Source organism: Citrobacter sp. Cpo015, from assembly GCF_030333035.1.
GTDB lineage: Bacteria > Pseudomonadota > Gammaproteobacteria > Enterobacterales > Enterobacteriaceae > Citrobacter > Citrobacter portucalensis.
In genome coordinates this window covers 806331-921673 of record NZ_JAOWGS010000019.1, presented here as the reverse complement: position 1 = coordinate 921673, position 115343 = coordinate 806331, and the positions used below count along the sequence as shown (strand labels likewise).

101 protein-coding genes, 3 tRNA genes, 3 other RNA genes, 2 pseudogenes and 1 other annotated feature (1 of these 110 only partly in view) are annotated in these 115343 nt (G+C 50.5%); of the genes and pseudogenes, 51 read left to right on the top strand and 58 right to left on the bottom strand.

From position 1 onward, the window contains the following. The 7 genes from fabI to osmB form a co-directional block, all read left to right on the top strand. Positions 1 to 131, top strand: the 3' portion of a protein-coding gene (gene fabI / locus OGY67_RS04505; RefSeq protein ID WP_032943597.1) for an enoyl-ACP reductase FabI. It extends 658 nt beyond the left edge of the window; the window shows 131 of its 789 coding nt (coding positions 659–789); its start codon lies off the left edge, out of view; it ends in the stop codon at positions 129 to 131. A 214-nt stretch (positions 132 to 345) separates the two neighbouring features. Then, positions 346 to 1491, top strand: coding sequence for a CMD domain-containing protein (locus OGY67_RS04500; RefSeq protein ID WP_286573558.1), 1146 nt, complete (start codon positions 346 to 348; stop codon positions 1489 to 1491). An 89-nt stretch (positions 1492 to 1580) separates the two neighbouring features. Next, positions 1581 to 3515 carry an exoribonuclease II gene (locus OGY67_RS04495; RefSeq protein ID WP_032943600.1) on the top strand — a complete coding sequence of 645 codons (1935 nt, stop codon included), beginning with the start codon at positions 1581 to 1583 and terminating at the stop codon, positions 3513 to 3515. A gap of 265 nt (positions 3516 to 3780) precedes the next feature. Then, positions 3781 to 5772, top strand: coding sequence for a cyclic di-GMP phosphodiesterase (gene pdeR / locus OGY67_RS04490; protein WP_008784927.1), 1992 nt, complete (start codon positions 3781 to 3783; stop codon positions 5770 to 5772). Positions 5773 to 5955: 183 nt separating this feature from the next. Continuing rightward, positions 5956 to 6138 (top strand): YciZ family protein, encoded by a 183-nt coding sequence (locus OGY67_RS04485; RefSeq protein WP_003833313.1) that lies wholly within the window; start codon positions 5956 to 5958, stop codon positions 6136 to 6138. 95 nt (positions 6139 to 6233) lie between these two features. Then, positions 6234 to 6986: a DNA-binding transcriptional regulator YciT gene (gene yciT, locus OGY67_RS04480; protein WP_032943602.1), complete on the top strand. Its 753-nt coding sequence runs from the start codon at positions 6234 to 6236 to the stop codon at positions 6984 to 6986. A gap of 268 nt (positions 6987 to 7254) precedes the next feature. After that, positions 7255 to 7473, top strand: coding sequence for an osmotically-inducible lipoprotein OsmB (gene osmB / locus OGY67_RS04475; protein WP_003020583.1), 219 nt, complete (start codon positions 7255 to 7257; stop codon positions 7471 to 7473). Positions 7474 to 7564: 91 nt separating this feature from the next. On the opposite strand, the gene yciH is transcribed toward osmB, so the two are convergent. The 5 genes from yciH to pgpB all read right to left on the bottom strand — a co-directional run bounded on the left by yciH (position 7565) and on the right by pgpB (position 11218). After that, positions 7565 to 7891 (bottom strand): stress response translation initiation inhibitor YciH, encoded by a 327-nt coding sequence (yciH, locus tag OGY67_RS04470; protein ID WP_003833315.1) that lies wholly within the window; start codon positions 7889 to 7891, stop codon positions 7565 to 7567. Beyond that, positions 7892 to 8629 (bottom strand): orotidine-5'-phosphate decarboxylase, encoded by a 738-nt coding sequence (gene pyrF, locus OGY67_RS04465; protein ID WP_020996371.1) that lies wholly within the window; start codon positions 8627 to 8629, stop codon positions 7892 to 7894. Positions 8630 to 8819: 190 nt separating this feature from the next. After that, positions 8820 to 9989 (bottom strand): lipopolysaccharide assembly protein LapB, encoded by a 1170-nt coding sequence (lapB, locus tag OGY67_RS04460; RefSeq protein WP_008784929.1) that lies wholly within the window; start codon positions 9987 to 9989, stop codon positions 8820 to 8822. 6 nt (positions 9990 to 9995) lie between these two features. Beyond that, positions 9996 to 10304 (bottom strand): LapA family protein, encoded by a 309-nt coding sequence (locus OGY67_RS04455; RefSeq protein ID WP_003020595.1) that lies wholly within the window; start codon positions 10302 to 10304, stop codon positions 9996 to 9998. A gap of 149 nt (positions 10305 to 10453) precedes the next feature. Then, the gene (gene pgpB, locus OGY67_RS04450) at positions 10454 to 11218 is read right to left on the bottom strand and encodes a phosphatidylglycerophosphatase B (RefSeq protein WP_032943604.1); all 765 of its coding nucleotides are present in this window, start codon (positions 11216 to 11218) and stop codon (positions 10454 to 10456) included. A gap of 201 nt (positions 11219 to 11419) precedes the next feature. On the opposite strand from pgpB, the gene ribA reads away from it, so the two are divergent. After that, positions 11420 to 12010 (top strand): GTP cyclohydrolase II, encoded by a 591-nt coding sequence (gene ribA, locus OGY67_RS04445; RefSeq protein ID WP_003020601.1) that lies wholly within the window; start codon positions 11420 to 11422, stop codon positions 12008 to 12010. Positions 12011 to 12058: 48 nt separating this feature from the next. Here the strand turns inward: ribA and acnA are convergent, their stop codons facing one another. The 5 genes from acnA to topA all read right to left on the bottom strand — a co-directional run bounded on the left by acnA (position 12059) and on the right by topA (position 19452). After that, positions 12059 to 14734, bottom strand: coding sequence for an aconitate hydratase AcnA (acnA, locus tag OGY67_RS04440; RefSeq protein WP_286573555.1), 2676 nt, complete (start codon positions 14732 to 14734; stop codon positions 12059 to 12061). A 308-nt stretch (positions 14735 to 15042) separates the two neighbouring features. Next, complete coding sequence (locus OGY67_RS04435; protein WP_165612489.1) at positions 15043 to 15213, bottom strand: YciX family protein; 171 nt, start codon at positions 15211 to 15213, stop codon at positions 15043 to 15045. A gap of 2 nt (positions 15214 to 15215) precedes the next feature. Then, on the bottom strand, positions 15216 to 15356 hold the full coding sequence (locus tag OGY67_RS04430; protein ID WP_213732144.1) for a YmiA family putative membrane protein: 141 nt from the start codon (positions 15354 to 15356) through the stop codon (positions 15216 to 15218). 315 nt (positions 15357 to 15671) lie between these two features. Continuing rightward, positions 15672 to 16646, bottom strand: coding sequence for an HTH-type transcriptional regulator CysB (cysB, locus tag OGY67_RS04425; RefSeq protein WP_003020610.1), 975 nt, complete (start codon positions 16644 to 16646; stop codon positions 15672 to 15674). Between the two features lie 208 nt (positions 16647 to 16854). Next, entirely contained in the window at positions 16855 to 19452 is a 2598-nt protein-coding gene (topA, locus tag OGY67_RS04420; RefSeq protein ID WP_003833325.1) for a type I DNA topoisomerase, read from the bottom strand. Between the two features lie 398 nt (positions 19453 to 19850). Between topA and OGY67_RS04415 the strand changes: the two genes are divergently transcribed. Further along, positions 19851 to 20102, top strand: a complete 252-nt coding sequence (locus tag OGY67_RS04415; RefSeq protein WP_003020616.1) for a YciN family protein — start codon at positions 19851 to 19853, stop codon at positions 20100 to 20102. Positions 20103 to 20210: 108 nt separating this feature from the next. Here OGY67_RS04415 and sohB read toward each other — a convergent pair whose 3' ends face one another. Next, the gene (sohB, locus tag OGY67_RS04410) at positions 20211 to 21257 is read right to left on the bottom strand and encodes a protease SohB (RefSeq protein WP_258893440.1); all 1047 of its coding nucleotides are present in this window, start codon (positions 21255 to 21257) and stop codon (positions 20211 to 20213) included. Between the two features lie 221 nt (positions 21258 to 21478). Here sohB and OGY67_RS04405 point away from each other — a divergent pair, with 221 nt between their 5' ends. Together OGY67_RS04405 and cobO are read left to right on the top strand one after the other, a co-directional pair. After that, positions 21479 to 22240 carry a YciK family oxidoreductase gene (locus OGY67_RS04405; protein ID WP_048216262.1) on the top strand — a complete coding sequence of 254 codons (762 nt, stop codon included), beginning with the start codon at positions 21479 to 21481 and terminating at the stop codon, positions 22238 to 22240. Next, positions 22237 to 22827: a cob(I)yrinic acid a,c-diamide adenosyltransferase gene (gene cobO / locus OGY67_RS04400; protein WP_032943609.1), complete on the top strand. Its 591-nt coding sequence runs from the start codon at positions 22237 to 22239 to the stop codon at positions 22825 to 22827. Before OGY67_RS04405 ends, cobO begins: the two co-directional genes overlap by 4 nt. Before the next feature lie 83 nt (positions 22828 to 22910). Here the strand turns inward: cobO and rluB are convergent, their stop codons facing one another. From rluB to rnm, 3 genes are all read right to left on the bottom strand, one after another. Next, positions 22911 to 23786 (bottom strand): 23S rRNA pseudouridine(2605) synthase RluB, encoded by an 876-nt coding sequence (gene rluB, locus OGY67_RS04395; protein WP_003020625.1) that lies wholly within the window; start codon positions 23784 to 23786, stop codon positions 22911 to 22913. A gap of 100 nt (positions 23787 to 23886) precedes the next feature. Then, positions 23887 to 24507, bottom strand: a complete 621-nt coding sequence (locus OGY67_RS04390) for an L-threonylcarbamoyladenylate synthase (protein ID WP_003833336.1) — start codon at positions 24505 to 24507, stop codon at positions 23887 to 23889. Next, positions 24504 to 25382, bottom strand: a complete 879-nt coding sequence (gene rnm / locus OGY67_RS04385; RefSeq protein WP_060682125.1) for an RNase RNM — start codon at positions 25380 to 25382, stop codon at positions 24504 to 24506. The genes OGY67_RS04390 and rnm overlap by 4 nt, the downstream gene beginning before the upstream one ends. Before the next feature lie 135 nt (positions 25383 to 25517). Here rnm and trpL point away from each other — a divergent pair, with 135 nt between their 5' ends. The 6 genes from trpL (at position 25518) to trpA (ending at position 32186) form a co-directional block, all read left to right on the top strand. Continuing rightward, positions 25518 to 25562 carry a trp operon leader peptide gene (trpL, locus tag OGY67_RS04380; protein ID WP_012905981.1) on the top strand — a complete coding sequence of 15 codons (45 nt, stop codon included), beginning with the start codon at positions 25518 to 25520 and terminating at the stop codon, positions 25560 to 25562. Next, positions 25539 to 25633, top strand: a sequence feature (Trp leader region). (Overlaps the previous gene by 24 nt.) Before the next feature lie 23 nt (positions 25634 to 25656). Continuing rightward, the gene (locus OGY67_RS04375) at positions 25657 to 27219 is read left to right on the top strand and encodes an anthranilate synthase component 1 (RefSeq protein ID WP_032943611.1); all 1563 of its coding nucleotides are present in this window, start codon (positions 25657 to 25659) and stop codon (positions 27217 to 27219) included. Then, complete coding sequence (gene trpD / locus OGY67_RS04370) at positions 27219 to 28814, top strand: bifunctional anthranilate synthase glutamate amidotransferase component TrpG/anthranilate phosphoribosyltransferase TrpD (protein ID WP_003020639.1); 1596 nt, start codon at positions 27219 to 27221, stop codon at positions 28812 to 28814. Before OGY67_RS04375 ends, trpD begins: the two co-directional genes overlap by 1 nt. A 3-nt stretch (positions 28815 to 28817) precedes the next feature. Beyond that, positions 28818 to 30176 (top strand): bifunctional indole-3-glycerol-phosphate synthase TrpC/phosphoribosylanthranilate isomerase TrpF, encoded by a 1359-nt coding sequence (gene trpCF / locus OGY67_RS04365; protein WP_286573802.1) that lies wholly within the window; start codon positions 28818 to 28820, stop codon positions 30174 to 30176. Positions 30177 to 30186: 10 nt separating this feature from the next. After that, entirely contained in the window at positions 30187 to 31380 is a 1194-nt protein-coding gene (gene trpB / locus OGY67_RS04360) for a tryptophan synthase subunit beta (RefSeq protein WP_003020645.1), read from the top strand. After that, on the top strand, positions 31380 to 32186 hold the full coding sequence (gene trpA / locus OGY67_RS04355) for a tryptophan synthase subunit alpha (RefSeq protein WP_128611644.1): 807 nt from the start codon (positions 31380 to 31382) through the stop codon (positions 32184 to 32186). Before trpB ends, trpA begins: the two co-directional genes overlap by 1 nt. Before the next feature lie 32 nt (positions 32187 to 32218). Here trpA and OGY67_RS04350 read toward each other — a convergent pair whose 3' ends face one another. Beyond that, positions 32219 to 33691 carry a GGDEF domain-containing protein gene (locus tag OGY67_RS04350; RefSeq protein ID WP_111465493.1) on the bottom strand — a complete coding sequence of 491 codons (1473 nt, stop codon included), beginning with the start codon at positions 33689 to 33691 and terminating at the stop codon, positions 32219 to 32221. A gap of 186 nt (positions 33692 to 33877) precedes the next feature. Beyond that, entirely contained in the window at positions 33878 to 34153 is a 276-nt protein-coding gene (locus OGY67_RS04345; RefSeq protein WP_003833349.1) for a hypothetical protein, read from the bottom strand. A gap of 259 nt (positions 34154 to 34412) precedes the next feature. Between OGY67_RS04345 and OGY67_RS04340 the strand changes: the two genes are divergently transcribed. After that, positions 34413 to 34850, top strand: coding sequence for a hypothetical protein (locus OGY67_RS04340; RefSeq protein ID WP_223240868.1), 438 nt, complete (start codon positions 34413 to 34415; stop codon positions 34848 to 34850). A 391-nt stretch (positions 34851 to 35241) separates the two neighbouring features. Here the strand turns inward: OGY67_RS04340 and OGY67_RS04335 are convergent, their stop codons facing one another. Together OGY67_RS04335 and ompW are read right to left on the bottom strand one after the other, a co-directional pair. Beyond that, positions 35242 to 35958: a YebC/PmpR family DNA-binding transcriptional regulator gene (locus OGY67_RS04335; RefSeq protein ID WP_003020658.1), complete on the bottom strand. Its 717-nt coding sequence runs from the start codon at positions 35956 to 35958 to the stop codon at positions 35242 to 35244. A 430-nt stretch (positions 35959 to 36388) separates the two neighbouring features. Beyond that, positions 36389 to 37027, bottom strand: a complete 639-nt coding sequence (ompW, locus tag OGY67_RS04330) for an outer membrane protein OmpW (protein WP_003833354.1) — start codon at positions 37025 to 37027, stop codon at positions 36389 to 36391. 292 nt (positions 37028 to 37319) lie between these two features. On the opposite strand from ompW, the pseudogene OGY67_RS04325 reads away from it, so the two are divergent. The 4 genes and pseudogenes from OGY67_RS04325 to yciA form a co-directional block, all read left to right on the top strand. Next, positions 37320 to 37397 (top strand): annotated as a pseudogene (locus OGY67_RS04325) (YkgJ family cysteine cluster protein); the annotation flags it as partial. 28 nt (positions 37398 to 37425) lie between these two features. Next, positions 37426 to 38169, top strand: coding sequence for a YciC family protein (locus OGY67_RS04320; protein ID WP_003020663.1), 744 nt, complete (start codon positions 37426 to 37428; stop codon positions 38167 to 38169). A 54-nt stretch (positions 38170 to 38223) separates the two neighbouring features. Beyond that, on the top strand, positions 38224 to 38763 hold the full coding sequence (locus OGY67_RS04315) for a septation protein A (protein WP_003020667.1): 540 nt from the start codon (positions 38224 to 38226) through the stop codon (positions 38761 to 38763). A gap of 165 nt (positions 38764 to 38928) precedes the next feature. Further along, positions 38929 to 39330, top strand: a complete 402-nt coding sequence (yciA, locus tag OGY67_RS04310) for an acyl-CoA thioester hydrolase YciA (protein WP_008784945.1) — start codon at positions 38929 to 38931, stop codon at positions 39328 to 39330. Between the two features lie 64 nt (positions 39331 to 39394). On the opposite strand, the gene tonB is transcribed toward yciA, so the two are convergent. Next, on the bottom strand, positions 39395 to 40123 hold the full coding sequence (tonB, locus tag OGY67_RS04305; protein WP_168150127.1) for a TonB system transport protein TonB: 729 nt from the start codon (positions 40121 to 40123) through the stop codon (positions 39395 to 39397). A 215-nt stretch (positions 40124 to 40338) separates the two neighbouring features. Between tonB and OGY67_RS04300 the strand changes: the two genes are divergently transcribed. Further along, positions 40339 to 40635, top strand: a complete 297-nt coding sequence (locus OGY67_RS04300; protein WP_003020675.1) for a YciI family protein — start codon at positions 40339 to 40341, stop codon at positions 40633 to 40635. Positions 40636 to 40930: 295 nt separating this feature from the next. Continuing rightward, complete coding sequence (locus OGY67_RS04295; RefSeq protein WP_234691994.1) at positions 40931 to 42940, top strand: acyltransferase family protein; 2010 nt, start codon at positions 40931 to 40933, stop codon at positions 42938 to 42940. Positions 42941 to 43217: 277 nt separating this feature from the next. On the opposite strand, the gene OGY67_RS04290 is transcribed toward OGY67_RS04295, so the two are convergent. Together OGY67_RS04290 and OGY67_RS04285 are read right to left on the bottom strand one after the other, a co-directional pair. Beyond that, positions 43218 to 43832, bottom strand: a complete 615-nt coding sequence (locus OGY67_RS04290; protein ID WP_286573547.1) for a serine acetyltransferase — start codon at positions 43830 to 43832, stop codon at positions 43218 to 43220. Between the two features lie 236 nt (positions 43833 to 44068). After that, positions 44069 to 44242, bottom strand: a complete 174-nt coding sequence (locus tag OGY67_RS04285) for a YciY family protein (protein ID WP_122984013.1) — start codon at positions 44240 to 44242, stop codon at positions 44069 to 44071. Positions 44243 to 44384: 142 nt separating this feature from the next. Between OGY67_RS04285 and cls the strand changes: the two genes are divergently transcribed. After that, complete coding sequence (gene cls / locus OGY67_RS04280; protein WP_003020687.1) at positions 44385 to 45845, top strand: cardiolipin synthase; 1461 nt, start codon at positions 44385 to 44387, stop codon at positions 45843 to 45845. A gap of 34 nt (positions 45846 to 45879) precedes the next feature. After that, on the top strand, positions 45880 to 46209 hold the full coding sequence (locus OGY67_RS04275) for an HI1450 family dsDNA-mimic protein (protein WP_003020691.1): 330 nt from the start codon (positions 45880 to 45882) through the stop codon (positions 46207 to 46209). Positions 46210 to 46246: 37 nt separating this feature from the next. Here OGY67_RS04275 and OGY67_RS04270 read toward each other — a convergent pair whose 3' ends face one another. From OGY67_RS04270 to ychE, 7 genes are all read right to left on the bottom strand, one after another. Beyond that, complete coding sequence (locus OGY67_RS04270) at positions 46247 to 47083, bottom strand: ion transporter (RefSeq protein WP_003833361.1); 837 nt, start codon at positions 47081 to 47083, stop codon at positions 46247 to 46249. A gap of 45 nt (positions 47084 to 47128) precedes the next feature. Continuing rightward, positions 47129 to 48133: a murein tripeptide/oligopeptide ABC transporter ATP-binding protein OppF gene (gene oppF, locus OGY67_RS04265; RefSeq protein ID WP_008784949.1), complete on the bottom strand. Its 1005-nt coding sequence runs from the start codon at positions 48131 to 48133 to the stop codon at positions 47129 to 47131. Next, on the bottom strand, positions 48130 to 49143 hold the full coding sequence (oppD, locus tag OGY67_RS04260; RefSeq protein WP_003833364.1) for a murein tripeptide/oligopeptide ABC transporter ATP-binding protein OppD: 1014 nt from the start codon (positions 49141 to 49143) through the stop codon (positions 48130 to 48132). Before oppD ends, oppF begins: the two co-directional genes overlap by 4 nt. Before the next feature lie 11 nt (positions 49144 to 49154). Then, positions 49155 to 50063: an oligopeptide ABC transporter permease OppC gene (oppC, locus tag OGY67_RS04255; protein WP_008784950.1), complete on the bottom strand. Its 909-nt coding sequence runs from the start codon at positions 50061 to 50063 to the stop codon at positions 49155 to 49157. 14 nt (positions 50064 to 50077) lie between these two features. Next, positions 50078 to 50998 (bottom strand): oligopeptide ABC transporter permease OppB, encoded by a 921-nt coding sequence (gene oppB / locus OGY67_RS04250; RefSeq protein ID WP_003020708.1) that lies wholly within the window; start codon positions 50996 to 50998, stop codon positions 50078 to 50080. A 232-nt stretch (positions 50999 to 51230) separates the two neighbouring features. Then, a complete protein-coding gene (oppA, locus tag OGY67_RS04245; RefSeq protein ID WP_048216252.1) occupies positions 51231 to 52862 on the bottom strand; it encodes an oligopeptide ABC transporter substrate-binding protein OppA in 1632 nt (543 codons plus the stop codon). A gap of 771 nt (positions 52863 to 53633) precedes the next feature. Next, positions 53634 to 54281, bottom strand: coding sequence for an NAAT family transporter YchE (ychE, locus tag OGY67_RS04240; protein ID WP_003020714.1), 648 nt, complete (start codon positions 54279 to 54281; stop codon positions 53634 to 53636). 486 nt (positions 54282 to 54767) lie between these two features. Here ychE and adhE point away from each other — a divergent pair, with 486 nt between their 5' ends. Next, positions 54768 to 57446: a bifunctional acetaldehyde-CoA/alcohol dehydrogenase gene (gene adhE, locus OGY67_RS04235; RefSeq protein ID WP_008784953.1), complete on the top strand. Its 2679-nt coding sequence runs from the start codon at positions 54768 to 54770 to the stop codon at positions 57444 to 57446. Between the two features lie 236 nt (positions 57447 to 57682). Here the strand turns inward: adhE and tdk are convergent, their stop codons facing one another. Then, positions 57683 to 58300, bottom strand: coding sequence for a thymidine kinase (gene tdk, locus OGY67_RS04230; RefSeq protein WP_008784954.1), 618 nt, complete (start codon positions 58298 to 58300; stop codon positions 57683 to 57685). A gap of 610 nt (positions 58301 to 58910) precedes the next feature. Between tdk and hns the strand changes: the two genes are divergently transcribed. Continuing rightward, complete coding sequence (hns, locus tag OGY67_RS04225) at positions 58911 to 59324, top strand: histone-like nucleoid-structuring protein H-NS (RefSeq protein WP_003020723.1); 414 nt, start codon at positions 58911 to 58913, stop codon at positions 59322 to 59324. Positions 59325 to 59460: 136 nt separating this feature from the next. Here the strand turns inward: hns and galU are convergent, their stop codons facing one another. The 3 genes from galU to rssA form a co-directional block, all read right to left on the bottom strand. Continuing rightward, positions 59461 to 60369: a UTP--glucose-1-phosphate uridylyltransferase GalU gene (gene galU, locus OGY67_RS04220; RefSeq protein ID WP_003020727.1), complete on the bottom strand. Its 909-nt coding sequence runs from the start codon at positions 60367 to 60369 to the stop codon at positions 59461 to 59463. A 204-nt stretch (positions 60370 to 60573) separates the two neighbouring features. After that, positions 60574 to 61587 carry a two-component system response regulator RssB gene (gene rssB / locus OGY67_RS04215; protein WP_032943688.1) on the bottom strand — a complete coding sequence of 338 codons (1014 nt, stop codon included), beginning with the start codon at positions 61585 to 61587 and terminating at the stop codon, positions 60574 to 60576. Positions 61588 to 61677: 90 nt separating this feature from the next. After that, positions 61678 to 62589 (bottom strand): patatin-like phospholipase RssA, encoded by a 912-nt coding sequence (gene rssA, locus OGY67_RS04210; protein WP_286573545.1) that lies wholly within the window; start codon positions 62587 to 62589, stop codon positions 61678 to 61680. Positions 62590 to 62700: 111 nt separating this feature from the next. Between rssA and OGY67_RS04205 the strand changes: the two genes are divergently transcribed. The 8 genes from OGY67_RS04205 (at position 62701) to OGY67_RS04170 (ending at position 65060) form a co-directional block, all read left to right on the top strand. Beyond that, positions 62701 to 63156 carry a YchJ family protein gene (locus OGY67_RS04205; protein WP_008784957.1) on the top strand — a complete coding sequence of 152 codons (456 nt, stop codon included), beginning with the start codon at positions 62701 to 62703 and terminating at the stop codon, positions 63154 to 63156. A 55-nt stretch (positions 63157 to 63211) separates the two neighbouring features. Further along, positions 63212 to 64054 (top strand): formyltetrahydrofolate deformylase, encoded by an 843-nt coding sequence (gene purU / locus OGY67_RS04200; RefSeq protein WP_003020737.1) that lies wholly within the window; start codon positions 63212 to 63214, stop codon positions 64052 to 64054. Between the two features lie 156 nt (positions 64055 to 64210). After that, positions 64211 to 64295, top strand: a tRNA-Tyr gene (locus tag OGY67_RS04195). A gap of 44 nt (positions 64296 to 64339) precedes the next feature. Next, positions 64340 to 64471, top strand: a non-coding RNA gene (locus OGY67_RS04190) — RtT sRNA. Between the two features lie 34 nt (positions 64472 to 64505). Beyond that, a tRNA-Tyr gene (locus tag OGY67_RS04185) sits at positions 64506 to 64590 on the top strand. Positions 64591 to 64634: 44 nt separating this feature from the next. Then, positions 64635 to 64766: non-coding RNA, RtT sRNA (locus OGY67_RS04180), on the top strand. A gap of 34 nt (positions 64767 to 64800) precedes the next feature. Beyond that, a tRNA-Tyr gene (locus tag OGY67_RS04175) sits at positions 64801 to 64885 on the top strand. Between the two features lie 44 nt (positions 64886 to 64929). Beyond that, positions 64930 to 65060: non-coding RNA, RtT sRNA (locus OGY67_RS04170), on the top strand. Between the two features lie 346 nt (positions 65061 to 65406). Here the strand turns inward: OGY67_RS04170 and narI are convergent. From narI to OGY67_RS04145, 5 genes are all read right to left on the bottom strand, one after another. Then, on the bottom strand, positions 65407 to 66084 hold the full coding sequence (narI, locus tag OGY67_RS04165) for a respiratory nitrate reductase subunit gamma (RefSeq protein ID WP_286573543.1): 678 nt from the start codon (positions 66082 to 66084) through the stop codon (positions 65407 to 65409). After that, the gene (gene narJ / locus OGY67_RS04160) at positions 66084 to 66794 is read right to left on the bottom strand and encodes a nitrate reductase molybdenum cofactor assembly chaperone (RefSeq protein WP_008784959.1); all 711 of its coding nucleotides are present in this window, start codon (positions 66792 to 66794) and stop codon (positions 66084 to 66086) included. The genes narI and narJ overlap by 1 nt, the downstream gene beginning before the upstream one ends. Beyond that, complete coding sequence (gene narH / locus OGY67_RS04155; protein ID WP_003833388.1) at positions 66791 to 68329, bottom strand: nitrate reductase subunit beta; 1539 nt, start codon at positions 68327 to 68329, stop codon at positions 66791 to 66793. Before narH ends, narJ begins: the two co-directional genes overlap by 4 nt. Further along, the gene (locus tag OGY67_RS04150; protein ID WP_008784960.1) at positions 68326 to 72069 is read right to left on the bottom strand and encodes a nitrate reductase subunit alpha; all 3744 of its coding nucleotides are present in this window, start codon (positions 72067 to 72069) and stop codon (positions 68326 to 68328) included. The genes narH and OGY67_RS04150 overlap by 4 nt, the downstream gene beginning before the upstream one ends. A gap of 396 nt (positions 72070 to 72465) precedes the next feature. Continuing rightward, positions 72466 to 73857: a NarK family nitrate/nitrite MFS transporter gene (locus tag OGY67_RS04145; RefSeq protein WP_003833390.1), complete on the bottom strand. Its 1392-nt coding sequence runs from the start codon at positions 73855 to 73857 to the stop codon at positions 72466 to 72468. A 340-nt stretch (positions 73858 to 74197) separates the two neighbouring features. On the opposite strand from OGY67_RS04145, the gene narX reads away from it, so the two are divergent. After that, on the top strand, positions 74198 to 75994 hold the full coding sequence (gene narX / locus OGY67_RS04140) for a nitrate/nitrite two-component system sensor histidine kinase NarX (RefSeq protein ID WP_003833391.1): 1797 nt from the start codon (positions 74198 to 74200) through the stop codon (positions 75992 to 75994). After that, positions 75987 to 76637, top strand: a complete 651-nt coding sequence (gene narL, locus OGY67_RS04135; protein ID WP_003833392.1) for a two-component system response regulator NarL — start codon at positions 75987 to 75989, stop codon at positions 76635 to 76637. Before narX ends, narL begins: the two co-directional genes overlap by 8 nt. A gap of 21 nt (positions 76638 to 76658) precedes the next feature. Here narL and OGY67_RS04130 read toward each other — a convergent pair whose 3' ends face one another. Then, positions 76659 to 78044, bottom strand: coding sequence for a YchO/YchP family invasin (locus tag OGY67_RS04130; protein ID WP_267452320.1), 1386 nt, complete (start codon positions 78042 to 78044; stop codon positions 76659 to 76661). A gap of 218 nt (positions 78045 to 78262) precedes the next feature. On the opposite strand from OGY67_RS04130, the gene OGY67_RS04125 reads away from it, so the two are divergent. Then, positions 78263 to 78616 (top strand): DsrE/DsrF/TusD sulfur relay family protein, encoded by a 354-nt coding sequence (locus OGY67_RS04125; protein ID WP_048235258.1) that lies wholly within the window; start codon positions 78263 to 78265, stop codon positions 78614 to 78616. A 261-nt stretch (positions 78617 to 78877) separates the two neighbouring features. Continuing rightward, positions 78878 to 79123, top strand: a complete 246-nt coding sequence (locus tag OGY67_RS04120; protein WP_038641131.1) for a DUF1883 domain-containing protein — start codon at positions 78878 to 78880, stop codon at positions 79121 to 79123. A gap of 54 nt (positions 79124 to 79177) precedes the next feature. Here OGY67_RS04120 and OGY67_RS04115 read toward each other — a convergent pair whose 3' ends face one another. Beyond that, the gene (locus tag OGY67_RS04115) at positions 79178 to 79873 is read right to left on the bottom strand and encodes a gamma-glutamylcyclotransferase (RefSeq protein WP_174771497.1); all 696 of its coding nucleotides are present in this window, start codon (positions 79871 to 79873) and stop codon (positions 79178 to 79180) included. Positions 79874 to 80069: 196 nt separating this feature from the next. Then, complete coding sequence (chaB, locus tag OGY67_RS04110) at positions 80070 to 80300, bottom strand: putative cation transport regulator ChaB (RefSeq protein WP_174771496.1); 231 nt, start codon at positions 80298 to 80300, stop codon at positions 80070 to 80072. A gap of 400 nt (positions 80301 to 80700) precedes the next feature. Between chaB and chaA the strand changes: the two genes are divergently transcribed. Beyond that, positions 80701 to 81801, top strand: coding sequence for a sodium-potassium/proton antiporter ChaA (gene chaA / locus OGY67_RS04105; protein WP_048216245.1), 1101 nt, complete (start codon positions 80701 to 80703; stop codon positions 81799 to 81801). 54 nt (positions 81802 to 81855) lie between these two features. On the opposite strand, the gene OGY67_RS04100 is transcribed toward chaA, so the two are convergent. Both OGY67_RS04100 and OGY67_RS04095 read right to left on the bottom strand, forming a co-directional pair. Further along, entirely contained in the window at positions 81856 to 82152 is a 297-nt protein-coding gene (locus OGY67_RS04100; protein ID WP_234692175.1) for an amidohydrolase family protein, read from the bottom strand. Positions 82153 to 82273: 121 nt separating this feature from the next. After that, complete coding sequence (locus tag OGY67_RS04095) at positions 82274 to 82867, bottom strand: TetR/AcrR family transcriptional regulator (protein ID WP_267456436.1); 594 nt, start codon at positions 82865 to 82867, stop codon at positions 82274 to 82276. A 72-nt stretch (positions 82868 to 82939) separates the two neighbouring features. On the opposite strand from OGY67_RS04095, the gene bdcA reads away from it, so the two are divergent. Then, positions 82940 to 83653: an SDR family oxidoreductase gene (gene bdcA / locus OGY67_RS04090; RefSeq protein WP_048216243.1), complete on the top strand. Its 714-nt coding sequence runs from the start codon at positions 82940 to 82942 to the stop codon at positions 83651 to 83653. A gap of 67 nt (positions 83654 to 83720) precedes the next feature. Here bdcA and kdsA read toward each other — a convergent pair whose 3' ends face one another. Genes kdsA through hemA form a run of 6 tightly spaced genes read right to left on the bottom strand, consistent with a single transcriptional unit; the run spans position 83721 to position 89024 of the window. Beyond that, positions 83721 to 84575 carry a 3-deoxy-8-phosphooctulonate synthase gene (gene kdsA / locus OGY67_RS04085; protein WP_003020772.1) on the bottom strand — a complete coding sequence of 285 codons (855 nt, stop codon included), beginning with the start codon at positions 84573 to 84575 and terminating at the stop codon, positions 83721 to 83723. A gap of 35 nt (positions 84576 to 84610) precedes the next feature. After that, complete coding sequence (gene sirB1 / locus OGY67_RS04080) at positions 84611 to 85420, bottom strand: invasion regulator SirB1 (protein WP_003020775.1); 810 nt, start codon at positions 85418 to 85420, stop codon at positions 84611 to 84613. 2 nt (positions 85421 to 85422) lie between these two features. Next, positions 85423 to 85815 (bottom strand): invasion regulator SirB2, encoded by a 393-nt coding sequence (gene sirB2 / locus OGY67_RS04075; protein ID WP_071446252.1) that lies wholly within the window; start codon positions 85813 to 85815, stop codon positions 85423 to 85425. Then, on the bottom strand, positions 85812 to 86645 hold the full coding sequence (gene prmC, locus OGY67_RS04070) for a peptide chain release factor N(5)-glutamine methyltransferase (protein ID WP_071446250.1): 834 nt from the start codon (positions 86643 to 86645) through the stop codon (positions 85812 to 85814). The genes sirB2 and prmC overlap by 4 nt, the downstream gene beginning before the upstream one ends. Further along, positions 86645 to 87727: a peptide chain release factor 1 gene (prfA, locus tag OGY67_RS04065; protein ID WP_003020786.1), complete on the bottom strand. Its 1083-nt coding sequence runs from the start codon at positions 87725 to 87727 to the stop codon at positions 86645 to 86647. Before prfA ends, prmC begins: the two co-directional genes overlap by 1 nt. Before the next feature lie 40 nt (positions 87728 to 87767). Next, positions 87768 to 89024 (bottom strand): glutamyl-tRNA reductase, encoded by a 1257-nt coding sequence (gene hemA, locus OGY67_RS04060; RefSeq protein WP_003833420.1) that lies wholly within the window; start codon positions 89022 to 89024, stop codon positions 87768 to 87770. 211 nt (positions 89025 to 89235) lie between these two features. Here hemA and lolB point away from each other — a divergent pair, with 211 nt between their 5' ends. The 4 genes from lolB (at position 89236) to dauA (ending at position 93731) form a co-directional block, all read left to right on the top strand. After that, a complete protein-coding gene (gene lolB, locus OGY67_RS04055; protein WP_003833422.1) occupies positions 89236 to 89859 on the top strand; it encodes a lipoprotein insertase outer membrane protein LolB in 624 nt (207 codons plus the stop codon). Continuing rightward, positions 89856 to 90707, top strand: coding sequence for a 4-(cytidine 5'-diphospho)-2-C-methyl-D-erythritol kinase (gene ispE, locus OGY67_RS04050; protein WP_218659191.1), 852 nt, complete (start codon positions 89856 to 89858; stop codon positions 90705 to 90707). The genes lolB and ispE overlap by 4 nt, the downstream gene beginning before the upstream one ends. A 269-nt stretch (positions 90708 to 90976) precedes the next feature. Continuing rightward, positions 90977 to 91924 (top strand): ribose-phosphate diphosphokinase, encoded by a 948-nt coding sequence (gene prs, locus OGY67_RS04045; RefSeq protein ID WP_001518537.1) that lies wholly within the window; start codon positions 90977 to 90979, stop codon positions 91922 to 91924. Positions 91925 to 92048: 124 nt separating this feature from the next. After that, positions 92049 to 93731 (top strand): C4-dicarboxylic acid transporter DauA, encoded by a 1683-nt coding sequence (dauA, locus tag OGY67_RS04040; RefSeq protein WP_008784981.1) that lies wholly within the window; start codon positions 92049 to 92051, stop codon positions 93729 to 93731. A gap of 97 nt (positions 93732 to 93828) precedes the next feature. On the opposite strand, the gene OGY67_RS04035 is transcribed toward dauA, so the two are convergent. Together OGY67_RS04035 and OGY67_RS04030 are read right to left on the bottom strand one after the other, a co-directional pair. After that, positions 93829 to 95292, bottom strand: a complete 1464-nt coding sequence (locus tag OGY67_RS04035) for a pyridoxal phosphate-dependent decarboxylase family protein (RefSeq protein WP_286573531.1) — start codon at positions 95290 to 95292, stop codon at positions 93829 to 93831. Positions 95293 to 95307: 15 nt separating this feature from the next. Continuing rightward, on the bottom strand, positions 95308 to 96693 hold the full coding sequence (locus OGY67_RS04030; protein WP_286573529.1) for a diaminobutyrate--2-oxoglutarate transaminase: 1386 nt from the start codon (positions 96691 to 96693) through the stop codon (positions 95308 to 95310). Positions 96694 to 97301: 608 nt separating this feature from the next. On the opposite strand from OGY67_RS04030, the gene lysC reads away from it, so the two are divergent. After that, a complete protein-coding gene (lysC, locus tag OGY67_RS04025) occupies positions 97302 to 98663 on the top strand; it encodes a lysine-sensitive aspartokinase 3 (RefSeq protein WP_008784984.1) in 1362 nt (453 codons plus the stop codon). Between the two features lie 126 nt (positions 98664 to 98789). Here the strand turns inward: lysC and ychH are convergent, their stop codons facing one another. Next, positions 98790 to 99071, bottom strand: coding sequence for a stress-induced protein YchH (gene ychH / locus OGY67_RS04020; RefSeq protein WP_003833480.1), 282 nt, complete (start codon positions 99069 to 99071; stop codon positions 98790 to 98792). 274 nt (positions 99072 to 99345) lie between these two features. Between ychH and pth the strand changes: the two genes are divergently transcribed. Together pth and ychF are read left to right on the top strand one after the other, a co-directional pair. Continuing rightward, positions 99346 to 99930, top strand: a complete 585-nt coding sequence (gene pth / locus OGY67_RS04015; protein ID WP_003020814.1) for an aminoacyl-tRNA hydrolase — start codon at positions 99346 to 99348, stop codon at positions 99928 to 99930. 115 nt (positions 99931 to 100045) lie between these two features. Continuing rightward, a complete protein-coding gene (gene ychF / locus OGY67_RS04010) occupies positions 100046 to 101140 on the top strand; it encodes a redox-regulated ATPase YchF (RefSeq protein ID WP_003020818.1) in 1095 nt (364 codons plus the stop codon). Positions 101141 to 101360: 220 nt separating this feature from the next. Here the strand turns inward: ychF and OGY67_RS04005 are convergent, their stop codons facing one another. Both OGY67_RS04005 and OGY67_RS04000 read right to left on the bottom strand, forming a co-directional pair. Then, complete coding sequence (locus tag OGY67_RS04005) at positions 101361 to 108326, bottom strand: autotransporter outer membrane beta-barrel domain-containing protein (protein WP_286573801.1); 6966 nt, start codon at positions 108324 to 108326, stop codon at positions 101361 to 101363. Positions 108327 to 108697: 371 nt separating this feature from the next. Continuing rightward, positions 108698 to 109231, bottom strand: a complete 534-nt coding sequence (locus OGY67_RS04000) for a hypothetical protein (RefSeq protein ID WP_048216235.1) — start codon at positions 109229 to 109231, stop codon at positions 108698 to 108700. 232 nt (positions 109232 to 109463) lie between these two features. Here OGY67_RS04000 and OGY67_RS03995 point away from each other — a divergent pair, with 232 nt between their 5' ends. Next, positions 109464 to 110300 carry a winged helix-turn-helix domain-containing protein gene (locus OGY67_RS03995; protein WP_286573526.1) on the top strand — a complete coding sequence of 279 codons (837 nt, stop codon included), beginning with the start codon at positions 109464 to 109466 and terminating at the stop codon, positions 110298 to 110300. Continuing rightward, on the top strand, positions 110290 to 110790 hold the full coding sequence (locus tag OGY67_RS03990; RefSeq protein WP_128612291.1) for a FidL-like protein: 501 nt from the start codon (positions 110290 to 110292) through the stop codon (positions 110788 to 110790). Before OGY67_RS03995 ends, OGY67_RS03990 begins: the two co-directional genes overlap by 11 nt. Here OGY67_RS03990 and OGY67_RS03985 read toward each other — a convergent pair. From OGY67_RS03985 to OGY67_RS03965, 5 genes and pseudogenes are all read right to left on the bottom strand, one after another. After that, positions 110789 to 110989: pseudogene (locus OGY67_RS03985) on the bottom strand (tyrosine-type recombinase/integrase); the annotation flags it as partial. The gene OGY67_RS03990 and the pseudogene OGY67_RS03985 overlap by 2 nt on opposite strands. A 245-nt stretch (positions 110990 to 111234) precedes the next feature. After that, positions 111235 to 111501, bottom strand: a complete 267-nt coding sequence (locus tag OGY67_RS03980; protein ID WP_286573524.1) for a YkgJ family cysteine cluster protein — start codon at positions 111499 to 111501, stop codon at positions 111235 to 111237. Beyond that, positions 111498 to 113069, bottom strand: a complete 1572-nt coding sequence (locus OGY67_RS03975; RefSeq protein WP_048235249.1) for an ATP--cob(I)alamin adenosyltransferase — start codon at positions 113067 to 113069, stop codon at positions 111498 to 111500. Before OGY67_RS03975 ends, OGY67_RS03980 begins: the two co-directional genes overlap by 4 nt. A 46-nt stretch (positions 113070 to 113115) precedes the next feature. Further along, positions 113116 to 114213 (bottom strand): hypothetical protein, encoded by a 1098-nt coding sequence (locus tag OGY67_RS03970; RefSeq protein WP_048235248.1) that lies wholly within the window; start codon positions 114211 to 114213, stop codon positions 113116 to 113118. Between the two features lie 38 nt (positions 114214 to 114251). Then, positions 114252 to 115172 (bottom strand): helix-turn-helix transcriptional regulator, encoded by a 921-nt coding sequence (locus OGY67_RS03965; protein WP_103285325.1) that lies wholly within the window; start codon positions 115170 to 115172, stop codon positions 114252 to 114254. Between the last annotated feature and the right edge of the window lie 171 nt (positions 115173 to 115343).

The window sequence follows — 115343 nt, the reverse complement described above, 5'->3', positions numbered from 1 at the left end:
TTACCATTGAAGATGTGGGCAACTCTGCGGCATTCCTGTGTTCCGATCTTTCTGCCGGTATCTCAGGTGAAGTTGTACACGTTGACGGTGGTTTCAGCATCGCTGCAATGAACGAACTGGAGCTGAAATAATCTTCCACTCTTCTCCGGGCGGCCCACCGTCGCCCGTGATGCTCGTTTTTAATTCCCCTCTACCCAGTCCCATATATGCTTTTCTGATATTTATTATCACGTAACAATCTTTCATCCCCTCTTCTGCTTACGTCAGGATATTGCAGCGCAAACGATCCGGCGTAGTGGTGTGACGACGTGTCCGGGTCGCCACTTTTTAGACCAAGGACCGCCCATGGAACAACGCCGAATTGAAGGCAAAAGCCACTGGTATCATGAGACGCAATCCAGCATGTATCCACAAGATGTTCTGCCGCTGGTGCCGGAAGCCGCTCATGTCGACGACTGCTTTTTACTGGATCTGGCGATATCTGATGACGCCCTTTTACCTTTTCAATCCTGGTTAATCCCTGCCCGTAAACTTGCACAGATCCTCTTCCCGACCCACGTAAACCTGAGTCAGATGCACACATTCAGCGCCTATGAACGGATGAGTACGGCGTTAACCGTCGCTCAGGTATATGGCGTCCAGCGATTATGTAATCACTATGCCGCGCGTCTAACACCGCTTCCTGGGCCGGACTCCTCGCGGGAAAGTAACCATCGACTGGCGCAAATCACCCAATATGCTCGTCAACTTGCCAGCTCTCCTGCCGTGATAGGCGCGCGCGATCGCCATCATCTGGATGCAGTCGGGCTGACCACCAGCGATAGCATTCTGATGAATCAAATTATCGGATTCGTCGGTTTTCAGGCCCGTATCGTGGCCCTGTTTCAGGCCTGGTGTGGACATCCGGTGCGCCGAATTCCGGGTCTCGATATACAACAATTCGCTCACGCTTCACCATTTAGTGCAGCAAACGCTACCTGGCACGCTTCGCCATTTCCGATTGAAAAACATCTTAATCATGATGAGTCGATAGACAGACGTTATCCCGAGGAACTGCAAGCGTTACTGCCATTACTGATACATTCCCCCGTCATTTTGGATTTACTCGGGTCGCTCATTTCCAGCACGCAACGTAGCGGGATACCGGTACAGGCATTTTCATTGGCGGCGCTGATGACTTCGCGGATTAATGGCAGCGTGGCCTGTTTTAATGAACATGCGTATTCAGCTCATGAATTAACCGAGGCCATTACCGTTCTTCGTCAGGATGAACGTGAATTACAACGGTGGGAACAACGACATCCGGTTGAGCGCGTCACCCTACAGGCGGTACAATGGCTGACCCGGGCGCCCGACCGCTTTAGCACCGCACTGTTAACGCCTTTGTTCGATCAGGGAATCTCTTCAGAGCAGGCCATTAACCTGCTAGCCTGGAGTGGATTGTGCGGATGGTTGAATCGCTTGAAAATCGCGCTGGGCGACACTGATTAACCGATCCACTTACTGAAAGAGCGCTTGCTGCAACTGGCAGAATCGCGTAAAACTGTCAGCCGCTCTTTTAGCCACGAAAATAGACAATTATGCTTCAGGACAACCCGCTGCTAGCGCAGCTTAAACAGCAACTACATTCCCAGACGCCACGTGCTGAAGGGGTGGTAAAAGCCACGGAAAAAGGCTTTGGCTTCCTGGAAGTCGATGCACAAAAAAGCTATTTCATTCCACCGCCGCAGATGAAAAAAGTGATGCATGGCGACCGTATTGTTGCGGTTATCCATACAGAAAAAGACCGTGAGTCTGCTGAGCCGGAAGAACTGATCGAACCCTTCCTGACGCGCTTCGTGGGTAAAGTTCAGGGCAAAAATGACCGTCTGTCCATTGTGCCGGATCATCCGTTACTGAAAGATGCTATTCCTTGTCGTGCAGCCCGCGGCGTTGAACATGAATTTAAAGAAGGCGACTGGGCTGTTGCAGAAATGCGCCGCCATCCGCTGAAAGGCGATCGCACCTTCTACGCCGAGTTAACCCAATTTATCACTTTTGCTGATGACCACTTTGTCCCGTGGTGGGTCACACTGGCACGCCATAATCTGGAAAAAGAAGCACCAGACGGTGTAGCAACCGAAATGCTGGACGAAGGCCTGGTTCGTGAAGATTTAACCGCCCTCAATTTCGTCACCATCGACAGCGCCAGCACCGAAGATATGGACGATGCGCTGTATGCTGAAGAACAAGCTGACGGCACGCTACAATTAACCGTCGCCATTGCCGACCCAACAGCCTGGATTGCAGAAGGCAGCAAGCTGGATAAAACGGCTAAAATTCGCGCGTTCACCAATTATTTACCGGGGTTCAATATCCCGATGTTACCACGTGAATTGTCTGACGATCTCTGCTCTCTGCGCGCGAACGAAGTGCGCCCGGTTTTAGCTTGTCGTATGAGCATTACCGCCGATGGCACGATTGAAGACAACATCACCTTCTTCGCCGCAACCATCGAGTCTAAAGCGAAGCTGGCCTATGACAATGTTTCCGACTGGCTGGAAGGTACTGGCGAGTGGCAACCAGAAAACGACGCGATTGCGGAACAAATCCGTCTGCTGCATCGTATTTGCCTGAGCCGAGGAGAGTGGCGTCATAACCACGCGCTGGTCTTTAAAGATCGCCCGGATTACCGTTTCGTTCTCGGTGAAAAAGGTGAAGTACTGGACATCGTCGCTGAGCCACGCCGCATCGCAAACCGTATCGTGGAAGAATCCATGATTGCGGCAAATATTTGCGCCGCCCGTGTGCTTCGCGACAAGCTGGGCTTCGGTATTTATAACGTCCATATGGGATTCGACCCGGCCAACGCCGACGCTCTGGCCTCGCTGCTGAAAACCCACGGTATGCACGTCGATGCCGAAGAAGTTCTAACACTGGAAGGTTTCTGCAAACTGCGCCGCGAACTGGATGCACAGCCATCCGGTTTCCTCGACAGCCGAATTCGCCGCTTCCAGTCTTACGCTGAAATTAGTATTGAGCCAGGTCCACACTTTGGGCTGGGTCTGGAGGCATATGCCACCTGGACTTCCCCAATCCGTAAGTACGGCGATATGATCAACCACCGTCTGCTTAAGGCTGTCATCAAAGGCGAAACCGTCGCTCGACCTCAGGATGATACCACCGTGCAAATGGCAGAACGTCGTCGCCTGAACCGGATGGCTGAGCGTGACGTGGGTGACTGGCTATACGCCCGTTTCCTGAGTGATAAAGCCGGAACCGACACCCGCTTTGCGGCCGAGATCATCGACGTCAGCCGCGGCGGCATGCGCGTACGTTTGGTTGATAATGGCGCTGTTGCCTTTATTCCTGCCCCCTTCCTGCACGCCGTGCGTGATGAACTGGTCTGCAGCCAGGAAAGTGGGACCGTACAAATCAAAGGTGAAGTAGTTTACAAAGTCACTGATGTGATTGACGTAACTATCGCCGAAGTTCGCATGGAAACCCGTAGCGTTATCGCGCGTCCAGCAGCGTAAACTGACAAATCCAACGACCTTTCTCTTTTTTGAAAGGTCGTTTTCTTTTTTTAGCGGCCAAATTTCAACCACACACTACACTTCTCTTATCCAGTCAAAATTTTTTTTTACTATTTTTCAGTTCCGCTGGCTTTGCTTTTTATGGATTCTGGATTACATATAAATATATAAATAAAACAATACGTTCAGCCATAATCACCCTGAATGAATCATGGCTACCCTTACTTTTGAGGCTTTATGCGCTTTAAACGGGATAGTACACATCATGAAAGACGTCCGGGAGCTGGTTACGTTGTATAGCTATGTGGGCACTCATAACCCCTACTGGCGTTTGTCAGAGGATTGCAACATCCTGCATTTCTCTATTGACGAAACAGCAGACGCTGAGCAGACCATCGAATTATCACCCGAGCAGGCCGACCGCATTCGCGAGATGACGGTAATTACGTCAAGCCTGTTGATGACGTTACCCATTGAAGATGACGATATTCCGGTACATTTGGTCGGGCGGAAAATCAATAAGCGCGAATGGGCCGGCAGCGCATCAGCCTGGGATGACACCCCTTCCGTCGCACGCGATCTGGCTCAAGGTCTCTCTTTTGCCGAACAGGTGGTTTCAGAAGCCAATTCCGTTATTGTCATTCTTGACCGCATGGGCAACATTCAGCGTTTTAACCGTCTGTGCGAAGAGTACACCGGACTCAGAGAACGTGAAGTCATTGGCCAAAGCGTATTCACACTGTTTATGAGTCGACGTGAAGCCGCAGCCTCCAGACGCAACATCGAGGTCTTTTTTCGCGAAGGCAACTCATATGAAGTCGAACGTTGGGTGAAGACCTGCAAAGGTCAGCGCCTGTTTCTTTTTCGCAATAAGTTTGTACATAACGGTAGCGGCAAGAACGAAATATTTCTGATCTGTTCCGGCACCGATATCACTGAAGAACGCCGCGCGCAGGAACGCCTGCGTATGTTGGCTAATACCGACTCCATCACCGGATTACCGAACCGTAACGCCATTCATGAGCTGATAAGCGACGCGATTGAGAACGCAGGTGATACTCAGGTTGGGATTGTATATCTCGATCTGGATAACTTCAAAAAGGTGAACGATGCCTACGGGCACATGTTTGGCGATCAGCTGTTGCAGAGCGTGTCGCTGGCAATTCTCAGTTGTCTTGACGACAACCAGCTATTGGCTCGGTTTGGCGGTGATGAATTTATCGTCCTTGCCACCGAAACGTCCCAGAGCACTCTGGAAGCTACCGCATCGCGCATTCTGACACGCCTGCGTCAACCCTTTCGCATTGGCCTGATTGAAGTCTATACCGGCTGCTCTATTGGTATTTCCCTCGCTCCACAGCATGGTCAGGACTGCGAGAGCGTCATTCGTAACGCCGATACGGCCATGTACACCGCGAAAGAAGGCGGCCGCGGACAGTTTTGTGTTTTCTCTCCGGAAATGAATCAGCGGGTATTTGAATACCTGTGGCTGGATACTAACCTGCGCAAGGCGCTGGAAAACGATCAACTGGTTATCCATTATCAGCCAAAGATAACCTGGCGAGGCGAAGTGCGCAGCCTGGAGGCGCTGGTACGCTGGCAGTCTCCGGAACGCGGCCTCATTCCACCACTGGAATTTATCTCCTACGCCGAAGAATCAGGGCTTATTGTTCCGCTGGGTCGCTGGGTTATTCTGGACGTTGTGCGTCAGGTCGCAAAATGGCGCGCCAAGGGAATCAATCTGCGCGTGGCGGTAAACGTTTCTGCCCGCCAGCTCGCCGATCAGACGCTATTTACCGATCTCAAACAGGTGCTTCATGAACTCGACTTTGAATATTGCCCCATTGATGTCGAGTTAACGGAAAGCAGTTTGATTGAAAATGAGCAGTTGGCACTGTCCGTCATTCAGCAGTTTAGCCAGTTGGGGGCGCAAATCCATTTGGATGATTTTGGTACTGGATATTCGTCACTGTCTCAACTGGCCCGCTTCCCGCTTGATGCAATTAAATTGGATCAAACCTTTGTCAGGGATGTACACAAACAACCTATTTCGCAGTCGCTGGTACGTGCCATTGTTGCGGTCGCACAAGCACTCAATCTGCAGGTCATCGCCGAAGGTGTTGAAAGCGCGAAAGAGGATGCCTTTTTAACCAAAAATGGCGTCAACGAACGTCAGGGTTTTTTGTTTGCCAAACCAATGCCAGCGGCTGCATTTGAACGTTGGTATCGACGACATCTGAATAAAAAAACGCGCTAACGCAGTGGGATCAAACGTCGTTAATAGCCATAAATGGACATAACGTAACGATCCTATCTGCATGTAATCACGGAATATATAATATTCTTCTATCATTGATAGTTAATACTATTTTTCCCTTCTCTTTTGCCATGAAATTCTGCATCATGAAATTCAAACTCGATTGCCATTAGGATGATAACCATGTCTGATATCGACGCTCAGCGTCTGGCCGAACGCATTGATACCGTGCTGGATATCCTCGTTGCAGGTGATTACCACTCAGCCATCCACAATCTCGAAATTCTGAAGGCTGAGCTGCTAGACACGGCCAAAGAAGATGCCGAGTCTTTGCCCAAAAAGCACAAGGCTCCCTGGGAGATCTGATGACATTAACCCTTTAATGTCGCTGCTATAAGCAAACTGCATATGAAGCAGTTTCCGTTTAATTTCCGATACGATATCGCAATAAAATTAATATTATGAATTCCCGACAACAATCTATTTTGCAGATGGTGACTGATAAAGGTCAGATGAGCGTTGCCGAACTGGCAAAAATCACCGGTGTCTCAGAAGTGACGATTCGACAGGATCTGAACACACTGGAAAAACAGAGTTATTTACGCCGTGCGCACGGTTTTGCCGTTTCATTGAACAGTGATGATGTGGAAACGCGCATGATGACTAATTTTACGCTGAAGCGTGAACTGGCCGAATTTGCCGCATCTTTGGTAAGCCCTGGCGAGTCCGTATTCATTGAAAACGGCAGCAGCAATGCGCTCTTGGCCAGAACGCTGGCGGAGCAAAAAGATGTCACCATCATTACCGTCAGCAGTTATATAGCCCATCTGCTGAAAGAAACCCCCTGCGAAGTGATTCTCCTTGGCGGCATCTATCAGAAAAAAAGCGAAAGCATGGTGGGGCCCTTAACTCGCCAGTTTATCCAGCAGGTACACTTCAGCAAGGCCTTTATCGGCATTGATGGCTGGCAGGCTGACACCGGCTTCACCGGACGCGACATGATGCGTTCTGATGTGGTTAACGCGGTGCTGGAAAAAGGTGCAGAAGTTATTGTGCTTACTGACAGCTCAAAATTCGAAGCCATTCACCCTTACACACTAGGTCCATTAGAGCGATTCAGCCGCGTAGTCACGGATTCCAGACTCAGCGCCAGCGTACAAATGCAGCTTGAGCATTCAGGATTAACCGTCAATATCATTGATGCGAACGCATAAAATCTTCAGCAGATGATTTGTCAGTCGGCAAATCATCTCCTCTCTGAGAGTTATCTGACAGTCCAATTAAGACTTTTTACCTGTCGTTAACAGGATTAAGTCGTAAAATTAATGTTAGCGATATAACAGGAACGAACCTCCAATCTCAGGATAGTGTTTGTCATGCCTTCGCTAAACGGTTTCACGGAAATATCTTCGTTAGCCTAAATTTAGCGCTATTCTTAAAGAACACTGGATTCCGTGAATCAATAATTCAGGAGAAAGTATTATGTTAGTAACGAGCAAAAAAATGACCGCTGCCATTTTGGCGATTACTCTGGCAATGTCGCTGAGTGCCTGCTCTAACTGGTCCAAACGTGACCGTAACACCGCAATTGGTGCTGGTGCTGGTGCAATCGGTGGTGCAGTCCTGACTGACGGCAGCACGCTAGGCACGCTGGGTGGTGCTGCAGTAGGTGGTATTATTGGCCACCAGGTGGGTAAATAATTTACGGTTAAACGGCTCGATATAATAATACGTTTACTTTTTCAGGTCTGTATTATTAAAAAGCCACGGAAAAATTCCGTGGCTTTTTTTATTAACCGCCAGCCAATTTAACTTTCATTCCTTTGGCTTCCAGCAGCGATTTAATCAGGTCGCGTTTATCACCCTGTATCTCAATCACGCCATCCTTCACTGCCCCGCCGCAACCACATTTTTTCTTCAGTTCCGCAGCTAATTTGGTCAGTTCAGCATCGTCCTGATCTATTCCAGTAATCAGGCACACGCCCTTACCTTTGCGGCCACTGGTCTGTCGCTGGATACGGACAATGCCGTCGCCTTTGGGACGCTCTGGGACGGCTTTCGGTTCATCAATACGCCCGGTGTCAGTTGAGTAGACCAGACGAGAATTTGAGTCGTTCATTTACGCACCTCGTTTCAGGGAGGCATTGATCATCTTCAGCGTCTGAGCCGGATCTGCCGACTGTGTGACCGGACGACCAATAACCATATAATCCACGCCAGCTGACTGTGCCTGTTCCGGCGTCATAATGCGACGCTGGTCGCCTGCCTCGCTACCTTCAGGGCGAATACCCGGCGTAACCAGTTTAAATGCCTGGCCAAATGCCTGCTTGAATCGCACTGCTTCCTGCGCGGAGCATACGACGCCATCCAAACCACAATGTTGGGTTAAGCGCGCCAGCCTTTCCGCATGCTCCGCAGGTGACAACGTCACGCCTAGGTCGGCAAGATCGCTGGCTTCCATACTGGTCAGAACTGTTACTGCAATCAGCAGCGGCGCATCCTTGCCAAAAGGCGCCAGGGCTTCACGTGCGGCGGTCATCATACGCGCCCCACCTGAAGCATGAACGTTAACCATCCACACGCCAAGCTCGGCAGCTGCCGCAACGGCATGTGCGGTAGTGTTGGGAATATCATGAAATTTCAAATCAAGAAAAACGTCAAAGCCACGCTGTTGTAAATCGCGAACCAACTGAGGTCCAAAAAGCGTGAACATCTCTTTGCCCACTTTTAAACGGCAATCACGAGGATCAATTCTGTCGACAAAAGCTAATGCTTTATCACGATTGGAATAATCGAGAGCGACAACGACAGGAGAATCAGTAACAGCACGAGAAGAAGATGAAGCAGTAAACGTCATGACCAGACCTTCCTGAGGATGGGCGCCATCGGCGGCGCAAAATGGGTAAACGGCGTGCATTCTACCTGCGGCAATAGAAAATTAACAGGCGCGATTACATTTCTACCAGGCGAATTTGGCAACGGAGGTTGAGGATGGATTGGTTACACATCATTAGTATGTTGTAACTAAAGTAAAGTTTTTTTAAAAATTACAGCCCATCAAGTCCGCGAATAGGCTTAATGGTTGACCATGAGCGACAGGATGGGCAGTGCCAGTACAGTGTATATGCGGTAAATCCGCACTTCTGGCAACGATAGCGCGGCTTGCTGCGCACCTGCTCCCCAACCATATCGCGCAGAACCATCAGGCTCTCTTTCGCGCGCCCTTCTTCTGCTTCGTTAAGATGGTAATCCATCAACTTGTGGAACACGCGCATCGTAGGATGGCGTTGTAGCTGGCGGGTAATATAAACCTGAGCGGTATCAGTCCCCTCACGCGCTTCAAGAATATCGGCCAGCATCAGCTCTGCGGCGGCGCCAGTATTCTCCTCAACGGCCCGACGTAAAAACTCGGCCCACTCATCGTTTTTCCCCAGATGCTGGTAGCAGCTTTGCAGCATTTCCAGCGTTTCGCTGACCAGTTCTTTATCCTGAGAAATCACGCGTTGCAGACTTTCAACGGCCTTCGCGTAATCACCTTTTACCATGTACACACGGCCCATCATGATGGAAACACGTGCACTGTTTTTGTCTGCCGCAGCCCCTTTTTTCAACAGCGTCATGGCGCGATCCATATCGTCGCTGCCCATCTGCTGTAAGGCCAGTTCGCAGTAAAAGTGAGCTATCTCGATACGTTGTTTATCTTTACCGAGCTTCACCAGGCGTTCTGCAACATCAATCGCTTTCTGCCATTCGCTGGTCGCCTGATAAATTTGCAGCAGTTGCTGTAATGCACCGACGCGAAAATCTGTTTCATCGGTAAGCTGATTAAACATGTCTTCCGCGCGGTCGTACAGACCTGCGGCCATGTAGTCGCGCCCCAGCTGTTGTACGGCCAACAAACGCTGCTCGTAGGTTAGCGAAGCACTTTCCATTAACGTTTGATGGATGCGGATTGCACGGTCGACTTCACCGCGCGAGCGAAACAGGTTTCCGAGGGTGAGATGAGCCTCAACGGTGCCCGTATCCTCTTTTAGCATATCGAGGAACAGATCCACCGCTTTGTCTTGTTGGTTGCTCAGGAGGAAGTTAACCCCGGCGACATAGTCACGGGAAAGACGGTTAGCTTCATCCTGCTTGGTTTGTTGCGCACTTCTGCGACCCATATACCACCCATAGGCAGCGGCTACAGGCAAAAGCAGAAACAACAACTCCAACATAAATAATTATTCCTTCACAACCGACGAATCGGCAGAAACCGCAACGTCGGTCGCAGGCGTAAGCTGGTTTTCCAGTCGTTTGATTTTACGTTCGGCACGCGCAAGAGACACACGAACCTTCAGCCAGAAAAGGCCGCAAATTAACCAACCAATCGCAAAACCTGCGGCAAACAATACAGCAAGCAGCGTAGAGATACGATACTCACCCTGAGCCAGCAGGTAATTAAACGTAACCTGTTGATCGTTTTGCGCACCTAATGTCACCGAAATAACAAAAATCGCCAACACCAGTAAGAAAATGAGTAAATATTTCACATTACTTCCCGTTATGTGGTTTGAGCGAATAAATCGTGTACAACTTACCGCGTTGAGCCCTTTAAATTACCATTTTCACAACGAGTGCGAAACGGAAAAGCGCTTTCCCCTTTCTGATTTAAGGGCAAAATTCGAAAAATCAATCATGGCTAACTTTCTTGTTCACGCTGAGCGATTTCTTTTTCCTCCTGCACTGGCGGCGTTAAGGGTCCGCATACCCGCTGCGCAAGCCATGTCGCCAGCGTTACCAGCAACCATGAAATCAGCGTTGCAACAACCAAATCACGGGGCCAGTGCATGCCTAATAGCAAGCGACTGCCCATAACGCCCGTAGCCCAGATAAGTAAAAACACAATTGTCAGCGTACGTCGGCGTGGCCATAACAGCCCTACTGCCAGTAAAGCCCAACTGGCGGCAAACATCGTATGCCCTGACGGAAAGGCAAACCCTGTTTCTTTTTGCCAGTGCTTACGTAGAAACGTCGGAATATCCTGTTGTTCGGCCAATTGCTCTTTAACTAAGTGACCACGTTCTTTACGTTTTAAAGTGTAGAACTCATCAACCGGAATATGGTGCGTTTTTTCCAGCCACACGACAAAGGGCCGAGGTTCCTGCACCCTGTCTTTAACCCAGGACTTCACGCCCTGACCGACTAAAATGGCCGCAGCCAGGATCGCAAACAGCATTACCGCAGCTTTCAGACGAAAACGCAGACACCACAGAAACCATGCACAGAGAACAACGTGAGTGATAATGCCCCACGGCTGCGTCACCGTTTCCGTTATCCAGTACAGAGATTTTAGCCACCAAACGTTATGTCCCGGCTGCCAGCTCCAGCCCGATACCCATACGGCAACCGGCATAATAAGTAGCAGCCCGGCCCCGACCGCAGTACGCTTTGCAATTGACAGCATTGCCTCTCCTTTCGTCGATAAGTCTCACAATCATAACTGAAAAAAGCGCATGTCGGGGAAATTGACAATTTTGTGCCATTCCAAAAGCGAATCCGTTGTCGCGATTAGGTGAACATCGTTGCCTTATGGCAAAATAGTGCAATATAGAACAGAAGCCAACAGGCGACGGCACGACAGTGCCAGCATAATCTGGAGAATTACATGCAGCTTAAACGTGTGGCAGAAGCCAAACTGCCAACCCCCTGGGGTGATTTCCTGATGGTGGGATTTGAAGAACTGGCAACCGGACACGATCACGTCGCACTGGTTTTTGGCGATATCACAGGCCAAACGCCTGTCCTGGCGCGTGTCCACTCCGAGTGTCTGACTGGCGATGCATTGTTTAGCCTGCGTTGCGATTGCGGCTTCCAGCTCGAAGCGGCTCTCACCCATATTGCTGAAGAAGGGCGCGGTATCCTGCTTTATCATCGTCAGGAAGGACGCAATATCGGCCTGCTCAATAAAATCCGCGCCTACGCGTTGCAGGACCAGGGTTATGATACCGTTGAAGCTAACCATCAGTTGGGCTTTGCGGCAGATGAGCGTGATTTCACGCTGTGTGCGGATATGTTCAAGCTGCTTGGTGTGGACGAAGTTCGTTTGCTGACCAATAACCCGAAAAAAGTGGAAATTCTGACCGAAGCGGGAATCAACATTGTTGAACGCGTGCCGCTGATTGTGGGTCGTAACCCGAACAATGAACATTACCTGGACACCAAAGCCGCCAAGATGGGACATTTGCTGGGCAAGTAATAGTTTTTACCGCCGATAAAAAAGCCTGCTCTCGCAGGCTTTTTACTTCTAGCTCAACATATTACGAATCACGTAGTGCAGAATGCCATCGTTTTGGTAGTACGTTAGCTCCGTCGCGGTATCGATACAGCAGCGGCATAAAACAACTTCTTTACGTCCATCCGAGCGAACCATACTCACCGGCACTGTTGCACCCGGTTTGATGCTTTGCAGATCCGTAATATCGATCGCTTCCTCACCGGTTAGTCCCAGCGTTTTACGCGTGATGCCCTGTGGGAATTCCAGCGGCAAAATCCCCATACCAATCAGGTTAGAACGGTGAATTCGCTCAAAGGATTCAGCGATAACCACGCGAACCCCCAGCAAGCGCGGGCCTTTTGCCGCCCAGTCGCGACTGGAGCCAGAGCCATACTCTTTCCCGGCAATAACCGCCAAGGGAATATTCTCCTGTTGATATTGCATAGCCGCATCATAGATAGCCACTACCTCAGTTCCCGGCAAATGACGCGTCATCCCACCTTCCACGCCGGGCACCATCTCATTGCGAATACGAATATTGGCAAAGGTACCGCGCATCATTACTTCATGATTCCCGCGCCGCGAACCGTAGGAGTTAAAATCTTTACGCTCTACGCCGTGGCTTTGCAGATAACGCCCCGCCGGGCTGTCCGGCTTAATACTACCTGCAGGAGAAATATGGTCGGTGGTGACGGAATCTCCAAGCATTGCAAGGATACGCGCACCATGAATGTCCTGGACCGGATCCGGCGTCGCCTGCATACCATCGAAGAACGGCGACAAGCGGATATAGGTTGAGTCAGACTGCCAGCCATAGGTATCAGCCCGATCTACCTGGATTGCTTTCCATTCTGGCGTGCCTTCAAACACTTCAGCATACTCTTTATGGAACATGGCGGTAGAAACCTGCTCCACGGCACGGGCAATTTCCTGAGCCGTCGGCCAGATATCTTTCAGATATACGGGATCGCCCTTTCTGTCATGCCCTAACGGATCTTTAGTCAGATTGATATTCATATTCCCCGCCAGCGCATAGGCCACCACCAGCGGCGGAGACGCCAACCAGTTGGTCTTCACGAGCGGATGGATACGCCCCTCAAAGTTTCGGTTGCCGGAAAGCACAGCACCAACGGTGAGGTCGCCTTTTTTGATAGCAGTCTCGATAGGATCGGGTAACGGACCCGAGTTACCGATACAGGTGGTACAGCCATAACCTACAAGGTTAAATCCCAGCTCATCAAGGTACGGCGTGAACCCTGCCTGCGCCAGATAATCAGACACCACCTTCGATCCTGGCGCCAGCGAGGCTTTCACCCATGGCTGACGTTTCAGACCCAGCGTCACTGCTTTTTTCGCCAGCAGCCCCGCCGCCATCAATACGCTTGGGTTAGAGGTGTTGGTACAGGAAGTGATCGCTGCAATAACCACAGCACCATCCGGCAGCTGGTACTGGTGACCGTTCATTGTATAGTCCACTGGCTGGCGATCTTTCAGCGAGCTATTCACTTCGAGTTCATTACTCGCCGAAAACGCTTTCGGGACATCAGCCAGTGCCACCCGATCCTGCGGACGCTTCGGTCCGGCAAGGCTAGCTTCTACACTGCCCATATCCAGCTCCAGTGAACTGGTAAATACGGGTTCATCCCCAGGATTACGCCACATTCCCTGCGCTTTGGCATAGGCGCTGACCAGCTCAACCTGCTCCTCACTGCGCCCACTCAGACGCATATATTCAAGAGTGATGCTATCGATCGGGAAGAAACCGCAGGTTGCGCCGTATTCCGGTGACATGTTCGCAATGGTTGCCCGATCGGCCAGCGGTAAGGTGTCCAGCCCATCACCGTAGAATTCAACAAATTTACCGACCACGCCGTGCTTACGCAGCATCTGGGTGACGGTCAGAACCAGGTCAGTCGCGGTGATACCTTCCCGCAGCTTGCCCACCAGTTTAAAGCCCACAACATCCGGGATAAGCATAGAGACCGGTTGACCCAGCATTGCTGCTTCGGCCTCAATGCCTCCAACGCCCCATCCCAGCACACCGAGACCATTAATCATTGTCGTATGGGAATCGGTTCCGACCAACGTGTCAGGGTAAGCCACCCACTCACCGTCCTGTAACTCGCTCCAGACGGCTTTGCCGAGGTATTCAAGGTTAACCTGGTGGCAAATCCCCGTTCCCGGTGGCACAACGCTGAAGCGACTAAATGCCTGCTGTCCCCATTTCAGGAACACATAACGCTCATGGTTACGTTCCATTTCCAGGCGTACGTTTTCTTCGAAAGCATCATCATCACCAAAACGGTCCACCGTTACCGAGTGGTCAATGACAAGGTCCACTGGCGAAAGCGGATTCACTTTTGCTGTATCTCCGCCCAAACGTTTCACCGCTTCGCGCATGGCGGCCAGATCGACCACCGCCGGCACGCCGGTAAAATCCTGCATCAGAACACGAGCGGGTCGATAGGCAATTTCACGATCGGCATGGGCAGTCTTCAGCCAATGCGCGAGCGCATGAATATCATCTTCGGTTACGGAATTACCATCCTGCCAACGAAGCAGGTTTTCCAGTAACACTTTCAGCGATTTTGGTAGTCGGGTGATATCACCCAGTGATTTAGCGGCCAGAGGTAAACTGTAGTAGCGGTAGGTTTTATCTTTAACCTGCAATGTGTCCTTACTGGCTTCTCGTAGGGTCGACGACATAGCTCCTCCTTAAATGACAGGGTTGGATCCCCTGATTTCCTCAGGGTTAGTATTAAAGATAACACAAACAAAATGTAACGCTTTGATAACAACTCAAACTGATAAAAGTAGCGCGCGAAACAAAAGCGCGAAGTGAGGTCAATGGTAGGGAGTAAGGTCTAGCCGTGTAGATGAATAGGATGAATATTCAGCAGGCAATAGCGCAATCGATAATACGTTGATTAGGTGGCTGATGGTGAATACATGGGATAAACGATTCGATATTTAAGGCCACTAGGTAATCGTTATTATTATAAAATACGTACGAATTATTGTTTCTGTTTATCATCATCGGTTAACAGATCAATAAACGCCCGTTGTTCAGGAGAAAGATTCCAGGATTCGGGTATCTTTGGATCTTTCTCGGCTACGGTTTTGCTCTCTTGCTCATGGTCATGAGACGCTGGCGTCACGGTAGAGTGCTGCTCCGGTGCGGACATACTTACCCCCACACGTTCCAGGCCACGAGTGCGACAATAATCCAGAATATCGCAGAGCCAAGAAACACGGCGAACCAGGCTTTACGTTTCATCGCGGGATCCCGGCGTGCAGGCTGGTTTCCTGAAGGCATCGCTAACCTCATACTATCGAAATCACTTATCATTTAGGCACCAAACAATTGGTACAATTAATCATCAGATAGGAGAAATCCTAATAAAAAAGGCGAAAAAAAGCCAGTTAATTTTCGGATTCGATCTGATAAATAAATCAATTGTTTGATCAATTATGAATATTTGAGAGTGATTTTTGGCAAGCTGACTAATTTGAAACTACTTTAGAGAACTTTTTCCATAAATAATATATGGTTAATATATAGGAGGAGAAATAATGAATAAATTCAGACTCTCCCGTCGGTATCACTTTATGCTTACGGATACCGACGAGGTAACAACCGTTATTATTTCTCAGGCAATTTAATATCTTTAAACATGGCTTCAATATCATCGTTGGAACGCAGTGCCACCGCCGTGTCCACCACATCACGCGTCAGATGCGGCGCGAAACGTTGAATGAAATCATACATGTAACTACGTAAGAAGGTGCTGCGACGAAAACCAATTTTGGTGGTGCTATGGCTGAAGATATCGTGCGCATCCACACGTACCAGGTCAGGATCGGAAACAGGATCAACCGCCATACTGGCAATTACACCCACGCCGAGACCCAGACGGACATAGGTTTTAATAACATCGGCATCGGTCGCGGTAAAAACAATACGCGGCTCCAGACCCGCACGGTTAAACGCGGTGTCCAGCTCCGAACGCCCGGTAAATCCAAAGGTGTAGGTCACCAGTGGATACTGTGCCAGTTCCTCAATAGAAACCGAAGATTTTCCCGCCAGCGGATGATCCGGCGTGACGACAATCGAACGGTTCCAGTGGTAGCAAGGTAACATCACCAGATCGTCATACAGATGCAGGGCTTCCGTCGCGATGGCAAAATCCGCATTCCCTTTCGAGACGGCTTCGGCAATTTGCGTCGGCGATCCCTGATGCATATGCAATGAAACACGAGGATATCGCTCAATAAAACCTTTAATCACGTTCGGCAAAGCGTAACGTGCCTGGGTGTGCGTGGTGGCAATATACAGCGAGCCTTTATCCGGCCAGGTATGTTCGCCAGCAACGGACTTAATAGCATCTACCTTAGACAGTACTTCGCGCGCAATACGGATAACTTCCTGCCCCGCTGGCGTAACCTGGGTCAGATGCTTACCGCTACGGGCGAAAATCTGGATGCCAAGTTCATCTTCCAGCATACGAACTTGCTTACTGATACCGGGCTGAGAGGTATAAAGCCCTTCCGCCGTTGAGGAGACATTAAGGTTGTGGTTCACCACCTCAACAATGTAGCGAAGCTGCTGTAATTTCATGTTATGCCATCCCGATTCGCGCCATCAAATCATCGTTTCAGTGCAGGCTCGTGGGCGCTGCTAATACGATTTAATAATAAAAAGTCTGTTAACTATAACCACTATATCATTTATATGTACGCTGTATAGGTATGACAAAAAATAATATGCCAGAAACAAAAAGGGCCGCTTACGCGACCCTTTGAGGAGAAATTCAGCCGTAACGCTGTTATTTCTTCCCTTCTACCCATTTACCGTCAACGAAGAACGCGGACCAGCCAGTCGCCTTACCGTCTTTCTCAGCGGCAACGTATTGCTGCTTGGTTTTACGGCTGAAACGAACCATAGACTTGTTACCATCCGGGTCTGTTTGCGGCGCATCTGCCAGATAACGCAGTTTTTCCGGCAGGCGATCGCGGAAGCGGTACAACTCTTCCACCAACGGCGCACGAGTCTCACGTGATTTCGGGAACGTATTGGCCGCCAGGAAGATACCTGCAGCACCATCACGTAACACGAAATACGCGTCAGATTTTTCACACGGCAGTTCCGGCAGCGGAACCGGATCTTCTTTCGGCGGAGCAACTTCACCGTTACGCAGGATCTTACGGGTGTTTTTACACTCGTCGTTAGTACACGCCATGTACTTGCCGAAACGTCCCATTTTCAGGTGCATTTCAGAACCACATTTTTCGCACTCTACGATAGGACCGTCATAACCCTTGATACGGAATTCACCCTCTTCGATCTCGTAGCCGTCGCAGGTTGGGTTATTACCACACACATGCAATTTGCGCTTAGGATCGATGAGATAACTGTCCATTGCCGTACCGCACTTCTGGCAGCGGCGTTTGGCGCGCAATGCGTTCGTTTCCGCGTCATCGCCTTCCAGCACGTTCAATACTTCGTTTTCCGGCACCAGGTTAATGGTGGTTTTGCAACGCTCTTTCGGGGAAAGTGCGTAGCCGGAGCAACCAAGGAAAACGCCGGTACTGGCGGTACGAATACCCATCTTGCGTCCGCAGGTCGGGCAATCAATGCTGGTCAGCACCATCTGGTTCGGACGCATACCGCCTTCTTCAGGATCTTTCTCGGCTTTATCTAACTGCTGAGTAAAATCAGTGAAGAAGTTGTCGAGTACGCCCTTCCATTCGGCTTCGTGATTCGCCACCTGGTCGAGGCTGTCTTCCATCTGCGCGGTAAAATCGTAGTTCATCAGCTCGCGGAAGTTTTCTTCCAGACGATCGGTGACGATTTCACCCATTTTTTCAGCGTAGAAGCGACGGTTTTCAACGCGAACATAACCGCGATCCTGAATCGTAGAAATGATCGACGCATAGGTGGATGGACGACCAATACCACGCTTTTCAAGCTCTTTAACCAGCGAAGCTTCACTGAAGCGTGCAGGCGGCTTGGTGAAGTGCTGCGCAGGTGTCAGCTCGATAAGCGTCAACGTATCGCCTTTGTCCACCGCTGGTAAGATGCGATCTTCATCGCCCTTACGCAGTGCGGGCATCACTTTGGTCCAACCATCGAAGCGCAGAATACGACCACGCGCTTTCAGACGGAAATCACCCGCACCCACGGTCAGGGTGGTAGAGTCATATTTCGCTGGCGTCATCTGACAAGCTACAAACTGGCGCCAGATCAGCTGATACAGTTTTTGCGCATCGGCCTCCATATCTTTCAGCGACTCCGCCAGTACGGCGACATCGGAAGGACGGATAGCTTCGTGTGCTTCCTGCGAGTTCTCTTTGCTGGCGTACTGGTTCGCGCTCTCCGGCAAATATTTTTTGCCAAAATTATCACTGATGTAATCGCGAACCATGGTGACAGCATCCTGGCTCAGATTGGTTGAGTCAGTACGCATGTAAGTGATGTAACCCGCTTCATACAAGCGCTGCGCCATCATCATGGTTTTCTTCACACCAAAGCCCAGACGCGTGCTCGCAGCCTGCTGTAGCGTGGAGGTAATGAACGGAGCACTCGGCTTGCTGCTGGTCGGTTTATCTTCACGTTCCAGGACGCTATAGCGCGCTTTTTCCAACAGGCTAACCGCGGCAAGCGTTTGTTCCCGATTTACGGGACGGAACGGTTTATCATTTTGATGCGTCACCTCAAGCGGCAACGCGTCGCCGCCCGGCGTGGTCGTGTTAGCATCAATTTCCCAGAACTCTTCTGGAACAAATGCTTTGATTTCGCGTTCACGCTCAACCACCAGACGCACAGCCACAGACTGTACGCGACCGGCAGACAGACCACGCGCAATTTTTTTCCACAGCAGTGGCGACACCATATAGCCCACAACACGGTCCATAAAGCGGCGCGCCTGTTGCGCATTAACACGATCGATGTTCAACTCGCCCGGTTTTTCAAACGCCTGGCGAATAGCATTTTTGGTAATTTCGTTAAACACCACGCGGCTGTAGCGGGTGTCGTCGCCACCGATGACTTCCCGCAGGTGCCATGCAATGGCTTCCCCTTCGCGGTCAAGGTCGGTTGCGAGATAGATGTGGTCGGCTTTTTCAGCCAGTTGCTTCAGTTCAGAAACAACTTTCTCTTTACCAGGCAGCACTTCATAGCGCGCATCCCAGTTGTGCCACGGGTCAACACCCATACGGTTGACGAGAGCGCCACGTTCATCCTTTTTGGGCTTTTTAGCCGTTTTGGTGGAGGTTGAGTCGGCGCTCTTTTTAGTTGCTGAGCCACTGGTCGGCAAATCACGGATATGACCGACGCTGGATTTCACCACGTAGTCATTACCCAGATACTTGTTGATCGTTTTGGCTTTTGCCGGGGACTCAACGATGACAAGAGCTTTACCCATATTCACCTTTACCTAATTTGATTCTTCCAGAATGCGTCGCACGTTGATTCACCTTCCACTGGCGACGAGACATCGATATGGTCTCTGCGTCGGCGGATATCAACCCCTTAAACTGTTTTGCGCTTGTAATGTAACTCTCATGTAACTGAGTTAACAGGCTTTTTTTCTCACAAACGCTCTAGCACGACGAAGTATTGGTCGAATGTCAAGCAAATCTGTTGCCAGATTGACGAAAGCGTCACACTGTACCTGATAAAATGCGTTACGCAACTTTATTAGCATGCAAAAACAAATCTCGCCAGTTGTAACACTGTCGTAAAACCTTCATTTATGTCAGGGAATATTTGCCCATAAGGCGGGCTCAGCGTAGACTAATGTCCTTGTTTAAGGAGTAAATCATGCATAAAGACACTCAACCCATCGATCGCGAAACACTGCTGATTGAAGCCAACAAAATCATTCGTGAGCATGAGGACACGCTGGCGGGGATTGTCGCCACCGGCGTTACGCAGCGAAACGGCGTGCTGGTTTTCAGCGGAGATTACTTTTTAGACGAGCAAGGGCTACCAACGCCCAAAAGTACGGCTGTGTTTAATATGTTTAAACACCTGGCGCACGTACTTTCTGAAAAGTATCACTTGATCGATTAACTCGAGAAATAATTTGCCGGATGGCGGCAACACCTTATCCAGCCTACATTGATGCCTATTTGTAGGCCGGATAGGATGTGTGAGCATCACTATCCGGCAATGACAATTTTACATCAGTGGCTTCTGCCCCCGCTGCCACCAGCGCATCAGCAAACGATCGGCGCTCTCCGCCGCACTACCGGTAAAACGATCCATCAGCTTTTTACGCTGCAGATAGCGAACGTTCAACACTTCACGACCTTCCATCAGCCCGAGGATCACCTCATCGCTGGTGTTGATCTCATCCACCAGCCCATTTGCCAGCGCCTGTTGACCAAACCAGTGTTCACCCGTGGCAACCTGCTCAATGTCCAGAGTCGGGCGCATACGATGGACAAAATCTTTAAACAAATGATGTGTTTCATTCAGATCTTCACGGAATTTCTGCCGCCCTTCTTCCGTGTTCTCGCCAAGCAGCGTCAGCGTACGCTTGTACTGTCCGGCGGTGTGCAGTTCGATATCAATATCTTTCCCTTTCAGGAAGCGGTTAAAGTTCGGGATCTGCGCCACCACGCCAATTGAGCCGACGATAGCAAACGGCGCCGAAACAATTTTATCTGCCACGCAGGCCATCATATATCCGCCGCTCGCAGCGACTTTATCTACCGTGACGGTCAGTGGGATCTGCTTATCGCGCAGGCGTTGTAACTGGGACGCAGCCAGGCCATAACCATGTACCACACCGCCCGGGCTTTCCAGACGAACCACCACCTGATCCTGAGGTTTAACAACCGCCAGCACCGCCGTCACCTCTTCGCGTAATGCGCTGACCTCATGGGCATCCATACTGCCTTTAAAATCAAGCACCCATACACGAGGTTTATCTGATGACGTACTGTCACCCTGTTTTGCTTTTGCCTTGGCAGCCTTCGCCTCCAGCTTCTGTTTCTTTTTCTGCGCCTTATGCCAGAATTTTTGCTGATGCCCATCCAATAAGGCCAGCGACAGGTCTTCCTTCATCTCTTTATATTGATCGCTGAGGTTAATAACCCGCAATTCCCCACGCTGACGTTTGCGTTGTGTCGCGTTTACGATCAGCATCACCACCACTGCAATAGCCACCACGACAGTGACAATTTTTGCCAAAAACAGCCCATATTCAGACAACAATTCCACGAGACCCACCTTGGTTAAACAACGCGACTTCCGCTCAGTGTACAACAGGCGTGTCACCTCGTCTTGCTTCATACATCCAGTGCTGAATCAGTAAAAAGCATGACAAAGCGTTCATTTTGCGGTGTTATTGCCTTTGGCTGATTGAAAAAGAACAGGGTTTAAGGCATAAAGCCCAAAAGTTATTGCGAACGAGATGGCCAGGGCGTCGCCGAGGAGTAGCCGTGCATTACCAACCTAAACAAGACCTTTTACAGGGCCGCATTATTCTTGTCACCGGTGCCAGCGATGGTATCGGACGCGAAGCCGCGCAGACCTATGCACGCTATGGCGCGACCGTTATCCTGCTTGGGCGTAACGAAGAAAAACTGCGTCAGGTTGCCCGCACTATCGCCGATGAAAACGGAACACAACCACAGTGGTTTACACTGGATTTACTGACCTGTACCTCTGAAGAATGTCACCAGCTTGCACAGCGCATTGCCGCACATTTCCCACGTCTGGATGGCGTACTGCATAACGCCGGATTACTCGGCGATATTTGCCCAATGAGTGAACAAAACCCGCTGGTCTGGCAGGATGTGATGCAGGTAAATGTGAATGCCACTTTTATGCTGACTCAGGCATTGCTGCCGTTGTTACTCAAATCCGATGCCGGATCGCTGGTCTTTACCTCTTCCAGCGTTGGCCGCCAGGGACGCGCCAATTGGGGTGCATATGCCACCTCAAAATTTGCGACCGAAGGGATGATGCAGGTTCTGGCTGATGAGTATCAAAACCGTCATCTGCGCGTAAACTGTATCAATCCTGGTGGAACACGAACAGGTATGCGAGCCAGTGCATTCCCCACGGAAGATCCACAAAAATTGAAAACTCCCGCCGATATTATGCCGCTCTACCTGTGGCTGATGGGCGATGACAGCCGCCGTAAAACCGGTATGACTTTTGACGCCCAGCCGGGCCGTAAACCAGGAATTGCCCAATGAGTGAAGAACGCTATCAACAACGTCAACAGCGCGTAAAAGATCGGGTTGACGCACGCGTTGCCGCCGCTACGGACGAGCGCGGGATCATCATCGTATTCACTGGAAATGGTAAGGGTAAAACCACCGCCGCATTCGGTACCGCCACGCGCGCGGTGGGCCACGGTAAAAAAGTCGGCGTCGTACAATTTATTAAAGGTACGTGGCCAAACGGAGAACGTAACTTACTTGAACCCCACGGCGTAGAGTTTCAGGTTATGGCGACAGGATTTACCTGGGAAACGCAAAACCGTGAGTCCGACACCGCGGCCTGTATGGCCGTGTGGGAACACGGTAAGCGGATGCTGGCCGACGATAAACTGGATATGGTGGTGCTGGACGAGCTGACCTATATGGTGGCATACGACTATCTGCCGCTTGAAGAGGTCATCACTGCCCTAAACGCGCGCCCTGCCCATCAAACGGTGATTATCACCGGCCGTGGATGTCATCGCGATATTCTGGAGTTAGCGGATACGGTCAGCGAGTTGCGCCCGGTCAAGCATGCGTTTGAAGCGGGCGTGAAGGCCCAGATAGGGATTGATTACTGACAGTAGGCCGGATAAGGCGCTTGCGCCGCATCCGGCTCCACGCTAAGGCCTGATGGCGCTTTGCTTATCAGGCCCACTCATAATTAACCGTTGTTGCTACGACCACCCGGACGACGGCTGCTACCGACCTGTGAGTGCCGCTTCACCGCACGACGGATCTGATTTGCCTTCATGCGACGACGATCTTTCTCGACGGCAACTTTAGATGTCGTTTCCGGCTTCAGTTCCACCAGTTCACGCAGATAGTTGGTTTGCGCGAGGTCAAGCTCTGTCCAGCCACCACGCGGCAGGCCTTTCGGCAGCGGGATATCACCGTAACGAACACGAATAAGACGGCTTACCTGTACACCTACAGCTTCCCACAGGCGACGGACTTCACGGTTACGCCCTTCGGTCAGCGTGACGTTATACCACTGGTTGATCCCTTCACCACCGCTAAACTTGATCGTTTTAAATGCCGCCGGACCATCTTCCAGCTGTACGCCACGACTCAGATCGCGCAGTTTTGCATCATCAACCTGACCAAACACACGTACCGCATATTCACGTTCGACTTCACGGCTTGGGTGCATCAGACGGTTAGCCAGTTCACCATCGGTGGTAAACAGCAGTAAACCGCAGGTATTCACGTCCAGACGCCCTACGGCAATCCAGCGCGCATCACGCAGTTTTGGCAAACGATCGAACACGGTCGGACGACCTTCCGGGTCGTTGCGGGTACACAGTTCACCTTCTGGCTTGTAATAGGCCAGAACGCGGCAGATTTGCTCTGCAGACTCTTTAACCGAAATCAGATGACCGTCGATACGGATTTTCAGACCCGGAGTGACTTCAACGCGATCGCCGAGCGTGGCAATTTTGCCATCAACGCTCACGCGACCCGCGGCAATAATAGATTCGATTTCACGGCGAGAACCGTGGCCAGCGCGCGCCAGCACTTTTTGTAACTTTTCGCTCATAGAGCTTCCTTTAGATGTCGCCTTCACAGGCGTCGAACAGGAGAATCAACGGCGCCAGTCAGCGCCATTTTAAGGCCGCGTAGTATAGCGGTTCGCGCCCTTATAAGAAAGGTTTAACGTCGCCGACGCCTTCACGCAACACCACCGGGGAATCGTCGGTTAAATCGATGACCGTGGTCGGCTGCTGACCGAGATAGCCACCGTGGATAATCAAATCCACCAGTTTTTCCAGACGGTCTTTAATCTCTTCCGGGTCTGACTCAGTAAATTCACTGCCCGGCAGCATCAGCGATGTAGAGAGCATCGGCTCGCCCAGTGCTTCCAGCAGCGCCAGCGCAATCGGATTCGATGGCACACGCAGGCCGATGGTCTTACGTTTTTCCTGCAACAAACGGCGCGGAACTTCTTTCGTCCCTTTCAGGATGAAGGTGTAGTTACCCGGCGTGTTGTTTTTAATTAAACGGAATGCCACGTTGTCGACAAAAGAATAGGTCGACAGTTCGGACAGGTCACGACACATCAGCGTAAAGTTGTGCCCGTCCGGCAGATGACGGATGCGGCAAATGCGCTCCATGGCGCCTTTATCTTCAATTTTGCAGCCCAACGCATAGCCGGAATCGGTTGGATAGACGATCACCCCACCTTTACGCACGATTTCAACGGCCTGATTGATCAGTCGCTGCTGCGGGTTTTCGGGATGAATATAAAAAAACTGACTCATACTTTCCTCTCTGTGATCGCGGGCTGCTCCCAAAGTTGCCAGACGCCTTCTACGCCTGCGGGCAACCAAAGTTTACGGCCCAACTCAATCCATGGGCAGGGTAGATGAAAATCAGACCCTTGCGATGCCCACAGTTGATGCGAACGCGCAAGCGTCGCCAGATGGGTGCGTTCATTGGGAGACTGCTGGCACTGTGCTACTTCCATCGCGTCGCCGCGATGTTCAGCAAAATGTGCAACCAGTCTTTTCAGCCACTTAGCGCTAAGATCGTACCGCCCAGGATGAGCCAGAACAGCCTTACCGCCAGAATGATGAATGACATCAATAGCTTGTTCTATTGTACACCACTGTGGCGGAACGTAACCGGTTTTCCCACGGGCAAGATATTTTTTAAAGACATCCGCCATGGTTGTGGCTTTTCCACATTCCATCAGGAAACGCGCAAAATGGCCCCGCGTAACCGCCCCGCCATCGGCCAGGCGTAACGCCCCTTCCCAAGCGCCGGGGATATGCGCTTTGTCGAGTCGTTCGGCAATCAGGCGTGCACGCTGCTGACGACGTTCCGTTTGTTGCGCCAGAAACTCACACATCATGGGATGGGCGATATCAATGTTCAGACCCACTATATGGATCTCATGGTTTTCCCAGACCGTTGATATCTCGACGCCAGGGATCAAATTTAAGGCTAAACCTGAACGTGAAATTTCTTCTCTTGCCGCCGCAATGCCGGCCGTGGTGTCATGATCGGTGATCGCCAGTGTACCGACTCGCATCTCTACCGCACGGTGTACTAAGGCTTCTGGCGTTAATCGCCCATCGGAGGCTGTAGTATGACTGTGCAGGTCATAAATCACTGCGTAATTCGTGTCGCTCAAGGCGGCTCCCGTTTCAATAAATGTCGTATCACGCCCATCATAGCGGTTTCGACAAATATACTGAAATCAGGTGTTGACTTTATTCCACCGAACTAGTTAACTAGTACGCAAGTTCACATGAAGAAGGTATCTGAGATGAAAGCAACATTTGTTCTGCACGGTTGGTGGCGCACTTCCTGATTTCGGGCAGTGTCTTACGTCTGCAATATGCAACCAGATACCCGGCCCGCCAAATGAGCGGGCTTTTTTTTGAACAAAATTAATGAGAATAACGATGCAAACTCAAAAACCGACACTCGAACTGCTTGCCTGCGATGCCGCCTACCGTGAGAATCCGACGGCGCTGTTTCATCAAGTGTGTGGCGCACGTCCAGCAACACTGCTGCTGGAATCTGCAGATATCGACAGCAAAGACGATCTGAAGAGCCTGCTGCTGGTCGACAGCGCATTACGCATTACCGCTCTCGGTGACACTGTCACTATTCAGGCATTGTCCGCAAACGGCGCATCGCTGCTGTCGCTGCTGGATGTTGCCCTGCCCGCTGGCGTTGAGAACGAACAACAGCCGAATGGTCGTCATCTGCGATTCCCTGCCGTCAGCCCTCTGCTCGATGAAGACGCCCGCTTATGCTCCCTGTCCGTATTTGATGCATTCCGTTTATTGCAGGAGCTGGTTAATGTTCCAGCGCAAGAACGTGAAGCGATGTTCTTCGGCGGTCTGTTTTCTTACGATCTGGTTGCCGGTTTTGAAGATTTACCTCAGCTTGAAGCGGGCAACCGTTGCCCTGACTACTGCTTCTATCTGGCAGAAACGCTGATGGTTATCGACCACCAGACAAAAAGCACCCGTATTCAGGCCAGTATTTTTACCCCCAATGATGCGGAAAAACAGCGTCTTAATGCTCGTCTGGCGCAATTGAGCCAGCAGCTTACCGAGCCTGCGCCGCCGTTGCCGGTCACTGAAGTCCCGCAGATGCGCTGCGAGTGCAATCAGAGCGATGAAGAGTTTGGCGCCGTAGTTCGTGGCATGCAAAAAGCGATTCGCGCGGGCGAAATTTTCCAGGTGGTGCCATCCCGCCGTTTCTCGCTGCCCTGCCCATCTCCGCTGGCGGCCTACTATGTGCTGAAGAAAAGTAACCCCAGCCCATACATGTTTTTCATGCAGGACAACGATTTCACGCTGTTTGGCGCCTCCCCGGAAAGCTCGCTGAAATATGATGCCACCAGCCGCCAGATAGAGATCTACCCGATTGCTGGTACTCGCCCGCGCGGTCGTCGTGCGGACGGTTCGCTTGATCGCGATCTCGACAGCCGTATCGAGCTGGAGATGCGTACCGACCATAAAGAGCTTTCTGAGCACCTGATGCTGGTTGACCTTGCGCGTAACGACCTGGCGCGCATCTGTACGCCTGGCAGCCGCTATGTTGCTGACCTCACAAAAGTCGATCGCTACTCCTTCGTTATGCACCTGGTTTCGCGCGTGGTCGGCGAGCTGCGTAGCGATCTGGATGTGCTGCACGCTTACCGCGCCTGTATGAATATGGGCACGTTAAGCGGAGCGCCAAAAGTTCGCGCCATGCAGCTTATCGCCGAGGCCGAGGGTCGTCGCCGTGGCAGCTACGGCGGTGCGGTAGGTTACTTCACGGCGCATGGCGATCTGGATACCTGTATTGTCATTCGCTCCGCCCTCGTGGAAGACGGTATTGCCACCGTACAAGCCGGTGCCGGGATTGTTCTGGATTCTGTACCGCAGTCTGAAGCCGATGAAACCCGTAATAAAGCGCGCGCGGTTCTGCGTGCTATCGCTACCGCGCACCACGCACAGGAGACCTTCTAATGGCTGACATTCTGCTGCTTGATAACATCGATTCTTTTACCTATAACCTGGCGGATCAGCTGCGTACTAATGGTCACAACGTGGTGATTTACCGCAACCATATTCCGGCCCAGACGTTGATTGACCGCTTAGCAACCATGAAAAATCCGGTGCTGATGCTCTCACCAGGACCAGGCGCGCCAAGCGAGGCAGGTTGCATGCCGGAGCTGTTAACCCGTTTGCGCGGCAAGCTGCCAATCATCGGTATTTGTCTGGGACACCAGGCCATTGTTGAAGCCTATGGTGGATATGTGGGTCAGGCCGGAGAGATCCTGCACGGCAAAGCGTCCAGCATTGAACACGACGGTCAGGCGATGTTTGCTGGTCTGGCGAATCCGCTGCCGGTGGCACGCTATCATTCACTGGTTGGCAGCAACGTACCTGCTGGGTTGACCATTAACGCCCACTTTAACGGCATGGTGATGGCGGTACGTCACGATACCGATCGCGTCTGCGGCTTCCAGTTCCATCCAGAATCAATTCTGACCACCCAGGGCGCGCGTTTGCTGGAACAAACGCTGGCCTGGGCGCAACAGAAGCTTGAACAAACCAATACGCTGCAACCCATTCTGGAGAAACTGTATCAGGCCCAGACGCTGTCCCAGCAGGAAAGTCACCAGCTGTTTTCCGCAGTCGTTCGCGGTGAACTGAAGCCGGAACAACTGGCTGCGGCGCTGGTGAGCATGAAAATTCGTGGCGAACACCCGAATGAAATTGCCGGTGCGGCAACCGCGCTGCTGGAAAACGCCGCACCGTTCCCGCGCCCTGATTATCTGTTTGCCGATATTGTCGGTACCGGCGGCGACGGCAGCAACAGCATCAATATTTCTACCGCCAGCGCCTTTGTTGCGGCGGCTTGCGGACTGAAAGTTGCCAAACACGGCAACCGCAGTGTCTCCAGCAAGTCTGGCTCTTCGGATCTGTTAGCGGCATTTGGCATCAATCTGGATATGAACGCTGATAAATCCCGTCAGGCTCTAGACGACCTCGGGGTGTGCTTCCTGTTTGCGCCGAAATATCACACCGGTTTTCGCCATGCCATGCCGGTACGCCAGCAGTTGAAAACCCGCACGCTGTTTAACGTGCTCGGCCCGTTGATTAACCCGGCGCATCCGCCGCTGGCGCTGATCGGCGTTTACAGCCCGGAACTGGTGCTACCGATTGCTGAAACGCTGCGCGTGCTGGGATATCAACGAGCAGCCGTGGTGCACAGTGGTGGCATGGACGAAGTTTCGCTGCATGCGCCGACCATTGTGGCAGAGCTGCACGATGGGGAAATCAAGAGTTATCAACTGACGGCAGAAGACTTTGGTTTGACGCCTTACCACCAGGAACAGCTGGCTGGCGGCACGCCGGAAGAAAACCGTGACATTCTTAGTCGCTTGTTACAAGGTAAAGGTGAAGCCGCTCATGAAGCTGCTGTTGCCGCGAATGTCGCCATGTTAATGCGCCTGCACGGTGAAGAAGATTTAAAAGCCAATGCGCAAACCGTGATTAATGTACTGCGTAGCGGTGCGGCCTATGACCGCGTCACTGCACTGGCAGCAAGAGGGTAAATGATGCAAACCGTTTTAGCGAAAATTGTCGCAGACAAGGCGATTTGGGTAGAAGCCCGCAAACAGCAACAACCGCTGGCCAGCTTTCAAAATGATGTTCAGCCTGGCTCACGTGATTTCTACGATGCGCTGCAAGGTGCACGCACCGCCTTTATTCTGGAATGCAAAAAAGCATCTCCATCAAAAGGCGTGATCCGTGATGACTTCGACCCGGCACAGATTGCGAGCATCTATAAACATTATGCTTCCGCGATCTCCGTACTGACCGATGAGAAGTATTTCCAGGGGAGCTTTGATTTCCTGCCTATTGTCAGCCGCATCGCACCGCAGCCGATTCTGTGTAAGGACTTTATTATCGATCCTTACCAGATTTACCTGGCGCGTTTCTACCAGGCGGACGCCTGTTTGCTGATGCTGTCGGTGCTCGATGATGAGCAATATCGTCAACTCGCCGCCGTCGCCCACAGCCTGAAAATGGGCGTACTGACCGAAGTCAGTAACGAAGAAGAGCTGGAGCGTGCTATCGCACTGGGCGCCAAAGTCGTTGGTATCAACAACCGTGATTTACGCGACCTGTCGATTGATCTGAATCGCACTCGTCAACTGGCACCGCGTCTGGGTCACGGTGTGACCGTCATCAGCGAGTCCGGCATCAATACTTACGGTCAGGTGCGCGAGCTCAGCCACTTCGCCAACGGTTTTCTGATTGGCTCTGCGCTGATGTCGCATGACGATCTGCACACCGCCGTGCGTCGCGTACTGCTCGGCGAGAATAAAGTCTGCGGTTTAACCCGGGCTCAGGATGCAAATGCGGCATACGAAGCGGGCGCCATTTACGGCGGCTTGATTTTTGTCCCCACATCACCGCGCGCGGTCAACGTTGCACAGGCGCGAGAGGCCATGACCGGCGCACCGCTGCAATACGTCGGGGTGTTTCGCAACTCAGATATTACCGACGTGAGCGCAACAGCGGCGGAGCTGGGACTAACTGCCGTGCAACTGCACGGTAACGAAGACCAGTCCTATGTTGACGCCCTGCGCGACTTACTGCCCGCACAGGTGCAAATCTGGAAGGCACTCAGCGTCAGCGAGACGTTGCCAGCCCGTGATTATCAGCATGTCGATAAATACGTCTTCGACAACGGCCAGGGCGGCAGCGGTCAACGCTTCGACTGGTCACTTTTAGGCGGACAATCGCTGGATAACGTTTTACTGGCTGGCGGACTCGGCGCAGATAACTGCGTTGACGCGGCAAAAACCGGCTGTGCCGGTCTCGATTTCAATTCTGGCGTAGAGTCTCAGCCGGGCATCAAAGATGCACATCTTCTGGCTTCGGTCTTTCAGACGCTGCGCGCATATTAAGGAAAAGGACATGACAACATTACTCAATCCGTACTTTGGTGAATTTGGCGGTATGTATGTGCCACAGATTCTGATGCCTGCCCTGCGCCAGCTGGAAGAAGCTTTTGTCAGCGCACAAAAGGATCCTGAATTTCAGGCGCAGTTTACAGATCTGCTGAAAAACTATGCGGGTCGCCCAACCGCACTGACCAAGTGCCAGAACATTACTCAAGGCACCAACACGACGCTGTATCTCAAGCGCGAAGATTTACTGCACGGCGGCGCGCACAAAACCAACCAGGTGCTGGGTCAGGCGTTGTTGGCGAAGCGCATGGGTAAAACGGAAATCATCGCCGAAACAGGTGCGGGTCAGCACGGTGTTGCATCTGCTCTCGCCAGCGCACTGCTGGGGTTGAAATGCCGTATTTATATGGGCGCGAAAGATGTTGAACGTCAGTCGCCTAACGTTTTCCGTATGCGTTTGATGGGCGCTGAAGTTATCCCCGTTCACAGCGGTTCCGCGACGCTGAAAGATGCCTGTAACGAAGCGCTTCGCGACTGGTCTGGCAGCTACGATACCGCGCACTACATGCTCGGTACGGCGGCTGGTCCGCACCCCTTCCCGACCATTGTGCGTGAGTTCCAGCGCATGATCGGTGAAGAAACCAAGGCGCAGATTCTGGAAAAAGAAGGCCGTCTGCCGGACGCCGTTATCGCCTGCGTGGGCGGAGGTTCTAACGCCATCGGGATGTTCGCCGATTTTATTAATGAAACCAGCGTAGGTCTGATTGGCGTAGAGCCAGGCGGTCACGGGATTGAGTCTGGAGAACACGGCGCGCCGTTGAAGCATGGTCGTGTCGGGATTTACTTCGGCATGAAGTCCCCGATGATGCAGACCGAAGAAGGACAGATTGAAGAGTCTTACTCTATTTCTGCAGGACTGGACTTCCCGTCAGTTGGGCCACAGCATGCGTACCTGAACAGCATTGGTCGCGCTGATTATGTTTCAATCACCGATGATGAAGCACTGGAAGCCTTCAAAACGCTGTGTCTGCACGAGGGAATTATTCCGGCACTGGAGTCCTCCCATGCCCTGGCGCACGCGTTGAAAATGATGCGTGAGAATCCGGAAAAAGAGCAGTTACTGGTGGTTAATCTCTCCGGTCGCGGAGACAAAGACATTTTCACCGTACACGATATTCTGAAAGCGCGAGGGGAAATCTGATGGAACGTTACGAAAACCTGTTTGCACAGCTGAAGGACCGCAAAGAAGGCGCTTTTGTCCCCTTCGTAACCCTGGGCGATCCGTCTGTTGAGCAGTCACTGAAAATCATTGATACGCTGATTGAAGCCGGTGCCGACGCGCTTGAGCTCGGCATTCCGTTCTCCGATCCGCTGGCAGATGGCCCAACTATTCAGGAAGCCACCCTGCGTGCGTTTGCCGCCGGCGTTACACCGTCGCAATGCTTTGAAATGCTGGCGCTGATTCGCCAGAAGCATCCGACGATTCCCATTGGGTTGCTGATGTATGCCAACCTGATCTTCAGCAAGGGCATTGACGAGTTTTACACCCAGTGCGAAAAAGTGGGTGTGGATTCTGTATTAGTGGCCGATGTTCCCGTTGAAGAGTCTGCACCATTCAGAACCGCAGCGCTCCGCCACAACATCGCGCCGATTTTCATCTGCCCGCCGAACGCTGATGAAGAACTGCTACGCCAGATTGCCTCTTATGGTCGTGGCTACACTTATCTGCTTTCACGTGCAGGTGTAACCGGTGCCGAAAATCGTGCAGCATTACCGCTGCATCATCTGGTTGAAAAGCTGAAAGAATATGGTGCGCCACCTTCTTTACAGGGCTTTGGTATTTCTGCGCCTGAACAGGTCGCTGGTGCTATTGAAGCCGGTGCTGCCGGTGCAATTTCCGGCTCGGCAATTGTGAAAATCATTGAGAAAAATGTTGCGGCACCGGAACAGATGCTGGCTGAGCTGAAAGCGTTTGTCAGCACGATGAAAGCCGCCACCCACCAATAAGCTAAATCAACCGCCAGAAATTTCTGGCGGTTTTATCCTTCTTTCGTGTGCTTCATTCTATACATAGCGCTATCCGCATTCTGAATGGCCACATCAAGTTCACCATTCACCTCTGCAATCCCCCACGATACTGACAATGGCACGGTATGGCCATCCACCACAAACACATGGCTGGTCACCTGCCCACTAATACGTTGCGCGATTGCTATGGCGTCAGTAGCCTGCGATCGAAACAGCAGGATCATAAATTCATCCCCGCCGGTACGAATCACAATATCGTGACTGGTGCGGGTGTTTGACAGCATCCTGTTGGCGATAATTTGCAGCGCACGATCGCCTGCCGCGTGGCCCCAGGTGTCATTGACGGCCTTGAACTTATTACAGTCAAGTAGCACCACCGAGCAGTGTGATAAATCCCGACGCTTGATGATGTCGAGAATTCGGCGGTTAAAACAGCCGGTCAGAGTATCGATATAAACTTTTAGGTCGCTTTCGTTTAGCCATGACTTTAACGAGAAGCTAATGATGATGAAAAAGAACGGCGCCAGCAGGATAACAATCCCGGCATGTGCGTCGCGCGCCATAAAACGGCCTAATGAAAGCGAATAGTGCAGCGCATATTTCTCTGAAAAATTGCGCACCATAAAGCGGGATTGACCGGTACATTTACCGGATAAACAGAGACTCTCATTGTTGGTCAAATTCACCAATTCTACGTTCAATTCTGGTGGAATTTGGTAGTCAAATGCCTGGGCTAACGCTTCCTGCAATTCGGACTTTGAATGGTCATAGACCAGATAAGCCACGATTTGGTCTGATATCTCTTTGCCAGACAGATCGTAGATATAACTCACCACGCTGTAAGCTTTTTCACCGGTAATTTTATCGGTATAGAAATTCGTTGAGCTGAGGGCTTTATTTTTGACGTTTTTCTGCAGCAGTCGGGTATAGAAATCGACGGGGGGATAGAAAAATTGCGTGATATCCCGCGCCATTTCAGAATTAGAGAAACTGAAATTGCGCGAATCGGAAGCCATAAACCAGTAAAAATAATCTGAGTTTTTGGCGATAATATAACGATGTGCATCAAAACTGCCCGGGTTTAGCTCATTGACCATACCGCGAATAAACTCCGCCGCCGTATACATACACAGCGCGTTGTGGCTGGTTTGCTGAGCAACCATTGTCCCCGTTGCCGAATGCAGCCGCTTTGGGTCGGCGTTAATTCCCCATTCATTCTCATCCCGGGGGGCGAACTGTGAAATATCACCGCATTGATCACCCGTTTTGATATGGTGGTAGCGCTCGCCAATCGCATCGGCGATCAGCTCGTTGTCGTTAAAAATGTCCATCATGCGCGCTTGCAGGCGGTTAACACCTTCGCTGGCAGCGGCCATTCGCTGTTCATAAATAATAAACAGAAACAACGACGTAAATATCAACGTAATGAGCCCTGATACCAGCAGTGCCTGCCTGTTTCTGAGCTTATCCTGCACAATCTTCACGAGTCCACCCTGATAGTTAACAGTATTGCCAAATCAGTTACCCGTTTATGTTGTTGCATAACAGCGTTGTACGTTGATAGAGAATGTTCGCCACCCCGATGCAGGTAAGTTGATGTAGCCCGCAGCCGCGCGCTTAGGTTACAGTTTTATACAATAAAAGCACATAATTGTTAACATAAACGCAAACTAATCATCACCTTCAATAGGATACCCTGCCCGTCGAATGGCCTCGCGGCAGTCGTTTACGCCTGCGGCATAGCCCGCCTCAATCTCACAAACCGGACTTGCGCTGCAATAAGGTAGTGTAACCGGAGTCGCAATAATTTTCTCCAGCGCCTCAATTTTATCCATGTAAAGCAATAACTCACGTGCAGCACTCACGGCAAACGCTGCCGTTTGGTCTTCGGAGAACGGTTCCAGAAGTGTGATTTTTTGCTGTAGCAGATGGCGGGTCAACATCATCAGCAATACCCTCAAAGTTGGTTTGCTTAAAGAGTAGCACTACATCAAAGAGGAGAAAGGCTCGATGTTTTCCCCAGAATGTTTAAATGAAGAACGAGGGGAATGTTTCCTGGTTGCTAACCACTGTCAGGCATGCTCGGAATCTATACAGTTCAATCATCCTGGTTGTGCAGCTATTAATTAAGTTGACTTCAAAAAGTCCCTTGCGAGACACTGCTTTAAAGCATACCAAATATGGGTGAACTTGTTGAGACATCTGTTGATTAAATTAGTTGTGTTAAGCGTTGGATTTTTAAGCGCTGGGGACATACTGGCAAATACTCCGGAACAGGTAGTCACCGCTTTCCAGAGGGATTATAAATATTGGAATGACCAGTCATTTCAGAGAAATCAGAACGATGGAAAGCAAGAAGTTATGCTCCAGGCCCAGAAGGGTTGGAATGAGCTTTTGAAAAAATATACAAAACCTGGTTTTCAGGGCGAGCCTATAGCTTTTGGTTCTGAGTCTAGTCATGACCCTGAGCAAGAGAAGATCATATCGGTTCAGATTACTGAAAAAATAGCGGTCGTAACGACAAAATTATCAAGGCAGTATTATTCACCTATTTATGAATATCAGTTGTCCAAAGAAAATGATACCTGGTATCTATCTCAGATTTTTTTAGTTGATGACGATGGAAAATATCCGAGTTTGTAATAACAGTGTACTTGTACTCATTGTTTCCATACTGCCTGAGACTGTCAATCGCTGGACGACTCTGAGCGTGAAGCGGACCACACTATCTGATGAAAAGCTTCACTCATAATGTCGGGACAGCGATAAGTGAGGAACTCACGTTGTGCTTGCATCAGAATGATCTGGAATGATGGAGTTAACATCTCAATTGTTCATAGCGGCGCTGAGTGGATGCAGGATATCGCGTACTTATAAAGTTAAGGCCAGAGATTTTAATTATTACATTTTCTTTTTTAAGATAGTGGTTTTTATCTATTTTTTAGAATAGACATATCTGGCCAGACATTCTTCTTCATAACAAATCTATGAGTTAAAAAAATCTGCCATAATGACAGATTCCTTTAATCTATCATTAGAGATTTGCAACGTTATGATATACTTTTTGAACATCATCGTCATCTTCAAGGGCATCAACAAGCCCTGCAAAGACTTCTAAATCTTCTGGTGAAAGTTCAATTTCTGATTGAGCAATCATCTCTAATTCTGTGGTAGAGAATTCAGTAATCCCTGCTGCTTTTAGAGCTGCAATGCCTTTGTGAAGATCTGTAGATTCAGTATAAATAACGATGTTTCCTTCTTCTTCGGTTACATCACGAACATCTACTTCAGCATTAAGCAAAATTTCAAAAATATGATCAGGATCTGTTCCTTCGAATACAATCACTCCGGTATTGTCAAACATATAGCTGACAGAACCAGCCGCCCCGATATTCCCACCTTTTTTATTAAAAATTGAGCGGACATTAGCAATCGTACGGTTAACATTTGAAGTCAATGTTTCAGCGATAATCAGTGAGCCACTGGGACCAAAGCCTTCATAACGCCCTTGCACGAACGTTTCATCGCTGCCGCCTTTGGCTTTATCAATGGCTTTATCAATAACGTGTTTTGGAACCTGCGCTTGTTTCGCACGTTCAATAACGAATTTTAAAGATGTATTTAATTCTGGGTCTGGTTCGCCTTGTTTAGCAGCTGCATAAATTTCTACACCGAATTTTGCATATACATTAGACGTTGCACCGTCTTTAGCTGTTTTTTTAGCAACAATATTTGCCCACTTACGTCCCACTGGAATGATCTCCTCGAAAATTCATTTACATAGTCGACAGGTAAATAACCTAGCATTACATTATATCATGATGTATAAATCCTCGTCCATGAAAAATAAAATATCCAAATTTTACGATATGTTACTTTAATTTTATCAATAGTTAACATTTTGGATAAATTATCCCCTGACTATCTTCAGGTTTTTTTGTGCGTAATAAATGAACCGCAACAATAATGCATAAGAGAAGAGAAACAAAAGTGATATTCCAGATAAACACACTGGCTATTATAGTTAGCGCAGTACTGCTTATAGCGAGGTATCGACACACAAATTTTGTCAGGCCAGAGGCGCAAAATAATGGCCGTTCAAGACAACGACACGCGCGGAAAAGAATGAAAAAAACTGGTCATTTGATGACCAGTTTTGCAGAAAGGTTTTGCAGAAGAACTTAAAAACGATAACCCGCAGAGAACATAAACACCCACGGATCGAGGCGTACACTGTCTCGCTGCTGGACGCCACCCATTTTATAGCTTGCGGTGGTATCGATATCCATGTACCAGACCGACATGTTAATCAGCCAGTCGCGGTTAATCAGATAGTCCATACCGACTTGCCCTGCTGCACCCCAGGAATCTTTCAGGCTCAGATCCGATAACCCCGTTTCTTTACCGTTATCGTTAAAGCCTTCATCGAAGAAGGTCGTGTAGTTCACCCCAACACCTACGTACGGACGCAGTTTACTGCTGGAGTCACCGAAGTACCACTGCGCCATTAACGTCGGCGGTAGATGATGTACGGTGGCAATATCACCCGTTGCAGCAGTGCCGATTTTATGGCGGAACGGCGTAGCTGCCAGTAATTCAACACCGATATTGTCGGTTGCCATGTAGGTAAATGTCAGACCTAACTGCGTGTTATTGCTGACATCAAAGCCACCTAAGCTGCCCAGCGTACCACCTGCACCTTCCGTCGGCCTGACGGTGGCTGAACCTGCACGAATAAAGAATTCTCCAGCTTCATGCGCAAATGCGTTACCAGAGAGAAGAGTTGTTAAAGCCAATGCTGCAACTGTTAATTTTTTCATGTCCGCTCCATCGTTATGGTTATAAAAGCGGAACGAATATACCCACATTGGAGTAATAAGTGATCTAACATGGATCACATTGACTTTGATAATTTAACATTTATTGATCCAGATTAAGTTAGAACTTGCATTCAAAATCCAGGTTAAATTAATTCAGATCAATTTTGATATATTTTCAATGTGCAAGTACCTCCAGCTCATTGCTGATGGGTGATGGATATCTGCGCGTGATGTGCAGATAACAAACAGCGTTCATGCACGACGCTGAAGTCGTAGCCAAAAATTACTGCAGCTTTACAAAGATATGCTTTTCCATACATCGCGCGATGCTGCCACTGTAGAGTTATCCAGGGTACAATTGCCCGCAAATGAACACCTGCAAAACTCAAGGAGAGTGCATGTCTATCACGGCGAAATCCGTTTACCGTGACACGGGAAACTTTTTCCGTAATCAATTCATTACCATCTTGCTGGTATCGTTGTTGTGCGCGTTTATCACAGTGGTGTTAGGGCATGCCTTTTCCCCCACTGACGCACAAATTGCGCAACTCAGTGAAGGCGATCAGTTAACCAGCAGCGTGGGGCTGTTCGATCTGGTGCAAAACATGACCCCGGAGCAACAGCAAATTTTGCTACGCGCATCCGCAGCGTCGACGTTTTCCGGTCTGATTGGTAATGCCATCCTCGCCGGGGGCGTCATCCTGATGATTCAGCTGATTTCAGCAGGTCATCGCGTCAGCGCATTACGTGCTATCGGCGCCAGTGCGCCAGTGTTGCCGAAGCTGTTTATTCTGATTTTTTTGACTACTCTGCTGGTGCAAATCGGTATTATGCTGGTTGTTGTTCCCGGTATTCTGCTGGCGATCCTGCTGGCACTCGCACCGGTGATGTTGGTACAGGACAAAATGGGTGTCTTTGCCGCGATGCGCAACAGTATGCGTCTGGCGTGGTCGAATATGCGACTAGTTGCGCCGGCAGTGATCGGTTGGTTGCTGGCAAAAACGTTGCTGTTGCTTTTTGCGCCAAGTTTTGCAGTACTTACGCCGAATGTAGGCGCGGTATTGGCGAATACGCTGAGCAATATGATCTCCGCCGTGTTGCTGATCTATTTGTTCCGCCTGTACATGCTGATTCGCCAATAAACCCTGAACGCATTCCGGGCTTGTACCCGGTGCTTTTGATTACGGAATCGAAGAATGAAGCAGTTTCTTGATTTTTTACCGCTGGTTGTCTTCTTTGCTTTTTATAAGCTTTACGACATCTATGCGGCGACCTCGGCGCTGATTGTCGCGACGGCTGTGGTGTTGATTTACAGCTGGGTTCGCTATCGCAAGGTCGAGAAGATGGCGTTAATCACCTTTGTCCTGGTGGCCGTATTTGGTGGTTTGACTATTTTTTTCCACAACGATGAATTCATTAAGTGGAAAGTAACGGTGATTTATGGGCTGTTTGCTGGTGCTCTGCTGGTTAGCCAGTGGGTGATGAAAAAGCCGCTTATTCAACGCATGTTAGGTAAAGAGCTGACCCTGCCGCAGCCGGTGTGGTCGAAACTTAATCTAGCCTGGGCCGTCTTTTTCATCCTGTGTGGCCTGGCGAATATCTATATTGCATTTTGGCTACCGCAGAACATTTGGGTCAACTTCAAAGTGTTCGGCCTGACCGCCCTGACTTTATTCTTTACGCTGCTGAGTGGGGTCTATATTTACCGTCATCTGCCGCAAGAAGATAAATCGTAATACATGCTCGCCAGATCTGCGGATCTGGCGAATTTTTATCCCTTCGCGTTCCAAAGAGCTGACAACCTGACTTACATCTGCTCTGCACGCCGCATCACCTCTGTTCTCAACGTACAAATTCTAGTAGCATCGCGCCTGTAATCTTTCTCTATAGTCGGTTCTACAATGACAACAACGAATAACACTCCCCAGGGTGAACTGGTTTTACGCACTCTGGCCATGCCTGCCGATACCAACGCGAACGGTGATATTTTTGGCGGCTGGCTGATGTCACAAATGGATATAGGTGGCGCGATTCAGGCCAAAGAGATCGCACATGGTCGTGTGGTAACGGTGCGAGTGGAAGGGATGAGCTTTTTGCGCCCGGTCGCCGTAGGTGATGTGGTGTGTTGCTATGCGCGCTGTGTGAAACGCGGGACAACCTCGATCAGCATCAATATTGAAGTTTGGGTGAAGAAGGTCGCTTCTGAACCTATTGGGCAGCGCTATAAGGCCACCGAAGCTCTGTTTATCTACGTTGCCGTTGATAAAGACGGGAAACCGCGTCCAATTCCCACGTTGGTCTGATAGCACACGTCAGTACTGCTATCCGGCAATCATCACTCTTGATCATTGCCGGACGGCCTGATGCTTACTCGATCTGCGTTGTGCCGTTTAATTTGAAAACAATATTCACCACAAGTCCGGAACCGGGTTTACCAGCTTCATAACGCCATCTACGCATCGCGTTTTTCACTTCACGTTCAAACATATTGGCAGGCTGTGCAGACAGGATTTCCACATTTTCAACCCGGCCATCCGGCGTTACGTTAAATTTGACCTTTACCCGGCCTTCAATGCGCAGCGCCTGAGCTCGCGCCGGATACTGAGGCTGATTACGGCTTAAAGCACGTGGACCCGATGGCGCACTGACCACCGGTTTGCTGGTAGTTGCCGGCGCGGTATTGGTCATTGTGCGCGTAGGTGCCGTATTTTCCAGTGGGGAGGCCGGGCGCGGTTCTGCTGGTTTAACATCGCGTTTCGGTTGCTCTTCCACCTTTTTCACCGGTTTTGGCTTCGGTTTAGGCTTGGGCTTCGGTTTTTCAATCACCACCGGCGCCTCTTTTGGTGGCTCTGGAATCGGTTCAGGTTCCGGTTCAGGCTCGACAACGGGTTCCGGCGGCGGCTGAACGGCCTGAGGCGGTTCGAGATCGGCAGGCGCGACCATCGTGACAGAGATCGGCTGCGCTGGCGCAGGTAGTTCAATAACCTGATGTACCGAGGTATACAGCAAACCAGCCACTACGGCACCATGAATGCCGACAGACAGTAACGTTGGCCAGGGAAAGCGACGAGGTAAATCAAGGGTCATTGAAGTCATAATCGTTTCAGTAAAAAAACCAGGCCCTGATTTTAAATGCAAATAGCAATCATATTCAATAAGCCCGTGGTGCTAACTGACATTTAAAACGCGATTTTATGATAAAAAACCACTTTCAGAGTATGGCCTTAACATATCAGTTATCTTTCCGTTGCAGTTGTTAGGCCTTTCCAATAACGTTATTAACGACTTTTACCGTTCAAGGAGCTCTACCCGTGCTGTATGTTATTTACGCTCAAGATATCGCAGACTCTCTCGAAAAACGTCTTTCCGTGCGCCCTGCTCATCTGGCTCGCCTGCAACTCCTTCATGACGAAGGTCGTTTGCTCACGGCGGGCCCCATGCCAGCGGTCGACAGTAACGATCCCGGTGCGGCGGGTTTTACCGGCTCGACGGTGATTGCCGAATTTGAATCTTTGGAGGCGGCACAGGCGTGGGCAGAAGCCGATCCGTATGTTGCGGCGGGGGTTTATGCGCAGGTTTCAGTAAAACCTTACAAGAAAGTATTTTGACAAAACAAAAAGCCATTTTCATTTATAAAAATACTGAACAGTAAGCAAAATACATAGCCATTGAGGGCGCATTTAGGTGCACATTAGTCTAAACGCCCTCACTTCTCGTCTCTATGCATTAATTCAGCATATCAAAGCAATGATAAGTACCCTTATAAAAGGTAGCTACGACCGTTTATTAGCGTGTCATTGATTGTTTCTTACTCAACCTCAGTGTATTTTATTATCTGTCGAGATTAATTTGTCACAATGCAGACAGGCTGCGTTGTCACGATATACGGGATTTTAGTCAATTATGGCTTTTGATTCGTTCCGTCCCGCCTCTCCCTCTCCTAAAGCATTCCGCCATGATATCAATGGCCTGCGAGCATGGGCTGTATTAGCGGTCGTATTTTATCACTTTGGCGTACCCGGATTTAGCGGTGGCTTTATCGGCGTTGATGTTTTTTTTGTTATATCAGGTTTCCTGATGACCGCCATCATCGTGAACGGCCTTGAACGTGGCAATTTTTCATTATGGAGTTTCTATCTGGCACGTGCCAGACGAATTATTCCTGCCTTAATTGCATTATGTAGCACGTTACTTTTCTTGGGTTGGTTTTGGTTGCCCACCGCTGATTATCATGTGCTGGCAACCAATGCGATCACAGCGCTTACTTTTGTTTCCAATCTCAAGTTTTGGCGTGAAGCGGGTTATTTCGATATCACTTCCAGAGAAAACTGGTTGCTGCACACATGGTCTCTTTCGGTGGAGTGGCAATTTTACATTTTGTTGCCTGTTGGCTGCATTTTACTCTGGCGCTGGTTTGGCCGGGAGGGTGTTAAGTTTGCACTTATCGCCGCAGGCGTACTGTCATTAGTTCTATCAATTTACGTGAGCCCTCGACTCCCAGGTAGTGCGTTTTATCTACTCCCCACCCGCATTTGGGAATTATTAGCTGGAGGAGGTGTATGGTGGCTAACTCGTCGGCATTCTATGTCGCAACGCCCAGCCCGGATACTAGAGTTGGTGGGTTTTATTTTAATTGCCCTGTCAGTCACACTCCTGGATGCGACACGACCATGGCCGGGAAGTTATGCCGTGGTCCCTGTGCTGGGGACCGTGCTGGTTCTTGCGGCTAATCGCCAGCGATCATTTTTTACATCTACGGCAATTTTTCGCCAGATAGGTGCCAGTTCTTATTCAATTTATCTGTGGCACTGGCCGCTTGCGGTGCTGCTTAGTTATGCCGACAAACATCACAATCCCTGGTGGATTGCTACTGGCATTGTAATGAGTGTGCTATTGGGAAAGATCTCTTTATTGCTCGTAGAGATTCCGACACGCAAACAGCTTGCGCTAACCCCTGCACGCAAACAGAGCTGGATACTATTACTGTTAATTTTGAGCACTGGTGGAATGGCCGCAGGGGCTCGTTATCAGCAAGTCGATGGTAGAATTAACCCGGCAATTGAATTAGCGATGATCCCGAAACTTGATTACGCAGTCCGATTTGAAAAATGTCTGCTCGCGCCGGGTAAAGGAAGCGAGTCTCCTATGTGCAGATATGGCAAAGGAGAGTTAACGGCCATTGTCCTGGGAGACAGTCATGCAAGCATGCTGGTTTCAGCTGTCGCAGAGGCTGCACCCGGTGCGGTTGTTGAGATGACCTATGCGAGCTGTCCGACAGTGTTAGGCATGAAACGAAGAGAGGATATTAATGATGACTGTAAACTTTTTAATGATCGAGCTATTAATTTACTAAATAATGAATATAAAAATAAACTCGTCTTTATCGCCAACAGAAGCAGCCTCGCTATCCTGGGACAAAATGAAAAGGACGATTTTTTTAATATTCCTATGGGATTTTTTGATACACCGAATGAACACCCCAATCAGAATTTAACACAGCAGTTTAGCCAGAAACTCGTAAAAACTCTGTGTTCCATAGAGAATAGTCAGAGGGTATTTCTGGTCCGCCCTATTCCTGAAATGGCAGTCGATGTGCCTAATACAATGGCCAGGGCACTGATGTTTGGTAAGTCAGACAGTACAGTATCTATTTCTCTCGATGAATATTACCAGCGACAAACAGCCATTTGGGCAGCACAAGATGAGGCGGCCCTGCGCTGCGGGGTCAATATTCTCAATCCGTTACCCTATCTTTGCAAGGATGGGCGGTGTTGGGGAGATGCTGGTGGACGTCCACTTTACTCAGACAGTAACCACCTAAGTGCATTTGGCAGTACGCTTTTACTCCCCATGTTTCAACGCGCATTTAAACAAGCAGAACATACCGAGGCAACTAACGCCCTGCAACTTTGACGCTTGACCAGAAACATGGGGATCATATCCATTCGGATACTAATATTCACTCAAGTAAAAAAGCCGCAGATAGCGGCTTTAGTTGTTACTTTTTCTCGTCAGTGTAGCGACGAGCGTTGTCAAAAAGATTTGTACACATAATGACCTCCCTCAAAAGACAATAAACTAACAGAATAGGATAACGGGTAATACCTGACCACACTATTATGAACCACTAGCCCCAGAATGTAGAATCATCGTATTGATAATAAAAAGAAAAGTATAATCAGCGAGAAATTTACGCTGCCGTTTTTTCAACAGTTCTTTCTTGAAACAACGGTGCTTTATTCATTACGTCTGGGATGCACCCGGTTTTAACAATCACACCAGGATTACCAACAACGATAGAAAAAGGCGGGATACTTTCGGTCACAAACGCCCCGGCAGCAATTTTACTCCCTTGCCCAATGATAACCCCGCCGACGATGACAGCATTTGGACCAATCCAAACTTCATCTTCAATAATGGGGTAACCCGTGATGCGGGTTCCTGCTCCCTGAATAGTATCTCGCTGACCGATGGTTACACCATGAAATAAGGTAACGTTCTTTCCAATTCTTGCACTCGGCGATATCACTCTCCCCCAGCCATGAGTGATAGCCAACCCGGCACCAACCTGTGTGCTCGATGGAAAATCCATCGAGCCCATGTGAGCAGCACACCGATGCAAGATCTTAAATGGATAGAGCATGATACGCAGCGGTGTGCGCGAAACCGCACAGTATTGGCATAAAAGCATCATCACAATGATACGGAATGTTCTGCTAATTACTGTACCAATTATTAGTTTACTCCATGAGAAATAACCAAATTCACGGTGGGTATCGGCTTTAATTTTGTCGAATACCATCATACTGTCTCGTTGTTTAATCGTTAAAATGTATCAGTTCTCACTGAAATAAAAACATATTTTCTTGTCACCAGCATTCTTCTTTTCGAGTAGATACGGCACCTGAAAGATGACAATAATATAAATAATGAAATGGTTATCTCTTACCTGGACCAAAAACAATAATGACGGCAGGAAAGTATTTAAGAATCAATACGGGAAAACAGACATTGGGCACCGCCAGCGGTGCCCTTTTGGGATCAGATGCTGTGGATCGCAAACAACAACGAGTTACGCTGGTGGTTGAGAACGCACTTCCTGATGGTATGGATACGCATATTACGACGCGATTGTCCTTCAAGCCAACGTGCTTTACGGCGGCTAGCCTGACGCAGCATCCGCCAGCGTCCCACTTCCGTTCTACTACGCTTCATGTTAACTACTCTTCCAGTCACTGAGCGGCCATTATAACGCCAGACCGAATGCAGACCAGTGGTTTTCCCGTGTTTTTATTTGCCAGATTAATCCTGATGCGTAAACTCTTAACAATACGCTTTCAAAAGGATTTTTAAATTTATGACAACCTTCTACACCGTGGTGAGTTGGCTGGTCATTCTGGGTTACTGGGTACTCATTGCTGGCGTAACGTTACGCATTCTGATGAAGCGACGCGCAGTGCCCTCCGCAATGGCCTGGCTGTTGATCATCTACATTCTGCCATTGGTAGGAATTATTGCTTATCTGTCCTTTGGTGAACTTCACCTGGGTAAGCGACGTGCCGAACGCGCCCGGGCGATGTGGCCTTCAACCGCCAAATGGCTGAACGACCTCAAGGCCTGCAAGCATATTTTTGCCCAGGAAAACAGCAGCGTCGCCTCTTCGTTATTTAAACTGTGCGAGCGTCGTCAGGGTATAGCTGGCGTAAAGGGAAACCAGCTGCAGTTGCTCACCAGTTCAGATGACGTGATGCAGGCGCTGATCCGTGATATTCAGCTGGCGCGCCACAACATCGAAATGGTGTTCTACATATGGCAGCCAGGCGGTATGGCCGATCAGGTAGCCGAGTCGTTAATGGCTGCCGCGAGGCGTGGCATTCACTGTCGCCTGATGTTGGACTCCGCCGGCAGCGTGGCGTTCTTCCGCAGCCCTTGGGCAGCGATGATGCGTAACGCAGGTATCGAGGTTGTAGAAGCGCTGAAGGTGAACCTGATGCGTGTATTTTTACGCCGTATGGACCTGCGTCAGCACCGCAAAATGATCATGATCGATAACTACATTGCTTATACCGGCAGCATGAACATGGTCGACCCGCGTTTCTTCAAACAAGATGCGGGCGTCGGGCAATGGGTTGATTTAATGGCGAGAATGGAAGGTCCTGTCGCCACTGCTATGGGCATTGTCTATTCCTGCGACTGGGAAATTGAGACCGGAAAGCGCATTTTGCCTCCGCCACCGGACGTCAATATCATGCCGTTTGAGCAGGCCAGCGGCCACACCATTCACACTATCGCCTCGGGTCCTGGTTTCCCTGAAGATTTGATTCATCAGGCGCTGCTAACCGCTGCTTATTCAGCGCGTGAATATTTAATTATGACCACCCCCTACTTCGTCCCCAGCGACGATCTGTTGCACGCGATCTGCACGGCAGCGCAGCGTGGGGTTGACGTCAGTATCATTCTTCCACGTAAAAATGACTCCCTGCTGGTTGGCTGGGCAAGCCGGGCCTTTTTCACCGAGCTGCTGGCGGCTGGCGTTAAAATTTATCAGTTCGAAGGTGGCTTGCTGCACACCAAGAGCGTACTGGTCGATGGCGAGCTGAGCCTGGTCGGTACGGTTAACCTGGATATGCGCAGTCTGTGGCTCAATTTTGAAATCACGCTGGTCATTGATGATGCCGGATTCGGTGGCGATCTCGCGGCAGTACAGGATGATTATATTTCGCGTTCCCGCCTGCTTGATGCCCGTTTGTGGGTAAAACGACCACTCTGGCAGCGGATAGCAGAGCGACTGTTTTACTTCTTTAGTCCGTTGCTGTAAAACGTGCCCATCAGACAGTAAACAGGTAGTCATTATGGATATGGATTTGAACAATCGCCTGACCGAAGACGAAACGCTTGAGCAGGCTTATGACATTTTTCTCGAACTGGCTGCGGACAATCTGGATCCAGCCGACATCATTCTGTTCAATTTGCAGTTTGAAGAGCGTGGCGGTGCCGAGTTGTTCGATCCGGCAGAAGACTGGCAGGAGCATGTTGATTTTGACCTGAACCCTGACTTCTTTGCCGAGGTGGTGATTGGTCTGGCAGATACAGAAGACGGCGAGATTAACGATATTTTCGCGCGCGTTTTATTATGTCGCGAAAAAGATCATAAGCTCTGCCATATTCTCTGGCGCGAATAATCAAACAAAAAAGCTGCTCTCGCAGCTTTTTTCATTTTTAACCCGGCAGTTTACTTCCACAGCGGTTACAAAATTGCGCACTATGTTCGTGCTGCGCCTGCTGGCACTGCGGACATTTTCGTTGGTGCCCGCGCTGCTGGAACGCACTGCTCATGTGCGTGGTAATCAATCCCGTCGGTATTGCAATCACCGAGTAACCAATCAGGATAAGCACAGACGCCACCATGCGCCCCAACGGTGTGTGCGGCGTGATATCACCATAGCCGACGGTGGTTACAGTAACAATCGCCCAATACACCGACGCATTCAGCGTAGTAAACCCATATTTTGGCCCTTCAATCAGATACATCATCGCGCCAAAAACCACCATCAGGATGGCAATAAAGGAATAGAACAGCATCAGCTGATGTCGGGCGCTTTTTAACGCATTCCAGAACACCCGCAGAGAAGGCATAAAGCGCAGCAGCTTGAGAATACGCAGGACGCGCAGGACACGCATCGCTCGCCAGGCGAAAACATAGCTCAGACTGATTTCCGGCCATAGCCACATCACATACAGCGGCAGAATGGTGGCAAGGTCAATTATCCCCCAGAAGCTGAACACATATTTAGCGGGGTTGGCCCAGCAACATAAGCGCAGAAGATATTCGAGGGTGAAGACCAGAGTAATAAAGATCTCCAGCCAGACAAAAACGCGCCATTCCTCAAAGGTTAAATGGTATTGCGTCCCTACTCCGGACTCAATGAAGATAACGATAACGCTGAGCAAGGCAAATAGCGCACACATACCTTCAAAGCGACGCCCTGAACGGGTGTTTAAATCAAATAATTTGCGATAGAGCGCACGGCGGACAGAAGAGACTAAACCTGGCACAGATACCTCACCAAAAAAAGGGCTGACCTTTGTCAGCCCTCAGGATTATAGCGGGTCTACTTTCAGGCAGGAAACTGCATGTCGGAAACTTCCTTCCAGAACCGGGCGCGTTTTTGCGCATTCCGGTCCAGCAATCGGACAGCGCGTACGGAACACGCAACCGGAAGGAGGATTAATCGGGGACGGTAATTCGCCTTCCAACAACTGGATAACCTTGTTCCTTTCCTGATCCGGATCGGGGATCGGCACCGCAGACATCAGCGCTTTGGTATAAGGATGCAGCGGGTTATGGTACACCTCGTCATAAGTCCCTAATTCCACCGCATGTCCAAGATACATAACCAGCACACGGTCGGAGATGTGTTTAACCACCGCGAGGTCGTGAGCAATGAAGATTAACGATAATCCCATTTCGCGCTGAAGCTGTTGCAGCAGATTAACCACCTGGGCCTGGATTGATACATCCAGCGCCGAAACCGGTTCATCGCAGATAATCAACTTTGGTTCAAGGATCAGCGCGCGGGCAATACCGATACGCTGACACTGGCCACCGGAAAACTCATGTGGGTAGCGGTTAATCAGGTTGGGCAGTAATCCAACCTTCATCATCATCGCCTTCACACGGTCGCGGACTTCCTGACCAGGAAGATTCGGATGATAAGTTCGCAGCGGTTCGGCAATGATTTCACCAATGGTCATGCGCGGGTTTAACGATGCCAGCGGATCCTGGAAAATCATCTGGATATCGCTGCGCACTTCCCGCCACTCATCGGGTTTCATGCCCAGTAAATCTTTACCCAGCCAGGCAACCTTTCCATCGGTGGCCTTCACCAGGCCGATAATCGCACGGGCAAAGGTCGATTTCCCGCAGCCTGATTCACCGACCACGCCCAGGGTTTCGCCCTCATACAGTCGCAGGGTTACGCCATCAACCGCCTTCAGGGTTTTAGACGGTTGCCAGAACCACTGTTTGCCATCTTTAATATCGAAATGGACTTTAAGGTCGGCAATCTCAAGGAGCACTTTACGTTGTTCGGTCACCGTATTCATACCAGTTCCTCCACCGGCTTAAAGCAGGCACGCAGACGGCCTGGGCTAAATTCCTCCAGTGGCGGAGCACTGCTACAGATTTCCATCGCATGCGGGCAACGCGGCTGGAATGGACAACCTTTTGGTAGACGCAGTAAGTTCGGTGGGTTGCCAGGGATAGTGAGCATCTCTTCCCCTTCGGCATCCAGACGAGGTACGGCATTTAGCAAACCAATCGAATACGGATGAACGGGTTTATAAAAAACATCCCGCGCACTGCCGTATTCCATAGTACGTCCGGCGTACATCACCAGGACTTTATCGCAAATACCGGCAACAACCCCCAGATCGTGGGTGATCATGATAATCGCGGTGTTGAATTCACTTTTCAGTTCATTCAGCAGCGTCATAATTTGCGCCTGTACCGTCACATCGAGCGCAGTGGTTGGTTCATCGGCAATCAGTAATTTGGGCCTGCACAGCAGCGCCATGGCGATCATTACGCGCTGACGCATACCACCGGAGAATTCATGAGGATACATTTTCATACGCTTACGCGCTTCCGGCATTTTCACCGCATCCAGCATTCTGACCGACTCTTCAAAGGCTTCCGCTTTGCTCATGCCTTTATGCAGCATCAGAACTTCCATCAACTGCTCCCCGACCCGCATGTACGGGTTGAGAGACGTCATCGGGTCCTGGAAAATCATCGAGATTTGCTCGGCGCGCAGTTTGTTCAGCTCACGTTCCGGTAAATTCAGAATTTCACGCCCGTTGAACGTTGCGGAGCCCCCGATACGACCATTCGCCGCCAGCAGCCCCATCAGGGCAAAGGCCGTCTGCGATTTACCCGAACCGGATTCACCGACAATACCCAACGTTTCTCCGGCTCGCAGAGAAAAGTTTAAATCGTTGACTGCAGTTACATCGCCGTCGGGGGTCGCAAACGTCACACGCAAATCTTTTACGTTCAGCAGTGCGTTAGCCTGTTGTTGCGCGAGCGGCGCGGTTGAGGTTTCAATTACGCTCATGGCTGCACTCCTTAACGGTCTTTCGGGTCGAGGGCATCACGCAGGCCATCGCCAATAAAGTTAAAACAGAACAAAGTGACCACCAGGAAACCAGCCGGGAACAGCAGCAGCCATGGTGAGACTTCCATAGAGTTGGCACCATCACTGAGCAGCGCGCCCCAGCTACTTAACGGCTCCTGCGTACCTAGTCCCAAAAAGCTCAGGAAGGATTCAAACAGGATCATGCTCGGCACCAGCAATGAAGCGTAAACCACCACCACACCCAGCACGTTCGGCACAATATGGCGGATAACGATACGCACGGTAGACACCCCACCCACTTGCGCCGCTTCAATAAACTCTTTGCGCTTGAGACTCAGCGTTTGTCCACGCACGATACGCGCCATATCCAGCCAGGAGACCATTCCGATAGCGACAAAAATCAGCAGGATATTTTGTCCAAAGAAGGTCACTAGCAGAATCACGAAGAACATGAACGGGAAGGAGTTGAGGATTTCCAGCAGACGCATCATCACCGAGTCAATTTTTCCGCCAAGGTAGCCCGACAGAGAACCGTACAGCGTACCGACAACTACCGCCACCAGCGCCGCCGCAATGCCGACCATCAGCGAAATGCGCCCGCCAATCGCCACGCGCACCAACAGGTCGCGTCCCGACGAGTCAGTACCGAAATAGTGCCCGGACTCCATATCCGGCGCGCTGGACATCATTCCCCAGTCGGTATCAAAGTAGGTAAACTGCGACAGCATCGGTGCCAGCGTCACGAACAGCGCAATAATTACCAGCACCACCAGGCTTGCTACCGCCGCGCGGTTATGCATAAAGCGTCGACGCGCGTCCTGCCACAGGCTGCGGCCTTCGACCTCCAGCTTTTCACTGAAATTCTCCAGCGCCTCGCTGTTTTTCTTACTTAACATCATAGCGAGCTCCAGTATCAGTAACGAATTTTCGGGTCGATAACGGCATACAGCACATCGACAATCGCGTTAAACACGATGGTCAGCGTACCCACCAGTATGGTCAAACTAAGAACCAGCGAATAGTCGCGGTTTAACGCCCCATTGACGAACAACTGGCCAATACCCGGCAAACCATAAATGGTTTCAATAACCATCGAACCGGTGATAATGCCGACAAATGCCGGTCCCATATAGGACAACACTGGCAACAGCGCAGGTTTCAACGCATGGCGGAAAATAATCCGCCGCATCGGCAGCCCTTTAGCGCGTGCGGTACGAATAAAGTTAGAGTGCAGTACTTCAATCATCGAACCGCGAGTAATACGGGCGATACTGGCGATGTAGGCCAGTGACAAGGCTACCATCGGCAGGATCATAAATTTCAGCGCCCCGCCGTTCCAGCCCCCGCCGGGTAGCCATTTCAAGGTTATGGCAAATATCATGACCAATAAGGGAGCGACCACGAAACTGGGGATAACCACCCCGGTCATTGCCACCCCCATCACCGTATAGTCCCAACGTGTATTTTGCTTCAGCGCGGCTATCACTCCGGCGCTAACACCGACGAGCACCGCCAGAATAAAGGCTGCCGCACCCAGCTTCGCAGAAACCGGGAAGCTCGAGGCAACGAGGTCGTTAACCGTGTAGTCTTTATATTTAAAGGATGGTCCAAAATCGCCGTGCGCCAGCTGTTTCAGATAGCTGAAGTACTGCGTCGAGATGGGATCGTTAAGATGATATTTCGCTTCAATATTCGCCAGCACTTCTGGCGGTAACGCGCGTTCCCCGGTGAATGGGCTTCCGGGCGCAAGGCGCATCATAAAGAATGAAATCGTAATAAGAATAAACAGCGTCGGAATCGCTTCCAGACAGCGACGTAATATAAATTTTAACATTGCCCGTACCTTCTGGCGTGTGCCTTTATACCCGTCATACTTCAAGCTGCAAGTGCGTTGGCTTTGCTCGCTCACGCCAGTCACTTACTTAAGTAAGCTCCTGGCGATTCGCTGCGTTGCCGCCTTCCTGCAACGTGAATTATTTAGGGTATACCTCTCTTTGTCTAAAGAGGTATATATAGTTCGAAGAAAAAGACACTGTGGGGCAACATGATTGCCCCACGTCTTGCCATTAATGCTTGATAATATACAAGTCTTTAACGTGGATATTATCCATCGGGTCTTTACCGGAGTATCCGCCAACCCATGGTTTCACCAGGCGGGCGTTAACATAGTAATAAACCGGTACAATCGCAGAATCTTTATCCAGCTGCTGTTCCGCTTTCGAATACAGTTCGCTGCGCTGCGCTTCATCCGTCACTTTCAGCGTATCCGCAATCAGCTTATCAAATGCCGGGCTCTTATAGTGGACGGTATTATTGGAGCTGTCGGACAGCACCATATTCAGGAAGGACGTCGGTTCGTTATAGTCCGCACACCAGCCCGCACGTGAAACATCATAGTTGCCCTGATGGCGCGTATCGAGGAACGTTTTCCATTCCTGGTTTTCCAGCTTCACATTAGCACCCAGATTTTTCTTCCAGATAGATGCCGCGGCAATAGCCAGCTTCTTATGCAGGTCTGAGGTGTTATACAGCAGATCAAAGGTCAGCGGTTTCTCAGCGGTATATCCGGCCTCAGCCAGCAGTTTCTTCGCTTCTTCATTACGTTTTTCCTGAGACCACTTGAACCACTCTGGCTCAACCAGTTTCGCACCATCGGTGTATGGAGGAGTAAAGCTATATGCTGGCAGGTCACCCTGGTTTTTCACTTTATTGACGATAATGTCACGATCCAACGCCAGCTTCAGGGCGGTACGAACACGAACATCGTTGAACGGTGCTTTCTGGTTGTTGATTTCGTAATAATAGGTGCACAGATACGGGTCAACGTGGACTTCGTTCGGGATCTCTTTTTTCAGTTTCTGGAATAACTCAATCGGCATGTTGTTATAGGTCATGTCGATTTCACCGCTGCGATAGCGGTTTACGTCAGTCACTTCAGAAGAAATAGGCAGGTAGGTTACCTGGTTAATAACCGTTTTGGCGTTGTCCCAATAGTTGGTATTACGCTCAAGCACAATGCGCTCGTTCACAACCCAGTCTTTCAGTTTATACGCACCGTTAGTAACGATGTTAGCGGGCTGGGTCCACTTCTCGCCAAATTTTTCAACAGCCGCTCTGGGAACCGGTGAAACGGAAGAGTGCACAAGCAGTTTGTAGAAATAAGGAACTGGTTCGCTGAGGGTAACTTCAAAAGTATGATCGTCGAGAGCTTTTACGCCCAGATCGGTGACCGGTTTTTTACCGGCGATAATATCATCAATGTTGACAATATGACCGTACTGCAAATAACTGGCATACGGTGATGCAGTATTTGGATTAGCCAAACGTTGCCAGCTATACACGAAATCTTGCGCAGTAACAGGCGTGCCGTCAGACCATTTAGCATCTTTACGCAGATGGAATGTCCAGACTTTAAAATCTTTATTTTCCCATTTTTCAGCCACGCCAGGCGATGGTTTGCCATCGACATCACTGATTAATAAACCTTCAAACAGGTCACGGTTAATGTTGGATTCAGGTACACCTTCGATTTTATGGGGATCGAGTGATTGCACTTCCGAACCGTTATTACGCACCAGAGTCTGCTTTTCAGCAAGCTGCACACCCGCTGGCACTACTGCCGCCGTGGCAACATTTCCTGCGACTAGCGCAGTTAAGATCCCCGCAGCTACTAAACTTTTTTTAGTGATGTTAGTCATTGTGTTGTACTCCCTCATTATTATGGCTGGTTTTTTAACCAGACTGTTAATCCTGTTAGGATCCCTGTACGGCACCGGAGATTTTCTGCCGTCAGGTGGTTTATTGTTTTACTGCTTGCTATCACCGACTTTATTTATTCTGGCGATTCGTATGACCGCCTTGCGTCGATTCTCTACGTGCCTCCCCTGCCGGAAACACGCTATTACCCTGTTGAGAGAAACTAACTGCAAATGATTCTCATCAACGTGAATTCTTCTGCATAATACTTGGCCGGAAAGTATCAAATGCGTTTCTTAACCGCCAATACATTTTACAAATTTGTTAACCAATTCTCTTTTATTGGAAATAAATCTCACTTAAAAAGTCTTACGAATGAAGATTTATTATGGGAAGCTCACAAAAATCAATGCATTATGTCGACCATGGTGTTAACCATCCTGTCCTAAGTCAACGCCATGTAAAAATGCACATAAATTTAACAATTGGTTATTAATTAGCACATTCATCTGAAATAAAGGCTGAAATAACTAATAACATTTCGATAATCCTTCAGCAAGCCCCAGAGTATGATGTTAATAAAATAACAGCAGTATCGGTCTTCGCCGGGCGTACTGGGACGTGTTATATCTTTAGAATCAATGGCTAACAGGAGAGTTAATCATCAGCATTTTTTATTATTGCTCTGCTGATTTTCAACTTTAGTGAGAAGTTTTACTGATAATGAAATGAAACGGAGCCGGACACGACTCCGTTTGCACAGAAGAAAGGTTTCAGGCCAGCAAACCAGGGAAAATGGATTTGATGCCTGTAACGATAAATTCGATACCCAAAGCCATTAACAGCAGCCCCATAATACGCGTAATGACGTTGATACCGGTTTGGCCCAACAGGCGCACTAACCATGGTGCCATGCGGAACAGCCCCCAGCAGCACAGGGCAAACAACGCAATCGCTACAAAAAAGCCAAACAGGTTAATCGCACTATGATATCGCGTACCCCAGACAATAGTTGAGCTTATCGCACCCGGTCCCGCCATCAACGGCAATGCCAACGGTACAACGCCGATACTTTCACGGATTGCGGTTTCTGATTTTTCCTGTTTGTTTTGTTTATCTTCCCCTAGTTTTCCGCTAATCATTGACATCGCGATAGTCACAACCAGAATACCGCCAGCGATCCTGAACGAGTCAATTGAGATGCCGAAAAGTTGCAGAATACCATCACCAAGAAACAGCGAAGTCCACAGGATGATTGCGACCGAAAGGTTTGCCGTGAGGTTGGTTTTGTTTCGTGCTGCGGCAGTTTGATAGCTGGTCATACTGATAAAGACGGGGATGATCCCTACCGGGTTGACCAACGCAAATAACCCAATGAAAAATTTAAAATAGACAGGAAAATCAAATAGCGTTTGGATCACGGTTAGCTCCGAAGCGTTAGCCGGATAAAATGAGTCATAAAATTGATAAAATCCGCGCTGAAGATACGCCTTTTGTCAGCATACTTCACCTTCTATCTTCGTATATCAATGTAAATACGCTACCAATACTCAGTGTTATTAATATGTATTAAATATGCTAATGTTATTAGCATTCATTACGTCAATTTATTAACACTTAACGAGAAACGCTAAAAGGGCCTGCTGAAAGGTGTCAGCTTTGCGAATTTTTGATCCAGATCACGCAATTACTACTCAGAAGTGAGTAATCTTGCTTACGCCACCTGGAGGTAACGCGTTAGAGTTAACAGGCGCTAGAGTATAAGCTCTTTTAGTAAATCAAAGTAAAGTGGACGTTAATTAACCGTTTGATTTTCAAACCATTACACAAATTTTCGTCGGTCTGTCTATACTCTCGTATCGAGCAGATGATTTACTAAAAAAGTTTAACATTATCAGGAGAGCATCATGGCTGTTACTAATGTCGCTGAACTTAACGCACTTGTAGAGCGCGTAAAAAAAGCCCAGCGTGAATATGCCAGTTTCACTCAAGAACAGGTTGACAAAATCTTCCGTGCCGCCGCTCTGGCTGCCGCAGACGCTCGAATTCCTCTCGCGAAAATGGCCGTTGCCGAATCCGGCATGGGTATTGTCGAAGATAAAGTGATTAAAAACCACTTCGCTTCTGAATACATTTACAACGCTTACAAAGACGAAAAAACCTGTGGTGTGCTGTCTGAAGACGACACTTTTGGTACCATTACCATTGCTGAACCGATTGGTATCATCTGCGGTATCGTTCCAACCACTAACCCTACCTCTACTGCAATCTTCAAATCACTGATCAGCCTGAAGACCCGTAACGCCATCATCTTCTCTCCGCATCCGCGCGCAAAAGATGCAACTAACAAAGCAGCTGACATCGTTCTGCAAGCAGCAATCGCTGCTGGCGCACCGAAAGATCTGATCGGCTGGATCGATCAACCTTCCGTTGAACTGTCTAACGCGCTGATGCACCACCCGGACATCAACCTGATCCTTGCGACCGGTGGTCCAGGCATGGTGAAAGCGGCATACAGCTCCGGTAAACCGGCTATCGGCGTAGGCGCAGGTAACACCCCTGTTGTTATCGACGAAACCGCTGATATCAAACGTGCTGTTGCATCTGTTCTGATGTCTAAAACCTTCGATAACGGCGTAATCTGTGCTTCTGAGCAGTCTGTCGTCGTGGTTGACTCTGTATATGATGCAGTACGTGAGCGTTTTGCGACTCACGGCGGCTACATGCTGCAGGGCAAAGAGTTGAAAGCAGTTCAGGACGTTATCCTGAAAAATGGCGCGCTGAACGCAGCTATCGTTGGTCAGCCGGCATATAAGATTGCTGAACTGGCAGGCTTCTCCGTACCAGAAACCACTAAGATTCTGATCGGTGAAGTGAAGGTTGTCGACGAAAGCGAACCGTTTGCTCACGAGAAACTGTCTCCGACGCTGGCAATGTACCGTGCGAAGGACTTCGAAGACGCAGTCATCAAAGCTGAAAAACTGGTTGCGATGGGCGGTATCGGTCATACCTCTTGCCTGTACACTGACCAGGACAACCAGCCAGAACGTGTTGCTTACTTCGGCCAGATGATGAAAACCGCACGTATCCTGATCAACACCCCGGCTTCTCAGGGTGGTATCGGTGACCTGTACAACTTCAAACTCGCACCTTCCCTAACACTGGGTTGTGGTTCCTGGGGTGGTAACTCCATCTCTGAAAACGTTGGTCCTAAGCACCTGATCAACAAGAAAACCGTTGCTAAGCGAGCTGAAAACATGTTGTGGCACAAACTTCCGAAATCTATCTACTTCCGTCGTGGCTCTCTGCCAATCGCACTGGATGAAGTGATTACCGATGGTCACAAACGTGCGCTGATCGTGACCGACCGCTTCCTGTTCAACAACGGTTATGCAGACCAGATCACCTCCGTTCTGAAAGCTGCTGGCGTTGAAACTGAAGTGTTCTTTGAAGTTGAAGCTGACCCGACTCTGACCGTTGTTCGCAAAGGTGCTGAGCTGGCTAACTCCTTCAAACCAGACGTAATCATCGCACTGGGTGGTGGTTCCCCGATGGACGCCGCGAAAATCATGTGGGTTATGTACGAGCACCCGGAAACTCACTTCGAAGAACTGGCACTGCGCTTTATGGACATCCGTAAACGTATCTACAAGTTCCCGAAAATGGGCGTAAAAGCGAAGATGGTTGCAGTTACCACCACTTCCGGTACCGGTTCTGAAGTGACTCCGTTTGCGGTCGTTACCGACGATGCAACAGGCCAGAAATACCCGCTGGCAGACTACGCGCTGACTCCGGATATGGCGATTGTTGACGCCAACCTGGTTATGGATATGCCGAAGTCACTGTGTGCGTTCGGTGGTCTGGATGCCGTCACTCACGCTCTGGAAGCTTACGTTTCAGTACTGGCTTCTGAGTTCTCTGACGGTCAGGCTCTGCAAGCGCTGAAATTGCTGAAAGAAAACCTGCCAGCGTCTTACCATGAAGGTTCTAAGAACCCGGTAGCGCGTGAGCGTGTACACAGTGCAGCAACTATCGCCGGTATCGCGTTTGCTAACGCCTTCCTGGGTGTATGTCACTCAATGGCGCACAAACTGGGTTCTCAGTTCCACATTCCTCACGGTCTGGCGAACGCCCTGCTGATCAGCAACGTTATTCGTTACAACGCGAACGACAACCCGACTAAACAGACTGCATTCAGCCAGTACGACCGTCCGCAGGCACGCCGTCGCTACGCTGAAATCGCAGACCATCTGGGTCTGAGCGCACCGGGCGACCGTACTGCTGCGAAAATCCAGAAACTGCTGGGTTGGCTGGAAGAAATCAAAGCTGAACTGGGTATTCCTAAGTCTATCCGTGAAGCTGGCGTTCAGGAAGCTGACTTCCTGGCACACGTGGACAAACTGTCTGAAGATGCGTTTGACGACCAGTGTACTGGTGCCAACCCACGTTACCCGCTGATTTCTGAACTGAAACAGATCCTGCTGGATACCTACTACGGTCGTGAGTATAGCGAAGGTCAGACCGCCGCTAAGACTGAAGCAGTAGCTGCACCGAAAGCAGAAAAGAAAGCGAAGAAATCCGCTTAATTTACTCAGATAAGTTTTAGTTTCATCATAAACGGTCCCAATTGGGGCCGTTTTTTTCGTCTTGTGTTATGAAAATCGGGGAATACACAATTTAACCATGTGAATAGAATGGCAGTGTAAGAGATGTATTCGGGAAGATGTGAGACCAACTGTCAGAAGAGAGTCTGACAGGGTAGAGAACATTGACGAAGGTTCCGGCCTACCCTGTGTTTACAAGCGCTCAGAAGCGTACAGGGTTAATCGTGGCTGTGTCGTTCTTGTATCGCCGTCAGAGAGCCCTCAGACTGCGCTTGTTTGTAGTGTTTACGACATACCGACACATAGCGTTCATTCCCGCCGATAACCACCTGCTCGCCCTCGTTATAAGGTCTTCCAGCCTGATCAAGGCGTAATACCATGCTGGCCTTACGGCCACAGAAACAAATGGTCTTTAATTCAACCAGTTTATCTGACCAAGCAAGCAGGTATTCGCTGCCACCAAATAACTCACCACGAAAATCAGTGCGTAAGCCGTAACACAAAACAGGAATATCCAGTTGATCGACAACTTCAGATAATTCATAAACCTGTTGTCGGGTCAGAAACTGAGACTCATCGACCAGTACACAGTGAATTCTTTGCTGCGCATTCTCGGCGCGAATCTCTTCGAACAATGATGAATTTTGGTTAAACAATTTTGCAGGTGACGACAGACCTATACGTGAACTTACTTTTCCAGCACCAAAACGGTCATCAATTTCCGCTGTATATACAACGGCACGCATCCCACGTTCCTGATAATTGTACGAAGATTGCAACAATGCAGTCGACTTACCTGCGTTCATTGCAGAATAGTAAAAATATAGTTGTGCCATTGACCGAAGGCCCTCACGAGGGGAAATAAATATGGGCTGGATTGTATCATATTTCACGAACATGTCGGTGTAGCGTTGGCCGCAAAGGCGTATAAATGAGCGGGCAAGCTCGCACAGTGCCGCCTGAATTTAAGTAACGGATAGTGAGAGAGCATACAACCATCGACCAAACAGCCTGAGCTCGGACGCGTATATACACACTCTTTCACAAATAGTGCTCATGAAATTTATCAATGTCACTTATCATCATACGGCAATAAAGAAACCCTTCCCATATTGTTATTGAATCTACCCACTGTCGCCATGTATTAGCGAATTCACGTAAGCAAAACTAATACAAAAGGTTGAAATCACTGCAAAGAGATACTATTTGTACACCATAAAATGTGACCTGAATCTTGAATTTTTACTCTCAGCCGCTGAGAAGCCCCCTCGCCAATAAGCCTTTTTTATGCCCAACATCATGGGGAATTTAAGACAGGAGAATTAATTCTGATACTAAATAAAGCGCAATTTTGAATTCCTTACATTCCTGGCTATTGCACAACTGAATTTATCGCTCTATTATTAGCTCAACAAACCACCCCAATATAAGTTTGAGATTACTACAATGAGCGAAGCACTTAAAATTCTGAACAACATCCGTACTCTTCGTGCGCAGGCAAGAGAATGCACTCTGGAAACGCTTGAAGAAATGCTGGAAAAATTAGAAGTTGTAGTTAGCGAGCGTCGCGAAGAAGAAAGCGCTGCTGCTGCTGAAGTTGAAGAACGTACTCGTAAACTGCAACAATATCGTGAAATGCTGATCGCTGACGGCATTGATCCGAACGAATTGCTGAATAGCATGGCTGCTGTTAAATCTGGCACCAAAGCTAAACGCGCTGCACGTCCGGCTAAATATAGCTATGTTGACGAAAACGGTGAAACTAAAACCTGGACTGGCCAGGGTCGTACACCGGCAGTGATCAAAAAAGCGATGGAAGAACAAGGTAAACAACTGGACGATTTCCTGATCAAGGAATAATTCAGAAATAGTTTGCTTAAAATCCCGCCACTGGCGGGATTTTTTTTACCGGTACTTCGTTCAACCCTACCCGGATTAGGTATAAAAAAACGGCGCTGTTAATACAGCGCCGTTCTGACCAGATAATACCAGAAGGTTACTTCTTAATACCCATCTCGTCTTCCAGCCAGGCTTTAAATTCGGCGCCGAGAGTATTATGGCGAATACCATATTCAACGAACGCCTGCATATAGCCCAGTTTATTACCACAGTCATGGCTTTTGCCCTTCATGTGATAAGCTTCAACCGTCTCTTTTTCAATCAGCATATCGATAGCATCTGTCAGCTGAATTTCATCACCCGCTCCCGGAGGGGTTTTAGCCAGCAGAGGCCAGATATCGGCACTAAGAACGTAACGACCCACAACGGCCAGATTAGAAGGCGCAACATCAGCTTTTGGTTTTTCAACCACGCCAACCATCGGAACGCTTTCGCCCGGGGATAATTCAACGCCTTTACAATCAACAACGCCATAAGCCGTAACATCTTCTACCGGTTCAACCATAATCTGGCTGCTACCTGTTTCATCAAAACGATGAATCATTTCGGCAAGGTTGTCGCGGGATAAATCAGATTCGTATTCGTCAAGAATTACGTCCGGCAGGATTACAGCTACCGGTTCATCGCCAACCACAGGGTGCGCGCACAATACCGCGTGGCCCAGACCTTTAGCCAGCCCCTGACGCACCTGCATAATAGTCACATGTGGCGGACAAATAGATTGCACTTCTTCCAGCAGCTGGCGTTTTACACGTTTTTCCAGCATCGCTTCAAGTTCAAAGCTGGTATCAAAGTGGTTTTCAATGGAATTTTTAGACGAGTGAGTTACAAGTACAATTTCAGTGATGCCCGCAGCAATACATTCGTTTACGACGTACTGAATTAATGGCTTATCAACCAACGGTAGCATCTCTTTCGGGATTGCTTTCGTAGCCGGTAACATCCTGGTTCCTAATCCCGCAACCGGGATAACGGCTTTTTTGACTTTTGAATTAAGGGCAGCCATTTAAAACTCTCCTGGACTGTTCATGTATTGAACGTGTTCATCATTCTGTATCGCATCCGAGTATATCAGTACAGCGACAAGCTTCTGGTCTGAAAAGGACGCGCGTCGGTATAATTAAGATAAATACGAATAAAACTGGCGCTGATAGTAGCACTCACAGCATGGGGAGGGTGAACCAATTTCATTTACACGCATCTCAATTGTTCATTCTGCAGACAACATCAAGCGCAGGCGACCTCCCGCCCCCCAAATTTGGCATTGCCATGACTCACAATGTTGGCTCAGCTGATTAAGATACGTATTACCTAAGGTACCCAGCGGAACGCCATTGCTGATTTGCACTTGGTGGGAACCTGTATTTAATGTCGCATTCAGCCCTGCCGATACCAGAATCAGATTTTTTAATCCGCTGTGGTAATACCCCACCAGCAAGGGAAACTGCCCTGGTAAATTGGCTTGCCGCAACAAATGATTTACCTGTTTCAATAGCGTACCTAGCTCTGGCAACCGTTGATTTTGTTGTGTCAGTTGCTCCTGCAGTAAACCATTAAATAGCGCCCGCAGTAATAATGCAGCCAGCACGCCATTATCCCCTGCACGCGTCACATCAAGGCAATAGAATGCAAGGTCATGATCCGACAGCGGCGCAATATCCAGCACCAGCCCTGGTTGGTCGGCTGCCACCAATTGTCGATAGTTAATGCGACAGTGCGAAATCACTTGCGACACCGGAGGCTGTAATTCTTTTAGCAGCTTCGCGGCGGCGGCAGGATCGTCCACCATCGCATCCCAGTCGCGAAATAGCCGCTCTTCTTCTTCCACACGTGAATTAAACATATTGGGATAAAGACAGGCAAAGACGGTTTCTCGCAAGCGATTAAGGTCTTTCACCGGCTTCAACAGGACGTCATCCACACCGAGTCGTAACGCTTTGGCTATGTCGGACATGTTTTCCGTCGCAGAAATCACCAGTATCGGGGTCTGATCGCCACGATTGCGTAAATACTCAACGAGTTTGAGACCGTTCATTCTTGGCATAGCCAGGTCGCAGATCATCAGGTCAGGTTTAAAATGCCCAAGCAAGTCCAGTGCTTCAAGTCCGTCACCAGCTACCGCCGTTGTCGCTCCCAAAGAGGAAAACCATGAGTCCATGAGTGAGCGAAATACCGGCTCATCCTCAACGATAAGAATCTGTTTTCCGACCAATGGCTGCGTCATATTCTCCCCCCTGACTGGCTTTAATAAATAGTGGCATGCTATTGCCACTCACGCCTGTCAGAATTAGCTTAAGTGTTGATAAAAAATGCGTTAGACGTTGGTTTTCACCAGGGGTTGAAGCTCATCCATTTTCTTCTCGACCGCTAACTGCCCGGCAGCAATTGCCGCACTGGCGCGGTGAAAATCCAGCGTGGATATTTGTGGACAAAACGGCTGAATCAGAATGTCTGGAGGGTCACCGGCCATGCGGTTACGTTTCAGTCGGTTTTCCAGAACCTGAATAGACGTCGTCATAATCTCCATCGCCGTGGGTGCAGTTACTGCACGCCTGGCCGTAATGTTGCTCAAGCGTTCTTTCAGACGGGCATGCCATGAGAGTTCGTCAGCATCATCACCCGATTCGGCATCGCTATTGACGTTGAAGGAGAGTAAATCTTGTTGCATGAGATGCGCATCGTGTTGCAGGTCGACCGCTATAACAATATCGGCACCCAACGCGCGAGTCAGGGAGACAGGGACAGGATTCACCACCGCACCATCGACCAGCCAGTAACCATTGTGCGCCACAGGTGACATCAAGCCAGGAATACTGCAGGAGGCCCGGACAGCCAGATGTAAATCACCTTCGGTGAACCAAAGTTCCCGACCCGTACTCAGATTGGTAGCCACTGTTGCGAAACGGCGAGTACATTGCTCAATTGCTTCTACCGGCATCACATTACGGTACTGATTGAATACCCGTTCACCGCGAAGTAAACCTCCCCTGCGCCACGAGAGATCCATCAACCGTAAAACATCCCAATAGCTGAAAGAACAGACCCACTTTTCGAGAGCAGGCAGCTTATTGCAGGCGTAGGCAGCGCCAACCAACGAACCGATGGAGCACCCTGCCACGATATCAACATCAATACCCATATGCTTAAGGGCTTTAATAACGCCAATATGCGACCAACCTCGCGCCGCGCCGGAACCTAGCGCCAGCCCAATTTTTATTTTTCTCATTATACGTACAAACTTCCCCTGGCTTGCAGACATAGCAACATCGCTACCGCTCAGTTAACATAGTGCCACTCTGGCGTTTTTACGCCGTTTTTATATTCCAGGGAGTACTTTGTGTCTCAGCTTTGTCCCTGTGGTAGCGCTGTCGAGTATAGCCTATGTTGCTACCGTTATGTGTCCGGCGCGCAAGTAGCACCTACGCCGTCACACCTCATGCGTTCTCGTTACTGTGCTTTTGTGATGAAAGACGCAGATTACCTTATCAGGACCTGGCATCCGGATTGTCATGCGGCCGAGTTTCGCGACGACATTATCGCAGGATTTACTCATACCGAATGGCTTGGACTGACCGTTTTTGAACAAGAGACGGCAGACACAGAAAATATCGGCTACGTCAGTTTTGTCGCACGGTTTTCTGAACAAGGTAAAACAGGTGCAATTATCGAGCGCTCTCGTTTTTTAAAAGAAAACGGTCAGTGGTACTATATAGACGGTACACGCCCTCAAATTGGACGAAACGATACCTGCCCTTGTGGCTCAGGTAAAAAATTTAAAAAGTGCTGCGGCTAATCAACGCCCGACAGTATCAATTTTGCAAACATTCTCAACAGGATCACCGCTGCAAATGCATTCATTACAACGAAAAGTGCTGCGTACTATTTGCCCGGACCAAAAAGGTCTGATCGCGCGCATTACGAATATCTGTTACAAGCATGAACTGAACATCGTGCAGAACAATGAGTTTGTGGACCACCGTACCGGACGCTTTTTTATGCGCACCGAACTGGAGGGCATTTTTAACGACGTCACGCTGCTTGCCGATCTGGACAGCGCCTTACCTGAAGGCTCGATTCGTGAATTAACCCCAGCAGGCCGCCGCCGCATCGTCATTTTGGTCACCAAGGAAGCGCATTGCCTGGGCGATTTATTAATGAAGGCCAATTATGGCGGGCTGGATGTTGAAATCGCCGCGGTGATCGGCAATCACGAGACCTTGCGTCCTCTGGTTGAACGGTTTGATATTCCGTTTGAGCTGGTGAGCCATGAAGGTTTAACACGTGACGAACATGATCAGAAAATGGCTGATGCTATCGACGCCCACCAGCCGGACTATGTCGTGCTGGCTAAATACATGCGCGTTCTGACCCCGACATTTGTTTCACGCTTTCCGAATAAAATTATCAATATTCACCATTCATTCCTGCCAGCATTCATTGGTGCTCGTCCGTACCATCAGGCTTATGAGCGTGGCGTGAAGATCATCGGCGCGACGGCCCACTACGTGAATGATAACCTCGATGAAGGCCCAATCATTATGCAGGACGTGATCCATGTTGATCACACCTACACTGCCGAAGATATGATGCGCGCGGGTCGCGACGTTGAAAAAAATGTATTAAGCCGTGCGCTGTATCAGGTTCTGGCTCAACGCGTCTTTGTTTACGGTAACCGAACGATTATTCTGTAATCGATTGATAAGTTAATTGGTTACCTTTACATCTTTACGTGTAAAAATCAGGCAACCAGTTCTTTTTTATCAACGGAATGCTTTACAGGGGCGCATCATTTGATATGATGCGCCCCGCTTCCAACGGAAGCAGGCCAGTAATTAGCATTACCCCGTGGTGGGGTTCCCGAGCGGCCAAAGGGAGCAGACTGTAAATCTGCCGTCATCGACTTCGAAGGTTCGAATCCTTCCCCCACCACCATTATTTACTACAGCGATGCAGTTATCCCGGTGAGTAATGCAGAAGTTTGCACTTGTCGGGGAAGGGTGAGAGCCTTCGATTAAGGTTCGACTCGAGCGAAAGCGAGAGAACGTTGCCAACGGCAACGACCCGAAGGGTGAGGAGCGAAGCGACGAATAATCCTTCCCCCACCACCATCTTCTAGCACTGCCTACAATTTGAATTACCCCTGGTGGGGTTCCCGAGCGGCCAAAGGGAGCAGACTGTAAATCTGCCGTCATCGACTTCGAAGGTTCGAATCCTTCCCCCACCACCATTATTTACTACAGCGATGCAGTTATCCCGGTGAGTAATGCAGAAGTTTGCACTTGTCGGGGAAGGGTGAGAGCCTTCGATTAAGGTTCGACTCGAGCGAAAGCGAGAGAACGTTGCCAACGGCAACGACCCGAAGGGTGAGGAGCGAAGCGACGAATAATCCTTCCCCCACCACCATCTTCTAGCACTGCCTACAATTTGAATTACCCCTGGTGGGGTTCCCGAGCGGCCAAAGGGAGCAGACTGTAAATCTGCCGTCATCGACTTCGAAGGTTCGAATCCTTCCCCCACCACCATCACTTCATAAAGCACCAACAGTAAATCAATCTCTAATGCCCCATATTCCGCCCATGCGGGAAGGATGAGAAGTTTCGACTAAGGTTCGATTCGAGCGTAGCGAGAAAGCGTTGCCGCAGGCAACGACCCGAAGGGCGAAGCGCGTAGCGCTGAGTAATCCTTCCCCCACCACCATCACTTCATAAAGCAACACACTCAATTCCTCAGCAATGCCTTTTATTTGCCTGATGCGCTATGCTTATCAGGCCTACTAACTCGACATGTGCCCGTAATTTGTCTGCTGCGCTGCGCTTATCAGGCCTACTAACTCGACATGTGCCCGTAATTTGTCTGCTGCGCTGCGCTTATCAGGCCTACGAACTCGATACGTGCCCGCTATTCGTCTGATGCGTTGCACTTATCAGGCCTACAGCGCTCGCTGATACCTTCGTAGGCCGGATAAGGCGCTTGCGCCGCCATCCGGCAAACAGGCATAAAAAAACCCCGCCGAAGCAGGGTTTTGTCATTCTCAAATATACGATTAGTGACGCGCGCGAACAATCTGGTATTTGCGTGTCAGATATTCGACCGGGACGCTCCAGATGTGTACCAGACGAGAGAATGGGAACAACAGGAATAGCGTCATACCCAGCACCAGGTGCATACGGAAAATGAACGCAACACCATCGAGATATTGAGACGCTCCGCCCTGGAAGGTCACCACTGTCTGCGCCCAGTTCACCAGCTTCATCATCTCGCTACCGTCCATATGCTGGGCGGAAAACGGAATGGTCAGCAGGCCCAGCGCACACTGGATCACCAGCAGTGAGAGGATCAGAATATCCGCCCCGGTGGTGGTGGCCCGCACGCGCGGGCTGAACAGACGACGTTTCAGCAGCAGTACACCACCAATCAGACACATCAGGCCACTGGCACCGCCCGCAAACATTGCCATCTTTTGTTTCACTTCAAGCGGTAGCCAGGCTTCATACATCCAGTGCGGCGTCAACATGCCAAGGACGTGCCCAGCAAAGATACCCAGGATCCCGATGTGAAACAGGTTTGACGCCAGGTTCATCCCTTTGCGATCCAGCATCTGACTGGAAGCTGCACGCCATGTATATTGCCCATAGTCATAACGCAGCCAGCTGCCGATCAGAAAGACAGAACCCGCGATGTACGGATAGATGTCAAAGAAGAACGTATTCAGGAAGTGCATTATTGCTGTCCTCCGGTGGTGATATTCAGATACTGCGGCGCAACGGCCCCGGCAAAACGACGCTGGTGAGCGGAGATTTCCGACTCGCCACACCCCTGATCGGCGAAGAATTTCACCTGCTCTTCTTCCCAGACCGCATCCAGCGCTTGTGGAGTATCGTCACGGGCTTCATCCGCAATTTTTTCAGCCACTTTATCGCTGTCGATAACGGTATTCGCCAGTTTTAACAGCAAATCGAACAGCACCGCATAACGGCTTTCACGCTGTTGCAAACGAGCGCTAAGCAGCGCCAGAATCGGCGCAATATCCTGTAAGCCACCTAGTGCTTCGCTTTTCGGCAGTTGCGCAAGGTATTCCAGATACAGCGGCAGATGATCGGGAAGTTCGCGGCTGTCGAGCTGTAAACCGTGCTGCTCATACTGTGCCATCAGGTCAACCATAGCCTGACCGCGATCGCGGGATTCACCGTGAACATGTTCAAACAGCAGCAGCGATGTCGCGCGGCCACGGTCAAACAGTTCGCTGTAGGCGGCCTGCACATCCAGCATGTCCTGCGCGGTTAGATCGCGCAGGAAAACGCCCAGAGTCTGGGCATCCTCTTTATCCAGGTTCTCAGATGACGCGAGTGCATCGAAAAGTTCCTGCTGATGCTGCCACAAGGCAGCATCCGGGTACTCGAGCAGACGCGAAACAATGACGAGTTCAATCATTGGTGCGGCTCCGTTTTGCTGGTCACATCGACAGCGTCGATGCGGCGGCTGTTGAACAGATTGAATTTAGTATCAGAACCGTGGCAACCGTCGCCGAAGGTAAAGCCACAACCGCTTTTCTCCGGGAACGCGTCACGTGCCAGTTCACGATGGCTGCTCGGTACAACGAAACGATCTTCGTAGTTTGCGATCGCCAGGTAACGATACATTTCCTGTGCCTGCGCTTCGCTTAAGCCCACCTCTTCCAGCGCACGGGTATCAACTTTGCCGTCAACAGTTTCCGCACGTTTGTAGTGACGCATCGCTAGCATACGTTTCAGCGCCAACAGTACCGGCTGGGTGTCACCTGCAGTCAGCAGGTTCGCCAGGTACTGAACCGGAATACGCAGGCTGTCAACATCCGGCAGAATACCGTTGCTGCCCAGCTCGCCCGCATCAGCAGCTGACTGAATCGGTGACAATGGCGGCACGTACCAGACCATCGGCAGTGTGCGGTATTCCGGATGCAGCGGCAGCGCCAGCTTCCAGTCCATCGCCATTTTGTAAACCGGAGACTGCTGTGCGGCATCAATGACGCTCAGCGGAATACCATCTTTCAGCGCCTGTTCAATAACAGCCGGATCGTTCGGATCGAGGAACACGTCCAGCTGACGCTGGTACAGATCTTTTTCGTGCTCGGTGCTTGCTGCACTTTCGATCGCATCTGCGTCATACAGCAGTACGCCGAGATAACGGATACGACCTACACAGGTTTCGGAGCAAACGGTCGGCTGACCAGCTTCGATACGCGGGTAGCAGAAAATGCACTTCTCAGATTTCCCGCTCTTCCAGTTGAAGTAGATCTTCTTGTACGGGCAGCCGGTGATACACATACGCCAGCCGCGGCACTTGTCCTGGTCGATCAGCACGATGCCATCTTCTTCACGCTTGTAGATAGCGCCGCTCGGACAGGTCGCCACACACGCCGGATTAAGGCAGTGCTCACACAGACGCGGCAGGTACATCATGAAGGTGTTTTCGAACTGACCGTACATCGCCTTCTGCATGTTTTCGAAGTTCTGATCTTTGGCGCGTTTTTCGAACTCGCCGCCCAGAATTTCTTCCCAGTTCGGACCGCTGGTAATTTTATCCATTCGCTGACCGGTGATCAGCGAGCGTGGACGAGCAATCGGCTGCGCTTTGCTGTCTGCCGGGGCGTTATGCAACGTCTGGTAGTCAAAATCAAACGGCTCGTAGTAATCATCCATGCCCGGCAGATGCGGGTTAGCAAATATTTTACCCAACAGCAGCGCTTTGTTACCCATGCGCGGCTGCAGTTTGCCGTTGATTTTACGGATCCAACCGCCCTTCCATTTTTCCTGGTTTTCCCAGTCGTTCGGGAAGCCAACGCCAGGCTTACTTTCGACGTTGTTGAACCAGGCGTACTCCATACCTTCACGGCTGGTCCAGACGTTTTTACAGGTCACTGAACAGGTGTGGCAGCCGATGCACTTATCGAGATTCAGCACCATGCCGACTTGTGAACGAATTTTCATTTTACGCTCTCCTGTACCTGGTCATTGCCTTCGCCATCCAACCAGTTAATGTTCTTCATCTTACGTACAACTACGAACTCATCACGGTTTGAACCGACGGTGCCGTAGTAGTTAAAGCCGTAGGCCAGCTGCGCATAGCCGCCGATCATATGGGTCGGTTTCGGCGTAATACGGGTCACCGAGTTGTGGATCCCACCGCGCTGCTGGGTGATTTCTGAACCCGGCAGGTTAACGATACGTTCCTGCGCGTGGTACATCATGGTCATCCCGGCCGGTACACGCTGGCTGACAACTGCACGTGCCGTCAGCGCACCGTTGCTGTTGAAGACTTCGATCCAGTCGTTATCTTCGATTCCCAGATCCTTCGCATCGACTTCGCTCATCCACACAATCGGGCCACCGCGTGACAGCGTCAGCATCAGCAAGTTGTCGCTGTAAGTGGAGTGGATACCCCATTTCTGGTGCGGCGTCAGGAAGTTGAGCGCTTTTTCCGGGTTACCGTTAGATTTCTCCCCAATCACCGCTTTCACCGAACGGGTGTCGATTGGCGGACGGTAAACCAGCAGACTTTCACCAAAGTCACGCATCCACTGATGATCCTGATACAACTGCTGGCGACCAGACAGCGTACGCCATGGGATCAGCTCGTGAACGTTGGTATAGCCGGCGTTATAAGACACGTGTTCATCTTCCAGTCCTGACCAGGTCGGGCTGGAGATAATTTTGCGCGGCTGCGCCTGAATATCGCGGAAGCGAATTTTTTCGTCTTCTTTATTCAGCGCCAGATGCGTATGGTCACGACCGGTAAATTCACTCAGCGCAGCCCAGGCTTTAACGGCTACCTGACCGTTAGTTTCCGGCGCCAGCGTCAGGATCATCTCGGCTGCATCAATTGCGGTATTAAGCCAAGGCTGGCCTTTTGCCGGACCTTCAGCCTTGGTGTAATTGAGCTTACGCAGCAGATCCATTTCGCTCTGGGTATTCCAGGCAATCCCTTTACCGCCGTTACCGATTTTTTCCATCAGCGGGCCGATGGAGGTGAAACGCTCGTATGTTGCCGGATAATCACGCTCAACGGTCATGATGTGCGGCGCGGTAACACCAGGAATCAGGTCACATTCACCTTTTTTCCAGTCCTTCACGTCCAGCGGTTGTGCCAGTTCTGCGGCAGAGTCGTGCTGAATAGGCAGCGTAACGACGTCAGTTTCTTTACCGAGATGGCCCACGCAAACTTCAGAGAATTTCTTGGCGATGGCTTTGTAGATTTCCCAGTCGCTCTTCGATTCCCAGGCCGGGTCAACGGCCGCAGACAGAGGATGAATAAACGGATGCATGTCCGAGGTATTCATATCGTCTTTTTCATACCAGGTTGCGGTCGGCAACACGATGTCGGAATACAGACAGGTGCTCGACAGACGGAAGTCCAGCGTGACAACCAGATCCAGTTTGCCGTCCAGGCCGTTATCCTGCCATTCCACTTCTTCAGGCTTCACGCCGCTCTGCTGGCCGAGATCTTTGCCCTGAATACCATGTTCAGTACCCAGCAGATACTTGAGCATGTACTCGTGGCCTTTACCGGAAGAACCGAGCAGGTTAGAACGCCAGATAAACAGGTTGCGCGGATGGTTTTTACCGTTTTCCGGCTGCTCTGCCGCAAAGCGAATAGAACCTTCTTTCAGGGATTTAACGGTGTAATCCACCGGCGTCATACCTGCTTTCTGCGCTTCTTCGGCGATACGCAGTGGGTTAGTCCCTAACTGCGGCGCAGATGGCAACCAGCCCATACGTTCAGCGCGAACGTTAAAATCAATCAAATGACCGCTGTAGCGGGATTTGTCTGCCATCGGGGAAAGCAGTTCCTGCGCAGTAACCGTCTCATAGCGCCATTGGCTGGAGTGGTTATAGAAGTAGGAAGTGCTGTTCATATGACGAGGCGGACGCTGCCAGTCAAGAGCAAACGCCAGCGGCTGCCAGCCGGTTTGCGGACGCAGTTTTTCCTGGCCGACGTAGTGGGCCCAACCGCCGCCGCTCTGACCGATACAACCGCAGAACACCAGCATATTGATCAGGCCACGATAGTTCATATCGAGGTGGTACCAGTGGTTCAGGCCCGCACCGACGATGATCATCGAACGACCGTGTGTTTTATCGGCGTTATCCGCAAATTCACGGGCAATGCGCACGATCTGAGAACGTGATACGCCAGTGATTTTTTCTGCCCATGCCGGCGTGTACGCTTTCACGTCATCGTAGCTGGTCGCGCAGTTTTCGTCGTTCAGACCACGTTCCAGGCCATAGTTAGCCATGGTCAGGTCGTAAACGGTGGTCACCAGCGCGGTAGAGCCATCGGCCAACTGCAGGCGTTTAACCGGCAGTTTGTGCAGCAGAATATTTTCCAGCTCTACTTTACTGAAGTGCTCGGTACCTTCGCCGCCAAAGTACGGGAAGCCCACTTCAGCGATATCGTCCTGGCTACCCAGCAGGCTGAGCTGCAGTTCGGTTTCATCACCGGACGTACCGTCGCGTTGCTCAAGGTTCCATTTGCCCTTTTCGCCCCAACGGAAACCAATTGAACCGTTTGGCGCAACCATTTCGCCGTTGCTGTTGATAGCGACGGTTTTCCATTCTGGGTTATTTTCCTGGCCCAGAGAGTCGACCAGATCCGCCGCACGCAGCATACGACCAGCAGCATAGTAACCGTCACGCTCTTCGAGCATCACCAGCATTGGCATGTCAGTATAACGACGAACGTAGTCGGTGAAGTACTGGCTCGGGTTATCGAGGTGGAACTCGCGCAGCATGACATGGCCCATCGCCATTGCCATCGCAGCATCGGTTCCCTGCTTCGGTGCCAGCCACAGGTCGCAAAGTTTGGCGATTTCTGCGTAGTCCGGAGTAATCGCTACCGTTTTGGTGCCTTTATAGCGAACTTCAGTAAAGAAGTGTGCATCCGGAGTACGGGTCTGCGGTACGTTAGAGCCCCATGCAAGAATGTAGCTGGAGTTATACCAGTCGGCAGATTCCGGTACGTCGGTTTGCTCGCCCCAGGTTTGCGGGGAAGCCGGCGGCAGGTCACAGTACCAGTCGTAGAAGCTCAGGCAGGTACCGCCAATCAGCGACATATAGCGTGCGCCGGAAGCATAAGAAACCATCGACATCGCCGGGATCGGAGAGAAGCCTGCAACGCGGTCAGGGCCATAGGTTTTGATGGTGTAAACGTTAGATGCAGCAATCAGTTCATTCACTTCCTGCCAGGAAGAACGAACAAATCCACCACGACCACGCGCTTGTTTGAAGCTTTTTGCTTTGTCGGCGTCTTCGATGATGGATGCCCATGCGTCTACCGGATCGCTGTGCAGTCTTTTTGCTTCACGCCACATCTTCATCAGACGTTTGCGCATCAGCGGGTATTTCAGACGGTTAGCGCTGTAGAGATACCAGGAATAGCTTGCACCACGTGGGCAGCCGCGAGGCTCGTGGTTAGGCATATCTGGACGCGTGCGTGGGTAGTCAGTTTGCTGGGTCTCCCAGGTCACCAGACCATTTTTCACATAGATTTTCCAGCTGCATGAGCCCGTGCAGTTTACCCCGTGGGTTGAACGCACGATTTTGTCATGCTGCCAACGCTGGCGGTATCCGTCCTCCCAGTCCCTGTTGGTATTGAGAAGCTGGCCATGCCCATCGGCAAAGGTTTCGCCCTTCTGCTTGAAGTAGCGAAACCGGTCCAGGAATTTACTCATCGGTTTTCTCCTGTAGGAGCCTGACGGCTCTCTGATAAATCGACATTGCTTGATTGAGAGCGAAGGTAACGCTCTGAAAGGGCGTGAGAATTGATAACGATCAAGGCATGCAGGGATGAAAACAGAGGGTCGATTTTCACATACCCCCTTAGTAGGATATTAATAAAACAGTCAACACATTGAATTTAAATGATTTTATTAAAATCACTTATCATACAAATGTTAAATTCTTTATAAGTGGGTATTAAGGGGTATCCCCCCTGCCAGGCATATTACCAGCACCGTTTTCGCAGACTTTCGTCATGAGCTCACATATAAGTATGTTGTAACTAATTTAGAGCAAAAAAAAAGCGCGGTCTAACACCGCGCAATGGATAATCAACTGCTACTACTTTTTTACTTTTTAGAATGACGTCCGTATACCGCCCAGGTGATGACCACACAAGCGACATAGAAGATCAGAAAGACTTTCATCGCATCGACCGGCGAACCAGTTAACGCCAGAGACGTACCAAATGCTTTCGGGATAAAGAAGCCGCCAATCGCACCAATGGCTGAGATAAAGCCCAACGCTGCCGCGGTGTCGGTTGCTGCTTCGCGCATTGCTTTCTCTTCTGAACCACCTTCAGCTTTCACTCTGTCCATCGTCAGCTTGCGGAAGATAACGGAGATCATCTGGAAGGTTGAACCACTCCCCAGACCAGCCGTCAGGAACAATGCCAGGAACACCGCGAAGAAGGCGATAAAGTTGCCGCCAACGCCGTTTGATGGCAGCGTCAGGAACAGTAAGGCACTGAAAATAGCCATCAGCACAAAGTTCACCAGCGTTACACGGGTTCCGCCCAGACGGTCAGAGATTGCGCCACCCGCTGAACGAGCCAACGCGCCAATCAACGGTCCAAAGAAGGCGTAATGCAGGATCTGTACCTCAGGAAACTGCGTTTTTGACAACATGGCAAAACCGGCAGAGAAACCGATGAATGAACCGAAGGTTGCCAGATACAGCAGGCTCATAATCCACAGATGCCCACGTTTCAGCACCGGCAATTGCTCTTTCAGCGACGCTTTTGAGGTTGCCAGTTCATTCATACCAAACCATGCAGCCAGCGTTAACACCGCAAGGAACGGTACCCAAATCCATGCGGCGTTTGCCAGATACAGCTGCGTACCATCCGGTTGTTCAACCCCGTGGCTACCAAATGCGGCAAAGATTGACAGTGAAACCACCAGCGGCGCAACCAACTGCATCACGCTGACGCCCATGTTGCCCAGGCCACCGTTCAGACCCAGCGCACCACCCTGTTTCTGTTTTGGAAAGAAGAAACTGATGTTTGCCATGCTGGACGCAAAGTTCGCACCGGCGAAACCGCACAACAGAGAGATAATAATAAAGGTACTAAACGGCGTGGAGGTATCCTGCACCGCAAAACCTAACCATACACAAGGAATGATCAGGATACCGGTGCTAAACGCTGTCCAGCGACGTCCACCAAACAGGGGAACCATAAAGGAGTACGGAACACGCAGCAGCGCGCCGGACACCGAAGGTAATGCCGTCAGCATGAACAGCTGTTCAGTGGTGAAATCAAAACCGACTTTCGGTAAGTTCACCGCCACGGCGCTAAATAACATCCACACGCAAAACGCCAGCAGCAAGCAAGGGACTGAAATCCACAGGTTACGGCTGGCGATTCGTTGACCACGCTGCTGCCAGAAGGCGGGATCTTCCGGCCGCCATTCGGTAATTACAGCTCCAGATGCCCTTTCCGGGGCAGATGAGTGACTCATAGACACCTCTGATACTTGTTTCGATGCCTGCAACATTAGGGTTTACAGCTGGAGGTAAGTTGATATAAATCAAAGGAAAAGGTGTCATTATTCATGCCTAAAATTTATCATTACCCTAAATGAGTACATAACTTCGGTAAAAAAGATGTGGTTTTTCACGCTTCTGTCGCCCCCTACTCCCCCTCGCCTGGGATCTCTCCCTCCGCTGGCAATTAAGAGGTAGCCCGTTTGAGGTATGGGTATACTCCAGTGTATCGCCGAGAATAACGCCACTGCCTGCAGCAGAATCGTCATTCAATAAGGTTTTCTGTTCGACGAAAACCCGAAGGAACAAGTCACCATGTTTAAACGTTGTCTCTCCCCGCTTACGCTGGTCAACCAGGTGGCGCTGATTGTTTTATTGTCCACAGCCATCGGCGTGGCTGGTATGGCTGTCTCCGGCTGGCTGGTTCAGGGCGTTCAGGGTAGCGCCCATGCAATCAACAAAGCGGGATCGCTGCGCATGCAGAGTTATCGCCTGCTGGCAGCCGTACCGCTGGACGCTAGCGATCAACCGCTTCTGGATGAAATGGAGAAAACGGCGTTTAGCCCGGAGTTGACGCGTGCCGCAAAGCGAGACGGACAACAGGCGCAGTTAAAAGCACTACAGGATTACTGGCACACTGAACTGGCGCCGGGGCTTGCGCATGCGCAAACGCCTGATGCGGTAGCGCAGGATGTAACGCGCTTTGTAGGCGGTCTGGATAAGCTGGTTACCGCCTTTGACCATACCACCGAATTACGCATTGAACGCGTCGTCCTGCTGCATCGCCTGATGGCCATATTTATGGCATTGCTGCTGGTTTTTACCATTATCTGGCTGCGCGTGCGCCTGTTAGAGCCATGGAAGCAGCTGCTGGCGATGGCGCGAGCCGTCAGCCAACGTGATTTTACCCAACGCGCGCGTATCAGCGGGCGTAATGAGATGGCCGCTCTGGGCTCGGCACTGAATAATATGTCGGAAGAACTAGCCGAAAGTTATGCCGTGCTGGAACAGCGGGTGCAGGAAAAAACGGCGGGACTGGAGCACAAAAATCAGATCCTTTCTTTTCTGTGGCAAGCCAACCGCCGCCTGCACTCTCAGGTGCCGTTGTGCGAACGCCTCTCTCCGGTACTGAACGGTCTGCAAAATTTGACCTTGCTGCATGATATTGAACTCCGGGTTTACGACCTGGAAGATGAAGACAATCATCAGGAATTTACCTGTCAGTCCAACGCCAGCTGTGATGAAAAAGGTTGCCATCTGTGTCCTCGCGGAACGCTGCCCGCGATTGACGGCGGGATCACATTGAAATGGCGGCTGACCGATGCGCATACCCAATATGGTATTCTGCTCGCCACCTTGCCGAACGGACGCCATCTCAGCCACGATCAGCAGCAGTTGGTTGATACCCTGGTTGAGCAACTGACCGCAACGCTCGCGCTCGACAGACATCAGGAGCGTCAGCAGCAGTTGATCGTGATGGAAGAGCGTGCCACCATTGCACGCGAACTTCATGATTCTATTGCACAATCGCTCTCTTGTATGAAGATGCAGGTTAGCTGTTTGCAGATGCAGGGCGATGCGCTTTCAGATAACTGTCGCGAGTTGCTCAGCCAGATTCGTAACGAGCTGAATGCTTCGTGGGCACAACTGCGTGAGCTGTTAACCACCTTCCGTTTACAGCTCACAGAACCTGGATTACGGCCGGCGCTGGAAGCCAGCTGTCAGGAGTACAGCGCCCGTTTTGGATTTACGGTTAAGCTGGATTATCAGCTACCGCCGCGCCTGGTCCCTTCGCATCAGGCGATTCACCTGCTACAAATTGCGCGCGAAGCCCTGAGTAATGCACTTAAACACTCTCAGGCCAATGAAGTGGTCGTGACGGTGGTGCAAAATGGCAAGCAGGTCAAACTAACAGTGCAAGATAACGGCTGCGGCGTACCGGAAAACGCCGAACGCAGTAACCACTACGGCATGATTATAATGCGCGATCGTGCGCAGAGCTTGCGCGGCGATTGCCGCGTACGCCGTCGCGAGACGGGCGGTACTGAAGTTGCTGTCACTTTTATTCCCGAAACAAACTTCACAGAAGTCCAAGGAGATACCCATGAGTAATCTGGAACCGGCAACCATCCTGTTGATCGACGATCATCCGATGCTGCGAACCGGTGTAAAACAGCTTGTCAGCATGGCGCCCGATATTACCGTTGTCGGCGAAGCCAGCAATGGTGAGCAGGGTATCGAGCTGGCTGAATCCCTTGATCCCGATCTGATCCTGCTTGATCTCAACATGCCCGGCATGAACGGCCTGGAAACTCTCGATAAGCTGCGTGAAAAGTCACTGTCGGGCCGTATCGTTGTGTTTAGCGTATCCAATCATGAAGAAGACGTAGTTACCGCACTGAAACGCGGCGCTGACGGTTATCTGCTGAAAGATATGGAGCCTGAAGATTTACTCAAAGCCTTACAGCAGTCAGCGGCCGGTGAAATGGTGCTGAGTGAGGCCTTAACGCCGGTTCTGGCCGCCAGCCTGCGTGCTAATCGTGCAACGTCGGACCGTGATGTCACCCAACTGACACCGCGTGAGCGCGACATTCTCAAGCTCATTGCCCAGGGGCTGCCGAACAAGATGATCGCCCGTCGTCTGGACATCACTGAAAGTACGGTAAAAGTCCATGTGAAGCATATGTTGAAGAAAATGAAGCTCAAATCACGCGTCGAAGCCGCGGTATGGGTACATCAGGAACGCATTTTCTGATAACGCGTTGATGCTTCATTGCTAACGAGGATCATTTTCCGAAACGGTAATAAACGGTTCGGTCAGTGATAGCGTGATCTCATTGGAAGAGACACGCTGACCCTGCTCATCTTCTACCACCACAGACAACCGCCAGCGGTTTGTCGCGCCTTCGCTGCTGTCCCACTTCGGCATAATAATCGTCCAACCTTGCGTACTTCGGTTATCGCTACCCGCCGTTAAACTTAACGCCTGAGTATCACCCTGCCAGGTCAAATGGTGGATCCCATGCAAACTACGCACCTGCAGCTTCAGCGCCACCGTCTCACCAGACTTGAGATCCCAGGGCGGCGTGGCTAAAAATACCGACAATGTTTTACGCTGGCGATATTCCAGCGTCGGCAGATTGTTACGCTGCGGATCGTCATAACGACTGCCGCGCAGCGATCGGCTGTTTGCCACCTCGCTGACCATCAGCTGTTTTTTTAGCGGCACGCCAAAGCGGTAATTCAGCGTTAAGCCGAGGTTATTCTGGCTGACTCCGCTTTCCCCCTGCTTATGTTGTGCCGTCACGGTAATCAACGGCACCGGCGTATAGCTCAATCCCAGATTCACCGCCACAGGATTGTGGTACCCGGTTCCGGAATGAAACAAATCCACCCGGTCGCCAAAATACTGTTCCACGCTGACGCTGGTATTGAGGTGTTGATAGAACGGCATGCGCATTTGCGCAGTCAGGTCGTAGCCGCGGGCCATCCGTTGTTCCTGGGTTGCGGAACGCTCCTGCCAGGAGGACAACGGTTGGTAATAGTTAGCAGATAAGCGCAAGTATTCACCCCACGCCTCGGCGCCAAGGCCTCCCCGGGGCAGATTTTCATCCAACAGGTTGTCATAGAAAGTGTTGTAACCCAGAAACCAGCCGTCGCGTACCCAGCGCTGCCCAATCCCCGCATTGCTGACTAAACCTTCGTCCTGTTGCGTCAGCCCCAACTGGCTCCAGGTTAAATATCGTTGATTGTCCTGCCATGGGATAAACCAGCTTCCCCGACTTCCGGTAAAGCTGCCTTCGTTATCCACCTGCAATCCAACGCTGGCGTTTCCCCAGGGAGAGAGCCAGGATTCCAGTTGCTGATTAACCTGTTCGCTGACCGTGTCACGCACCTGACCAAATGCGAACTGCTTCGCCTGTTCACCCGTATCAAGCCCGTTATCGGTCATGCTGGCTTCACCAAACGCTTTGACCATTTCGGCAAAGTGCTTTTCGCCTGCCCGCGACTCCGGCGCCATACCGAGATCGGGTAAGCCATCACTATTGTTATCGAAAGGGTTTTCAGCCTGGTGAATAAAAGATGTCCGTGCATTGGCAATACCGCCTGCCAATGGCAAGAGTGAGAATACAGCGAGAGAAAAATAAATATTACGGCTCAAATCGTCAGTTGTTTCTTACATCAATGAATTAGACACACTTAACCTAAACCATAACGTCTTCGGCTGTTAATTGCAGCCTTTATCCCCGTTTTCGGGATTTTCTGACATGGATAATTAGAGGTACCCACTCCTGCAACCATGCTTTCTTTCCCACATCAGGAACAGGGAGTAACATACACGCCAGGAATTATCCCTTCCATCTGACAACAGGAGTAATAATGCAAAAGATAGTGATCGTCGCGAACGGTGCAGCCTATGGAAGCGAATCGTTATTTAACAGCCTGCGTCTGGCCATCGCCCTGCGCGAACAGGATGCGGAACTCGACCTACGTTTATTTTTAATGTCGGACGCGGTAACGGCGGGGCTTAGCGGTCAAAAACCTGCGGAAGGATATAATATTCAGCAAATGCTGGAGATCCTGACGGCGCAAAATGTGCCGGTCAAACTGTGTAAAACCTGCACCGATGGCCGCGGGATCACGACGCTTCCGTTAATTGACGGAGTAGCCGTCGGCACGCTGGTAGAACTGGCTCAATGGACGCTGGCTGCAGATAAAGTATTAACCTTCTGATACACCGCTTCAGGCAAGCTCACTGAAAGTGTCGATAATTTCCGAATTTAATCTTAGATGGGCGCGGTTTCGTTGAACGTTAGCACGCCCTTTCAACCCTTTTGAGGGATTTTGTCACTTTTGTTTAATCGTTATGCCATTTTTTGATCAAAATCAGCATCCTGTTGCCCCCCCTTTGGTGTTATGCAATGAGTGAAATGTGAACAACATCACGCAGCACTTTCGAGAGAAAGTACGTTGTTTTCAAGAACGGGGTGAAAAATGGCATTAGTGAAGGCGAGTTTAAAGTTATTTGGTGGCGATACGGTGGTAGTGCGCTGTTCTGAGCGCTGCCACATCCACCTGATGAGCGAGAAAAATCACGTCAAAGACACGCAGTCCGACATCTTAAGCGTGCAGGATCGTGATAACGCATGGTTAACCGTACCGTATACCGGCGTCTGGAATGTGCTGATCGACAGCCATAGCCAGTCGCTCGAGCATTCGATAAGTTTTATTGCAGCCTAAGCGTTAAACGCCCGATAAGCACCTGGCTTATCGGGCATACAACATCGGGCGATATTAGGCAAATCCTGGACGCATAACACCTTCCGGCAGATTCTCTCCCAACAATCGTTTGACCGTGATCACCAGATCGTTAAGACAATCATCCTGCATTCCCAGCTTCACCAGTTCTTGTTCCAGTGAGAACAGATACTGGGCGTTGGTGCCTAAAGGTCCGCTCGCCGCGGCGATAAGCGGCGCAATCACCTGCGCGCGCGTGTCTGACTCAAACAGCGGATGACGCGGATCCATAATAAAGACCAGTGCGTTCACCGTCCTGCTGTCATCAAGCGCCAACTGACACCAGGTCGGCAGATAACAGCCGGTGATCATTTCTCGCTTCCACAGCAGTGAAAGCTCTTGTTCCAGGGACGCGTCCGGTAAACGGTAGGCCACACCGGTGGTGCGTCCGCCCTCTTTCAGGGCCAGCATACGTCCTGGCTGGCACGCCGTTCCTCGCCCCGCCGTCAGGCGCAGGCAAAAGGCACGGTGCCAGCCGACTAACGTCCCGGTACAGGACTCTTCAAATTCTAAGGCCGGGTTCCACATCAACGATCCATAACCGAAGATCCACACCGGTCCATCATCTGGTCGGCATGCAAGCGTGGCGGCCAGTGAGGCTGCCCGTTGTTCCGCTGACCAGAGTAGTGATTCTTCAATAGCACCAAATGCCGTCTTACAGTCGGCATTCAATAAAAAATCACGCGTTAACACCTTACACCTCCGCCACTGCTGCTTCCCTGCGACAACTTTTTTGACGCCTTCCGGGCTTTTTTACTGCTCATTTTGAAACCAATAGCTGGACAATAGGCAATTCACCGCTCGCTTGCAAGCCAGCAACGGCGCGGCGTAGCACGATTCGCTAACGCCTGATGCAAGCTAGTTCATAAAGGCATTATAATTGATACTGTTACGCCTTTTTATGCCATTTATTATCATCACCTTTTTGATAATCATTTTTGACCGCGGCCCACGCCACCTTGTGTGCCGTCTCTTCACGGGTAGCATCGTCACGGCGGTCAGATTTATCTTTATATTGTTCCCAGGCGCTGTTGAAAGCTTCTTTGTAGATGTCCTGAGCATGGGCTGGCAGAACATGCTGCACGCTTTCAGGCAGATCGCTTTTGGATTTATATGGCATTGTGAACTCCTCTTTTTAGGCTAAACCTTAAGTGTGGTTAACAATGCGGTGATGCGCCAATAATGGGCATTTATAGAAAATTTCTTCATCTAACCTTCTGTTAATTAAACAGTCTATAAACTAGAACTTTGTTTTTGACCGCTTTGAGAGGAAAAATAAGCGATGTAGTAAAATTTCGTAAAATGTCACCTACAAAACCAAGTTTTCTGTTATTTTTTACATTCTTTAATACTTTTTATAATTATATACCCTAAATAATTCGAGTTGCTTAAAGGTGGCAAGGGAGTGAATCCCCCGTCACATAGATAACTATGTGACGGGGGTGAGCGAGCGTAGCCAACGCATAAGCAACTTGAAGTATGACGGGTATAAATACCTGCAGAGACGGAGAATTAATTCAATGACACACGTACATGAGGCGGTAAAAACCCGCCACAAGGAGACCTCTCTCGTCTTCCCGATTTTGGCACTGGTAGTACTGTTCTTATGGGGGAGCAGTCAGTCACTACCAGTGGTCATCGGCATTAATGCGCTGGCCCTTATTGGTATATTAAGCAGTGCATTCAGTGTTGTCCGTCATGCGGATGTATTAGCACACCGACTTGGCGAACCCTACGGGTCGCTGATCCTCAGCCTGTCCGTTGTTATTCTTGAAGTCAGCTTAATCTCCGCATTAATGGCGACCGGCGATGCAGCGCCTACGCTCATGCGCGATACGCTATATTCAATCATTATGATCGTAACCGGCGGCCTGGTCGGTTTTTCATTACTGTTAGGTGGCCGTAAATTTGCCACTCAGTATATGAATCTGTTTGGTATTAAGCAGTATTTAATCGCCCTGTTTCCGCTGGCCATTATTGTACTGGTGTTCCCGATGGCTTTACCGGGTGCAAATTTCACTACCGCGCAGGCGCTATTAGTGGCATTAATTTCTGCGGCGATGTACGGCGTATTTTTGCTGATACAAACTAAAACGCACCAGAGTCTGTTCATTTACGAGCATGAAGACGAGGGTGACGACGACGACCCGCATCACGGTAAACCGTCAGCACATAGCAATTTGTGGCACGCTGCCTGGCTTATCATTCATCTGATCGCCGTTATTGCCGTGACCAAGATGAACGCCAGCCCGCTGGAGACATTGCTGACTGAACTGAATGCCCCAGTGGCATTTACCGGTTTCCTGGTCGCATTGCTGATCCTCTCTCCTGAAGGCCTCGGCGCGCTGAAAGCGGTTCTGAGTAATCAGGTACAGCGGGCGATGAATTTATTCTTCGGTTCGGTGTTAGCCACCATTTCACTGACCGTTCCGGTAGTGACTCTGATCGCATGGGCAACCGGGAATGATTTGGTCTTTGCGCTGGGCGCGCCAGAGATGATTGTGATGGTTTCATCACTGGTACTGTGCCACATCTCTTTCTCCACCGGACGCACCAACGTGCTTAACGGTGCGGCGCATCTGGCGCTGTTTATCGCCTATCTGATGACGATATTTGCCTGATTAGTCTTTCTGATAGAACCCACGGCCCTTCTCAGGGCCGTTTTCTTTTACCGCTCACAGCTCCGGATAAACCTGTTGACCATCGACAAACGTTAATAACGACTCCGTTTGGTGGAATTTGTCTGCCGGAATAGCCATAATATCCTGATTAAGCACCGCAAAATCGGCGAGCTTACCTGCCTGCAAACTTCCCCTCTGCTGTTCTGCAAAAGCTATCCAGGCGGCATTGAGGGTATACATTTTTAATGCATCTTCTCGGCTTAACTGGCACGTATCATGACGTACCGAACCGTCGAGCGTTTTACCTGTTACATGATATTCAATGGCATGCCATACTCCTGCAACGCCAATTCGCGTCGCATCCGTACCACCTACAACGATAACCCCCTGCTCTGATGCGGGTTGATATGAGGCACCGCCTGATTAAGTTCCCATTTTCCTCATCATATTTATCTACCTTATCATGTGATGATCATCTGGAAAGCTGATGCCGCACCGCTACGCTGGCGATTCGCGCGCTGGCTAGCAGACGTTCGAACGAATGCCCGCAACGCGCTTTTCCCGACAGGCCAAGCATTGTGGTACTGACGTAATCAGTCAGGCTGTCAGCCTCTTTAGGATGCCGCTGTGCGATAAAGTCGTGAATTTTATGTTCGGCAGCCGAGTAGAAATTCCGCGCGACCTTCCGCGCCTGCGGATCGTTACTGTGCGTGCCCTCCAGGACCAAACATCCCAGCGCATGCGGATCTGCGGCATAACGTCGCGCCGCCTCTTCAAGCAGATCGGTAAGACATGCAGAAACGGGTTTGTCGGGGCGAAGAATGTCATCAAAAGGGATCGCCTCAGTTTGTACGTAGCGGTCAAGAACACGTTTATAAAGACCGATTTTGTTCCCAAAAGCAGCATAGAAACTGGGGGGCTTGATCGACAACGCCGCGGTGACATCCGCCACGCTAACCGCGTCATAGCCATGTGCGTGAAACAAGGGTTGTACTTTGGCAACGGCCATTTCTGGATCAAAATTACGTGGGCGTCCAGGTGCTCGAGTGCATTTTGTAGTGTTCATTACAAATCCATTGACAGAAAACTGTGCACCTATTATATATCGATCACTACATAATTGTTCAAGGAGTACCTCATGTCTTCTTTTAATGGCAAGTCAGTTCTGGTTCTTGGCGGCAGTCGTGGGATTGGCGCGGCTATCGTGCGCCGTTTTGCCGCGGATGGCGCATCGGTTACCTTTACCTATTCAGGCTCCCCTGACGCTGCCAAAGCGCTTGCTGATGAGACGGGTACCCAGACAGCGCAAACCGATAGCGCCGATCGTAACGCCGTCATCAACCGGGTACGCGAAAGCGGCCCGCTGGACGTGCTGGTAGTTAATGCAGGCATTATTCTGTTTGGTGATGCGCTGGAGCAGGATCCGGATGACGTGGAGCGCCTGTTCCGGATTAACATTCACTCCCCATACTATGCGGCCGTGGAAGCGGCACGACAGATGCCTGACGGCGGACGCATTATCATTATTGGTTCTGTGAATGGCGACCGTATGCCTCTTGCTGGCCTGGCCTCTTATGCGGTGAGCAAATCAGCGCTGCAAGGGCTGGCCCGGGGGCTGGCACGTGATTTTGGACCGCGGGGCATTACGGTAAACGTGGTTCAACCAGGCCCTATTGATACCGATGCCAACCCGGAAGATGGCCCACTGAAAGAGGTGATGCACAGTTTTATGGCGCTAAAACGACATGGCCGTCCAGAGGAAGTTGCGGGAATGGTTGCCTGGCTTGCAGGCCCTGAGGCTGGATTTGTGACGGGGGCAATGCATACAATTGATGGTGCGTTTGGCGCCTGACGCCCACCCTTAACACTTTTCTCAAACAGCAGTCCGAAGAGATATCTCTCCGGACTGCAACACTTTCTTAGTTCTCAGTATCCAGCTCGTCGAAGCTTTTAACCAGGTCATCAATCGCTTTAATCTGGGTCAGGAACTGTTCCAGTTTCGCCAGCGGCAGCGCGGATGGACCGTCGCATTTCGCATTGGCTGGATCCGGATGCGCTTCAATAAACAGACCGGCCAGACCTACTGCCATACCTGCGCGCGCCAGTTCGGTAACCTGCGCACGACGACCGCCGCTTGCTGCGCCAAACGGGTCACGGCATTGCAGCGCATGGGTAACGTCAAAAATCACCGGCGAGTTGCCAGAAACTTTCTTCATCACGCTGAAGCCCAGCATATCCACAACCAGATTGTCATAACCAAAGTTCGCGCCACGGTCGCAAAGAATTACTTTGTCGTTGCCGCCTTCATGGAATTTGTCCACGATATTGCCCATCTGGCCCGGGCTTACGAACTGCGGTTTTTTCACGTTGATAACGGCACCGGTTTTCGCCATCGCTTCCACCAGATCGGTCTGACGAGCGAGGAAGGCCGGCAGCTGAATCACATCCACCACGTCAGCAACAGGCTGAGCCTGGCTGGCTTCGTGAACGTCGGTGATCACTTTTACGCCAAAAGTCTGCTTCAGTTCCTGGAAGATTTTCATCCCTTCTTCAAGGCCCGGTCCACGGTAAGAGTGGATGGAAGAACGGTTGGCTTTATCAAAGGAGGCTTTGAACACGTAAGGGATACCCAGCTTTTGAGTAACGGTTACGTAGTGCTCACAAATGCGCATCGCCAGATCGCGGGATTCCAGCACGTTCATTCCGCCAAACAGCACGAACGGCAGGTCATTTGCCACGTTGATGTCGCCAATGCTAACCACTTTTTGTTTCATAGGATCGCCTTAAACGGTAGGTAAAGTGTCATTAATCAATGCAATACAATTTGCTTGTGCGAAATAGTATTAATCTGCGCACGAATCATTTCGCTGATCGGGTCTTCCGGACACTGTTCAACGAAATAACTTAAATCGGTCAGCGCAACATGTTCACACTCCAGTTGCGCGTAAATTAATCCACGATCGCGTATTTCATACGGATCTTCAGGATTAAACTGTAATAGTGCTTCGCTGGCACGCAGCGCCAGCTCCATTTGCCGCTCTTCCATCAGCGATGATTTCAGCGTGTCGAGCAGCTTACGAATTACTTCTGCATTATCCGCCTCATCCAGGTCTTCGTTAAACAGCTCCGCGACCGGGCTGATATTCCCCTTCAGCCACACTTCCAGCGTGTGCTCATTTAACGTTTCTCCATTGAACGGATTGATTAGCCACATTTCGCCATCGAGCGATTCAATACGCAGGATGAGTTGTGTCGGGAAAATCACCGGCACCAGCGGCAGCTCCAGTCGGTTGGCAATCCACAATAAGATCGCACCCAGGGATACGGCGCTGCCCTGACGATTTTTCAGTACCTGATCAAGCCATAGTGCATCAGAAAGACGATAGACGCCGTGGGTATCCGTAAACCCCCATTCGCCGTAAAAAAGTGCCAGCAGTTTTTCCAGTTGCTCATCCTGAGACAGGAGCTGGCTAATTTCTTCTTGCGCCAGACTGACCAGACGTTCCAGTTCGTCATAGACAGTTTGTGTTGGAAAATCCAGACGGATAGACTCCGACGCCAGGATCATCCCATCACACAATGGCGCTTTATTAAATTCGAAATCAGCTAACGACCTCATGCTTACCCCAGTAACGGTATTTTTGTGGTGGCGAGTTTAATGATGATGTACAGCACCACCAGCGCCAGCGGAAAAGCGATTAATCGCGCCTGCTGACTGCGCGCCCGACGATAATCGAGCGCAATAAAACCCAAAACGATGTAAATGATAACCCCAAACAGCTTTTCAGTCAGCCATGTCCCGTGCTCAGTGAATGGCAGGATGTGCGCTTTAACCATTAACGCTACGCCGCTGAGTAATAAAACGGTATCGACAACCGGCGGCACGATGCGCGTCCAGCGCGCGCAGGCAAGGCGCGAGTCGGTGTAACGCCACCAAAATCGCAGGATCAGCAAACCAACCGAAAGCGCAATGCTGATGAGATGGACGTTGAGTAACACACCGAAGGTACTCATGATGGGATGCGTCCAAGCGTAATTCGCTCGTTGCCGCCATAGTCACGACAGGTTTCAACTGCCACGTAACCCGCACGAGTAAAGGCATCACGGACGGCCTCGCCCTGCTGCCAACCATGTTCCAGCAACAGATAGCCGCCGGGTGTTAACATGCGCTGAGACTGGTCGATGATATGCACGATATCCGCCAGCCCCTGAGCGCCCGCCACCAGCGCCGACAGCGGTTCAAAGCGAACGTCGCCTTGCGCCAGGTGCGGATCCTGTTCGTCGATATACGGCGGATTGCTGACAATCATGTCAAACTGCTGTCCCTGCAATGCGCTGAACCAGTTACTTTGCAGCACGCAAACATTGTCGATGCCCAGTTGCTGCTTGTTGCGAATGGCCAGTGCCACGGCATCGGGCATGCGGTCTACGGCAGTCACTGCACAATCCGGACGCTCGGTTGCCAGCGCCAACGCAATGGCACCCGTGCCGGTTCCCAAATCAAGAATACGACACGCTGAGGCCGGCAGGCGAGCCAGCGCCTGCTCCACCAGACACTCGGTATCCGGACGCGGAATAAGCGTGGCTGGAGACACAAACAGCGGCAGCGACCAGAACTCACGCACGCCGGTTAAGTGTGCCACCGGCTCTCCCCGCTGACGCCGCTCCAGTAGCGTATCAAGCTGTTGACGCTGCGCCTCGGTTAACTCCGTTTCGCCGAAAGCCAGAATAAAGGTGCGCCCTTTGCCAGTAACGAACTCGAGTAAAATCTCGGCGTCACGGCGCGGGCTTTCGCTTGCCTGTAATTGGCTTATCGCTTCACGCAGCCAGTGCTGATAATCCATTAATCCTGCTCGGACAATGCCGCCAGTTGATCGGCCTGGTATTCCTGGACAATCGGCTCAATGAGCATATCCAGTTTGCCTTCCATCGCTTCATCCAGACGGTAGAGCGTCAGGTTAATGCGGTGATCGGTCACACGACCCTGCGGGAAGTTATAGGTACGGTTACGATCGCTGCGATCGCCACTGCCCAACAGGTTGCGGCGTTCAGAGGCTTCCGCCTGTTGACGTCTTGCCACTTCTGCGGCACGAATTCGCGCCCCCAGCACCGACATCGCTTTAGCTTTGTTTTTATGCTGTGAACGTTCGTCCTGGCATTCCACTACGATACCGGTCGGTAAGTGGGTAATACGGATTGCGGAGTCGGTGGTGTTAACGTGCTGACCGCCCGCGCCTGATGAACGGAAGGTGTCAATACGCAGATCGGCCGGGTTGATGTCCGGCAGTTCGGCATCCGGCAGTTCCGGCATAACCGCGACCGTACAGGCCGAGGTATGAATACGCCCCTGCGATTCCGTCGCAGGTACGCGCTGCACGCGATGGCCGCCAGACTCAAACTTCAGTCGCCCGTAAACGCCTTCGCCGCTAATCTTGGCAATGACTTCTTTAAACCCGCCATGCTCGCCTTCGCTGGCGCTCATGATCTCAACCCGCCAGCGACGCGATTCAGCGTAACGGCTGTACATGCGGAACAGATCGCCGGCAAACAGCGCCGCTTCATCACCACCGGTTCCCGCGCGCACTTCGAGGAAGGCGTTACGTTCGTCATCGGGATCTTTAGGTAATAGCAGGACCTGCAGATGCTGTTCCAGCTGCTCACATTTCTCTTTTGCCTCGCGCAGTTCATCCTGCGCCATTTCACGCATTTCAGGATCGTCGAGCATCATCTGAGCCGTCTCGATATCTTCCTGAACCTGTTGCCAGTCCGTAAAACAGCGAGATACATCGCTTAATTGCGCATATTCGCGCGACAGCGCACGAAAGCGATCCTGGTCTGCGATAGTACCCGCATCACCGAGCAGCGCCTGAACTTCTTCATGGCGTTCATGCAGGGCTTCCAGTTTGGCAACGATAGAAGGCTTCATAGGCGTAAATGCACCCTGTAAAAATAAGATTGGTGTGCTGCTACTCCAGCCCGAGGCTGTCGCGCAGAATATTCAGGCGTTCACTATCCCCGTCACGGGCGGCCTGTTGAAGTGATTTGGTTGGTGCATGAATCAGGCGATTGGTCAGTTTCCAGGCCAGATCCTGCATAATGGCTTGCGCATCACCGCCCTGTTGAAGAGCGGCCAACGCTTTGGCGGTCAGTTCATCACGGATCTGTTCTGACTGACTGCGATACTCGCGGATAGTGTCGCTTGCGCCCTGGGCGCGTAGCCAGGCCATAAACTCGCTGGCTTCCTGCTCCACTATCGTTTCGGCTTCCACCGCCGCCGCTTTGCGCTGGGCCAGGTTATGCGAAATGATGCTTTGCAGGTCATCAACGCTGTACAGATAGGCGTTAGACAATTTACCCACTTCCGGCTCGACATCGCGCGGTACGGCGATATCCACCAGCAACATAGGCTGATTGCGGCGGTTTTTAAGCGCACGTTCCACCATTCCTTTGCCGATAATCGGCAGCGGACTGGCGGTAGAACTGATAATGATATCGGCATCCTGTAAACGCGCGTCTATATCACTCAGTGAAATCACCTCGGCGCCGACTTCATCCGCCAGCACCTGCGCACGCTCGCGAGTACGGTTGGCGATGATCATCTTCTTCACTTTGTGCTCGCGCAGATGTCGCGCTACCAGCTCAATGGTTTCGCCCGCACCGACTAACAGCACGGTTACCGTGGAGAGCGATTCAAATATCTGCCGCGCCAGGGTACAGGCGGCAAACGCCACCGACACGGCGCTGGCGCCGATGTCAGTTTCTGTACGTACACGTTTTGCGACAGAGAATGATTTCTGGAACATGCGTTCCAGCGCACTGGCGTTCAGGTGACCTTTTTGCGAATCCGCAAACGCTTTTTTCACCTGCCCAAGAATTTGCGGTTCACCGAGCACCAGTGAATCCAGACCGCTGGCAACACGCATCAAATGACTGACCGCGTCGTTGTCCTGGTGCCAGTACAAGCTGTTGCGCAGATCTTCTTCATTGAGGTTATGGTATTCACACAGCCAGCGAACCAGCGCTTCTTGCAGGTTATCCTGCTCTTCAACGCTGAGATACAGCTCCGTGCGGTTACACGTCGACAGCACTACCCCGCCCTGCACCATCGGCTGCGCGAGCAGGCTGTCCAGCGCCTGATCGAGCGTATCCGGCGAAAACGTTACGCGTTCTCGCAGCGATACAGGTGCCGTTTTATGGTTAATACCAAGCGCTAAAAGGGTCATGTGTGCGGGAATAGTACCAGCGTTGATAAGGTTAGACTGGGTGCATCATACAGGATGCGTGCGGTCAATAAAAGAGACTGACCCCTTTTGGAGTAATAGCTTAGTGCACAAATTTAAGCGATTTAAGATAACTTGAACGTAGACGATGTCTGATGGCGGCGCTAGCATTAAGAGTTATAACTGCAACGTATCTCAAGGATTTGTCATCATTATGACCCTGCCTGATTTTCGCCTGATTCGCCTGCTGCCGCTGGCGGCCCTGGTTCTTACTGCCTGTACGCTCAACGCGCCTAAAGGTCCCGGTAAAAGCCCCGATTCTCCGCAGTGGCGCCAGCACCAACAGGAAGTTCGCGCCCTGAACCAGTATCAGACGCGTGGTGCGTTTGCCTATATTTCCGATCAACAGAAAGTGTATGCCCGCTTTTTCTGGCAGCAAACCGGTCAGGATCGCTATCGTCTCCTGCTGACCAACCCACTGGGCAGCACGGAACTGGAACTTAATGCGCAGCCTGGCAACGTCGAACTGGTCGATAACAAAGGCAAACATTACACCGCCGACGACGCTGAAGAGATGATCGGCAAACTGACCGGCATGCCTATCCCATTAAACAGCCTGCGCCAGTGGATCCTTGGACTGCCAGGTGACGCCACCGATTATAAGCTCGACGACCAATATCGTCTGAGTGAAGTGAACTACAGCAAAGACGGTAAAAACTGGAAAGTGGTCTATAGCGCCTACGACAGCAAAACCCAGCCAGCGATGCCAGCAAACATGGAGCTGTCCGACGGCTCCCAGCGTATTAAGCTGAAAATGGATAACTGGATTGTGAAATGATGACCCATTGGCCCTCTCCAGCAAAACTGAATTTGTTTTTATACATCACCGGACAGCGTGCGGACGGTTACCACACGCTGCAGACCTTATTTCAGTTTCTTGATTATGGCGACACGATAGATATTGCACCGCGTAGCGACGGCGAAATTCACCTGTTAACCCCAGTGGAAGGCGTTGCACATGAAGACAATCTGATCGTCCGTGCGGCACGTTTGCTGATGAAAGCGGCATCTGAAAACAATCGCCTTCCCAAAGGGAGCGGTGCGGACATCAGTATCGACAAACGCCTGCCGATGGGCGGCGGTCTTGGCGGAGGTTCGTCTAATGCGGCAACCGTTCTGGTGGCGCTGAACCATCTCTGGCAGTGCGGACTTTCAGTTGATGAACTGGCGGCACTCGGCTTAACGCTGGGGGCGGATGTTCCCGTATTCGTGCGCGGCCATGCGGCCTTTGCCGAAGGCGTTGGCGAAATTCTGACGCCGGTCGAGCCTGAGGAAAAGTGGTATCTGGTTGCTCATCCGGGAGTCAGTATTCCGACACCGGTGATTTTTAACGATCCCGACCTCCCGCGCAACACGCCAAAAAGGTCAATAAAAACGTTACTAAAATGTGAATTCGGCAATGATTGCGAGGTTATCGCAAGAAAACGTTTTCGCGAGGTTGATGCGGCGCTTTCCTGGCTGTTAGAATACGCGCCGTCGCGCCTGACTGGTACAGGGGCTTGTGTCTTTGCTGAATTTGACACTGAGTCTCGTGCTCGCCAGGTGCTTGAGCAAGCCCCGGAATGGCTCAAAGGCTTTGTGGCGAAAGGCGTCAACCTCTCCCCATTGCACAGAGCGTTACTCTAAATCCTTCGGATTTCAGGAAGATGGCGAAATGACGAATCGCCAGGTGCATACAACTTCAGTATGTAACTGGTGTGAGGAATTGATGCCAGCGCAAATGAAACGCGAAAGATAAAGAGTAAGCCGGGCAAGCTGAGTTGCGGTGACAACGTCACCCTGTTCCAGACGTTGCATCGCGCTCTTTAATACACCGCATGGAGAGGATACTGCCTGGCCCGCACAGTTTTCGGCAGATTCTTTCCACCAATGGACGCATGCCTGAGGTTCTTCTCGTGCCTGATATGAAGCTTTTTGCTGGTAACGCCACCCCGGAACTAGCACAACGTATTGCCAACCGCCTGTACACTTCACTCGGCGACGCCGCTGTAGGTCGCTTTAGCGACGGCGAAGTCAGCGTACAAATTAATGAAAATGTACGCGGTGGTGATATTTTCATCATCCAGTCCACTTGTGCCCCTACTAACGACAACCTGATGGAATTGGTCGTTATGGTTGATGCGCTGCGCCGTGCTTCCGCAGGCCGTATCACCGCCGTTATTCCTTACTTCGGCTATGCACGTCAGGATCGTCGCGTACGTTCCGCTCGTGTACCGATTACCGCTAAAGTCGTCGCTGATTTCCTGTCCAGCGTTGGCGTTGACCGCGTCCTCACCGTTGACCTGCATGCTGAACAGATCCAGGGCTTCTTTGACGTACCGGTTGATAACGTATTCGGTAGCCCGATCCTGTTAGAAGACATGCTGCAGCTGAACCTGGACAACCCGATTGTGGTTTCTCCGGATATCGGTGGCGTCGTGCGTGCCCGCGCTATCGCTAAACTGCTGAACGATACCGACATGGCTATCATCGACAAACGTCGCCCTCGTGCGAACGTTTCTCAGGTGATGCACATTATCGGTGACGTTGCTGGTCGTGACTGTGTTCTGGTTGATGACATGATCGATACCGGCGGTACGCTGTGCAAAGCAGCAGAAGCACTGAAAGAACGTGGTGCTAAACGCGTATTTGCTTACGCCACTCACCCGATCTTCTCAGGTAATGCGGCAAACAACCTGCGCAACTCAGTGATTGATGAAGTCGTTGTCTGTGACACTATTCCACTGACTGACGAAATCAAAGCGCTGCCAAACGTGCGTACATTGACCCTGTCGGGTATGCTGGCCGAAGCGATTCGTCGTATCAGCAACGAAGAATCCATCTCTGCTATGTTCGAGCATTAATCGAGCCCGGCTCAAAAACCCGCTGCGGCGGGTTTTTTTATCTGCAATACTTATTTGTATGACTTATGCCTCCTTCACCTGCCATTTAGTTGACAGATGATGCGCTCATGGATGAAACATTATTGTGAACAGATTATTTTCCTCACATGTGATGCCTTTCCGCGCCCTCATCGACGCTTGTTGGAAAGAAAAATATACTGCCTCTCGCTTTACCCGTGACCTGATCGCCGGGATAACCGTTGGGATCATCGCCATTCCGCTGGCAATGGCCCTGGCAATAGGCAGTGGCGTTGCGCCGCAGTACGGCCTGTATACCTCAGCCGTCGCTGGGATTGTTATCGCCCTTACCGGGGGATCGCGCTTTAGCGTATCTGGCCCAACCGCCGCCTTCGTGGTGATTCTGTATCCGGTGTCGCAACAGTTTGGGCTGGCAGGCCTGCTGGTTGCCACGCTCATGTCCGGGATATTCCTGATCCTTTTCGGCCTCGCTCGTTTTGGCCGCCTGATCGAATATATCCCCGTGTCGGTAACGTTAGGTTTTACATCGGGTATTGGTATCACCATCGGTACCATGCAGATTAAAGATTTTCTTGGCCTGCAGATGGCCCATGTCCCGGAGCACTATCTGCAGAAGGTCGGCGCGCTATTTATGGCCTTGCCGACCATCAACGTTGGCGATGCCGCCATTGGCGTAGTGACGCTGGGGATCCTGATTTTCTGGCCGCGCCTGGGGATCCGACTGCCGGGTCACCTTCCCGCACTGCTGGCAGGCTGCGCGGTAATGGGTATCGTGAACCTGACCGGCGGCCATGTCGCCACCATTGGTTCTCAGTTCCACTACATTCTGGCTGACGGCTCACAGGGTAATGGTATCCCGCAGTTGCTGCCGCAGCTGGTCCTGCCGTGGAATATGCCGGAGTCAAACTTTACCCTGAGCTGGAGCTCGTTACAGGCGCTGTTACCGGCAGCCTTCTCGATGGCGATGCTGGGGGCAATTGAATCTCTGCTGTGCGCCGTCGTACTCGATGGGATGACCGGCACCAAGCATAAAGCTAACAGCGAGTTGATTGGCCAGGGGCTGGGTAACATCGTGGCACCGTTCTTTGGCGGTATCACCGCCACAGCGGCAATTGCCCGCTCTGCGGCAAACGTCCGCGCCGGGGCGACCTCGCCAATCTCTGCGGTTATCCACGCGATTCTGGTGATCCTTGCCCTGCTGGTACTTGCACCGCTGCTTTCCTGGTTACCGCTTTCCGCCATGGCCGCCCTGCTGCTGATGGTGGCATGGAACATGAGTGAAGCGCATAAAGTGGTGGATTTGCTGCGCCATGCACCGAAAGACGACATCATTGTCATGCTGATGTGTATGTCGCTGACGGTACTGTTCGACATGGTTATTGCCATCAGTGTCGGTATCGTTCTCGCCTCTCTGCTGTTTATGCGTCGTATTGCGCGCATGACTCGCCTGGCGCCGGTCAACGTAGACGTACCGGACGATGTACTGGTGCTGCGCGTTATTGGTCCGCTGTTCTTTGCCGCGGCGGAAGGATTATTTACCGATCTCGAGTCACGTATTGAAGGTAAACGCATCGTAGTCTTGAAGTGGGACGCGGTCCCGGTACTGGATGCCGGTGGTCTGGACGCTTTCCAACGCTTTGTAAAACGTCTGCCGGAAGGTTGTGAATTACGCATCAGTAATCTGGAATTCCAGCCGCTACGTACCATGGCGCGCGCGGGCATTCAGCCGATTGCCGGGCGCCTGACGTTCTTCCCGAATAAAGATGCTGCGCTAGCAGATATCCGCTGACGTGTAGCCCGGCCAGGCGAAACGCCGCCGGATTACAAATGACAGACAAAAAAATGGCTCCCGTACGTGGGAGCCATTTTTATAACAAGCTTATTGCTTACGCGTTCAGCAGTTGCTCAGCCGTTGCCTTCACGCTTGCCAGCAGGACTTTAACATCCTCCAGACATACCGTCGGATTGAGCAGCGTTAGCTTCAGGCAGGTGACACCATCTGCTTCGGTCACGCCGACGTTGGCGCGACCTGAAGCCAGAAGAACGTCGCCAATACGCTGGTTCAGCAGCGCGACAAATGCCACGTCGTCACTTTGCGGGCGGAAGCGGAACAGCACGCTTGCCAGCTGCGGCTCCATCACCAGTTCTAGATGCGGCTGGGTTTTGACAAACTCAGCAACATCACGCGCCAGCGTCACACCGTTATCAATGATCTCGGCATACTGCTTTTTGCCCAGCGCTTCGAGGCCCATCCACAGCTTCAGCGCATCGAAACGACGCGTGGTCTGCAGCGACTTCGATACCAGGTTTGGTACGCCAGCCTCTTCATCGAAATCAGAGTTCAGGTACGCCGCCTGGTAACGCATCAGCTCGTAGTTGCGCGCATCTTTTAACAGGAACGCACCGCAGCTGATGGTCTGGAAGAACTGCTTGTGGAAATCCAGCGTCACGGAATCTGCCAGTTCAAGGCCGTTCAGGAAGTCACGGTACTTATCAGAAAGCAGTAACGCCCCGCCCCATGCCGCATCCACGTGCATCCAGATCTGATGTTCTGCAGCCAGCGCTGCAATATCCGCTAACGGATCGATTGCGCCCGCATCGGTAGTACCGGCAGTGGCGACGATTGCCATCACCTGCTCACCGTTGGCTTTCGCCCGGGCCAGCTTGTCTTTCAGGTCAGCCAGATCCATGCGTGAAAACGCATCGGTCTTCACCTGGGTGACGGAACGGTAGCCCAGCCCCATCAGCGCCATGTTCTTCTGCACGGAGAAGTGCGCGCTTTCAGAGCAGAATACTTTGATTTTACTCAGATCACCGGTCAGACCATCCTGCTGAATGGAGTGCCCCTGGCGAGCGAAGAAAGCATCACGCGCCAGCATCAGGCCCATCAGGTTACTCTGCGTACCGCCGCTGGTGAATACGCCCGCATCGCCTGTCGGGTATCCAACCTGCTCACGCAACCACTCGATCAGCTTGATCTCAATGATGGTGGCCGACGGGCTCTGGTCCCAGGAGTCCATACTCTGGTTGGTGGCGTTGATCAGCACTTCCGCCGCCTGGCTAATTACCAGGCTCGGGCAGTGCAGATGCGCCACGCACTGCGCATGGTGAACCAACAAGCTGTCTTTGAGAAAGTATTCAACCGCACGCTCAATAGCGGCCTGGTTGCCCAGGCCCTGAGACGTAAAATTCAGGTTGATACGTTCACGCAGTTGCTCAACGGTTTTACCCTGATACATCTCAGGCTGCTTCAACCATTCAACGACCGCTTGCGTACTCTGCTCGATAGCGTCCTGATAAGCTGCAATGCTTTGCGCCGAGCCGGACAGAATCGGGTTTACGTCTGACATTCGATCCAACTCCGTTTAAACCGGCTTCACGCCAGCGCCCAGCAGGGCGTTTTCGAATTTATCGAGGAAGATTTCCAGCTCAGCGTTGGTGATCAGCAGTGACGGCAGCAGGCGCAGCACGCACCCGTTGCGGCCACCACGCTCCAGAATCAGCCCATTTTCGAAGCATTTTTTCTGCAGCAACGCGGACAGCTCGCCATCGGCCGGGTAGCAGCCCATGTGATCCTGTGCTTCGTTCGGCTTCACGATTTCCAGGCCGATCATCAGACCCAGACCGCGCACCTGGCCAATAACCGGGTAGCGTTTCTGCAGGTCAGCCAGTTTGCCTTTCAGCCACTCGCCCTGGGCAGCAACTTTATCGGCAATCTTGTCATCTTTGAGGATCTTCAGCGTTGTCAGACCGGTCGCCATCGCCAACTGGTTGCCGCGGAAAGTACCAGTGTGGTGGCCCGGAGCCCACGCATCGAACTGCTTTTTAATGCCCAGCACCGCCAGTGGCAGACCGCCGCCAACCGCTTTGGACATCACGATGATATCTGGCTCAATACCGGCATGTTCGAAGGCGAACAGTTTACCGGTACGTGCAAAGCCCGCCTGAACTTCATCGATGATCAACAGAATGCCATGTTCCTGCGTCACTTTACGAATGCGTTGCAGCCACTCGACCGGAGCCGGATTCACGCCACCTTCACCCTGCACCGCTTCAAGGATCACGGCAGCCGGTTTACGCACGCCGCTTTCAACGTCGTTGATCAGGTTTTCGAAGTAGTAGGTTAATGCTTTAACGCCAGCGTCGCCGCCGATACCCAGCGGGCAACGGTATTGATGCGGATACGGCATAAACTGCACTTCCGCCATCATGTTGCTGACCGCTTCTTTCGGCGACAGGTTGCCGGTCACGGACAGCGCGCCGTGGGTCATCCCGTGGTAGCCACCGGAGAAACTGATGATGCTGGAACGGCCGGTGACTTTCTTCGCCAGCTTCAGCGCCGCTTCAACAGCATCAGCGCCGGACGGACCGGTGAACTGCAGGCAATATTCTTTGCCCTGACCCGGTAATAAAGAAAGTAAATATGATGAGAATTCATCTTTTAACGGCGTGGTAAGGTCAAGCGTATGTAACGGTAAGCCGCTTGTGACGACACTTTGAATGCTCTGCAGCACTTCAGGATGGTTATGACCAAGCGCCAGGGTTCCGGCACCTGCCAGGCAATCAAGATATTGATTATTTTCTACATCAGTAATCCAGACGCCCTGCGCTTTAGCGATCGCTAATGGCAGTTTACGTGGATAGCTGCGGACATTAGATTCAAACTCAGCCTGTCTTGCTAAAAAGGTATCATTGCTCTGCGGTAATGAATTAGCACTTAAAGTATCAATACGGACTTTATCCGTCATCATATCACTCCTACAACCAGGTGTAGATTAACGCCTGATTGAATAAATGGTTATAAGGATTACCTGTAAAAAAGCGCGGCTAATATATGTTGTTTTAGCTTAGGACTCAATCATTTATTTTTCGGCATTAAAAATAACAACCTTTTCCTTTAAATTCAAAGCGTAACAACTATTTACCACTACTAAATCCTAAAGAAATATATCTATTTAATTAACAATGTTGTAGCTAATTGCAACGCAGACAATCTAATAAAAACCATGGGATTTTCGTGTTTTTATTATTTTTTTACACGTTTTTACCATTAATGATGCTCTCGATATCTTGTGATGACATGATTTTTCACTTATTTGTCGATAAATCGAATAAAAAAGTCGATCCCTAAATATAAATCACTTAGTATGGCGCGCTTATTTGCAGGCTATGTAGATAAAATTAATGCGCAGCACCCGATAACGTGTACAGGCGACACGCGTTATCGACAACAGGTATTCCCTGGGTTGTCAGCAGAAATGTTCGCGGGCGGACATTTCGTAAGGCGAACGTCGTTCCCTTATGCCGAGAATGAAAATTTTCTAGCCATACTTTTATGGCGCCCTGATATGAGATTGTTATGACTCGCATTTATCCACCATCCGTCGTTGCCAAATTTGGCGGCACCAGCGTCGCTGATTTTGATGCGATGAACCGCAGCGCCAGCATTGTCCTTGCTGATCAAGATGTCCGTTTAGTCGTTTTGTCTGCTTCAGCAGGCGTGACAAACTTACTGGTTGAGCTTTCTGAAGGTCTGGAAACACATCAACAATTAGATAAGATTGAGACTTTACGCGCCATCCAATACAACATTATTTCCCGCCTGAAGCAGCCGTCCGTTATCAGCACGGAAATTGATAATCTTCTAAACAATATACGTCGACTTGCACAAACGGCGATGGTTTCGCCGTCTGATGCGTTAAGCGATGAATTAGTCAGCCATGGCGAGCTGATGTCCTCGCTACTTTTTACTGAAGTCTTACGTGAACGGCATGCCGAGGCCGGGTGGTTTGACGCCCGCAGCGTGATGCGTACTAACTCGAACTTCGGCTGTGCCGAACCTGAGCTTGGCACACTGCACCACCAAGTGGAGACTCACCTGCGCCCTCGTCTTGAGCAAGCGATTATGGTGACTCAGGGATTTATCGGGCGTGATGCCGCAGGGCACACCACTACGCTTGGGCGCGGCGGTAGTGATTACACGGCTACGCTTCTCGGTGAGGCGCTTCACGCCACACGCGTTGACATCTGGACCGACGTCGCAGGGATCTACACCACCGACCCACGCATTGCGCCGCGGGCCAAACGAATCGACCATATCTCATTTTCCGAGGCCAGCGATATGGCCGCCTACGGTGCGAAGGTTCTCCACCCGGCGACACTGCTCCCGGCAATGCGTAAAAGCATTCCGGTCTTTGTTGGCTCAAGTAAGGATACTGCCGCCGGAGGTACGCTGGTGCACAACACCACCGATAATCCACCTCGCTATCGTGCGCTCGCCGTGCGTCGTAAACAGACGCTGTTGCGGTTACACAGCCTGGAGGCGCAACCTTCCTGTTCTTTCCTGGCGCAGTCCTTCACCATTTTAGCTCGCCATGCAGTCACAGTGGATTTGGTTACAACCTCAGAGAATAGTATTGCGCTGGCGCTGGACGCCACTCATGCAACCTCAGGTGAAGACCATGTGCTGACCACCGCATTGTTTACCGCATTATCCTCCCACTGTCGTGTGGAAGTGGAAACCGGGCTGGCGCTGGTCACTTTGGTGGGGAATCAACTCACACAGGCTGCGGGAGTTTGCAAAGACGTTTTTGCCTGGCTTGAAGAGCATACGGTACGAATGATTTGCCATGGGGCGTCAAACGACAACCTGAGCATCCTGTTGCCGGCTGACAATGCAGACAGCGCGATCAAAGCGTTACATTATCGGTTATTCGAATAACGCTTCTTTGTAGTATGCCACCAAGGGTAGAAGTCGTTTAATCCAGTACTGACGAACAAGCAGAGCCCTGGTTTTTAAACCAGGACTTTGTGTTCAAACAACTGCACTCCGAGTTGGGAGAGCTATTTAGTTATGCCGATGATTGGTATCACCGCGACGGCAGCGTTTGTCATAGTGGCGCACCCACCAGTAACGATCGCTGATTTGTTCGTGCCCCCCCACTCTGGCACCCGCCAACCAGAGGACACCACCAACAAAAATACTGAGCACGGCACCATGTGCGAAAAACTGTGGCAGATTAAATTGCGGCAGTTGGTTTAAAATAGAGTAACCAACACCACCCACCATCACCACCAACCCTAAAGCCATGAGCACGTTACCGAGTAACGAAGCGTTTTTGCGTTTCATGTGTCACCTCCGGAACTTTGGGTTGTTACAGGGAATACCCCTAATCCTTATGTGTAAAGTATAGACAACACTGCCGTTCGCAAGTGCGGGAGCGATCACAATTACAAACACTCATGCAACAAAACTTTACAAATAAGCCACTGAACACACTCATTTTCTAATAGTCCATTTGTGCAATTATTCAGCTTTTGGCGATAAGCTCGCAGTTTTTTGTCAACAGCAGCGTCAGACAGTAAACTACACGTCGTTTATCGAAACACTCAGGACAAAACACGTGGCGATTAAATTGATTGTCGGCCTGGCGAACCCCGGCGCAGAGTATGCGGCAACGCGACACAATGCAGGCGCATGGTATGTCGATCTACTGGCAGAAAGATTACGCGCTCCCCTGCGCGATGAGCCGAAATTCTTCGGCTACACCTCCAGAGTTACTCTTGAAGGTGAAGACGTCCGTCTGCTGGTGCCAACCACATTTATGAATCTGAGCGGCAAGGCTGTCGGTGCGATGGCCAGTTTTTATCGTATTAACCCCGATGAAATTTTGGTCGCACACGATGAGTTAGACCTGCCCCCTGGCGTGGCCAAATTTAAGCTTGGCGGCGGTCATGGCGGACATAATGGCCTGAAAGACATCATTAGCAAGTTAGGTAATAACCCCAACTTTCATCGTTTACGCGTTGGAATTGGCCATCCGGGCGATAAAAACAAAGTTGTCGGATTTGTTTTAGGCAAACCGCCTGTTTCAGAACAGAAGTTAATTGATGAAGCAATTGACGAAGCGGCACGTTGTACCGAGATATTGTTCAAAGACGGCCTGACCAAAGCGACGAGCCGGTTACACACCTTTAAAGCGCAATAAGCAGCGATGTGCGGCATTTTTCTCGCGTGCTGTGTATAATAGGCAAAGTTATATACATTTCTACAATCTGTTTTCCATAACAGGTTGAATATCAAAAGATTAAGGTGATTTAAACATGGGATTCAAATGCGGTATCGTCGGTTTGCCAAACGTAGGCAAATCCACCCTGTTCAACGCGCTCACAAAAGCGGGTATTGAAGCGGCAAACTTCCCGTTCTGTACTATCGAGCCGAACACCGGTGTTGTCCCGATGCCCGATCCGCGTCTGGATCAGCTGGCCGAAATCGTCAAACCGCAGCGTATCCTGCCAACAACGATGGAATTCGTCGACATCGCCGGTCTGGTAAAAGGCGCGTCCAAAGGTGAAGGTCTGGGTAACCAATTCCTGACCAACATCCGTGAAACCGAAGCTATCGGCCACGTGGTGCGTTGCTTTGAAAACGACAACATCATCCACGTTAATAACAAAGTGGATCCGGCTGATGACATTGAAGTTATCAATACCGAGCTGGCGTTGTCCGACCTCGACACCTGTGAGCGCGCTATCCATCGCGTGCAGAAGAAGGCCAAAGGCGGCGACAAAGACGCTAAAGCAGAACTGGCTGCGCTGGAAAAATGCCTGCCACAGCTGGAAAACGCTGGCATGCTGCGCGCGCTGAAAACGCTGACTGACGAAGACAAAGCGGCCATCAAATACCTGAGCTTCCTGACGCTGAAGCCAACAATGTACATCGCCAACGTCAACGAAGACGGTTTTGAAAATAACCCGTACCTCGATAAAGTGCGCGAAATCGCGGCTGCCGAAGGTTCTGTTGTGGTTGCCGTTTGCGCAGCCGTTGAAGCTGACATCGCAGAACTCGATGATGCTGACCGTGAAGAATTCATGGCTGAAATGGGTCTGGAAGAGCCGGGCCTGAACCGCGTTATCCGTGCTGGCTACGAATTGCTGAACCTGCAGACCTACTTCACTGCTGGCGTGAAAGAAGTCCGTGCATGGACCATTCCTGTCGGTGCCACGGCTCCGCAGGCAGCCGGTAAAATCCATACCGACTTCGAGAAAGGCTTTATCCGCGCACAAACCATCGCGTTTGAAGATTTCATCACCTATAAAGGTGAGCAAGGTGCGAAAGAAGCTGGGAAAATGCGTGCCGAAGGTAAGGACTATATCGTCAAAGATGGCGATATCATGAACTTCCTGTTCAACGTCTAAATAAAATTTGTTATCTCATGAGGTTGCAACGAATCTCATGAAAATGACAAAACCTATAAAATCCACGCAATTGCGTGGATTTTTCATTTCATAATGTCTCAACTTATTGAACAGGCCCCGTCGTGAGGAAAGAATTTGTCTACGAGCGTGGGGTCAGTCCAACCAGCAGGATTGCCAGGCAAACCACTGGTTGCCTGGCAAAAAGGTCAGGAGACGATTATCAGAAGTTCCATTTCGCGCCGATCATTGCCGCACTGTCATTATAGCCTTTATCACCCACCTGCACGCCGACATTGCCCCACAGGTTGAAACGTGGACTGACCTGCCCTTCGACACCCACTTTCACCTCACCCAGGTTTTTCGTTCCGGCCTGGCTGACGTTAACGCCGTCCATCCGGGTGCTGAAATCACGGGTATTGTGCAGCCAATTAACTTCGGCAAACGGCTGGAACTCACGCGCTTTACCGTTATCGAGCTGGCTGTGGCCTTTGATCCAGGTTTTCACACCAAGACGCGTTTGCACATTACCGTCACCGCTGCTGGTGATGCGGGTGCCGTTGCTTTCACGGTGATCGTCGGCTTTCACGCCCATCCACACGGCCTGTGCCTGCGGCTGGATATACCATTCGTTGGTCGAACCTTCACGCGTCTGGTATTCCCCCATTTTCCAGGTGTAGCCGGTTTCCACCGAGGCGTTCACCCCTTTCGATTTATAGGATTCGCCCTGCAGACCTTCACCCTTCACGCTGTTGTTAAACCAGTTGTACTGTGCCCAGGTATCGACATACAGCCCGCTGTGCGTCTCGTCGTTGGCATACCAGGTTGAGTAAACCCCGGCGGAATAGCCGTTCACAGACCCTTTCGAACCATACTGCGTACGTGACGTGTGGGTATTGCTGTGGTCGTTGCCGTAACCGGCCATCAGCCCAAGATGCCAGCGGTCAAGACCACTCTGGCTCCACTGCGCCACATCACCGCCCAGTTGAACGGCGTAACGGTTGCTCTGCGTTTTGAGCTGCCCGCTGCCATCACGCCAGTTGTTGTGGCCGCCCACGTGACGCATCCACATGCTGGTGACTTTTTGCTCGCCGGTTAAGGCGTCGATATACTGCGTTTCGCCCAGACGATCGTGCAGACGGGTCACAAATAGAGTGTTAGCCGCTGCCAGGTTCGCAGTGTAGCTGCCGCCTTCCGGACGCAGGTCCGGCGTTTCCTTATCTCCCGGGTCCGTGCCCGGGTCCGTTTTGCTGCTGTTCAGATACCAGTTGCTGCTGTTCTCGCCGGTACCGCGGTTCAGGGTGTAGTCATATGCCCCGGCAACAATACGGCCGTTCTGAGTGAAATCGCCGTCGGACGCCCCCTCAACAGTGATCACTTCGATACCGTTGGTGGTTGCCGCCCCTTTGCCACCGGCATTCGTCACCGTGATATACGTGTTGCCGGAGGTGTCACCTTCCACAACCAGCTTATCGGTGACAGATTTATCGTCGCCAAGCGCGGTGTTAAGTGACAGCAGCCCATCGTTGCCCGCATAGTTACCCTTAATCACCAGTTGGTTACCGGCTTGTTGACCGGACACACCGGTGGCCATCGTACCGTTGTTGGTGACGTTTCCGCCCACCGTAAATGTGTGCGTACCTATACTCTCAGCGGTGCCAACCTGAAGCAGACCAGCGTTGTTGATATCACCTGCCACGCCGCCAAACCCGGATAACGTTCCCTGTTCTGCGATATTGACCTGCTTGCTGCTCAGCACCACTGAAGCAATCTCGCTGCCCAGCTGCAGGCCCCCCTGCTCAATGTGTGTGGCACCGGTCCACTCGGCATTCTCGCCCACGGTGATGGTGCCACTGCCGAGCTTGGTAACGCTGCCCGCACCGGAAACAATGTTGTTCAGGTCCCAGTTACTGGCGCTGTTGAGCACCAGTGAACCAGTATTTTTTACCGCCGCATCGCCCAGATGCTCTGCCACAGATGCGGTCAGTTGCGAGGCAGCATCAATATCAAATGTTCCGGCAAACTCGCTGTTGTTACCGACTAGCACCACATCGCTGTCGGCGAGTTCAACACTGCCGTTATCGCTGATGGCGTTGTACAGTACGCCTGCGGCATTGCTTAACGCCAGCGTACCGGCCGCCACGATGTCGCCGGTGCCGAGGCCCAGCGTGGAGTTCAGCAGCGCCGTTGCCCCTTCGGCAATAGTGGTTTTCGCTGCCAGAGTGCTGTTTTCAGCCGTGACAGTCAGCATTCCGCCATTCAGGTTGAGCGCGCCGCTACCTGTTAAAGTGCCGTTAGCCTCGCCACCGTCCGCAATCGTCATGCTGCCACCATTAATGTTCAGCAGAGAATCGACAGTAGTAGTCAGTTTACCGACCGTCTGACTGTAGCCGTTCATATCAAAACCGGTGTCAGATGCCAGACTCAGTTCGCTGGTCTGCCCCAGCACGTCGTTGTTCTTCATCAGCAGGTTGCCGCTGCGCACATCGGTGACACCAGTGTAGTCGTTATCCATATTGGAGAGAGACACGGTCTGGCCTCTGGCACTGTCGAAGGCCAGGTCTCCTGAACCGGTGACGCGGGCGCTGAGGTCAGCGGCATTACCTGTTTTACCGTTAGCATCCAGCACCAGTGCGTTACTGCCGGACGCCAGCAGTTCGACCTGCATCAGCCCGTAGTTGATATACAGCCCGTCGTCGTTTTCGCCACCGGTCAGGCGGTAATCGTAAGTGCCTTTGGCCACCACGTCGCCATTCTGCTCAATGTCAGCCACCACGCCATCGCTGATAACGTTGCCGTCTTTGTCGGTTAACGTCAGGTTGCCCGCACCACCCTGCACAGCGGTGTCAGAGGTGACCAGTTTGATCAATTCCTGCGCGTCGTCCTGTTCAAGCAGGGAGAGCGTCGTATCCGTCAGCGGACGATCGTTGCTGACGCTGCCGGTATCCACCTGAACGGTCCCGCGACCACTCAGATCCATTTCACCCGCATGGATCGTACCATCCGCTTGCGTTTTGCCCGGTGTAACACCGTCGAAGCTCACCGTGCCGCCGTTAAACGCCAGCCCACCGATATTCTGTTCGCCCTTGCCAACATGCGTGATGCTACCTTCACCCGCGATCAGCCTCGCCTGAGTCAGCGCCTGAGTGTTCAGTCCGGTCAATTCATAGGTGCTGTTTTGCAGCGCAAGCGTGCCCTGGAAACCGTCTGCGGCATTGTTAGCGGTAAAATCAAACGCCTTGCCGGACGCATCCACAGACACGCTCCCGGTTCCCGATAGGTGACTGTTGAACTCTAGATCGCCGGTCGCGTTCAGTTGCAGCGTGCTATTCGCATCGATGCTGTAACCCGTATTTGATGCATCATCTTTCGAATCACCCAGGGCGAAGTCGACGTCATTGACGGTAAACACCGAGTTGCTGGTCAGATCGATATGCTCCATGCCGGTAATAGCGTCGGCACTGTTCAGGCTGTACTGCGCGTTCTGCAACCGGAGCGTGTCTTCGCCTTCTCCGCCATTCAGGCTGGTGAAGAGCGACGTTTCCGTCGTCTTGATGTCTTTCAGCACGAAGAGATCGCTGCCGTCACCGGTGGTGATATCCGTTGCCGTACTGCCGGACTCCAGCGTGATGGTGTTGTCACCACTCAGTAAATTCACCATCCCAGTGATGCTGGCTTCCGCGGCATTGGTAAAGGCAATACCCTTACCTTTGACGATTTCCAACGCTTTTTGCGAAGCATCCAGCGCGCGGATCACCCCTTTATTAAGGAAACTTTCCAGTGAGCCGTTATCTGCATCGACCACCGCATGCGAGGTGGAAACCGACGTCAGCTCGCCCGACTGTTCAATATTTTTCGTGGTCCCGCCGACGACCAGCGCTTCTGCACCATCGCGGTCCAGCACGTTCACGCTGGCACCGGTTTTCAGGTCTGCGGACGAATTGGTGACGATCCCTTTGCCGCTCGCCTGCTGGACGTTGATGACCAGGTCGCGCGAATCGGACATATCCAGAGTCTGATTGGTTTGCGAACCATCAATGTTTTCAAACAGGATACCTGTGCCGCTGCCAGTGACGTTGATGGTGCCAGAGTTGATCCGATCCATGGAAGCCCCGGTATGCACACCAACGCCGTTTCCGACGGTAATGTGGGTCTCTTTGAGTTGAATACCGGCAAGGTTGGCCTGGTTTTCAATGGCGTTACCGCTGCCGCCCGCGGCCATCGTGATGGTTGCGCCATCAACGACCAGCCCTTTCGCCCCGCTTGCCAACAGAATGGCGTGCGCCGTGCCGTCAGCGGTAGTTTGCCCTTCACCGGTCAGGTTAAGCGTTGCGTCGCTCCCGACCAGATACGCCGCGGTGCCATCGGTGGCAGAAACTGTCGCGATATTGTTCACCACGGAATCTGCGCCCTGAATATTGACCGCCACGCCATTCACCTGAATATCGCCGTCATTGTTCAGCGTACCGCCGGAAATCAGCACCCCGGTACTGTCAGGCTGATCAAAGTCAATGGTGCCTTTGTGATTTAGCGTACCGCCATTGCGGGCGATATAGCCGAAAGCACCGTCAGCGGTGTTGGCCGTTTCAAGGGTGGCATAGCTGGTTAATACCGACTCACCTTTTTTGGCGTCTACGACTTCGCCATCCAGGGCATAGTAGTTTCCGTCAACAACGCCCGCCGTTGTGCCCTTACCGGCGACTTTAACAATATCAGCATCCGCCGTGATTGTCCCCGTCGCGCCGCCTTCAATGCGAACACCAGTTGAGCCTTCGCCTATAATGCTTAACGCCAGCTTGCCGGAGTTAAAACTGCTGCCTGCGTCCGTCGTAAGGATAATGGTGGAGTTATCACCCGTTGCATTCATTTGTGACATATTGGTGTTGGAGCCATCAAACGCAGCGCCGCCATCGACACGATAAAGCGTCGAATCTGTCGTCGAAACCGTTTGATTACTCGTGGAATTATCGATAATTGACGATCCAGAACCGTAGATGTAATACCCTGTCTGGTGACTCCCGTCATTGAAAGTGACCGTTCCGTTATCCACCAGGGTGATAGTGCCTTTATCACGCGCCTGCACACCGATGGCATAATCGCCATTGAGATTGACTTCGCCTGATACTACCGCGAGGGCATCCTCACCGCTTGCCCGGATACCGTAGTTAGCGTAATGCGTACCCTCATCAATACCGGAGTTGACGTTAATGACACCAGCGTGCGTGATTTTCCCACCGGCTTCCACATCAATACCGATACTGTTTTGCCCGTTCTGATTGATAATGCCTTTGTTCACGACCCGGTTTTCACTGGTACCTGATTTTACGTTGAGCCCCACGTTGGCAATCGAGGATTCGCCAGGCAGTTCGCCATTGATCTCTATCGTGCCATTTTGATTCAACGTCGCGGTATTTTTAACAACGATGGCTGTTGCGTTCGTTGTCTGAGAACCTATTACGATTTTTGAGGCCGCATCTCCGTTATACGTCGCACTGCCTGATAACAGAACACCGATGGAGTCTCCCGAAATACGAAGGTCGTTAGTTGCATCCGAACCCTCACGTTGAGCCTCCCGGCCAATGTACAACATGCCGTTATGGTTGAATGTTGATTGCTGGCCGGCCTCAACACCTGTTGTGACCGGTGTGCCAGTGGTACTCGTCTGCGCTGTTGATGCGACATTGATCGTGCCATCATTTGTCAGCACCGCAGACGAAGAGAGTAGGACACCTTTATTACTGTATTGAGAAGAGCTCGTCGCCAGGTTAATCACGCCAGTGGCATTGTTATTAACAGTGGATGTGCCGTTTGCCAGGATAGCCGTGTGCTGGCCTGCTGCGACTAATGCTGCGCTCGAACCCAATTTTTCAGCCATGTCAGGGTTAGTCCCTGCATCAACAACCCCGTTGTTCTCAAATACAGAACCACTGTGAACGGCGACGACATAGGCCCCACGAAGCGTATTGTTATTCGACCCTAGTGTGCCCTCATTGATTAAGGTTGCACCATTTTCCAGGTTAACCAGCGATGCATCAGACCAAAAAAGTTGCAGATTAGCGTCTTTATCAATGTTAATAACGGCATCTTTGCCGGTTCCGTGGATGTAGGAGACGGTATCACGATTAACCGTTCCTCTAACTGCATCATCAGACGCAATCCCATCCTCATTCGCATAAATAGGGATAGACCCGGTAGTTCGCGCCAAATTCAGTTCAGCGTTGTACTCTGCACTAGTCATTGAGAGCTCACCTTTTTCAATCGCTGCGATTAACGCAGCGTTGTAAGCTTTAAACTCCTCCACATTTGTCACATTTTGTGGCCCAAGTTTGCTGGTGAACTCACCTGTAAATTCGTCAATCACTGGGTACGCAATAGCCGTGCCACCACTGTGATTGTTGTAATCATTACCTAACTGGGCTATTGTTTTAGAATGGTAATTAAGCTCTGCTTTGTCACCAGACTCACTGGAAACATTAAAAACTGATGCTTTATTTATGCTACTCGTATTTGAACTTTTGAAAACAGCGCTAAATAAGTTTTCCCTATCATTAATCCAGTTGGCATCCTGACTTCCAACATTGACATCAAGAGTGGCTCCACTATTAACGTTGTATAGATTACGATCTATATACTGGCCGTTAGCACCCACGGCATTTGAAATCGTAACATTAAAGTCGGCGAGAGAGTTAATGACCATCGCATCATTATCGTAGACCGCTATTGATGTCGTATTCCCGGTAACTGGATCTATAAAGTCAACTACTTTGCTTTGCGAGCCGATGTTAAATATGTTGTTATTCTTAACATACTCACTATTAGTACCTAGAAGACCTTTATCATAAGCCTCACCCAGAGTCATATTGGTGTAACCACTATTACCATACGAAACATTCGAAAAGCTACCTGACAATGTATTATCCCGTCCACTCACTGTTATCTCTATGGCATCTTGTGGGGTCATGGAGTCTACTACATAATCTGTTGCCTGTGATTTCGCTGGAAAAAGTGCAAGCATTAATAAAGCGACAGGTGCCATTCGAAAAACATATGCATTCTGGAATTCTGCGCTGTATTGTTCTTCCGTAATAAGCGAAGAACTGCTTGATTGTACGTTTCCACGTGCCAGTTCGGAAACAACAACGGCACACGAGCGGGGTACGCTCCAGATAACCTTAAATACTTTGTTCATCATCTCACTCGCTTTTAACAGCCCATTTTCTTTCGCGATTACTTCACAGGTGAATTTGGGCCAAAATTATCAGTGCCTGATTTTTAGCTCAGGCGTTTCGTGAGTGATTTTACTTGCCGCCCCTCTTCTAGGGTATATATAATGAATAATGCGTTGTTTATAGACACATCATCTATAAAAATAAATATTTAAAGATTATCGTGCTGAATTTTAAATGGTGTTACACGACATTTTATTGGTTAGCGGAAGTATACATTCTGGTGAGTACATATTATCGATATATATTTTCAGCATGTCGTTAACTAATAGCTTCATGATTAAAAAGCTCCAGGGGGGATTACCACCCTGGAAAAACTTTTTTGAGAGTAATCCTATTTATTAAACCTGTAAACAAAGAAGTGCAGGTTGGCGGTGTTTTTAAGATTATACCTCTTTGCTATAGCGAGTGTACTTCTCAAAAAGTTTTTATAACTTACGCCTGATTTTTTTGCAGCCAAGAAAATACTCTCTGAAAGTTTTAGTGATTGAATTGTTTTAACTTCACATTGGCTCATTCCTTTGAAGTCCTTGAAGAATTCAATTTTTTCAATTACATTACTCACCGATTTTAGTTTAGCTATCGTTATAAGGTGTCGCCATTTGTTTAAATCATCATACACAGATAAATCAATTTGAGATGAGATAACCTTAGAGATCCATAACCCGCGAGAGATCAAAATCGTTCGAATTTCATCCTCTTTGGAAAAGTGATATAGGGTGTCATTCAGTTCTCCAAGCGAGTTAAATGAATCGACATCAATGAAACATATTCTATTTTCACAACAAATTTGTTTCATTAAAGCGAAAATAGACTGACGAAGAAAAGTATCATGCGTGATGACCATGAATGTTTGCCTATCCATCATGAGTAAATCCTGATAATGCCCTTCATGATGTTCTCAAAATTAATTGACAGAACCTTCACGAAGAGCCTCGTTACTGGGAGGGTTTGAGACGAAAATAATAATACAACAACACCTTACCCAGGAATCTATAGAAGTAATGTCATGTCATATAGGTAGATATTCTGATAAAGCAATAGAAGAAATAGTTTTATAAAATATCTAACTGCAAAATGCGTATGCGTGATAGAGCACAATGTCAAAACGTGAAATATCAGCTAAAATAGAGAGGAACAATCATATGCAGATGAATACACATATGCTTTACCAAATTTACAACGAAGTAACATTCAGAACTGATGATGGTGTCCTTGCCAGTCTTTCATCACCCGAAAATTCGGTTGTACTTTCCATAACGGCGAATCGTATTTTTTCGTTCCTGCTTGAGCAACGAGGCAAGGTCGTTTCCCGTGAGGATCTTTTAGTTAATGTTTGGGATAAGAATGGGTTTCAGGCCTCGAATAACTCTCTGAGCCAGTACATTTCATTTATACGAAGAGGACTCCACGATCTCGGCTGTAATCAGGAAGTCATTCAGACTATACCCCGGGTGGGCTTCTTGGTTCCTGATGACTCTATATCTATCAGAGAGACTGATAACTACCGTGAAATCAATTCATTAAATGTTCAGTCAACGGTGCAAATTAAAAAAACGCAAGTATCGGCAAAAATCTGGATTTTTGTAATGATTTTGTTGCTGAGTTCACTGGTTATAGCCTTTTACCCATCACAAAATGGTGCTTCTGATATGATTTCAGCTATAAAGACTTGGAAACTCGGTAAGATTGATCAGTGCCCTGTGTATACTTTTTATAACAACTCCCCAGAAATGATGTCCGTCAAACTCGAAAAAGCCAGATTGTTAACAAACACTTACCTTCCGTGCATTCAGGGTGCGACCTACTTCTTCCAGCCTGACGATCTATACACCTACGGTGAAAAAGGACGCGTATTTTTGTCCCGCTGCACCTGGAATAACAAAGAACAAACTAAATTTGCAGGTTGCAAGGATATCTATATCCATGAAAATTAATAAGAAAAAAATACTGATAAGCGTCTCAGCAATTGCGTTTGTTTCAGCAATTGCTGTTCGCGCGACAGGAATCGCTGACTGGGCACCCAATAATGGGATAAGCATCAACTGTGTATCGACGATCTCGATGCCAGAATTACCTCATGGGGTGAAATTCAATGGCAGTGTATACGTTCAGATTTATAAAGACGGATCCGGTGAGGTTGATTTTTCTGGTGTCGTTACGGAAACAGGAGAGCATGGCGTTGGGAAAAGTAGCGTCCAGCGTACCATTGCGTTTGAATACGTGATGCTAGATTCTGGCACCGTAAGGCTTTCTGAAGCACGACTGAGAAAGAAATCAGCTGACACAATGCCTGATGATTTTTTTACTAAAGCCATCTACGATAGCTCTGAACCAGAGAAACGAATGCATGTATCAAAACTTCAAAATGCATATCTGATAGGCAACATTTTTTCACCATCACTTTTATGTGTCAGTAAATCCTAATACCTTCAACGCCGCCACGCATATGCCCCAATTTAGCCTCAGCTACCTCGTTTGGACATTGCAAACGAGATAGCCCTGTCCGTACAGGGCGGCACAGATCATGGGACGTCCAATGAGGTATATCAAGCATTTGACCACTTTCATGTAAACGCAATGAGTTTTCAGTTAGATACTTCTGTTGGATTGGCTTCTTAGTAGCCTATGAAGGGAATAGTTTGTAGGGTCTGAATTTATTTGAGAACGGGAACATGACACTCAGCTATGCCATGCTAAATAAGTACGCGGGAGAGAAGACAGTAAGATTATATGCAAATAATAAACTGTAACCTATTGATTTAAATGGCACGATAATAGGAGTCGAACCTACGACCTTCGCATTACGAAAGCGAGCCAACTCCATAATGAGTACATATTGACGCTGATCCCTTCGTGAAGCACACTGCCCTACAGTTTCTCCAGAATTAAACACGCTTCACGATTAAGCGTAATGAACTCCTGCCAGCTATATTGCTGTTGGTAGTTAAGCTGATACTGCTTTTCTACCTGGCAAATAAGCGGACGTGTTTCATAAATCGCGCACAGCTTTGTCTCCATCTGATAGTGACGACAAATGCCGTCACCGCGATCAAGAAACTGCGTTTCACTGGCGCGATCGACGTGGCGACAACAAGCGCCACACTGGTTACAGGGAAACTGGGGCGTGAGCGTCATAGCTTACTTAACCAGCTACGTACAGAGCGGGTATTCCCTGCTTCAAACGGTAGCGCAATATTTCGGCGCTCAACCTCTGCACGCAGCAACAAACCACGCTCAATTTCACTGTTCACCGCGTTAAGATGCAGCGAGAAACGCGATAACGCTGACGTATCAATAGCAAACTCTAACGCCGAAAGCTCCAGTAGATAACGATCGAGTTCAGCATTCACCTGTTGATAATACTCTAGTGCTTTCTGATACTTATCTTTAAACGTATCCAGAAACGCCCAGACCTTTTTCATCAATGCGCTGTGTTCCAGGAAGTAGTTCATTACCAGCGTCAGAATACCTGTCGCCAGCGCACCGCAGAAAGCGGCCAGTTCCGGACCAAAAGGAAAGACGAGCATCTTGGCTAAAGCTTCGTTAACCACCACACCAGCAGCCACGGCCACACCCGCAGCCACCAGCTTGCTTACCGCTTTAGCGAGCTGCCCCGGCGCTAAGCCTTCAGGGTTAAAGACCATAACTTTAAAGGCCTGTACCAAATTGTTCCACATCTCACGAATCAGGCGCACCATCATCTTCTTAGTCGTAAAGAAGATATTGAAGAGCGTCGTCGTAATGCTGGAGAGCACGCCACCGATGGCTCCGTCTTTAAAGGACGTCAGGAAAGTGCTGAATTTACCCTGCACTCGCTGCCAGACTGCGCGTAATGCCTCCGCCGCATCTTGCAGGAAGTCTCCGGCATCGAATGAATGACGATGCTTCTCAAACATCACGGGAATACGCGCGCGGAACTCAAACCAGGTCTCTGCCAGAATCAGTCCCAACATCTGCCGCGTTCCCATGCGAAACGCATTGTTCATTGTGGCGGTGGCGACATTCTTCGCAAACTTACTGCTGGTATAATATTCCTGATTGATCGTACTGTTGTATTTTGCCCGCGCCTTTTTGTCGGCCTCTTTCATCCGTTCAAAATCGGCGGCGGCTTTATTTTCCAGCTTATTCAGCTGTTTTTGCTCTTGCTCGGAAAGCATTGGCTGGCTGCGTAAACGGGCAATTTCCTGCGTGGTCACAGCATGCTGTTCTTGTAGCGTTTGCACGAAGGCATCCATCGTTTTCGCCTTCTTCGCCTTATTCAGCGACTCATTCGTGAAGGTCAGATTTGATGAATCATTAGCCAGATCGGCACCATCGCATTCGGCAAGGATACGCCCTGGATCGTTGTGAATTTCATGGGCGGCAATAATATGGTCGAGGTTCTTTTTATCATTAGCCGCAAATTTCTCACCGGTGTAGGTATCGGTCAACGTACCGGCCTCGTGCGCCTTTTTTCCCGCCCGGTTGGTGGCAATGTAGTTTTCGTGGCTATGGTAATGATGAGAATCATACCCTTCACGTTGCTCGTACCGTTGACGCTCGGCGTCGGTGGCATACACTCCCTCGCGAGCGTTATGAATGGTATTCACATCGCCGCCGTGTTTATCCTCCAGCAAGAGAAAATCCAACCCAAAAGAGGTGGTCAGACTCTTAACCACCGTCTGATGTAACTCTTCACCCCAGTCAAACCTGGCTGTGTTCATTGTGCTCGCCCATAGCAATGCCGGGCAGATTCGCCCGGCGCGTCGATTAAATACGAGAAGAAAATGCGTCAAACTCAGAAGCAGAAACCGCCAGTTTTTCGTCCAGAATCTCTTTGTTCAGCAGGTTCATACCGTTGCTGTCGGTTTGCAGTTGGATCACGCCATCTTCGATAACAGCTTCACCGTTTTCCTGCGTCACCGGCTTGAACAGCGGCGTGGTGATCACGTCGGTCATGATGGCGGCTAATTCATAACCATGGTCGATAATAGCCATGATCTCTTCCGACTCACTAATCTCAGTGGTTATATTCTTCTCATGACGCTCAACAATGATGGCATGCATCGCTTTCAGCGGTTCAAAGTAGTGTTGAACAAAGACGCCATGCATACGGGTTATTGATTCATAAATGCTATTTACATACTGCTGCACCTTCGTCAGCTGCGCTTCAGCCGCATTCATTTTTTCCACCGCAGCTGTCACTTCACGGGAGCTTTGATAAGCATTGTTAAGCGCCTTTTCGGCATGGCTATCGTAAGCCCAGCCTGCGATAGCAATCAACGGAGCCACTACCGCGCCACCAAGTACCATCGCACCGCCCGCCATTCCCCAGCCGCCTGCGGCCAGAGAACCGCCGCCAATAGCCGCCATTGTGGCGTTATACGCCGCCGCACCAGACAGGGCGGCAATCGGCGTACCGGTAGACGCTGCGGCAAATGCCATCACACCGCTGTACACGGCAAAACCAGCGGCAGCACCGGACACCCCGGCACCGACGACCGTCGTCAGGTATTCCGTAGCGGAAATCGCCAGACTCTGAATTTTATTGATGTTGTGCTGCGGTACCTTCAGACGAAGATCTTTATGCCCATCCTTAGCCATACGCGCCAACAGATCGTCGGCAATCGTTTTAAATTCATTGAAATCTTTACCGATCTTCAGTTCTTTTTCACCCAGCTCGGCCAGTTTTTTCGACGTTGTTTCATTCGCCAGATCAAAGCTCTCTTTATGCTTATCAAAGCGACGCTGCGCGCGATCTAAAACATCGTCGGCTTCTGATTTTTTCTGGTAGCCATCATAAGCTTTTTTGCCACCAAACGCCGTTGCCGCTGCCGCGACGCCCAGAATAATGAAAGGTAATGCCATAAATAAAAATCTCCTGTGCAATAAGTCGTTGTTACCCGCTACACATCACATTCCAGAACAGGAACAGAGTCGCGATCGCCAGTGATGTAGTTATGCAGTATGTTGATGACCGTTTTTTTCAACCATTCAGGTTCCAGAATTTCTATATTCGGTAACCAGAATAGAATTAGTGGAATAATTTGATTCTGATGTGCTGCCTTGCAAAGCAAAGTCACGCCATCATTCTCTTCACGCACTAATTCTTGCTGAGGCAGTAAATCTCGTCTTGCGAAGTAGCCTGCAATGCTGTGTTTAATACGCACCCGCACCTCAAACGTCTCTTCACTTACCCAAGGATCGCGATGCTCATCAATTAATGACAGTGTGGGTGTATCGACCGTAAAATGCTCTTTCCGGATATCCAACCACCGAATTTTACTTAACGAAAAAGACTTTAGCTTTCCGTCCTCGGTCGCCTGCAGATACCAAATATTTTTCTGGTTAACTAATTTATAAGGGTGAACGGTGCGCGTTTTGTCTTTATATAAAATATGACAGACACTGTTTTTCTGAATCGCTTTTTCTAATAAGTTAAAATACTTTCGCAAATCATTTCTGACTGAATGTTCAGGGCGACCAAACTGAACTCTAACATGCTGTTCTACCGCTCGTTTTTCTAAGCTAAGCCAAAAATCCTCATCTCTATCAGGAAAAACCGCGTCGGCGTCCAGCAGCTTTGCCAGTGGGTCATGAAGGGCATAGGCGCTATTATTCTGCGCGCGAATCGGTATCAATCGATACTCTCCTCCACCACACCCCTCAATAAAGGAGGAAAGCATATTAAGATCACGATAGACCGTTCGTTCAGTGATATTAAATTTCTTCATCAACTGATAGCGATTCACTACGCCACAAGTTTGCAGCTCTATTAGGATATCGACTAAACGTTCTGCTGAGCAACTCCTTGCTGAATCAGCCATAAGCACCTACTTTTCTGTTTTCCTGACATGAATTATATATAAAATGCTGACATATCCTGTCAGTGTATCGGCACGCTGATCATTTTTTTTAGAGAAATCGACAATTTATTTGACCATTAGTCGCATTGGACAATTTTTAGGGACAAAAAGCGCTCCTCATCAGGAGTAAAT

Coding starts and splice junctions, on each gene's coding strand:
- OGY67_RS04500 (WP_286573558.1), top strand. CDS start 346: ATGGAACAACGCCGAATTGAAGGCAAAAGCCACTGGTATCATGAGACG.
- OGY67_RS04495 (WP_032943600.1), top strand. CDS start 1,581: ATGCTTCAGGACAACCCGCTGCTAGCGCAGCTTAAACAGCAACTACAT.
- pdeR (WP_008784927.1), top strand. CDS start 3,781: ATGAAAGACGTCCGGGAGCTGGTTACGTTGTATAGCTATGTGGGCACT.
- OGY67_RS04485 (WP_003833313.1), top strand. CDS start 5,956: ATGTCTGATATCGACGCTCAGCGTCTGGCCGAACGCATTGATACCGTG.
- yciT (WP_032943602.1), top strand. CDS start 6,234: ATGAATTCCCGACAACAATCTATTTTGCAGATGGTGACTGATAAAGGT.
- osmB (WP_003020583.1), top strand. CDS start 7,255: ATGTTAGTAACGAGCAAAAAAATGACCGCTGCCATTTTGGCGATTACT.
- yciH (WP_003833315.1), bottom strand. CDS start 7,891: ATGAACGACTCAAATTCTCGTCTGGTCTACTCAACTGACACCGGGCGT.
- pyrF (WP_020996371.1), bottom strand. CDS start 8,629: ATGACGTTTACTGCTTCATCTTCTTCTCGTGCTGTTACTGATTCTCCT.
- lapB (WP_008784929.1), bottom strand. CDS start 9,989: ATGTTGGAGTTGTTGTTTCTGCTTTTGCCTGTAGCCGCTGCCTATGGG.
- pgpB (WP_032943604.1), bottom strand. CDS start 11,218: ATGCTGTCAATTGCAAAGCGTACTGCGGTCGGGGCCGGGCTGCTACTT.
- ribA (WP_003020601.1), top strand. CDS start 11,420: ATGCAGCTTAAACGTGTGGCAGAAGCCAAACTGCCAACCCCCTGGGGT.
- acnA (WP_286573555.1), bottom strand. CDS start 14,734: ATGTCGTCGACCCTACGAGAAGCCAGTAAGGACACATTGCAGGTTAAA.
- OGY67_RS04435 (WP_165612489.1), bottom strand. CDS start 15,213: ATGTCCGCACCGGAGCAGCACTCTACCGTGACGCCAGCGTCTCATGAC.
- OGY67_RS04430 (WP_213732144.1), bottom strand. CDS start 15,356: ATGAGGTTAGCGATGCCTTCAGGAAACCAGCCTGCACGCCGGGATCCC.
- cysB (WP_003020610.1), bottom strand. CDS start 16,646: ATGAAATTACAGCAGCTTCGCTACATTGTTGAGGTGGTGAACCACAAC.
- topA (WP_003833325.1), bottom strand. CDS start 19,452: ATGGGTAAAGCTCTTGTCATCGTTGAGTCCCCGGCAAAAGCCAAAACG.
- OGY67_RS04415 (WP_003020616.1), top strand. CDS start 19,851: ATGCATAAAGACACTCAACCCATCGATCGCGAAACACTGCTGATTGAA.
- cobO (WP_032943609.1), top strand. CDS start 22,237: ATGAGTGAAGAACGCTATCAACAACGTCAACAGCGCGTAAAAGATCGG.
- rluB (WP_003020625.1), bottom strand. CDS start 23,786: ATGAGCGAAAAGTTACAAAAAGTGCTGGCGCGCGCTGGCCACGGTTCT.
- OGY67_RS04390 (WP_003833336.1), bottom strand. CDS start 24,507: ATGAGTCAGTTTTTTTATATTCATCCCGAAAACCCGCAGCAGCGACTG.
- OGY67_RS04375 (WP_032943611.1), top strand. CDS start 25,657: ATGCAAACTCAAAAACCGACACTCGAACTGCTTGCCTGCGATGCCGCC.
- trpD (WP_003020639.1), top strand. CDS start 27,219: ATGGCTGACATTCTGCTGCTTGATAACATCGATTCTTTTACCTATAAC.
- trpCF (WP_286573802.1), top strand. CDS start 28,818: ATGCAAACCGTTTTAGCGAAAATTGTCGCAGACAAGGCGATTTGGGTA.
- trpB (WP_003020645.1), top strand. CDS start 30,187: ATGACAACATTACTCAATCCGTACTTTGGTGAATTTGGCGGTATGTAT.
- trpA (WP_128611644.1), top strand. CDS start 31,380: ATGGAACGTTACGAAAACCTGTTTGCACAGCTGAAGGACCGCAAAGAA.
- OGY67_RS04345 (WP_003833349.1), bottom strand. CDS start 34,153: ATGATGTTGACCCGCCATCTGCTACAGCAAAAAATCACACTTCTGGAA.
- ompW (WP_003833354.1), bottom strand. CDS start 37,027: ATGAAAAAATTAACAGTTGCAGCATTGGCTTTAACAACTCTTCTCTCT.
- OGY67_RS04320 (WP_003020663.1), top strand. CDS start 37,426: ATGTCTATCACGGCGAAATCCGTTTACCGTGACACGGGAAACTTTTTC.
- OGY67_RS04315 (WP_003020667.1), top strand. CDS start 38,224: ATGAAGCAGTTTCTTGATTTTTTACCGCTGGTTGTCTTCTTTGCTTTT.
- yciA (WP_008784945.1), top strand. CDS start 38,929: ATGACAACAACGAATAACACTCCCCAGGGTGAACTGGTTTTACGCACT.
- tonB (WP_168150127.1), bottom strand. CDS start 40,123: ATGACTTCAATGACCCTTGATTTACCTCGTCGCTTTCCCTGGCCAACG.
- OGY67_RS04295 (WP_234691994.1), top strand. CDS start 40,931: ATGGCTTTTGATTCGTTCCGTCCCGCCTCTCCCTCTCCTAAAGCATTC.
- OGY67_RS04290 (WP_286573547.1), bottom strand. CDS start 43,832: ATGATGGTATTCGACAAAATTAAAGCCGATACCCACCGTGAATTTGGT.
- OGY67_RS04285 (WP_122984013.1), bottom strand. CDS start 44,242: ATGAAGCGTAGTAGAACGGAAGTGGGACGCTGGCGGATGCTGCGTCAG.
- cls (WP_003020687.1), top strand. CDS start 44,385: ATGACAACCTTCTACACCGTGGTGAGTTGGCTGGTCATTCTGGGTTAC.
- OGY67_RS04275 (WP_003020691.1), top strand. CDS start 45,880: ATGGATATGGATTTGAACAATCGCCTGACCGAAGACGAAACGCTTGAG.
- oppF (WP_008784949.1), bottom strand. CDS start 48,133: ATGAATACGGTGACCGAACAACGTAAAGTGCTCCTTGAGATTGCCGAC.
- oppD (WP_003833364.1), bottom strand. CDS start 49,143: ATGAGCGTAATTGAAACCTCAACCGCGCCGCTCGCGCAACAACAGGCT.
- oppC (WP_008784950.1), bottom strand. CDS start 50,063: ATGATGTTAAGTAAGAAAAACAGCGAGGCGCTGGAGAATTTCAGTGAA.
- oppB (WP_003020708.1), bottom strand. CDS start 50,998: ATGTTAAAATTTATATTACGTCGCTGTCTGGAAGCGATTCCGACGCTG.
- oppA (WP_048216252.1), bottom strand. CDS start 52,862: ATGACTAACATCACTAAAAAAAGTTTAGTAGCTGCGGGGATCTTAACT.
- adhE (WP_008784953.1), top strand. CDS start 54,768: ATGGCTGTTACTAATGTCGCTGAACTTAACGCACTTGTAGAGCGCGTA.
- tdk (WP_008784954.1), bottom strand. CDS start 58,300: ATGGCACAACTATATTTTTACTATTCTGCAATGAACGCAGGTAAGTCG.
- hns (WP_003020723.1), top strand. CDS start 58,911: ATGAGCGAAGCACTTAAAATTCTGAACAACATCCGTACTCTTCGTGCG.
- galU (WP_003020727.1), bottom strand. CDS start 60,369: ATGGCTGCCCTTAATTCAAAAGTCAAAAAAGCCGTTATCCCGGTTGCG.
- rssB (WP_032943688.1), bottom strand. CDS start 61,587: ATGACGCAGCCATTGGTCGGAAAACAGATTCTTATCGTTGAGGATGAG.
- rssA (WP_286573545.1), bottom strand. CDS start 62,589: ATGAGAAAAATAAAAATTGGGCTGGCGCTAGGTTCCGGCGCGGCGCGA.
- purU (WP_003020737.1), top strand. CDS start 63,212: ATGCATTCATTACAACGAAAAGTGCTGCGTACTATTTGCCCGGACCAA.
- narI (WP_286573543.1), bottom strand. CDS start 66,084: ATGCACTTCCTGAATACGTTCTTCTTTGACATCTATCCGTACATCGCG.
- narJ (WP_008784959.1), bottom strand. CDS start 66,794: ATGATTGAACTCGTCATTGTTTCGCGTCTGCTCGAGTACCCGGATGCT.
- narH (WP_003833388.1), bottom strand. CDS start 68,329: ATGAAAATTCGTTCACAAGTCGGCATGGTGCTGAATCTCGATAAGTGC.
- OGY67_RS04150 (WP_008784960.1), bottom strand. CDS start 72,069: ATGAGTAAATTCCTGGACCGGTTTCGCTACTTCAAGCAGAAGGGCGAA.
- OGY67_RS04145 (WP_003833390.1), bottom strand. CDS start 73,857: ATGAGTCACTCATCTGCCCCGGAAAGGGCATCTGGAGCTGTAATTACC.
- narX (WP_003833391.1), top strand. CDS start 74,198: ATGTTTAAACGTTGTCTCTCCCCGCTTACGCTGGTCAACCAGGTGGCG.
- narL (WP_003833392.1), top strand. CDS start 75,987: ATGAGTAATCTGGAACCGGCAACCATCCTGTTGATCGACGATCATCCG.
- OGY67_RS04125 (WP_048235258.1), top strand. CDS start 78,263: ATGCAAAAGATAGTGATCGTCGCGAACGGTGCAGCCTATGGAAGCGAA.
- OGY67_RS04120 (WP_038641131.1), top strand. CDS start 78,878: ATGGCATTAGTGAAGGCGAGTTTAAAGTTATTTGGTGGCGATACGGTG.
- chaB (WP_174771496.1), bottom strand. CDS start 80,300: ATGCCATATAAATCCAAAAGCGATCTGCCTGAAAGCGTGCAGCATGTT.
- chaA (WP_048216245.1), top strand. CDS start 80,701: ATGACACACGTACATGAGGCGGTAAAAACCCGCCACAAGGAGACCTCT.
- OGY67_RS04095 (WP_267456436.1), bottom strand. CDS start 82,867: ATGAACACTACAAAATGCACTCGAGCACCTGGACGCCCACGTAATTTT.
- bdcA (WP_048216243.1), top strand. CDS start 82,940: ATGTCTTCTTTTAATGGCAAGTCAGTTCTGGTTCTTGGCGGCAGTCGT.
- kdsA (WP_003020772.1), bottom strand. CDS start 84,575: ATGAAACAAAAAGTGGTTAGCATTGGCGACATCAACGTGGCAAATGAC.
- sirB1 (WP_003020775.1), bottom strand. CDS start 85,420: ATGAGGTCGTTAGCTGATTTCGAATTTAATAAAGCGCCATTGTGTGAT.
- sirB2 (WP_071446252.1), bottom strand. CDS start 85,815: ATGAGTACCTTCGGTGTGTTACTCAACGTCCATCTCATCAGCATTGCG.
- prmC (WP_071446250.1), bottom strand. CDS start 86,645: ATGGATTATCAGCACTGGCTGCGTGAAGCGATAAGCCAATTACAGGCA.
- prfA (WP_003020786.1), bottom strand. CDS start 87,727: ATGAAGCCTTCTATCGTTGCCAAACTGGAAGCCCTGCATGAACGCCAT.
- hemA (WP_003833420.1), bottom strand. CDS start 89,024: ATGACCCTTTTAGCGCTTGGTATTAACCATAAAACGGCACCTGTATCG.
- lolB (WP_003833422.1), top strand. CDS start 89,236: ATGACCCTGCCTGATTTTCGCCTGATTCGCCTGCTGCCGCTGGCGGCC.
- ispE (WP_218659191.1), top strand. CDS start 89,856: ATGATGACCCATTGGCCCTCTCCAGCAAAACTGAATTTGTTTTTATAC.
- OGY67_RS04035 (WP_286573531.1), bottom strand. CDS start 95,292: ATGTCAGACGTAAACCCGATTCTGTCCGGCTCGGCGCAAAGCATTGCA.
- OGY67_RS04030 (WP_286573529.1), bottom strand. CDS start 96,693: ATGATGACGGATAAAGTCCGTATTGATACTTTAAGTGCTAATTCATTA.
- lysC (WP_008784984.1), top strand. CDS start 97,302: ATGACTCGCATTTATCCACCATCCGTCGTTGCCAAATTTGGCGGCACC.
- ychH (WP_003833480.1), bottom strand. CDS start 99,071: ATGAAACGCAAAAACGCTTCGTTACTCGGTAACGTGCTCATGGCTTTA.
- ychF (WP_003020818.1), top strand. CDS start 100,046: ATGGGATTCAAATGCGGTATCGTCGGTTTGCCAAACGTAGGCAAATCC.
- OGY67_RS04005 (WP_286573801.1), bottom strand. CDS start 108,326: ATGAACAAAGTATTTAAGGTTATCTGGAGCGTACCCCGCTCGTGTGCC.
- OGY67_RS04000 (WP_048216235.1), bottom strand. CDS start 109,231: ATGATGGATAGGCAAACATTCATGGTCATCACGCATGATACTTTTCTT.
- OGY67_RS03995 (WP_286573526.1), top strand. CDS start 109,464: ATGTCAAAACGTGAAATATCAGCTAAAATAGAGAGGAACAATCATATG.
- OGY67_RS03990 (WP_128612291.1), top strand. CDS start 110,290: ATGAAAATTAATAAGAAAAAAATACTGATAAGCGTCTCAGCAATTGCG.
- OGY67_RS03980 (WP_286573524.1), bottom strand. CDS start 111,501: ATGACGCTCACGCCCCAGTTTCCCTGTAACCAGTGTGGCGCTTGTTGT.
- OGY67_RS03975 (WP_048235249.1), bottom strand. CDS start 113,069: ATGAACACAGCCAGGTTTGACTGGGGTGAAGAGTTACATCAGACGGTG.
- OGY67_RS03970 (WP_048235248.1), bottom strand. CDS start 114,213: ATGGCATTACCTTTCATTATTCTGGGCGTCGCGGCAGCGGCAACGGCG.
- OGY67_RS03965 (WP_103285325.1), bottom strand. CDS start 115,172: ATGGCTGATTCAGCAAGGAGTTGCTCAGCAGAACGTTTAGTCGATATC.